This window comes from Vibrio sp. YIC-376 (assembly GCF_052353105.1).
GTDB lineage: Bacteria > Pseudomonadota > Gammaproteobacteria > Enterobacterales > Vibrionaceae > Vibrio.
The window spans coordinates 172,322-287,664 of sequence record NZ_JBBWFK010000003.1; the positions used below are offsets into that span (position 1 = coordinate 172,322).

The following is a 115,343-nucleotide window of genomic DNA, read 5'->3' on the forward strand; positions in this document are numbered from 1 at the left end:
TAATTAGAATCTGTGCAATAGCGTCTTTAGCCGCCTTACTCTGCTCCTTTTTGTAGGCTTTTTCTAAAGCCTGCACAAAATCTATAGGATGGTAATAAGAAATATACTGCAACGCATCAGCGACACTGCTTATTACATCTTCTTCTTTTATAAGCGCCATAATCAACCCCTAATATTTTAGTTATCAGACAATATTTCAATTAATAAAATTTTCTCTTGGATATTTTGTTATATTAAATAACTTACTGCATAGGCATTAAATTATTTAACAATATATTTTACAATTTGTTATGTATTGTGTAATTTAGTAAAAACAAACAATTGGTAAATTAAGCGGCCTTATTAATAGACCGCTAAGAAAAATTAATTATTCAAAAAAAATGGTGAGAACACGACATTTGTAATCATTAATATAAGCCGATAATTTTCCACCAGACTCCACCTAAAACAGTCCAGATAAGTATTTGCATCAAACTCATAATAAATCCGATACTCCACCATTTTGGCAACGAAACATGTCCTGAACCGAATAATATAGGTGCTGGTCCGGTTCCGTAATGTGTCGTCCCGCCATATAGGTTAGAGGCGATGCCCAACACCATCGCAGCCAGCATTCCAGGTGCACCTAACTGTACAGCTACTGTCAAGAATACGCTGTAAAGTGCAGCCACTTGGGCAGTGGCTGAAGCAAAGGCGTAGTGGACATAAAAATATGCCAATGTGAGACATAAAAGTGCCACAGGCCATTCAAATGCGGATAGATAAGTGGCAACATTCGCACCAAACCAACTAATCAATCCTAGTTTATTAAGGTAAGTGGCCATCATTACCAACGCCGAAAACCACACCAATGTGTTCCATGCCCCATTCTCATTAATAATATCGTCCCAACTCAGAACTTCCGTCAGCAGTAAGATAACCATGCCTACCAACGCAGCTGTGGTACCAGCAACGCCAATAACTTCACCGCCGATCCAGAGAACAATAAGGAGAATAAAAGTAAATAAAGTGGTCCATTCAGCACGCGACATTTTACCCATTTTAGCTAAAGCTTCTGCTGCTATTACCGATGCCTGAGGTGTAGATGTAATGCTGGGTTTATTTAGCAGATACGCCAGAATTGGCATAAGAACTAATGCGGCCACTCCCGGAACCAATGCAGCCCATGCCCACATACCCCAACTTATGTCAATGCCCATATCAGCAGCCAGTTTGGCCGCTAACGGGTTCGCAGCCATACCTGTCAGGAACATCGCTCCGGTAATCGTCGTGCCGTGAAAAACAGTGGTCATGAGGAAACTACCAAGCTTACCTGAAGTACCCTCTTCTGCTTTCGATCCATAAGCTTCGGAAACTGAATTTGCCAAAGGATATACAATCCCACCAGTACGCGCAGTATTAGAAGGAATTGCCGGAGCTAAAAGAAAATCGGTTATAAGCAGACCATACGACAAAGAGAGTGTTTTTTGCCCAAGTAACTTCATAAAAATATAGCCGATGCGGGAACCCAGACCACTCTTAATAAACGCACGGGAAATAAAAAATGCTAGAACTATCAACCAAATAACGTGATTGGAAAAACCCGTCAATGACTCTGTTATAGACAGAGTATCGGTTAATGCGGTTACTGCTATCCCCATAAATGCCACAGCTCCCATAGGCATAGGCTCCAGAATTAAGCCCAGTACCGTAGCAATAAAGATGGCTAACAAGTGCCAGGCATTTGGATCGACACCTGCCGGAACTGGGCTAAACCAAATCCCTCCCCCTACAAATAAAATAATTAATAGGGACAAAAATTTATTACTCATTCCACTAAAACCTCTCGCAGTTTTTTACAAAAATTTAATACCTCCAGATAGTAATAAATATTTAAATTGCGTTTTCTGACCTGAACACTTATGTAATTTATTTCAGTTTTGTAACTTTTGTTCACGCCATATACCTGTTCAGACCTTAGGTTACAAAAGTTACAAAAGCACTAGTTAGTTACATAAATGGTAAGCGCAAAAATCAAATTTTTATCTCTTGCTAGACTCAACTCGAATTACCCTACAAATCAAAACACATATAAAGGTCGATTATGCTTAGTAACTTAATAACGCGGAGTGACAACAGCGCCGCAAACAACAAAAGGATGATTAATATTCTATTCATTCTTTCCGCTGCTGTAATTTTTCTTGCAACTATTAAAAATATCATGCCATCGGGAATTATTGGTGCCATAGGTATAATGGCAGTTATCGGATATGTTTTAAATCTTATCGGCGATAACACTCCGATTATCAATCAGTTCTTTGGTGGTGGTGCAATTACCATCATTTTTGGCTCATCTTATATTTTCCAAAGCGGATTAATTCCACATGAAGCAACAGAAACCATCACTACGTTCGTAAAAAGCGGTGGTTTTCTTTCATTTTTCATCGCCAGTTTGGTAACAGGATCCATTCTGGGTATGGATACTGATGTACTTAAAAAAGCGGCTCTGAAATACATTCCAGTCATTCTGGCTGGCGTTGCTTGTGCCTTCTTATTCGCAGGAATAGTGGGAGCTGCACTTGGCCATGGCTTTTTTGAGTCGGTTATGTTGATTGCTCTTCCAATCATGGGGGGCGGTATGGGTGCCGGAGCTGTTCCTCTGGTTGAAATCATGTCAGGTAATACTGGGATGAGTGCGGAAATACTGATGTCTAAGATGGTTCCGGCTCTGGCTATTGGTAATGCACTCTCTATTGTTGTTGCCGGGCTTCTGGACAAATTAGGCAAAGTATATCCGTCGCTAACTGGTAACGGCCAGTTGATGCGTAACTCTAAAGCAGTAGCTGATCAAAAAGAAGAATCAATGCCAATAACTATCAATGTTCTTGGGATTGGTGCTCTGATTGCTATTACCATGTTCTTTGTCGGGAACTTGCTGAGCAGCGTGATTAGCATGCATACCTACGCTCTGATGATCCTGTCTGTCGCTTTTGTAAAAGTTATGGGGCTTATCCCTCGTGAATTAGAACAAGCTGCACACGCCTGGTACAAATTCGTTGTCAACAATCTAACTCCGGCATTGCTTGTAGGTATTGGTGTTGCCTATACAGACGTCAACCAGATCATTGCATCTCTTAACCTGGTCTACTTCTTAATGGTATTGGCAACGGTTCTTGGAGCTGTTGTAGGTACCGCCATCGTTGGGCGCCTGATGGGCTTTAATCCAATTGAAGCGTCAATCACTGCCGGTCTGTGCATGGCCAACATGGGTGGAACTGGTGACGTTGCCGTACTAGCTGCCAGTAAACGTATGGAACTCATGCCTTTCGCTCAAATCTCGTCCCGTATCGGTGGGGCGTTTATGTTGATTCTAGCCACACTAATCATTGAAATTCTCTAAGAAGGTACACCATGTCTGACCTACAATTACAAGCCGTCATGCCGAATCAGTTGTCAACCGGAACCCATATACCAACACATTTTGCTAGCCTGGATAATAAAACGACCCAAATCCAGTTTTCTCTTGATGTTGCCGGAAACAATTTGTCTAAATATCTGACGTTAAGACATGTACAGGATCAGGATGAACATCTGTTTTTCCACTATATTCGTAACAATATCAAAGACAGTTTGCCATACATTTACACGCCTTCTGTCGGTGATGCATGCCAGAAATACAGCTATCTGAACATCATGCCCCGGGGCATCTATTTTTCCTATCGATCGATCGAATCCGTAACAGACGTCCTGAAACACATAACAGATGATATCGATATCATCGTAATCACCGATGGCTCCAGAGTTCTGGGTTTAGGCGATCAAGGGATTGGCGGAATGGGTATCTCTGTAGGGAAATTATCCCTTTATACTGCCGTGGGCGGTATTTCCCCAGATAGAACCCTCCCTGTTTGTATTGATGTAGGAACAAACAATCCAGAGCTGAAAAATGACCCTCATTATCTGGGAGACAAAGAAGATCGTATTAATGATCAAGAATTTTATGCCTACCTGGATGAAATTATGCAGGCCTTATCTGAGAAATGGCCAAACGCCATAATACAGTTTGAGGATTTTAGTAATAACCATGCGTATCCCCTACTCGATAAATACCGTGACCAATATCGCTGCTTCAATGATGATATTCAGGGAACTGCGACAGTTAGTTCTGCAACAATAAAACGTGCATTAATGAAATTAGGTAAAAAACCTGAAACATCTCGAGTTTTCATCGTTGGTGCAGGATCGGCAGGCTGTGGTATCGCAGATCTTATCCAGCAAAGTTTTGGGTTCCAAAGTGATTATGGTGTTTATGTCTTTGACCGTGATGGTCTGCTATTTGACGATACCCCGAACTTGTCACCAGCTCAGAAATGGTTGACAAGACCGTCCTCTGAACGACCAAGCCCTAGTGAATCATTATGTCTTCAGGATGCAATTAAGCACTATCAGCCAGATGTACTAGTTGGTGTCACTGGAGTATCAGGTCTGTTTGATGAAAAAATAGTTAAAGCTATGGCTGCCAATACTCAGACTCCAGTAATAATGCCTTTATCAAATCCAACGAGTGCCTGTGAGGTAACACCTCAACAAGTTTATGAATGGTCCAATGGTGATGCATTCGTCGCAACTGGAAGTCCATTCCTGCCAATTAGCTATGAGGGTGAGCGCCACACCATCTCCCAATGCAATAATGTTTATGTTTTTCCTGGCATTGGGCTAGGCGCGAAAGCGGTTAATGCAAAAGTAATCACGAATGGAATGCTCTTAGCCGCCGTTGAAGCCTTGTCTGTCTTTGAGTGTCATCTTTGTTCACAAAATGAAGTCCTGCCTGCCATTGAAAACAGCGTGGAAGTATCGAAAGCCATAGCCATTGCCGTAGCCAAACAAGCGATAGAAGAAGGTGTCTCTGAGTTAACACAACATCCAAATTCTGAAGAGATAACTCAGATGATAACTCAATCTTTTTGGAGTCCCCAAATCAACACTTTTATGGCTTAAAAGAATGTCTGAATAAAGAACCGCTTATTAAACAGTGGTTCTCTATCAAAAATATTTTTATTTGTATTACTTGGGAGAAACAATGTGAAGACTATAACCACAGATATAGCAGTTATTGGTGCCGGAGGTGCTGGACTAAGGACTGCAATCGCTGCGGCAGAGGATAATCCTGAACTGGAAATTGCTCTGATTTCTAAAGTCTACCCTATGCGTTCACATACTGTAGCTGCAGAAGGTGGTTCAGCCGCAGTCATTAAAGATGAAGACACACTGGATAACCACTTTAATGATACGGTTGGGGGTGGAGACTGGCTTTGTGACCAAAACGTTGTCGAATACTTCGTTGAGAATTCAACTCGTGAAATGATCCAGATGGAGCAATGGGGATGTCCATGGAGCCGCAAAGAAAACGGTGAAATAAACGTAAGACGTTTTGGTGGAATGAAAGTTGAACGCACCTGGTTCGCTGCTGATAAAACGGGTTTCCATATGCTGCATACCCTATTCCAAACATCGTTAAAATATGAACAGATCAAACGATTCGACGAGTATTTCGTTGTTGACCTTCTGGTGGATGATGGTGAAGTTCAGGGTTTAGTCGCTATTCATATGTCAGAAGGAGAACTTGTCACCATTAAAGCGAAATCCGTTGTACTCGCCACAGGCGGTGCTGGCCGTGTGTACAACACCAACACTAACGGCGGTATCGTAACCGGTGACGGCATGGCTATGGCTTATCGTCACGGTGTGGCACTACGTGATATGGAATTTGTACAGTATCACCCAACCGGACTACCGGGTACAGGTATCCTGATGACAGAAGGATGTAGAGGTGAAGGCGGGATTATCCTGAACAAAAATGGCTATCGCTACCTTCAGGATTACGGTATGGGTCCGGAAACACCGGTTGGTAATCCTAAGAACAAATACATGGAGTTAGGACCTCGCGACAAGCTATCGCAGGCATTCTGGCACGAACAGCAAAAAGGCAACACCATCAAACATCCTCTGGGTGATGTAGTACACCTTGACCTGACTCATCTGGGGGAAGAATACCTTCAGGAGCGCTTACCGTTCATTTGCGAACTGTCAAAAGCGTACGTAAACGTCGATCCGGCCAAAGAGCCTATCCCAATACGTCCTACTGTCCACTACACCATGGGAGGTATTGAATGTGATCCTAACTGTGAAACCAAAATCAAGGGATTGTTCGCCGTAGGTGAATGTGCTTCATCTGGCTTACATGGGGCTAACCGCCTTGGTTCTAACTCCCTGGCTGAGTTTGTAGTGTTTGGCCGTGTTGCCGGTGAAAATGCAGTAAAACGGGCAGAAGAATTTAAAGGCTGGAATGAAGAATCAATCAACAGCCAGGTAAAAGCGGTTGCAGAACGTATACAAAAACTTCTGACTCAGGAAGGCGATGAAAACTGGTCAACCATACGAACTGAAATGGGTGCAACCATGGAGTCCGGTTGTGGTATTTACCGCCGTCAGGATCTGATAGAAGAAACCATCGCTAAACTTGCAGAGCTTAAAGAGCGCTACAAGAACATTTGTATAAAAGACAAAGGCAAAGTATTCAATACTGACCTGCTTTATGCGATTGAAGTAGGCTACGGTCTGGAAGTCGCTGAAGCAATGGCTCACTCAGCACTCCTTCGCCGGGAATCCCGTGGTGCTCACCAGCGACTGGATGAAGGTTGCACTGAGCGTGACGATAAGAATTATCTGAAACACTCACTCGCGTTCTATCAGCAAGATCTTGCTCCGACCATCGACTATAGCGATGTCATTATTACTAAATCACAGCCAAAAGCCCGCTTGTATGGTGCTGCTGCAGAAGAGTCAGCCGCAAATGAAGCGCAGACAACACAGGAGCTAAAAAAATGTCTATAAGAGTTCAAAAAGTCGACATTCTGCGCTACGACCCTAAGATAAGTGCAGAACCTTATAAGCAGACATTTGAGGTTCCGGCCGATGACACATCATCTGTCCTTGATGCTCTTATGTACATTAAAGATCACCTGGATAAAGATCTTTCTTTCCGCTGGTCCTGCCGGATGGCCATTTGCGGCTCCTGCGGCATGATGATCAACAACTATCCGAAACTAGCATGTAAGACATTCCTACGTGACTATCCGGACGGACTTTTGATCGAACCTCTAGCCAATTTCCCGATAGAGAAAGACCTGATTGTCGACATGACGCCGTTTGTCGAACGTCTGGAAGCGCTTAAGCCATATATAATCGGAAATGACCGCAAACCCGAAGACGGACCGAACAATCAGACACCTGAACAGATGGCTAAGTACAAACAGTTTGCGGCCTGTATTAACTGTGGTCTTTGCTACGCGGCTTGCCCGCAATTTGGTCTGAACCCCGAGTTCCTTGGCCCAGCAGCAATTACCCTTGCTCACCGCTATAACCTGGATAGTCGTGATAATGGTAAAAGTGAACGAATGAAACTGCTTAATGGCGAAAAAGGTGTCTGGGGCTGTACTTTTGTAGGCTTCTGCTCTGAAGTTTGCCCTAAGAATGTCGATCCTGCTGCAGCTGTTAATCAGGGAAAAATCGAGTCTTCTAAAGATTTTATGATTGCAATGTTAAAACCACAGGAGGCTTAAAGATGAGTAATCGTAAACCATACGTTCGTCCAATGAACGCAACATGGTGGAATAAGAGTAGCTACTATCGCATGTATATGTTGAGAGAGGCCACTGTTTTACCGTTAATATTCTTCTCTCTTTTTCTCCTCATTGGTCTTGGAACACTGGCCAAAGGACCTGAAAGCTGGCAAAGCTGGCTAAGTTTTATGACTAACCCTGTTGTCGTAATAATTAATATTATCGCTCTGTTGGGAAGCCTTTTTCATGCACAAACATTCTTCAGCATGATGCCTCAGGTGATGCCGATTCGTTTTAAAGGCAAGCTTATTGACAAGAAAACGATTGTTTTTGCTCAGTGGGGTGCTGTTGCCGTGATTTCCCTTTTTGTTCTCATAATCGTATAAGGAGTTACTTGTGGTTAATAAAAATCCAACACGTTCAGACGAACCGGTATGGTGGGGACTATTTGGGGCCGGTGGAACGTGGTTTGCTATGATAACCCCTGTCACCATTCTGATTATGGGGATTCTGGTCCCATTTGGAATAATTTCCTCTGAAAATATGTCTTATGAAAAGGCATCAGAATTTGCTACCAGCGTTATCGGGTCCCTTTTTATCGTTGGCACTCTTTCCCTTCCAATGTGGCACGCGATGCACCGAATCCATCATGGTATGCATGACCTAAAAATCCATGTCGGACTTTTTGGAAAAGTACTTTGTTATGCTATAGCGCTTGCTATTACGATTTTGGCAATTGTTCTGGTAATTAGCATTTAACGCCATATTAAGCCTTGCTATAATCAACAAACCAAGAGAAGCTTTCTCTCTTCTTAGCCCGTATCATAAATACGGGCTTTATTGCTTTTAGGTTGGGACAAATAACTAACGATCTCAAAGTTGCATGCGATATGACAACAGAAATCAAATTCTAAGACAGACATAGTTCGTATAAGAAAGTCATTCTGTAAATGATCCCCCTGCTCGCGAACCAAACATCTCAAGGTTATTTGAGGTTATAATCAAATCCCATAACCTTGATAAACGAGTTCACCATGTCATCCCATCCAACAACGATCACTTTCTTTGAATTTCTGACTCCGTTGATTACATCGGGTAAAAAGACCATCACGATTCGAGATGAATCAGAAAGTCATTACGTACCCAATACCGAAGTAGAGGTGTTTACCTTAGAAACGAATCGTAAAGTCTGCGATATCAAAATCCTGTCCGTAGAACCACTGAGTTTCGATGACATCAATGAGTTTCATGCGGAACAAGAAGCCATTGAACTGCCGAAATTAAAGCAACTGATCCGCGAAATTTATCCAGACACGGACACCCTTTTTGTTATCGAATATGAACTGATCAAAAACAACTAGACGACTGGTCTAATTTAAAATAAAGTACGCTTCATGAACGCAAAGACTAACGACACACGCCAACATATTCTAGACGTCGGATACGAGCTTATCGTAACCCGAGGGTTTACCAGTGTTGGACTTTCAGAGCTCCTAAAAACGGCAGCGGTGCCGAAAGGCTCGTTTTATCATTACTTCAAATCCAAAGAGCAGTTTGGTGAAGCCTTGATCCAGGATTACTTTCATAAGTATTTTGATGGATTGAATAAACGCTTTGCGAATAAAGAGCTGAATGGCTACCAACGACTGATGAGCTACTTTGAAGAGTTAGTGAAAGTAGATCAAAATGTGTGTAATGCGAACAAATGTCTGTTAGTGAAACTTAGTGCTGAAGTCTCTGATCTTTCCGAGCCGATGCGTATTGCACTGCGTCGTGGAGCAGATAAAACCATTCAAGCCATCGCGGAATGCATTGAGATTGGAATCCAGGACGGTTCTATTGCAGATGGGAATAGCGCTTTATTGGCAAGGCAACTCTACTATCTTTGGAATGGCGCAAGTTTACTTAACAAACTGTATCAAGATCAGGCAGCGCTAACAGAGAGCCTGACCTATACTCAACATATCTTGAAAAATACACGTAATTTGTCTTAAGTGAACGTAAAAACAGCAAGATAGTTACCCTACAAGTGTCCGATTAAGAATCACTTCTTTTGTGACACAAAAATCCTTCCCGCCCTGAAAGCGGGATATTTTGAAATAAAAACTAGACGACCGGTCTAATTTAAGTGAGAAATAACATGACAAACGCTTTCAACCGTAGAATCGTACTTGCATCACGTCCACACGGTGCACCAAAAACCGAAAACTTTCGTCTGGAAGAAGTAACAAAACCAGTCCCACAAGATGGTGAAATGTTGTTAAGAGCAGTTTACTTATCACTAGACCCTTATATGCGCGGTCGTATGAGTGATGCGGAATCTTACGCAGAACCAGTTGCGATTGACGACGTAATGGTTGCTGGTACCGTATCTCAGGTAGAAGTTTCTAATCACCCAGATTATGAAGTTGGTGAGTGGGTGCTTGCTTACACTGGCTGGCAAGACTACGCAATTTCAACCGGCGAAATGGTCATTAAACTGGGTAAAAATCCACAAAACCCTTCGTACGCATTAGGCGTATCAGGTATGCCAGGCTTCACGGCATACATGGGATTGCTTGATATCGGCCAGCCAAAACCAGGTGAGACTATCGTCGTTGCTTCAGCTACTGGACCAGTGGGTTCGACGGTTGGTCAAATTGGTAAGCTTAAAGGCTGTCGCGTTGTCGGTATTGCAGGTGGTGCAGAGAAGTGTCGCTACGCAAAAGAAGTACTTGGCTTCGATGAGTGTATTGATCATAAAGCCGATGATTTCGCGCAACAATTGAAAAATGCATGTGACAAAGGCATTGACGTCTACTTCGAAAACGTAGGCGGCAAGGTATTCGATGCGGTACTCCCGCTGCTTAACACAAGCGCGCGTATTCCTGTATGTGGTTTGATTTCTCAATACAATGCGACAGAGCTTCCACAGGGTACAGACCACCTGCCACTACTGATGGTTAAAATTCTGACTAAGAGAATCAAAGTACAAGGTTTCATCATTTTTGATGACTACGGACACCGTTACGATGAATTTGCGCAAGACATGAACCAGTGGTTGGCGGAAGGAAAGATCCAATACCGTGAACAACTCGTTCAGGGACTAGAGAACGCACCAGAGGCGTTTATGGGTCTACTAGAAGGCAAAAACTTCGGCAAACTTGTTGTACAGGTAAACGACCCTCTATAACGCAAACATACATTCCTTAAATTAGATAAGCCCTTTGGTATAACAAAATACCAGAGGGCTTGTTTATTTATTTCAATAAAATTGAAGTGCTTAAAAGGACGAAAAATCAACAAGTTTTACGTAGTACTTTTCTGATTTCATCTAGTTCTGGAGCATAGTCACCGACTATCAATTCAATAAGTACAATCAGCTTTCCACCGAATTCTATCCGTAATAATCTTCCCTACAGACCCTGTTGGTTTAAGGTTGCAGAAAAAGAGAACTGTAAGGCAGAAATGCAAACCTCCCCCTAGGTTAAGACAAATAAAAAGAGGCACATTACGCACCTCTTATTTAGAAGGAAATAGGTATGATTAGCTTCGACTTTTTTAAACTATTCGATACTCAAGAATTGTTTATCTACTACTAACTTTTGGCTACTGCTTTAATTAATACTGAGGTATCCATACGACCTAAACCTTCACGTTGTAGGTCCGCATATTGCTCATCAACCATTTTGGTTAAAGGAAGCTCTAGTCCAACACGCTTTGCTTCATCCAGGCAGAAACCAAGGTCTTTGCGCATCCAGTCAATCGCAAAACCGAAATCGAATTTGTCTTGCGCCATGGTCGTGGCACGATTTTCCATTTGCCATGACCCGGCGGCACCATGCTTTAATGTTTCGACAACTTGTTCAATATCCAGACCAGATTTTTGAGCAAGTAGCAATGCCTCACTCAGACCTTGTAAAACACCCGCAATACAAATTTGGTTTACCATTTTACAACGTTGGCCCTGGCCATTCTCACCCAGCAAGGTGATTTGTTTGGCGTACACGTCCATGACAGGAGCAACCAACTTGAACACTTCAGGCTCGCCGCCACACATGATGGTGAGCACACCATTTTCCGCGCCCGCCTGACCTCCAGAAACCGGAGCATCAATAAAGTGGTTTCCAACCTTGCTACATGCATCTGCCAGTTCAACAGCCAGATCTGCAGAAGTCGTAGTGTGATCGACTAAAACCGCGCCTGGTTTCAGTCCAACAAGGATTCCTTCTTCGCCATAAACAACACCGCGGACATCATCATCATTGCCTACACAGGTGAAAACAATATCGCATCCTTCAGCGGCTTCAAATGGAGTGTCACATGCGACGCCTTTATATTCTTGTGCCCATTTATCCGCTTTTGCTTTAGTACGGTTGTATACTTTCGTTTCAAAGCCTGCTTGACTTAAATAGCCTGCCATTGGGTAACCCATTACACCCAAACCGATAAATGCCACGCGTAGTTTTTCCATTGCTTGCTTCCCTAATCAACTGAGCTGAGATGTTTTGTAACATGCTACTAAAGAATTGATATCATTACTCGCAATTTATCCCTCAAATAACTTCTCGATGGCTAAATGGTTCAGACTGTCTTGGTTATTTCAACAAATCACATCCGAGGCGCGAGTACTCCTATATTATGCTCAGTGATTTTCCCGAGAAAAAAAATGCGACTTGTGTCAAAATACACCTTCCATTCAACAACCCTGTAAAGTAATGAATTACCAAGCTGCTATTTTCGACATGGACGGTTTACTTCTGGATACCGAACGCGTTTGTATGCGTGTATTCCAGGAAGCCTGTGAAGTACAAGAGCTTCCGTTTTATAAAGAGGTTTATCTGTCAATCATTGGACGCAATGCGGCGGGTATCGAGACTATTTTTCGCAAAGCTTATGGAAATGATCTGGATCGCTTACATCAAGAGTGGCGTACTCGCTACAACGCAGTAGTTAAGCATCAGGCCATTCCAGTAAAAGACGGGGTTGTCGAGCTATTAGAGTGGATGAAAGAGCAAAACTTACCCACCGCTGTAGCGACATCAACAGCGAAAGACGTGGCGAAGATTAAGCTCGAATTAGCAGGGTTAAGTAAGTACTTCGATAATCTCACTACCGGCTGCGAAGTGAACAATGGTAAACCCGACCCTGAAATCTACCTGCTCGCAGCAAACCGTTTAAATGTTGATCCGACAAAATGCTTAGCTTTTGAAGATTCAAATAATGGCGTAAAGGCTGCAGTCGCTGCTCAGATGTCGACTTATCAAATTCCGGATTTGGTTGAACCATGTGAAGAAGTGCGCCAATTTGGTCATTCAATTGTGCCATCGCTACACGATGTACTAAGAGAACTAAAACTCTCGCGTTAACACGCTACCCTATTGCAATAAGCTCAGCCTCTGGTTGAGCTTTTTCATTTTTAGCCTAATACCCAATCGCCTGCTATTTTTTATCTGTCTCTTCTTTTGTGCATCTACCACGCACAGCTTCGTGTGATCAATAAGAGAGATGAACTAGTATAAGTTTGCAACAAAGTGTCAACGTACCGCTCACAGCACAGTTTTGCAGTAGTAACTCGTTGATAATGAGAACTATTGGTTCAGCGAAACCAGTCAGCCAAAAATATAAAATGGAGAGTGTTATATGTCTTTACGTTTATTAGCAGCAACCTTTGCACTTGTTGGTCTAAGCTTTGGCGCACAAGCCAGTGCCGAGTGTGAAGTGTCATTGGATGCTAACGATATGATGCAGTATTCTACGAAAACTCTGAGTGTTCCAGCAACATGTAGCGAAGTAACGTTGACGTTGAACCACACCGGTAAAATGCCTGCTCAGTCTATGGGTCACAACGTAGTGATTGCGGATACAGCCAACATCCAAGCAGTTGGGACTGATGGGATGTCTGCCGGAGCAGAAAATAACTACGTAAAACCAGAAGATGACCGAGTGTATGCACATACTGACGTCGTTGGTGGTGGAGAAAGTACCACTATTACCTTCAGTACAGAAAAAATGACAGCAGGCGGTGACTACTCATTCTTCTGCTCGTTCCCAGGTCATTGGGCTATCATGCAAGGTAAGTTTGAGTTCAAATAACAATCTCGGTCTATCTAAAAACGAGCGACATAAAGGAAGTTTAGGCTTCCTTTTTTAATTGAAACTCTTTCTGTTAGTAACCTTAAGCATAAAAGCCATACCAAGAAACCTCAGTATGGCTTGTATTCTTTATCGCTTAATGCATTATTAAACATGATAAAACGTAGGTTTTTTCATTACCTACAATCCACTCAATATAAGAGCTCAGTCAATGCCGTGCAGTTCTTTCCAATTCCCCGGATGAACTACATAACCAAATAATGCGTGTCCGCCATATACCAGCTCTGTACCTTCTGGAATCCACAGCATCTGTCCAGGGTGAACAAAATGGGTTTCTCCATTCGCGGTCAGTTCAAAACACCCTTCGATGACGAAAAGTACTTCATCGTAAAGTACCGTCCACGCAACCTCTGCGCCTTCCCACTTGGCAAAGCCAACACCGATATTAGGTGAAATTTCTGGACTAAGCGCTCGAGCTACGTAAGCCATACCCGGAGTATCACCACGTACGCTAAAGTCGAGCTTTTTGCTATCAACGAGTTTTACTTGCTTCATAATTCACTCCGGCTTTGCCATTTGGCTAATTGAATACGGCTTCTCACGCCCATCCCTAAGAACGGCTCTGGAGGATTCAAGCTAGGCATACCTGTTACCTGTCGTATGTCATCCAACGATTTGGAGGTTGCCCCTACCACATAATCCGCGAGCAACGTGCCGGAAACGGTTCCCCATGCAGCTCCAACGCCGTTATCGCAAGCACTGGCGTAAACACCTTTGTCTAGTTGACCAAAGAAGTTAGTGAAGTTGCGAGAGATGGCATATACACCGCCCCATGTGTGAGTAAAAGGCACGTCAGCAAGTTCTGGATAGCGGGCTAAGAACACCTGACGATGATCTTCTTGAATTTTCTGCCTCATTTTGTCACTGACACTCGAGCCGTACTTAGGTACGTGCTTATAGGTATTGCGAATCAGTATCCGGCGATCAGCTGTCATACGAAGCGTCGTTCCAGCATGGTCAGCGGGGGTCAGCCCCCAATTCAACTCACCACCATAACGCTGCATTTCGGCATCCGTCAGCGGGCGCGTCCAACTAGCGAACGTCATTACAGGAAGCAGTCTATTTTTCAGGTAACCAAACTCCCGAGTAAAAATACTGGTTCCAAGCAGCAATTCTGGCGTGCGGACTGAGCCAGCATCGCCATGCAAAACCCAATTACCATTCTCTTTACTCAGGCGACGAATTGGAGAATTTTCTAGTACTTCTACGTTATCAGGTAAGCTGTCACCCAAACCACGAACTAATGCTGCAGGCTGCATTAAATAGCCACCAGGTGTGTAGATTGCTCGGCTGTAGTGATTCGTACCCAAGACTTTTGAAAGTTCAGCTCGACCCACATGGAAATACGGTTCACCAAGGTCTTTCATCAAGTGCTCGAAGTGATCGAGATAAGCCTCACCTCTTTCCCCAACCGCTCCTTGATACTTGCCTTTTGCAGACCACTGGCAATCAATATTGTATTTGCTTATCAAAGTATCTAACTGACCGATCGCAGAACGGTTTAACGCCAGTAACTTCTGCTTGTGAGCAGGATCCGGATGCTCGAGAGAAAACTTGTGCGGCAGGTCGATCACAAAGCCAGAATTTCTTCCGGATGCCCCCTGACCAATGCGCTGAGCATCAATCAAGATAATTCGTGCATCGGGCTCATGCTCTGCTAAACGTCTCGCCATCGCAAGACCCGCAAATCCAGCGCCTAACACCGCGTAATCTGTGTTCACTTGCCCCTTCAACGAAGGCTTTTCTGGAGTTTTAGTTAACGCATGATACCAGCCACATGTTGCATCATCGTTTGGTAAATGAATCATTGTCTGCCTCCGTTACGCCGCAGATTGTTTTAGTGATAATTGTTCGAGCCATGGCAAGCGCAAGGACTGGACTTTTCTACCTAATAGTGCGAATCCAATCATTGAACCCTCCAACGAGTAATACGCAGCGGTTAATTCCTCACCCTGCTTTTCTATGTACCACTGTCCTTGTGCATTGGGTGCGACAGGGAAAATTGTCAGCGGGAGAATTGGTGTTTTCACAATCACTGGCGTCGAAGTTAAAGTAATAGGCGTCAGCTCACCTAATAAGCTCTTCGCCAGAGACGGGATCATTTGGTTGATAGGTGCAATATATGGCTGCCAACCTTGTTCGGTTTCAACACAATCCCCTAACGAGTAAATGTTTTCATCACTTGTCTGGGCAAATTGGTTTACTTTGATACCACGGCCAATATCTAGGCCTGCTTGCTCAGCCAGAGAAACATTAGGTTTGAGTCCGACTGCACTGAGAACCAAATCAGCTGCAATCTTTTTCCCGCTAGTCAGGTGGAGTTGAGCACTAGAGTCAGTCATTGGTTCAATCTTCGCAATGCTGTCTTGCAGCAACCATTGTACGCCACGTTCGCTTAGTGCATTTTGTAGTGATTCGCCCAACTGCTGCGGGATCATGCGCTCCATTGGCCACTGCCCAAGACCAATGACACTGACTTCAAAACCACTTTCAATCAGGTCGTTAGCAAACTCGCAGCCAATTAAGCCATCGCCTAGAATAGCGATGCGCTTTTTACCTTGCAGTTGAGATCTAAAGTGACGGTAATCGACCAGGTCATTAACGCTAACCACGAACGAACGATCACCTTCAATTGGAATTTCGATTGGTGATGCTCCCGTTGCTAACACCAGGCGGCTATAACGGTACTGCCCAATCGATGTGTGTAATGTTGAGTTCGTGCGATCAATATGCTCTACACGAGTATGTGCGTAAACTCGGATGTTTAAACGACGCTCCCACTCCAACGCGCTTTCCGTTTGTAGTGCATCGCCATTTTTTCCCATTGCCAGAGCGTTCGAAAGCGCTGGTTTACTGTACAGAGCACCATCGTCACAGGTAAAGACAGTGATTGGAACATTGGCAGACTGAGCACGAAGCGCTGAAGCCAACTGATAACCACTATGTCCACTGCCAATAATGACAATAGGATCAGTTGAAAATATAGGCTGGCTAACTGAAGGAGGAAGTGGTTGATCCAATGTCGATGAATCCATATCCGTCAAAACAGGCGCAACAGCCTCTTCTTCAATGTCATCACCCGTGATTTCAATCATTTCGAAATCCGCTTTTCCAACCAAGCAATCTGGGCATAACCAATCATCTGGCACATCTTCCCATGCCGTCCCTGGTGCAATCCCATCAGATGGCCAACCTTGAGCTTCATCATAGATTAAGCCGCAAATAATACAGAGCCACTTTTTCATCACTTTTTCTCCAACTACCTTGTTCCAATTTCCCGTGCAGATTCACGACTTGCTCTTAGAAATGTGAAAGTTTCATCGCACTCACACCACCTTGTAGTCTGAAATCCAAGAAGGCGTGAGGCGAAGAAATTTGTTACACGGTGGCTAAACGTTGCTCTATTGCTGCAAACGGATAGCAATGTTGCGCGTGTGGACATAGCTATAAATCGCTTCTTGTCCTTTTTCTCGTCCAAAGCCGGACAGCCCAACACCACCAAATGGGGTTTCGATACCACCAGCAAACCACTCATTAATGAACACTTGTCCACCACGTAGCTGTTGAGCAACGCGTAAGGTTTGGTTCATGCTCTCACCAAATACACCGGCAACTAAGCCAAACTCTGTACCATTGGCAATCGCCACGGCTTCTTGTTCGGTTTCAAATGGCATAATGACGAGTACAGGACCAAACACTTCTTCCTGCGCGATACGCATGTCTGGGGTAGCTTCAATGACTGTCGGTGCTACAAAGTAGCCAGACAAATCCGGTGCATAACCACCAGTGAGGATGTTCGCTCCTTCTGCTCGGGCTTGCTCTATCATTTCAAGCACTCGTGCTTGCTGCTCAGCAGAAATCAACGGTGTGATATCTGGCTGGCTTTCGCCCTGACCAATTGAAAGGCCTTCCGCCATTGAGACCACAGCAGCCTTTACTTCTTCGTAGCGGTCTTTTTGAACCAGTAAGCGAGACATAGCAGAACAAACCTGACCTGCATTAAAGAAGATCCCAACTTGGACGCTTTTCAGTAGTGGGTCCAGATTTAAGTCTTTAAGCGCGATAGCGGCAGATTTACCACCCAGTTCCATTACCGATGGTGTTGCCCTGTGTGCCGAATCTTTTAGGATGCGCTGACCTGTTGATACCGAACCAGTAAAGACGATTTGGTCGACTTCCTGATGCTGCACCAAATGACTGCCAACCACTGAGCCCTTACCACAAAGCAAGTTGATAGCACCTTTCGGAAAGCCTGCTTTTTCAATTGCTTTAATCAGTAAGGTCATTGCCAGTGGTGAAATCTCTGGCGATTTAATCACTACAGCGTTACCTGCTGCTAACGCTGGCGCGAGTGAGCGTGCGCAAATTGATACAGGGAAGTTCCAAGGAACAATCTGTACTGATATGCCAAACGGTACATACTGAGTGAAGTCGACATAATCTTTCCCCAATGGGATTGAAGTGCCTTCCAGTTTGTCCGCCATGCCGGCGTAGTATTCGAAGTAACGTGCCGATTCGATAAACTCATCTTTCGCGTTTTGTAATGACTTGCCATTTTCACGACACGCCACTAGTCCGCCTTCATCGACCATTTCACGAATAGCCGCAGCTGCTTTTAGCATCCACTCGGTTCTTACTGCTGGACGAACATCTGACAGGAGCCCTTGATTCACGACTCGACGGGCCGCTGCCATTGCACGATCTGCGTCAGCAATGCTTGCTTCAGCTATCGTTGCGTACGACTCGGCTGTACCTGGGTTGATGACCGTGAGTGACTGCTCTGAATCACACCACTCACCATCAATGTAATTGAGGTAATGAGTCATATTACTGCTCCATTGCCGACTTAACTTGTTTTGCTAACCACATTTGGAAGAAGTGGGTTGGGACATCCATTTCCGGAGAGAACACGCCACCAGCAAAGCCAGGTGAATGACGACCTTTCTGCATGCCTTCGACAGCACTGATGTCCTCGCCAAATACCACACGCCATGATTCAACAGTGGCAGTACGACAAGCTGCAAATTCGTCTTTCGTTGCATCGTCGCCGACATAGAAAACACGTAGGTGTTCAATGCTCTTCTCAGCACTAATCGGTTCAATCATCATCGCGAACGCGTGGTCAGCCTGAATTCCAAGTAACACGTTCGGGAACAGTGCTACGTACTCAGCGTGGCGTAGCTTATCTTCTGGCCAGCTTGGGAACTTTGGCAGATGCGTGCCAGCAGTGTCAGACAGGTTGTAAGCAAGACTCCCTTGACCTGCAAATCGCTCTTCAAACATGATGTTGTAGTGATCTTCCAGACGGGAGTAGCTGTTCAGGCTCGGGTGAACCCAAGGTAAATGGTAGGCTTCACAGTAGTTTTCTACTGCCAGCTTCCAGTTACTGTTTACTTCAATCTCCAGATTGCCGCCCATGTTCACACGACGTAGAAGACTAATACCATCTTCGCCTAAAAATGGCTTCCAACGTTCCTCTAACGGAGCAATATGTTCTTCAAAACTTGGCGCATCACCTGAAAGGTTAACGAACACCATATCCATCCAAATAGCTGAACGCAGTGGCTTCAATCCATGCTTTTCGCATTTAAAGCGGTCATCTTTGTGCTTCGCGATACCACCGATATGCGGCGTACCTTTCAGGTTACCGTCAAGATCGTAAGTCCATGAGTGGTAAGGACAACGAACCATGCCCTGCACTTCACCAGCTTCATGCACCAGTTTCATGCCGCGGTGACTACACACATTATGGAAGACCTGAACTTCGCCCTGACGATTTCTCATCATTAATAGCGGTAGGTTCATAAAGTCGATAGGCATCACATAACCGTCTTTAAGAAGGTCAGAGGCAAAACCAATACATACCCATGTGTTACCAAATACCTCATCACGTTCAAACGTAAAGTAGTCTGCATTTGTGTAGGCTTCGTTTGGCATCCCAGTCGCTTCACTGATTGGGTTAAGAACCTTATCAACGAGTTCAACAGGAATAAGGGTTTGGTTGACATTGCTCATATTCTTATCTCCGAAAGTCGAGTTGCATCCTGTGCGGACAACATCGTGTTTTATTAATGGCGTCGATTCTGATTAACAAACCAGCAACAAACAAACGACTTTTTTGGAGGGTGCGGATGAGTTTTTGTCATTCATGCATTGATCTAGAACAAATGCACGACTTAAAAAATTACAAAAATATTAATAGCATGACTAAATCTCATTAATTGATGAGTATTAATCAGTTGAAACAACGCATAGCACTCTCTAACCTCCCTAAAAATTAACAATAAGACAACAAGCAATAACACTGAATACAAAAACACTGTGAGGGATGCCTATGAGAGCAACATCAGGAATACTAAAAGGACTTAATCCGACTGTAACGATCGCATCTAAGATCATCGTTATCGGTTTTGTACTGTTCTGCGCCATTCTAGCCAACCAAGCGGGCCAATATTTCGAAACTGTTTCCGGTATTCTGCTGCAGAATATGAAGTGGTTTTATATCGGACTCGTTTCTTTGGTTGTCGGTTTTCTTCTCTATTTGATGATTAGCCGCTACGGACACATTCGTTTAAGTAAGGATGACGAAAAGCCGGAGTTCAGTTACCTATCATGGATATCCATGCTGTTTTCTGGCGGTATGGGGATTGGTTTGATCTTCTGGTCCGTCGCTGAACCAATGTGGCACTACGCTGACAACCCGTTCACGCAAGGTTTAACGAATGAGGCTGCAACGACAGCAATGCAACTGACTTTCTTCCATTGGGGACTGCACCCTTGGTCAGTTTTCATTATTGTTGCGCTTGCTCTAGCCTACTTTTCGTACCGTAAAGATCTTCCATTTACCCTGCGATCTATTCTGTATCCCCTTATTGGCAATCGTATTTATGGACCCATCGGTCATACTGTCGATATTCTCACTGTTGCGGTAACCGCCTTTGGTATATCCCAGACACTTGGGATGGGTGTAATTCAGATTAACTCTGGGCTGAATCAAACATTTGGCTTAAACATCAGCTTGGGAACACAGCTAGTCATTATCGTTTCTTTGTGTACTTGCGCTGTTGCATCTGTTCTATCTGGGGTAGATAAAGGGATTCGTCGCCTTTCAGAGTGGAATATGCTGTTATCACTTATGCTAGTTCTTGTCGTACTTTACATTGGACCAACACGCTATATTCTGAATACGCTTCTTGAGAGCACTGGACTATATGCACAAAACATAATTGGTATGAGCCTATGGAGTGACGCACAAAAAGACTCGGGTTGGCAAAACTGGTGGACAGCATACTACTGGCCATGGTGGATGACGTGGGCACCATTTGTTGGCATGTTCATCGCGCGAATTTCAAAAGGTCGTACGATTCGCGAACTGATAGGTGGCGCTTTAATAGTACCAACACTGATCACTTTCCTATGGATGTCGGTTTTCGGCGGAACCGCGCTTAAAGTTGAGCAAGATGCTCGCGTTGCGTATGAAACTCAAGTGGTTGCCGCTCAGGAAGCAGGCCAAACGCCACCACCAGCATTTACCGGAGGGGCTATTCTGGAAGCGACCAAAGCAGATACGACTCGTGCATTATTTACATTATTCAATCATATAGAGACTGGTCTGTTCGGCAAAATGCTAAGCGTATTGGCGTGTTTACTGCTAGGCACCTACTTCATTACATCAGCGGATTCGGGAACCTTAGTTCTCTGCACGTTAGATGCTGCAGGTGACAGTGAGCCTCCAAAATCCATTCGGGTACTTTGGGGGATCATGATCGCGGCAATCGCTGGTGTGTTGTTGTATGCGGGTGGTCTAAAGGCGATGCAAACCGCTTCAATCATTGCAGGCTTCCCAATCGCGATCTTTATTGCTGTAATGAGTTTGACCTTATTCCATAGCATTCGACGTGAACCAAAACCTTGGGCTATGTTGCCAGAGCACGTTCACCCCGACCAAGAGAAGCTCGATGGTCCTGTAGAACCGCTCGTCGAAAGCAAGTCCATAGTTGCGCAACCTATAACAGCTGAATCCAAGGTCGAGCAAAGTTCGACGCTCGATCAGAAACCGGCGTTAACGTAGTGAAAATAAAGTAAAAACGAAAAAGCGGGAGTTTTTAACTCCCGCTTTTTTGTGTCTACTCATCAGAGGATTCGACCATTTCAGCTAAACCACGATCACCGACTTCATCGGGTAATTGTTGCAATAACCATTCACGGAAGCGTTTTACACTTGCTGGGATAATTCCTCTCCCCTTAGGCTCCAACATGCAAAATTTCGATGGCGTGGATAACACATGCTCGACTGGCCGAACCAAAGCACCACTTTGTAGATAATCATCAACCAACGAGCCCCAAGCTAACGCAATGCCTTGACCATTAATCGCAGCTTGTAACAACATCGGATAGTTGTTTATGTTCATACGATTACGCGGCACGATATTAGGCAAATCAACACTAGCAAACCACTCTTCCCAGTTTATCCAATCCCGTTGTGACTCTTCCAGATAGAGAAGTGTCTTGTTAAAAATCTCTTCAATTTGGGTTGGGTTGCCAATTCTTTCTAAATAGAGTGGACTGCAGACAGGAAAAACTTCCTCTGAAAAGAGGGTCGTCACTTCCATTTCAGCAGGCGGTGTCCGGCAATAAAACAGTGCGATGTCACAATCCAAACGTCTTAAATCAAGCACGTTGTCAGACGCCAGAATGCGGATATCAATATCATCATGTTTATTTTGAAACTCGGCCACTTTAGGCAGTAGCCACAAGGCAGCCATCGCGTTGGTTGTGGCGACGGTAATTTTTTGCTCTCCTTGCCACTTTTTCACTTCTCCGGTGATTTGAGCAATATCGAGCAAAGACTTGCTTATCGACTGGTAATACTGCAGACCTGTTGGCGTTAGGTTGATGCTACGATTTGCGCGCGTAAACAGTTCCTTACCTAAGTAGTCTTCTAACTGTCTAATTTGACGGCTGATTGCACCCTGGGTTACGTTGAGCTCATCAGCCGCGAGCGTAAAGCTCAAATGCCGAGCCGACGATTCAAACGCAACGAGGCTGTTTAAAGGCGGTAGGGGTTTGATTTTCATGTTTCTTCCAATATGGCAACATTGTAATTATTGTTATTCCCGGCAATCTTGTGTCGCGCGTGGTTGACTGCCATTGTGGCTCCCCCCTGAAAAACGACAATTTATTATTAATAAAAAAGAGAGGTGAATCATAAATTGCTGCACATGGGAGAAATATAGGTTGCCAATTTGCTTTCATTCAATATGTAAAAAGGGGAGCTTTCGCTCCCCCTTATAAAACCGCCACAATGGTTATGACTTATAAAGCACCTAATTCTATTCGGACAAAAAGCCGCCGGTCTGATGCTTCCATAACTGCGCATAAATACCGTTCAGTTTCAGAAGTTCCTGATGAGAGCCCTGCTCGATGACTTGACCATCATCCATCACGATCAAACGATCCATCGCTGCGATAGTCGACAGTCGGTGAGCAATTGCGATCACGGTCTTTCCTTCCATCAGTATTTCAAGGTTTTCCTGAATGGCTGATTCCACTTCAGAATCCAACGCTGACGTCGCTTCATCCATTATCAAAATAGGCGCATTTTTAAGTAGAACACGGGCGATAGCAACACGTTGGCGTTGACCACCAGACAGTTTCACACCACGCTCACCCACTTCTACATCGTAACCAACATTACCTTGCTCGTCTTTCAGCGTTTGAATAAATTCATGCGCATGCGCTTTCTCAGCGGCTGCAATCACATCCTCCATAGAGGCATCTGGATCGCCATACAAAATGTTTTCCTTGATAGAACGATGCAGCAATGAAGTGTCCTGAGTGATCATACCGATATGTTGACGTAATGACTCTTGTTCTACTTGAGATATATCCTGATCATCAATGGAGATTTTACCTGAGTTCACGTCATAGAAACGCAGCAACAAGTTCACCAATGTTGACTTACCCGCACCTGAACGACCAACAATGCCAACTTTCTCACCCGGCTTAATCGTCAGGTTTAGATTTTCAAATACCGCTTTTTCTTCACTGTAATTGAAGCCCACCTGATCAAAGCAGATTGCACCCTGTTTGATTTGCAATGGTTTAGCGTTAGGGACATCTTTTACTTCTACATCGTTAGAAACAGTACTGATACCATCAACAACCGTACCAATGTTTTCAAACAACGCACTCACTTCCCACATGATCCACTTCGACATGCCTTGAACACGCAGCGCAATACTGATCGCAATAGCAATTGCACCAATCGTAACCGCAGAGCCCAGCCACAAATAAACGGAAATCACACCGATAGAAAGTAGCAATAGGTAGTTAATGGCATCCACACTAAACAACAAGTAAGTCACCATACGCATTTGGCGGTAAACGGTGACCAAAAACTGCTTCATGCTGCTTTCTGCATATTCAAGTTCACGTTGTGAATGGGCAAACAGCTTTACTGTAGAGATGTTCGTGTAAGAGTCGACAATACGTCCGGTCATGACTGAGCGCGCATCTGCTTGTTCGGTCGCGACTCGCTTCATTTTTGGAATAAAGTAAAGCTGAATTAGCACGTACAGAGCCAACCAAATAACGATAGGCAGCATTAATAAGCCGTCAGCCTCACCCATCATCCATATCATCGAAAGAAAATAGACGCTGATGTAGACCAAAACGTCCAATAGCTTCATCACGGTTTCTCGCACCGCCAATGCACTTTGCATTACTTTCGTAGCAACACGTCCGGCAAAGTCTCGCTGAAAAAATCCCACCGCTTGTTTAAGTAAGTAACGATGAATCAGCCAGCGAATCGACATCGGGTAGTTACCCAGTAATGTCTGATGCATAACCATAGAATGGATAAAGCCAAGTACAGGCATTACAACCACAACCAGAAACAGCATCATCATCATTTGATCGCCCTGATCTTGCCAGAAAGTCGCGCGTTCTTGATTAGACAAGATGTCAACCAGCTCACCCATGTATCTCAACAAAGTCACTTCAGTGATTGCAATTAACGCACTAAATACCGCCATAACAATAAGCGGCACTTCAAACCCGCGAGTGTAAAAGCGGCAAAACCCAAATAGCGTCTTTGGCGGTTTTTCCGTTTCGTGTTGGGGAAAAGGTTGGGTTAGTTTTTCAAACCAATTAAACATAACAATTACTTTGGCTACATCGATAAATTTGCTGACGTTTTACTATCTTTTGATGCAAAAGTCAGTAAAATGCACAAACAAAAGTTCAAATGATAATAATTACGATTTAGTTTTTTATTAAGCATAATTGTCGGGAATGTATTTATGACAAATAATAACTCTCTCACCATCGCGGTCCGCAAAGCGTTGGTTTGTGCTCTTGCGCCAGCAGCAGTGGTTTCTTTTATGGCACACGCACAGGAAGAGACAACTGAAATGGAAACCATCACAGTCACAGCACAAGCACTAAAAGTTGAAACACCAGCAAAAGAAACACCACGCAGTGTTTCTATCATCTCTGAAGATGAGCTGCGTGTTCGTGCTCCACAAAAGTTGGACGAGGCATTACGCTACACTCCTGGTGTGACTTCCCAACCTTATGGCTCAGACAATGATACCGACTGGTTCAAAGTACGTGGTTTTGATGCGGCAACTTACCTAAACGGCAACCGCTTATTCCGCGATGGATACTACACTTGGTTGGTTGAGCCATATGGCTTAGAGAGTGTAGAAGTTGTGAAAGGCCCATCAGCCATTCTGTTTGGTGAATCAGCTCCGGGTGGCGTAGTAAACGCCGTTCAGAAAAAACCTACGTTTACACCACAAGGTGAAATCAAAGTCGAAGTCGGTAACAACAACCACCAGTCGATTGGATTTGATATTGCTGATCAAGCGAATGACACTGGTACCATGCGCTACCGTCTGGTTGGCTTGATGACCAGTCAAGATGGTGAACTGGACGACACTGAAAATGATCGTTTCTACATCGCACCAAGTCTTGAGATCGACATTTCTGAACGCACCATGCTTACTTTATTGGCAACTTACCTTCATGATGATGGCGTGCCAACAAACCCATTCTTCCCGGCGGCAGGAACACTGACTAGCTCTAACTACGGTAAAATTGATCCATCAACGAACCTAGGACAGCCAGACTACGACAAATACGAGCGTACGCAATTCTCTTTGGGTTATTTGCTTGAGCACGACATCAACGACATTTGGACGTTCTCACAAAACTTGAACTATGGTTCAAACAAACTATACCTGAGAAGTTCTTACGTTTTCCCAAACAGCGATGCAGCGACTGAAGAATTAACACAGGGCGTTGTGTTCCGTGACGGCAAAAACCAAAGTTTCACCTTCGACAACAATGCAGTCGGTAACTGGATGACAGATAACGCCGAGCATACCTTATTGGTCGGCGTGGATTTGCAATACCACAAAACAGATGGTGATGAGCAAGACAACTACGCTTTCGGTACGATCAATCCATTCAACCCTGTTTACGGCAACTACACACCACTGGATTCAGCCAATAACATCAAGCGTGAAATCGAAAAGTCTCAAGCTAGCTTGTACTCCCAGTACCAACTCAAATTCCACGAGCAGTGGATTGGTAATGTGGGCGCACGCTACGACTGGGTCAAAACCGAGAATACAGGAAAAAGTGCAAGCGTAGATCAGAGTGAGTCTCGAAACGATAGCGAGCTATCGCTAAGCGCTGGCGTGATGTACGTTGCAGACAACGGCCTTTCTCCGTACGCAAACTACTCTCAATCGTTTGAAGTGATCAGTACCATCGACGCCGCGACAAATGAGCTATACAAGCCGCTAGAAGGCGAACAAATAGAAGTTGGTGTTAAGTATGAACCGAGCTTTATGGATGGCTTCGTTAATATCGCATGGTTTGATATCACTCAGAAAAATGCGTTGGTGACCAATCCATCAACTTGGATTGCCACCCAAGCGGGTGAAGTGACATCAACAGGTGTTGAAGTTGAAGGTGCTGCTCAGTTAACCGAAGACCTTAAACTGAAGGCAAGTTACACCTACACTAAAGCGGAAACTGACGAGACTTACGGCAAGGGAACTCAACAAGCAGGCCTTATTCCAAAACACCAAGCATCAGCATGGTTGGATTACAGCGCTTACAACTTGATCCCAGGTCTGAACGTGGGTACTGGCGTACGTTATGTAGGCGAATCAAAAGACAACCCGGCGAGTTCAGATCTGAAAGTACCATCCGTAACGCTATGGGATGCATCCGTAACATATGACATCACATCACAATGGCAGGCACAGCTAAATGTGAACAACATCTTAGACAAAGAGTTTATCTCTGGCTGCGATTACTACTGTTACTACGGTCAGTCCCGCTCTGTGATGCTAAACGCTAACTACCGCTGGTAAATGTTCCTCTTACTCCCCTCGGCAATGAGGGGAGTTTTCTCTTGAGCCCTATCCATGTTTCAACTATCTAATATCCAGATTGTTCGCGGTGGTCGTCAAATCCTCGCTATCGAACAACTCAACATCCCAACTAACGAGCTCACAGTCGTACTCGGTCACAACGGTTCCGGGAAATCTACCTTAGTGAATTTGCTCTCAGGGCAAATGGCACCAGACAAAGGCACGGTTGAACTCAACGGCCAATCTCTCGCGTCCCTAAAAACCAAAGAGTTGGCAAAGCAAATTGCGTATTTACCGCAGAAACTGCCCTCTTCAGCGGGCTTAACGGTGGAAGAACTAGTGCGTTTGGGTCGTTTTCCTTGGCGCGGAGCCCTAGGACGTTGGAATTCCGAAGATAAGCAGATTATTGCACAGGCAATGCAGCGTACCGGCGTTACACCGTTCTCTCAATCTCTGGCTGATGACTTATCTGGCGGCGAACGACAAAGAGCTTGGGTGTCCATGTTACTTGCTCAACAATCACCTATTCTCATCCTGGATGAGCCGACTTCAGCACTAGATGTTCACCATCAGTTTCAACTTATGGCATTACTTGCTGAACTCAATAAAACCGAGAACGTTGGTATCATCGTTATCCTTCACGATCTGAACTTGGCATTACGCTATGCAACCCACATTGTGGCTCTCAAAAAAGGTCAAATCGCTTTTGAAGGCAATGCCGAAATTCTTCTCGACGAACAACGTTTGTCCGCACTTTATGAGTCGCCAATTACTCTGATTGACCACCCTGCTCCGGCTGATACGCTTGCCAGTCGTAAGGTAGCGGTTGTATGTGCCTAGTTCTTCGTCTACTGAAGTACCTTAGCGGTACGGCGATCCTTGTGGGAGTGATGCTCTCTCAGTCTCAAGCCGCGATAACCATTACCGACGCCTATGGCACCCACACATTTGAGCAAGCGCCCCAACGTGTGATCGCCTTAAACTGGGATATTCTCGAACAGGTTCTTGCGCTAGACGTAGAACCAGTAGCAGCACCGAATTTGCCGGGATACCGCCAGTGGGTCGTTAACCCATATGCTCCAGAGTCGATTGAAGATATTGGCACACGAGCAGAGCCTAACTTAGAGAAAATTGCCAGTTTGAACCCAGATGTGATTTTAGCGGCATCTCCACAGCAGGACTTAATCCCACTGCTTAAGCAAATCGCTCCCGTGATCTACCTACCAAACTTTTCGGGAAAGGAAGAGGCAGCAGACACCGCTATTCGCCACTTTCGTACACTGGGCAAACTGTTTGAAAAGCAGCCCCTTGCGGAAGAGAAGTTAACGGCTTTATTTCGCTCGTTTGAACAGATGCGTTCTCGAATCTACCAGCATTACCCAGAACAATTAGAAGTACTAGTGATGCGTTTTTCTACTCCTAATTCGGTGTTTCTTGCTACAGAAAACTCAACCACTGACTATGTGGTTGAACAATTGGGCTTAAATAGCCCAATAAAAGAACCTGCACGCGCTTGGGGTATAAAACAAGATCGTATTAACCGTCTTCAGGATCTCAAAGATAGTTACATTCTTTACGTGCAGCCTTTTCCGCAAGAAAAAAAATTGAAAGACTCACCACTTTGGCAAGCGATGCCATTTGTGAAAGAGCAACGCGTTAATTCCGTGAGAGCCGTTTGGGCATATGGTGGTGCAATGTCTCTGCAGTATATGGCCGAAGCTATCACCGACAGTTTGATTGAGTTGGCACCAAAACAATGAGAATAAAACAATACATCGGATACCTAACGCTGATTTTATTGCTTAGCGTTTTGAGCCTGCAACTCGATACGAGCTTAACAACAACTGAACAGTGGAATTTGTTAACACAACAACATACTGCGAGCGAATTTCGTGACGTATTCTTCATGCAGTCTCAGTTGCCTCGGCTGTGTATTACTTTACTGGTAGGCGCAATGCTTGGTTTAACCGGTAGTTTGATGCAGCAATTAACGCAGAACAACTTAACCTCGCCGCTCACATTAGGCACCTCATCCGGCGCTTGGCTCGCGTTGGTCGTAGTCAACATCTGGTTTGTTGACTGGGTTGCTGATTACTCGGCTCTGGCTGCAATGACTGGTGCACTTATCGCGTTTGGATTGATCGTTTCTATTGCTGGCATTCGTAATATGACCGGATTGCCTCTCGTCGTATCGGGAATGGTAATTAACATCCTGCTTGGCTCAATCGCCACAGCCATTGTCATCCTTAACGCACAATACGCACAAAATATCTTCATGTGGGGTGCCGGTGACCTGACTCAATACAACTGGGACTGGTTTGAATGGCTATTGCCACGCTCAGCAATCGCGCTAATTATTTTTCTTATTGCCCCGCGTATACTCACGCTCCTTAAACTCGGGCAGGAAGGTGCTGCAGCAAGAGGCTTAGCCGTACTTCCAGCCTTTGGCGCACTAATAGTTATGGGAATCTGGCTGGTCTCTGCCTCAATTACGGCAGTGGGTATCATCAGCTTTATTGGTTTGTTAACACCAAATATCGCTCGTGCTATGGGGGCAAGAACGCCTCGCGATGAATTGATAAGTAGTTTGCTACTTGGAGCTGTATTGCTGCTCGTGACAGACTCTGTCGCCATCACGTTGAGCCTCTGGTTGGAAGAGACAATCCCTAGTGGCGTTGCAGCCGCTGTCATTGGAGCCCCTGCATTGATATGGTTTACCCGTAAAAAGCTTACTGCGACCGATCAGCTCAATCTTTCGATGAGCCAAGGCAAGGTTCAGATATCAAAACTGACGATTTGGAGCATTATCGCGCTAAGCGTCGCTGGCATGCTTGTCTATACATTGGTTACTCATGGCTCTAATGGTATCCAGATAGCACTGCCAGGTGAATTTCAGTGGCAGCTACGTTGGCCACGTATGATGACTGCACTATCAGTCGGCATCGCACTTTCTGTAGCGGGGAGCATTTTGCAGCGTATTGTTTATAACCCTTTAGCCAGTCCAGATATTCTTGGTGTCTCCTCTGGCGCAACATTCGCCATCATTATCACCGGAGTTATTTCTGGATCTATACTGTCTTCCTTTAGCTGGGGGGTTGCTTTTGCCGGTAGCTTGGCGGTATTGATACTCCTTCTGATTATCGGTAAACGAAGCCAGTTCAATCCTTCCAACTTCGTCTTATCCGGAATTGCGCTATCCGCACTTCTGGACGCGTTAGTCCAATTTGCCCTAGCTCAGGGATCAGGTGACAGCTATAAAATCCTTTTGTGGTTAACTGGTTCAATTTATCGAGTAACGTCCCAAACAGCAATTATGCTGATGATTTCAGTATGCGTACTGGTTATCGGCGTGCTAGCTATTTCGCGATGGCTGACCTTAATTTCTATTGGACGTACATTTTCAAGTGCACGAGGTTTAAACCCTTCGAATGCCAACACCGTGATGCTGACTATCGTTGCCTTGTTGTGTGCATGTTCTACCGCAACAGTAGGCCCAATTTCATTTGTGGGCCTAGTTGCTCCTCACATGGCAATAATGCTGGGCGCGAGAAAAGTAGAAGAACAACTTTTGGTTGGCAGTTTAATCGGTGCGACACTCATGCTTTGGGCTGATTGGCTAGGTCAGATGGCCATTTATCCAAGCCAGGTCGCGGCAGGTACCTTAGTCGCAATTTTAGGTAGTACTTACTTCCTATTCCTGATGCTAAAAAGTAAGTTTAACTAAACAAAACCCGCTATCGATCATAGCGGGTTTCTTTTTCGTGGAGACCGTCTACGACGGGTCTTTAACGCCTCTATTCACCTCTAGAGGAAAACGCTGCTCATAAAGATCCATAAAGTCTTTACGAATCAAGTGCTCCAAGTGATTGGCTTTATCTGTTGGGCAGAAGATCATCATGTGAACTATCTGTTCACCAGTCGCGTTGCTAGATATATGAATGTGTGGCTCTGCGCCAGGTAGATCGACACCAGCGTGCTTTTCAATCATAGCGTTATAACGATGAGCAACATCACTGAAGTAGTGACAATGCTCCTCAATTTTCTCGGTTAACGGCGTCAACAACGGATACAAGTTCACAAAGTCCCTGACCACAACAGAAAAGTTGTGGTAGACGTAGCGCTTCATAAAATTGAGATTTTTCACTGGATAAGTGAAAAACATGCTATTTGGTAAAGTAGCGGTTTTACCTGTGTAATGATATTGACCATGGTGTAGATCGATTTCTTGAATCACAGTTGCCATCATGTTGTGCTCAATCACTTCACCACATAACTTGCCCACTTCAATCCAGTCACCTACTCGGAAAGATCGTGAACTTGCTCTTTGAATGGAGCCCGTAAAACAAAGAATAATTTCTTTTGAAGCCACCACTATGGCAACAGCAATCGCTGTAACACTTAACGCGAATTCGCTAATTTCAGATTGCCAAAGCACAAAGAGAATCAGCAGAGTGATTGTAAAGGTGCCATTTTTCGTCCTCGACATCCAACTACGCTGTTTTTCGGTAAGTAACGCATGCTCCCCACGGATCATGGCGAGAATAGAACGACGAACAAACCACGCCGCTACAAGAATTAACGTGGTAAATAACATTTTATGGGTGAGCAGAAAATCAACAACCAACAGTACTTTCTCCATTACCCAGCTCCCTTTTGATTAGATTATTATTTTTTGATTAGGTACATACCCGTGGAGAAAGCAACCATAGCAAATTATCTGGTTGGTTGTCCGTGCTAACGCACTTTAAATTAAAGAAATTTTTACTCAAATGAGGTCAATGAGTTTGATTCACGGTAAATATTTGAAGTGGTGTGGTTTTGAAGAAAATTAGATATTAAGGGGGAAGACAGCCCCCTTGATGGTTACTCTTCTCGAAACGCTCGGTTCATACTTTCTGTCAGTGGTTTTAGCAAATAACTCAGCGGTGTTCGGGGCTCTGACAGAATAAGAACTTCGGCATTCATTCCTGAAGTGAGGCGATATCTTGCAGTATCCTCTTCAGAAATAGCAATTCTGGCCAAATAGAAATCTTCTCGATTCTCATCAGAAAGCTTATCAGCTGAAATGGTCAGCACAGTACCCTCCAATGGAGCCAGACTACGAGCGTTAAAAGCGGTGAGTCGAATATGCGCTTGTTGGCCAACATTGACCAAATCGATATCTTGAGGATTCACTCTAGCTTCCACCAATAGCTTGTCATCTTGTGGAACCAGTTCTAATAAGGTCTGTCCCGAACCAATAACGCCTCTTTCAGTAAAAACCTGCATATTAACAATACGACCAGAAATAGGAGCTTTGATCGAAGTCCTCGCCACAATATCCTGAGCCGAATGGTATTCCTCACGAACAGCCACCATACCTGTTTGGGTATCTCTTAGCTGTTCAACAATTTCATTAAGTCTCTCAAGTTTCAACTCTTCTATCTGGGCCTGATTCTCATCAAGTCTTTTACTGACCGTCAACGATTGTCTATCTAGTTGACTAAGATCGCTCCTGACTTCAGCCGCAAGACGCTTAAGTTGTAACAAGGTTGATTTACCTGAAAAACCTTTTTGAACCAATGCTTGGTTACTGTCTATTTCCTCTTCAATAAAAGTAAGTCTTTCTCTTTCAATGATTTTAGTTTGCTTCAAGTTTTCTAGCTCTAGGTTCGCTCCGGTTATACTCTGCTCAATAATACTTAGCTTGCTATCAAAGAAACGTTTTCTGGCCTCAAATATATTGTTTTGTACCAATTGTGCTTCGCGCACAACTTCCGTTCGAGTGATGGTATCAAAGTCATCTGACCAAATGATCGTCGGCAGATCATCTAACTCTGAACTTAAACGATTTTCTTTGGCTAGTGTATGGATGAACTGCCCACTTAGCGCATCCAATTTAGCCACAGGTTGACGCTTGGAGAGTTGAATAAGCAGTTGGCCTTTCTCTACCAGATCCCCTTCTTGCACATAGAGTTTGTCTATAATCCCACCTTCCAGATGCTGGATTTCTTGCCGTTTAGACAGAACGGATAAATCACCGTATGCTATTGCTGCACTTTCTAACTTTGCGGTCGCAGCCCAATAACCTAACCCACCCATAAAGAGAATAGTAGCCACCACGACAAGCAAAATAGGTTTTCTGAAACTTAGCAGGGGTTCGGGGCTATAGCGATACACTCTTTCAGTAGATAGCTTACTGACTGCTGGCAGTTGATTGCTCATTTGTCACCCTTGGTATATCTGTTTTATCTTTACCCATTAAACGTTTCAGCACTTCATCACGTGCGCCATATAACTGAACGCGACCATCTGCCAAATAAAGTAACCTATCCATCTGTCTTAGAGTGCTCGCGTTATGCGCTATTACAATAATGGTTGAACCTTGTTCTTTTAAATGCTTAATCAGGCGCTGAAACGCAGCCTCACCTTCACCATCAAGGTTGGCATTTGCCTCATCGAACACCACTACTGATGGTTCACCATATACCGCACGTGCCAGAGCAATTCTCTGTCGTTCTCCTCCAGATAAGCCCCTGCCATTTTCTCGAATAGCAAAGTCGTAACCTTTATTTTTTTTGAGGATTAACTCATGGCACCCAGCCAGCTGCGCGGCTCGAATCACTTTTTCTGGATCCTCTTCTTTAAACCGGGCGATGTTCTCTCTAATCGTGCCCGGGAAAAGTTCTACTTCTTGCGCAAGATAGCCAAAATGAGCACCACGATCTTCAGGAGCCCAGGTCGAAACTTCCATACCATCCAACGTCACTTTTCCCGCAGAAGGTTTAATATTTCCGAGTAGCAACCGCGCTAATGTTGATTTGCCTGTACCCGAAGGACCGATAAGTCCAATCGAAGATCCAGCCGGAATAGATAATGAAATTGACGAAAGTACGGGTTCTGTTGAGCCAAAATGTCGATAAGTGAGTCCTGTCAGCTCATACTGTCCCTGAGGTTTAGGTAACGGCATATCAGACTCATCTGGTCGAACAATTTCATCAATCTCCATTAAGCGTTGATATGAATGCCTGGCTGACATCGCGCCTCGCCACGTACCGATCGCTTGTTCCATAGGGGATAACGCTCTGCTCATAAGAATTGAACTGGCGATCATGGCACCAGCGGAGATTTCATGTTGAATAACCAACCATGCTCCGCCACCAAGTAAAAAAACCTGCAGTGTACTGCGAACAAATTTAGACAAATTGGTGATATAAATAGTTTTCCCTGCCACCTTTTCTTCAAGTAAATTGACTTGGCCAGAACGCGATTGCCACCTTTCCAGAAACGCATTCATCATTCCCATTGCAAGAATAGAGTTGGAGTTTTGAGTAGCGAGTTCAGCGTCATTTATTTGGGATAAAGCTTTAACTTCACTTTCTCGGATTGTTTTTTTGGCCATAAACTCATTGAGTATACCCAAACCGAAAAGAACGATTGAGCCCAACAAAGCGATATGCCCCAACGAAGGGTGAAGCAAGTATACGAAAAATATAAACAACGGCGTCCAGGGTGCGTCCAGCAAAGGGTAAGGAGCTTGGCTACTTAAAAAACCTTTGATGTTTTGGATGTCTCTAAGCACTTGAGAAGTGAAGCTTTTGCCAGTATGAGATTGATGTTGAATGCTGCGTTTAAGCATAAACACTGAGAGTGTCGTATCCATCCAGTACCCAAACGACTTGCTCATCTGGGCTCGAGCAATATCAACGACGGACATAGTAAACAGAGCCGCTACTACAATAACAGTAAGCACAGCTAATGTGTCAATAGAGTAGGATGAGAGAACTCGGTTGTACACTTGCATCATGTACAACGGAATAGAAAGAATGAGCAAATTGATGAAAAGACTGAAGCCAATTAGCAAGCTAATCAGTGCGAATAGTTTATGTCGAACTGCTTTGAAAACCGTTTTCTGCACGATATTTTCCGTATATATCGAAAATACAGAGCGCTAGAATACCTAGCACTCTGCCAAACATCCTAGATAACAAATAAATCAGCGCCGTAGGTGTCGATATCTGTCTCTGTAATACCAATAAGTTTCACGGTTAAGTCTGCACCGTCAGTAAACACTGCATTACCAGCCGCATCGTAGCTAAAACTTAAGTCAGCAAAATCAGTTACTGTGGAACTGTTAATACGAATGGTATCTTCACCGATGGTAAAGTCAGCGATTTTGGCTTCGCCATGGCCACCAAATTTATCAGTAAAAACAAATACGTCATTACCAACTCCACCAACCATAAAGTTGTCACCGGAACCAGCAACCAGTATATCGTCACCGACACTGCCATTTAGCGTATTGTTACCAAGTAGCCCTAGCAATATATCATCGCCAAAGCCTCCGCCCAGATAATCATCACCGGTGCCACCTTTTAGAATATCGTTGCCAGCACCACCTATTAGGCGATCATTACCAGCACCACCTATCAATAAGTCGTTACCACCGCCGCCTACAAAAACGTCATCACCGCCGAATCCAATAAACAGATCATTACCACCCTCGAAGTCAGAGATTTCATCTACTCCTGGTGTACCTATATAAATGCTCATTTGTCACTCCCTTTGCCTAGGCTCAATAATTGATTAGACCTTTTTCTCTGTCTGATTAGGATTATTTACAGACATGTGAAGTCTAGTAGGCAAGTGAATGTGCACGAGTTTGAATAAGGAATGAATTTTAAAGCTAATACTAATTTAATGATTTACAAAACGTAGTACTTTATTTCTCTCTTATAATACTACTGTTTCTAATACTACAAATTCCGTTTTGCCCAACTCGTTGCTTGAGTTCTATTCTTTACTTCTAATTTTCTAAATATGTTATATAAATGTGATTTAATTGTGTGCTCGCTTATAAATAATGAATCAGCAATCTCCATATTAGAACCGCCATCTTTTAACATTTTCAGTACTTGTATCTCCCGTCTCGTCAGTTCTACTTCTACTGCCGGTTCAACAATAGGATCTGTTTCTTTTCCTTTATAATAACTCACCAACTGCTCTAGAAGCTTACGAGGAAGCCAGTTGTCGCCTTGGATAATAGCGCTCAAACCTTGGCATACTCTGCCCATGGAATCTTTGGGACCGAAAATACCTTTAACATTAGGCCAAGAGACTAATTCTTCAATAGCGAGATCATAGCCAAGATTAAACATGACCGTTCCTAATGCTTTATTACTATTTTTTACATAAACTAAAGTTTCAGAATTCATATCAACAGAAAAATCGACCAATAGAAAATAACGTTCTGGAATACGTTCCTGATAACTAGGGCTTTTAGAATCTAAGATTGTTATTTTTGTCGCAATATTTTTAGAAAGCATTACTTTGAAGTTTTCACTCTGTAAGCTCTGTTGGGTTATCATTAGGACTTCAGGCTTTTCCGTTTGCTGTTCCATAATGTGTCTCATACTTTCATTGACTTAATATCCATGAATTAGTAGTAAATCATTAGCTACCTAATTCCTCTAAGTAATATGATGGATAGAGTAAAGTTATTTCGTTTGGTTTAAAATTCAAAAAATATTAAAAGTAGAAACAAAAAAAGCGTTTCTCATAAAAGAAACACTTTTTCATTACATAATGAACCACCAAACATAAGTCAACTCTAATTTAGCATTATGATAATTTTGTAAATTTAGACTGACATCGAATATTCTGAAATATTTTCTTTTGCCCAAATAAGTGCCTGAACTCGATTTTTAACTTCAATTTTCTTAAAAATATTGTGTAAGTGCGTCTTCACTGTGTTCTCACTAACAAATAACTGCTCGGCAATTTGCTGATTCGATGCTCCCATCGAAAGAAAAGTAATTATCTGACGTTCTCTTTTTGTCAAAATCGTTGGGGCATTTTTGTTAAGGGGTCTGCTGTTCTGGCGTAAGTGAGTTATGTATTGCTGAGAAAATTCGCGACTGAACCACATATCCCCTCTTAGAATCTTGTCGATACCTGTTTGCAAGGTTTGGATATCATCTGACGTATAAAAAATACCCGCTAAAGTATTCCAGATAAACAGATCATCGGTAGAAATGGATTTGTCACAGTTTATGAGAATTTCCCGAATCCCTTTCACTTCAGACTCCTTAAAATCCATATAACGAGAGTGCGTATCTTCGGTAACAATACTGAAGTCTAAAATGATGGCAGATATATGTTGACCCTTGACGGATCGGTTAGCAAGGTTTTCTGGAGTTATCAAAATAACGTTTATACCAAGTTTCGTTTCTAAAACATCTTTCAACAAAGACGACTGCAAACTTCCCTCAGTAATTAAAATGATATTCCTAATATTATGACGCTCCATCCCGCTTGCATTCCTTAGTCATTTAGATTGAATTTGTGTAATAGATTTGGGTAGAGCGCTAATATTGTCAAGTATGAAAACAACTAGTACTTGTTATTAATAGGTTGATACTTCTATGGTTTTTATTTAGTTGGCGATATTGATAAAATTCAAAAAAAGGGAGTTAACACTCCCTTTTTATCAATGGATTGGCACTGCGTTCTTCTGATTGAACTGACCAAAATGTTGCTCTAGAACCTCCGGCGTCAGTTTACCTTCAGCTTCAAGTTTCTTAAGCTCAGCTACGATCGCCTTTTGCTCTTCTAGTGAAGGGAGCTTTACTTCTTCTTCCTGAGCAACTTCTTGAGAAATTTGCTCGAGCTCTTGTTCGAAGTCATTCATAATACTTACCTAAATTTAGTCATTGAACTTTTAACTTTGTCTATTCTATCCAAGTCTGGCGGCTGACGCTACCAAGCATCCAGACGACATGAGCTGAAATGACGGAATAGTCAGATTGTCTCTTCCCAACTACCTGAATACCAACCTCTCTTGTCACCGCCTACAATTCTCTATTCAAAAACCAGAGTCATAGCCCATTATTAGATGAAACAGATACAACACATTGTCATTCTGAGCATTTCCTTGATCTTTTCGGCTTGCAATCTTTTGTAGCAACCCAATATTGAAAAGATAGTTTTCATCCTCGCTCTGGAACTTTTTCCTGATGGCGAATGACCAATACTGACAACCAAAATCAAAATCAAATGGATATCGAGAGTCCACAACATGCATAAATCTAACTTCGAAACTCTTCAACGATACCTAGAGTCTCAAATCATTGGCCAGCAGGATCTGGTCAAGCAATTATTGATTGCCCTACTTGCTGACGGGCATATTTTGGTCGAAGGTCCTCCTGGATTAGCAAAAACACGTGCCGTTAAATCATTGTCAGACTGTGTTGAAGGTGACTTCCACCGCATTCAGTTCACTCCCGATTTGTTACCAGCCGATTTAACTGGTACAGATATTTACCGACCAGAAACAGGCAAATTCACTTTTCAGTCAGGTCCTATTTTCAACTCGCTCATTCTCGCTGATGAAATAAACCGAGCGCCAGCGAAAGTTCAGGCTGCCATGCTTGAAGCCATGGCAGAGAAACAGGTGACTGCAGGACGACATACCTATCCGCTGCCGGATTTATTCCTAGTTATGGCGACTCAGAACCCCATTGAGCAGGAAGGTACTTACCCGCTTCCAGAAGCACAACTCGACCGATTCTTGCTGCACTTAGAAGTGAATTACCCTGACGCAGAGCATGAATTAGCAATTTTGCGCATCAACCGTGGCGAAGCAAAAGGCGAAGCAGCGCCCGAACGTCCTAGCATTAGTCAACAAGATATCTTTACAGCACGAGAAGAGGTGCTCGATATTCATATGGCTGAGACAATTGAGCAGTACATCGTACGTCTCGTGATGGCTACTCGCCAAGCCAGTGGCTATGACAGCGAATTAGATAAATGGTTGGCAATGGGTGTCAGCCCTCGCGCTACCATTGCCCTCGATCGTTGTGCTCGCGCTCATGCCTGGTTAAAGGGACGTGATTTTGTTTCACCAGAAGACGTGCAGACGATGGCTTATCCAGTGTTGCGTCATCGCCTGTTATTGAGTTATCACGCTCAAGCTGAGGGCATTACCGCGAATCAAGTCATCGACAAGCTACTTAACCTTGTAGGAAGTGCGTAAACAGGTAAGTGATATGTCTGTAATAGATCCATTGCCACCTCATGCAAATGGGGTGACATTAACACTCGAAGAACTGCTGCATTACCGAACTCAATCGGTACGCTGGTTACCACCCGCACAAAGCATTTGGTCACAAATGAGTGGCAACCATACCAGCCGCCAAAAGGGTCGCGGTATGGACTTTATGGAAGTACGTCAATATCAAGCCGGAGATGATATTCGCAGTATCGATTGGCGAGTAACCGCACGTACAGGTAAAGCACACACTAAACTGTTTGCCGAGGATAAAGAGCAAGCCGTGATTTTGTACATAGACCTGAGCCCCAGCCTGCACTTTGGTTCACGTTATGTCCTAAAGTCTGTACAACTGGCTCATTTTGCCAGTGTGTTAATTTGGCTCACCCTAGCGAAAAAAGACCGTATCGGCGCAGTCATCGATGATGGTCAGCAATGTTTGGAATTTCGCCCCTCTTCACTGCAAAAGCAGGGACTTCGTATTCTCAATGCCATACTCAGCACACACAATGCGCAATTCTCTGCTAGTGAAAAAACTGACGAACGCTCTATGCCGTATTCAGTGGTATTCGAAGCACTTCATACGTTAACACCAAAAGGCAGCGAGCTGATCTTGCTCAGCGATTTTGCACAGACGGGCGAAAAAGAGTTAGCGCAATTGCGCCGACTCAAGCAACACAACAGCGTGAGAGCCATTCAATTTTATGATCCTTTAGAACGAGGAGAAACAAACTTCCGAGGACAAGTAAAAGCATCTGACGGTCACCGGAGCCAATGGTTTAATTTCGGCTCAAAAGGACAAAGGAAAGAGCTCGAATCGCACTTTACAAATCACCAAAAATCCATCAAGCATCTATGTCATTCGATGGCGATTCCATTTAACAGCTTGTCCAGTGGCTCTCCATTGATTCAACAATTAAGCTAGCAAGCCATAATTAACTTAAGCAGTAACAACAATGACAACAAATACCCAAAGCCTAAACCTTGAACCATTGATATTGCCTAACGCCCCAGAGTGGTTCCCACTTGCATGGGGTTGGTGGGCTGTATTAGCGGGCATCTGTATTATCGTTTTGAGCTTATACCTTTACTTTAAATGGCGAACCAAGCGCCTGCTTGCCAAAAGAACCGCTTTAAAGCTTTTAACGCATTCTGTAACACCCCATACGCCTTCTTCCGCTTTGGAGATCTTACGTCAGGCTGCGTTGAGCTACTTCCCTCGTGAGGATATCGCCCCGCTGACTGGATCAGCATGGTATGAATTCCTTGATAATCATACTGACGAAACCCGATTTGTAGACAAACAACAACAGTGGCAAGCCGCGTTGTATCAGAAATCCCCTTTAGGGCAGCATCAAGATCTCATTGATGATTGTGCTTTCTGGATTAGCCACGCATTGCCGCCGAAGAAAAAGGCCAACACCCGTGACTGAAGCCTCATTCATGACGGACATTAACCATTGGTTGAATATTGAGCTTGTCTGGTGGTGGGCACTCTTTTTGTTGCCCTTACCACTGCTGATATATAAGCTTTTGCCACAAGAAAGCCATCAAGCAGAAATTAAGCTGGCTTATCTGCCTGGCAACACACACCACGGTAAGCCCAAACAATTACTGCAAAAATCCTTGTCCATTGGTATTTGGACTCTGATGGTTATCGCCTGTGCACGTCCCGTGTGGTTTGGTGAACCCGTAGAGTTTCAACCAAAATACCGTGACTTGATGTTGGTCGTAGACCTTTCGGGTTCAATGCAAAAAGAGGACATGAACGTTGACGGTGAGTACACCGACCGACTCAGCGCCGTGAAAAAAGTCTTGTCTGATTTTGTTGAGAAACGTAAAGGCGATCGCTTAGGTGTTGTATTGTTCGGTGACCACGCCTATCTTCAAACTCCCCTGACGGCAGACAGGGAAACGGTCATACAGCAAATCAACCAAACAGTTATAGGTTTAGTAGGCCAAAGAACGGCAATGGGCGACGGTATTGGCTTAGGAACCAAAACTTTTGTCGATAGCAATGCACCTCAGCGTGTCATGATTTTACTTAGCGATGGTAGCAACACGGCAGGCGTGCTTGATCCGGTTGAAGCTGCAGAAATTGCGAAAAAATATAACACCACCATTTATACCGTTGGCGTTGGTGCCGGTGAAATGATGGTGAAAGACTTTTTCATGACTCGTAAAGTCGATACTGCTGCCGATCTTGATGAACAAACCTTAACCAAGATTGCCGAACTAACTGGAGGTCAATACTTCCGTGCAAGAGATACAGACCAACTTGAAAGTATCTACGAGACCATTAACCAATTAGAACCCGTCTCGAGCGACACACAAACATGGCGACCTCAATCCGAGTGGTTCCCATATCCATTGGGCAGTGCTCTGTTGCTTTCTGTATTGTTATTCTTCCTAAGGAGAAAACATGGCTGAGTTTATCTTCCTCAATCCATATTGGCTCATTGGACTTATTGTGATACCTATTGGGCTGACTTTAAATAGCAAGTTCGCAGCCAAAAAGTCTTCCCTGATTGCACCGCATTTAGCCAAAATACTCGGACATTCAGTGCAATCGAAGCACTACTTTATCATTTGGGGAATCTCATGGTCCTTGGCCTGTATTGCACTGGCAGGACCAAGTTGGCAATCCAATGAACGTCCGAGCTTTAAATTGAGTCAAAATCGTATGTTGGTGCTTGATATGTCACGCTCAATGTACGCTACGGATATAAAACCGAGTCGACTCGCGCAAACACGTTATAAAGCTCTGGACTTACTGCCAAACTGGAAAGAAGGCTCAACAGGTCTTGTCGCTTATGCAGGTGATGCATACAGCTTGAGTCCGCTCACGACAGACTCAAACACATTAGCAGGAATGATAGAGAACCTATCACCTGAGTTGATGCCTTTTCAGGGCTCAAATCTTCCCGCAGCAATTGCGTTAGTGTTAAATCAGTTCTCTCAGGCAGGAACCAATCAAGGTGACATCATTCTTTTGGCTGATGATCTCGACGATTCAGAACTGGATAGCGCACTGGAGTTATTAAAAAATAAACGTTTCCGAGTGTCTGTACTTGCGATCGGGACAGCAAACGGAGCACCGATCGCGTTGCCAGATGGCTCTCTGCTCAAAAATAATCAAGGCACAACTGTCGTCGCTAAAACAAACCTGAAAAACTTACAGAAGTTAGCCAATAACACAGGCGGGCTATTTGTCCCGATTCAATATAGCAATCGTGACGTCGAAAGCATCGCCGCTTTTACCAATAATTCGAGTAGCCTTGCAGCCAAGCAAAACGACGAAGTGAAAACTGGCTCTCGAATGAACGACGGGTTCTGGCTATTGCCATTGTTATTGCTGCCTGCCGCGCTGCTATTTCGACGTGGTGTAATTTGGCTATTTATCGCAGGACTCACTCCTATGACTTGGACAGCTAAAGTTGAAGCAAATCCATTCCTAAATGGAAACCAACAAGGTTCGCAGCTCTATCAGCAGGGGGACTTTGAAAAAGCACAAAGCCTTTTTACTGACCCAAATTGGAAAGGGGCTGCGAGTTATCAGGTCGGTGACTACGAGTCTGCTATCAAAGCATTTGCTGATAATCCATCCATTGAAGGCCGCTATAACCTTGCTAATGCTCTGGCACAAAATGGTAATATCGAAGAAGCCGGAGACTTATACAAAGCCTTAATTAAAGAAAAGCCTGATTTCGACGCTGCAAAGAAAAACCTCTCAGTTGTAGAGGAGAAACTGAAGCAACAGCAGCAACAGCAGCAACAGCAGCAACAGCAGCAACAGCAGCAACAGCAGCAACAGCAGCAACAGCAGCAACAGCAGCAACAGCAGCAACAGCAGCAACAGCAGCAACAGCAGCAACAGCAGCAACAGCAGCAACAGCAGCAACAGCAGCAACAGCAGCAACAGTCTCAAAGTGACAAAAACCAAGAGCAAGGTCAGCAGTCACAAAAACAGCATGACACTGAAAATAAAAAAGAAAACCAACAAGCCGAGCCCAAACCCGTCAAGCCAAATGAAGACAAATCTACTGAGCAAGACGGCCAAGCGATGAAGGTACAAGCTGGACAACAAAAGTCGCATCAGGATGATCCTGAATTCCGTCGTTTAGAATCGGTGGAGAGTGCCCGAGATCCAAGCTTTTTGATTCGTGCACAAATGCAGCTGCAAGCACAGCAAAAACAACGTCCGCAACAATCTCAGAAGGAGTGGTAAGCCAGTGATGAAAAAAGGCGTAAAACTGGTCTTTGTTCTTTTGGCCAGCCTATTATCTAGCGTTTCAGTTATGGCTCAAAGTCTGGAAGCGAGTGTTAATAAAACTCAAGCCGTTAAAAACGAAGTGATCAATCTAAGAGTGATGGCCGACACAGAACTAAGCTCCGATGCGATCGATTTCAGTGTATTAGAAAAAGATTTTTTCTTAGGGCAACCTCGTTATGGACGCTCTAGCAATAATATAAACGGCCGTAAATTTTTGCGTACTGAATGGAGTATTGCTATTGCACCGATGAAGGAAGGCATCTTAACCATTCCAAGCTTTTCAGTAGATGGCATGAGTACGGAGCCGATAAAGCTGCACGTTACCGCAAGTCAAGCGGAACCGGATCTCGAGGATCTCTTTAGCTTCACAATGAGCGTAGACAGCCATACTTTGTACCCGCAGCAATCCGCGAATTTACGTATGCAGCTCATTATCAAGGCGGATACCCGACGTTTAGATAATCCTAAGATCGTTCCCCCTAGCATTGAAGGCGTGAAGCTTGAACCCGTTGGTGAAATGCAGCAAGGTCAACGTGTCATGGATGGCCTTGAAGTAACAGTTGTAGAGCAATCTTTTCGTTTAACCGCCGAAAACGCGGGATCTTACACACTAAACGGGCCTCAACTCACAGGTTCGTACATTTATGGAGATAGTTTGTCTGGCTCCACCAAGATCATGCCTATCAAAACCACAGTAGAGCAAATGCCTATTACGGTAAAAGCTATTCCGAGTGAGTTCCAAGGCAAATGGTTACCCGCGTCAGCGTTAGAGATGACGCAAAGCTGGCAGGACGACAAAGGCAACAAGTTGACACCAAATGCGTTGAACAAGGTAAAACAAGGCTCATCGGTTACACGTACTATTCAAATCAAAGCACGAGGTACCCAGGCAGAGTACTTACCTAGGGTTGTAATGGAGTATCCAAGTTCACTGCGTGTATACCCAGAGCAGCCGAAGTTTGAAACAACAACAGATGGTATGGTCGTAATGACACTTAAGCACGTCATCATACCAACCGAAGCAGGCTCGTATACGCTGCCAGGCTATACGCTTCAATGGTGGAACAGTAACCTAGACGAAGCCAAAACAACAACGCTCGATTCTCTCAAGCTCGATGTTGAACAAAGTGATATTGGCTTGATTACGTTGCCAGAAGCCTCAATACTTCAAACGCCAGCATCGGATGCACTCCCTACTCCGCAATATGGCGTCAGTGAGAGTTGGAAAGTCCTCACTTTTGTCTTTGCCGGACTATGGGCAGTGACATCCATCTTCATGGTTGCGGTTTGGAAAAAGCGCCCCGTTGCCACTCATGCAAAAGAGGTACAACTACCAAATTCGCTTAGCGTAGAAGGGCTCAAGAAAACCATCAGGGAAGGCGATGCTGCAAAAATTGATCGGGTCATTAACGAGTACTTAGATGCCAACCGTGAATCGTTGAATTCAGAAGTCGTGGAAGCGGTTAAACGGGATCTTGAAGTAATGAATCAAGATCGTTTCAGTGCTAAACAACAACCCTGGAGCCCCGAGTCTCTTTTAGCCAATGTCCAGCGTCTAGCGAAAGGCAAAAGAGCGAAATCTACCCCTCAGCTCGAAAAGCTATAAACGAAAAAAGGCAGCTGATTTAAGCTGCCTTTTGTCAAAGTGCTAATATACCCAATCGACTTCAGGATGCAGGATTCAGAGCGTTGTTTGGGTATAACGATTACTTAGCGATAACCCTTTGAAATAGGCCTTCCATATCATCAAGCATTCTGGTCAGACTGCAACGCTCTATCGCCACTTTATATGCTCGTTCCGCATAGGTTGTACGTAGGTTTGGATTCTCAATGAGTGTCTCGATAGCCTGTTTAAGGTCGTCACTGTCTTTGATGTTTACAATCAATCCATTCTGTTCATGCTTGATCAAGTCTGTAGTACTGCCCACATCGGTAGTAATAACAGGAAGTCTACACAACATTGCTTGCATCATTGCCTGCGGTAAACCTTCGAATCCATAAGATGGAAGGCAGAAAATATCCATTGCGCGGAGGTAGTCACCAACGTTATTGACTTCACCAGTAAAAGTTACTTTATAGGGAAGTTCAGGGACGATAGGCTCCAATTCATCTCGTTTAGGACCGTCTCCAACAATTAACAAGTGAACATCATTCCGACCGAGTTTTCTCAGGGCTTCAACTAAACAGTCATGTCCTTTCCATGCGCGCATTTTTGCCACTATGCCGATGATGATTTGATCTGTAGGAAGGTTAACTAATTCTTTGCTTTTCATGCTATCCGTCGTTGGAACGAATAGAGCTTCGTCACTTCCTGTGGGAATCGACTTCATTTTTTCTAGTGGAATATTATTCTCTCGGTTGAGTTGTTCTCTTAGTCTTTCTCCAGCAGTAACAATGAAATCACAGCCTCTACTATAGAGCCATAATGTTGCTACATCGTTTCTTATCGCAGTTGAGATGTGTCTAGTTCTGACTACTTTGGGGCGGTTGCGACTAAATAAAAGGCTAACGGCAACTAACCAACTGTCTGTTGAACTATGGGTATTGATGACGTCAAATCTCTGAGCAGAGAGGTATTTGCGCATGCTTAACATGCCGGTAAGCGTTTTCTTATTAATTGGTAACGGTTGTACAGGAATCCCAGCTTCAGACGCCTTTTTAGCCAGCATTGAATTTCCTGGGCATGCAATAATGACATTGTGGCCTTTTGCGATCATTCCAAGGGATTCATTCAAAACACGAATTCCTTGCCCTCCCCAGCCTTTAACTGATTCAGTGTGCAGTATTTTCATCTAGTTACTCTTATTATTTTTTAAACTACTAACGTTCACATTGTTACAAGCGAAATATTTTCAATTTAATTTCTATATTTTTAATAGCTTAGTTCACTATTCTTGCAGGACAAATTTTAAGACTTAGACAAAAGTCTGAGTCTTTGACAAAAATCCGTCTCAATGGGCTCTAAAACTCTAATAGAGTAAATAAGTGATTCAGAAATAAATTGGCTATTGTCGACCAGGTAAAAAAGGGGGAAATGACGTATATGCAGGCGAAAGAGAGGTATGTACAGAGCAAAAAAAGCCCCTCATATAGAGGGGCAAAGTTACCATCGCTTATAGTTATGTTGTTATGTCAGTAGATGCCTTCGATTAACCGAAGTCACCGTTTACGTAGCCTTGAGTTCGGTCGTCTTGTGGGTTGTTGAAGATAACTTGCGTATCGTTATGCTCAACCAATTCACCCATCAGGAAGAACGCTGTTCGATCTGAGATACGACGCGCCTGCTGCATTGAGTGAGTTACGATAACGATGGTGTAGTTCTTCTTCAACTCTTCCATCAGTTCTTCAATTTTATGCGTCGCAATTGGGTCAAGTGCCGAAGTTGGCTCATCCATTAGGATCACATCAGGTTCCATCGCGATCGTACGTGCGATACACAGACGCTGTTGCTGGCCACCAGAAAGACCAAAAGCATGCGATTTCAGACGATCTTTCACTTCATCCCAAAGAGCAGCACCACGAAGTGAACGCTCTACCACTTCATCAATGTACTTTTTGTCTTTTACACCTTGAGCGCGCAGGCCGTAAGCCACGTTCTCATAGATGCTCATTGGGAATGGGTTCGGCTTCTGGAAAACCATACCTACTTTGATACGAAGATCCGCGACATCAATGTTGCCGTAGATGTCTGCACCATCCATTGCCAATTTACCCGTGATCTTAACGCCCTCGATAAGATCGTTCATACGGTTCAAACAACGTAGAAGTGTTGACTTACCACAACCTGACGGGCCAATTAGCGCCGTTACCTGACGAGTTGGAATAGGCAGGTTGATCGATTTCAGTGCTTGGTTTTCGCCGTAAAATAGGTCTAGGTTTTCAATATCAAACTTGTTCATGTTCTTAATCTCTTAAATCTTGAATTCGTGTCTTTTAACGTGCGTTCTTAATTTGTTTTGTTAGTAAGTTGCAGTGTTAAAACGTCTTGCAATCAGTTTAGTCACCATGTTGATCAAAAGAACAACGACGATTAGCACTGTTGCCGTACCGTAAGCCTGATTCCATTCCTCAACGGTAAACAGTTCGGTAGTGAGTTTGTAAAGGTGAACGGTTAGCGTACGACCTGAATCTAATAGAGAATCAGGAATACGAGCCACCATACCTGCTGTCAGGAATACTGGAGCAGACTCACCAATGACACGACCAATACTTAGAATGACCGAGGTTAAGATACCTGGCATTGCACTTGGTAGAATCAAACGCCAGATAGTGTAAATTTTAGAAGCACCAAGGCCATATGAGCCTTCACGGTATGTTTGTGGTACTGCCATTAATGCTTCTTCCGTTGTACGGATGATAACTGGCAGAATCAGAATACTTAGCGTTAGTGCACCCGATAGAATCGAGAAGCCGAGGCCAAGAATTGCCACGAAGAAAGTCATACCAAACAGACCGAAGATGATCGACGGTATACCTGCCAGAGATTCAGTACAGAATCGAATCACTTTCACCAAACGGCTACCCACTTTTGCGTATTCAGTCAGGTAGATTGCTGTCATGATACCCAGCGGTGCAGCCACTGAGATAGAAGCGATAACCATGTAAATGGTAGACACGATCATAGGGAAGATACCGTGTTCGTCACCAGTACGAGTGTAGTTATCAGAAATAAACTTCCAGTCTACGTGTTGTAGACCGTTCGATAGGACGTACCAGATGATCCAGAATAGGAAACCTACCGTTAGTGCTGCCGAAATCCAAACCAAAGCGCTGAAGACGTTATCTTTGAACTGGCGAGCTTGTTTTAATTTTGCGCGATCCATAATAGTCACCTTTAACGAGCGATTACTTCGCTTTTTCTCGGTTTAGGTAAAGAAGTACAGCGTTTAACGACATGATAAAGACCAGAAGTACCACACCAGTTGCGTACAGTGCGTTCGCGTGAACACCACTTGCGTAAGACATTTCAATCGCAATGTTAGCAGTTAGCGTACGAGCTGAATCTAGAATGCCTTCAGGCATCGCTGGTGCGTTACCCATCACCATGATGATTGCCATCGTCTCACCCAAAGCACGACCGATACCAAGAATCACACCAGTCATAATGCCTGAACGAGCTGCAGGAACGAGCAGTTTGAAAATTGTGTAAATTTTTGAAGCGCCTAGTGCCAGTGAGCCTTCTTTGTATGCGCGAGGCACAGCACGAATAGACGTTTCAGATACCGTAATTACGGTCGGTAGAATCATAACCCCAAGAACGATAATACCTGCCAGAATCGTGTTACCCGCTGGCACGTCGAAAATATTCTGAATTAACGGAACGATAATCACCAAACCGAAAAAGCCGTATACCACTGAAGGGATACCAGCTAATAGTTCAACCGCTGGACGGATAACGTCAGCCAAACGCTTAGGAGCGATTTCAGCGATAAAGATTGCAGTCAATACACCGACAGGAACACCCACCATAACTGCACCAGCGGTAGAGACCACAGAAGCGACAATCATGGTTGCCACGCCATAAAGCGCAGGTGGCAGCCAGTTTTGGCCAAATACAATGCCCGAAATCCCTGCTTCTTGGAACGCAGGAATGCTCTCTCGAATGATGAAGTATGCGATTACCGCTAACGATACGATACCGATAACAGCACTGGTTAGGAACAAGCCGTGGAAGATACGCTCTTTCCAGTCTACACGACGTTTTTCGCGTAGTCCCGGCTTGCTGATAGCTTTGGCGTCAGTATTCATAAGCTTTTCACTATTTGTTGCGATGGTCATTTAAAAATCTCACGGTTCTGGTCTTTAGCCGATGAACGCTATGGATGAAAAGGCTCAGCCCTAAATGGCGGGCTGAGCAAACTTAAGAGTCCCGATAGGATTAGTGAACTGAGATGTAACCGTTTTGGTCAACTAGTTTTTGAGCATCTTCAGTAAGCATCCAATCTAGGAATTTTTGAGTTTCAGCAGATGGCTTGCCTTCTTTGTAAAGAACTAGGAATGGACGTGCTACTTTGTAAGAACCGTTCTTAACGTTAGCAACTGTTGCATCAACATTGTCGATTGCTAGTGCGTGAACTGTGTTGTCAACAGTACCTAGAGAGATGTAGCCGATTGCGTATGGGTTAGAAGCAACCATAGTTTTTAGCGCACCGTTACCGTTAGCAACTTGAGCACGTTGAGAGATAGCAGAAACTTCCTTATCAGATACTTTCATTTTAAGAGACATGATGTCTTCGAATGCACCACGAGTACCAGACGCTGTGTCACGAGTGATTGCTACGATTGGCTTGTCTTCACCACCAACTTCTTTCCAGTTAGATACTTCGCCTTTGTAAATTGCAGTTACTTGCTCAGCTGTTAAGCCTTTTAGATTGTTTTGTGGGTTAACAACCACTGCGATACCGTCACGCGCAACAACTTCTTCGATAAGAGTTGGCTCTTTTTCAGAATCTTTTAGGTCGCGAGAAGACATGCCTAGATCTGCAGAACCGTTTTTAGCCGCTTTAACACCAGCTGATGAACCAGGGCCTTGAACCTCGATAAATACTTCAGGGTTCTTTTTCATGTATGTTTCAGAGAAAACTTCCATCAGTGGAGTTACGCTGCTAGAACCCACAGCAGAGATAGTTTCTTTAGCAGAAACAGAAGTCACTGCCATTGCGCCTAGAAGTGCGATTGCACCGATTACTGTCTTTTTCATCACAATTTCCTTAAAGTGGCTTTATTGCCGTTGTGTTTCACTTGAACGGTGCCCACTTTAGAACCCAAATGTGACAGTTGTGTTTCACTTAATTGAAGCCTCTATGACACATTGCAATCTCTGGCTGTTAATTCAGCAATATATCTGACTCCATAATTTATCCTCTTTTCTCTTCTACTATGTCCCAATTCAACAACGCAAAATCGCAATCGAGTCCAACGTATAACAATTAGTTATAGTCATAATAAAACTAATCCATTGATATTAAACACAAAATAACTACAATTTATCGATTAATAATAAAATACAAATTAATCAATCAGTTTGAGGTCAATTATGCGTCAATTTTTTAGTGCGCTGTCGATTAAGCTACAGGTATTTTTGCCTGTGTTGTTTACTGTCGTGTTACTCGTTATCGGGTTAAGTGTTGGAATAAATAAGTTAGATCAAGCATTTAATAAGGTTTCGACATCCACTCACAGTCTGGTCGTTCATAAAGATGAACTCAGTGCTGTAGTCGATAACACCTATGCGATGCGCATCAAAGCCATCTACAGTCTGTTTCAAGCAGAAGATGTGCAGACTCTTAATCAAGAGTTATCCAAACGACAAACAGAAAACCGCGAGTTCTTAGATTCCATTAATGATCTGTCTGGTGTACAGGCTGAAGTAGACGCCATGCGTGAAGCAATGAACTACTATGTTGATTTCACACGATCAACTATTACGCCATTACTCAGCCAAAAACACGCCTTGGAGTACAATACTTCTGACTTCGACCAGAAGTTTGCAGCCGCGATGGAGCAATATAGAATCGCGGGTGAGGCGATGATCACCGCCATCGATGACCTATCCGAAAAACTCAATCAGACAGTGATAGATGACGTTGAAGCTAACGGAAAAGAGCACTCCGATACCCTGACTCATAGTGCTGTTTCAATCGCGGTTATATTGATAATAGCGTCATTGATTAGCTGGGTTTTAGCGAACTATATTGTTACACCAATTCGTAATCTCCAGCTCACCATGCGAGAAGTGGCTAAAGGAAACCTATCAGTCAAAGCAGAAGAGTTCGGGAAAAACGAAGTATCACAACTCTCTCATGACGTGAATCAGACCATCGAACAGCTACGTAAAACGATGGGCTCACTAGTACGAATTAGTGAAGATGTTGCTTCCGCCTCGACCGAACTTGCGACGGTCATGACACAAAGTACTGTCAATTCAGATCAAGAAAAGCTCGAAGTGGAACAAGTCGCATCGGCTATCAACCAGTTAGAGTCAGCCGCAACTGAAGTTTCCAGCAACGCACAATTGGCTGACAGAGCTTCCACTGAGGCAAGCAGACTAACATCTCAAAGTTTAAGCATGTTTGAAGACAGCACCCGAGCAAGCGCGAAAATGGCTGACCAACTGAATGCGGCCGCAGTGGTAGTTACTTCGCTAAAAGAGCAGTCAGAACAGATTGGACGCGTTATTGAGGTGATTGAAGGTATTTCTGAACAGACGAATCTGCTGGCACTCAACGCAGCAATTGAAGCAGCGCGCGCTGGCGAAAGTGGTCGCGGGTTTGCAGTGGTGGCCGATGAAGTGCGTATGCTAGCCGCGAGAACGCAGGAATCGACGAAAGAGATTCAGGTTATCATTGAAGAACTTCAGCAACAGTCAGGCACTGCGAACGAAAGTATGCATTCTAGCTTGGCAATGTTGCAGGACAATCAAGCGATGGCCGAAGAAGTCAGTCTCTCACTTAGTAACATCAGTAATGCGATTTCAGATTTAAATGCAATTAATGCACAAGTAGCAACCGCCTCTGAAGAACAGAAACAGGTCACGACTGACATCAATAACAACCTATCTAACATCTACGAATTAGTGAGCCAAAACGTCGCTGGTATTACGCAGTCCGCTGCGGCGGCTCAAGAACTTTCTGGCTTGGCTGAAAAACAACAGCAAGAGCTCAAGCAGTTCCACATTTAGGGCTTATACCCAGATAAACGTTACATTCCAGATGCCCATAACGTTTGAACTGACCCGTCCTGATATGGGTTGGAAAGTGTCAACCTTATTTAGGACGGTACAAACATCATGAAAAAAGCTCCGCATTTGCGGAGCTTTTTAATTTGAGCTATTTCAGTATCAACGACCAGCAATCAATCTTCTGAGCTTGGTTCAACTGGCTTCTTCTTAGGAATGAAAACGTCGTCACCCACAGACACGTTTTTGTAGAAGCTCTTGTCACGCTTAACTGGTGCCTTCGCTGCTTTCTTCGCTTGAGGACGCGCTTTCTTCGCTGCAACGTTCTTGTTACGGAAATCCGGTTTGCGTGGTTTCAGGCCTTTGAACTTACCTTTAAGATCTTCGAATTCAGAGAAAGCCAGGTCTTGTTGTAAGTAAGCTTCTACACGTTTAAAGCTATCCCAGTCCTTTGGACCAACAAGTGAAACCGCATCACCCTTGTTTCCAGCACGGCCTGTTCGACCCACCCGGTGAACGTATTCTTCTGTGTGCTTAGGCATGTCAAAGTTAATCACGTGAGTCACTGTCGCAATGTCCAAACCACGAGAAGCAACATCCGTGGTTACAAGGATCTTAAACACCGCTCGCTCAAACTGGCTCATGATGGTGTTACGTTGAGTCTGGTTTAAGTTCCCGCTAAGCGCTACCGCCTTGAGTTTTTTCTCGTTCAGTTTTGTCGTCAGGCGTTCGGTATCATCACGAGTCGCCGTAAAGATAATCACCTGACGGTAGTCTGCTTCTGATAGCACACGTTCAAGAATCGCTTCTTTATGATCAAGGTGATCGCACAAGTAGAACTTCTGTGTGATGTCTTTGTGTTCTTCGTTAGATACGCCGATAGCAATACGTTTTGGTGCGTTTAGCATTTCTGCCGCAATCTCATTTACTTCCGCATGATCCAAGGTTGCAGAGAACATCAACGTCTGACGACGACGGTGTTTAGCCGCGTTGTGAATACGACGTAGTTCAGGCGCAAAACCAAGGTCTAGCATACGATCGGCTTCATCCAGGATTAGCGTTTCTAAACCATCAAGGTATAGAGAGCGGTGCTCTAAGTGGTCAGCTAAGCGCCCTGGTGTTGCCACAATGAATTTCGGGTAACGGCGCAGTGCTTTCACTTGATCGTTAAAGTTCTCACCGCCAAGAATCAGAGCAGCTTCGTAAGACAGGCCTGCAAGCATTGAACGAAGTTCACCGTATACCTGTTTAGCCAACTCTCGTGTTGGAGCCAAAATCACAGCTCGAGGGTCTTTCGCGGTAAACGATTTTGTCTTAAGTGATTTATGAAGCATTGGCAATACAAACGCCAGAGTCTTGCCTGAGCCAGTTTTCGAAGACGCTAATAGATCCTTGCCTGCAATCGCAACAGGAATCGCCTGCTGCTGAATGTCAGTCGCTTTTTTAAAATCGTAGTGTTTTAGGTTCTTCAATAATCGGTTGTCTAGGCCTAGATCTTTAAATTGCAAAGTATTCTCCAATAAATCAGTCAGTATAATTGCTCAGTGATGCCGTTTTCGCTCTAAATATGGCAAAAAATAAAAGCCCGATATAATAGCGCAAATCATAGGAGTATAGATAGAGATCACACAAACTAATTCTTGCAGAAAAAATAAAGTTACTTTTGAGACTGAAGCAACTTTAAAAACACACCGGCCATCTATGCCCTAAACTTAAAGGCGTCAATACATAGCTGCCGTGTCATTAGCCCAAATTGTTCTGATTTATCAAAGCGTATTACGGTTATTTGCGAGCAGAAGCTTCCATTTACGTCAATATCGTCTAAATTATTGATATCAGGAACGTGGCAAAAATACCTGCTATGAAGACGGTAGTGGAGTAAATGAAAGCAGAAGTGTTGTCTTTTGTTAGGCTCAGGTAAAAGTTAATGTCAGGTACTCCATGAAATTCTTGGATTTTTTTGACTTTTGCTACATCATGTACTGATACAATGTGTCCACATTTAACCTCGCTTCACAAAAAAAATAATGGAGCGGGACTTTCACTATAAGCAAGGAGTTCTTATATGAACAAAACGTTGATCGCAGCTGCAGCAGCTTCAGTACTTCTACTAGCAGGTTGTGCATCTTCTGATGATGCAACTTCAGCTAAACTAGACGATCTAAGTAATCAAGTTAGCCAACTAAGCCAAGACGTACAAGCTCTTCAATCTGACGTTCAAAAGTCAAATGACGCAGCAATGGCTGCTCAAGAAGAAGCTGCACGTGCTAATGAGCGTATCGATAACATCGCTCAATCTTACACTAAGTAATTCATAGTGTTATGCCGCGCCTCACGGCGCGGTTATTTCTACTGGAACGCCATTCTGCGCAGCAATAACTGCTTTAGCCTTCACATCTTTCATTCCAAATTCACTCAGCCACCAGCCTAACTCTTTCGGCAATTCTAGGTCGTCTTTCTTACCATTACTGCGAGTTAACGGCTCATGAGCTTCAATAAAGACACTTCGATCTGGTTCAAGTGCCACTTTAACCGGTTGGTTTATGACTCTCACTTGTTCACCGCGGCGAACTTGCTCAAACAGCCATTCGATATCACTTGGATCCATACGGATACAACCCGAACTTACGCGCATGCCTATCCCGAAATCTTTATTGGTACCGTGAATCAGATATTCGCCGTTTCCAAAGGCTAAGCGAAGCGCAAACATGCCGAGTGGGTTATCAGGCCCGGACGGAACGACCGCAGGCAGATCAATACCTTTCGCTCTGTACTCGGCACGGATTGAAGCAGGTGGTGTCCACGTAGGGTTAGGACGTTTTTGGCTAATACTTGTCGTCATCTCTGGTGTATCTCGTCCGATACGTCCAATACCAACTGGAAATACGTGTACTATCCCACCTTCTGACGGAAAGTAGTACAGACGTAACTCAGCCAAGTTAATGACAATACCTTGGTGCGGGACATCCGGCAGAATAAGCTGGGTTGGAACAGTAAGAACATGTCCGGCTTGAGGAAGGAAAGGATCTACACCTTTATTCGCCGCCATTAAAGCGAGCATACCAACATCATAGTGCTTAGCAATGTTAGCCATCGTTTCGCCGTCTTGCACCACGTGGTTCTCAATACGACCAATAAGACGACTGCTGTCTGTCGGCAACTCGTACATCTTAGCAAATGACAATCCACTAACTAATGACAACGATACTGATAACAGGGTTCGTTTCGCGATACTCATTGATCGCTTTTTGCTAAGCATTTCACTTTATTCCTTGGCACTTTTGAAGAGCCGTAAGGTTATCTCTCTTTCCACTTTGTGATCAACCACTGGAGTGTGATAATCCAGTAAAGAAAATCCCTCCCACGTCCATGGTTTGTGGATGAACTTGTTTGGCACACTCTTAATTTCCGGAACCCAATGACGCACAAAGGAACCATCTCCATCAAACTTTTCGCCTTGGCTGACTGAATTGAAAATTCGGAAGTAAGGCTGACCGTCACAACCGGTCGATGCAGACCATTGCCATCCCCCATTATTGGCCGCAAAATCACCATCGACAAGTTTGCTCATAAAGTAGACTTCACCCCATCGCCAATCAATGTGCAGATCTTTAGTCAAAAAGCTCGCCACTATCATACGTAAACGGTTATGCATCCAGCCAGTTTGATTAAGCTGACGCATGGCTGCATCAACGATAGGAAAACCTGTTGTGCCAGTTTTCCAACGCTCGAACGCTTGCTCGTCGTAAGACCACTGAATCTTTTCTTCCCAATCAATAAAGCCTTTTCCTTTCACCAGTTTTGGTTCGAAGACCAGCAAATGTTGGTAGAACTCACGCCAAATGATTTCGCTTAACCATGTTGCTTTTCCTTCAGACAAGTCCGGATGTGCACTCTCAGCAAACAACCGCGCAAGACACTGTCTTGGTGACAAAGCACCAATCGCTAAGTAAGGAGATAACTGGCTCGTTCCGGCTACCGAAGGAAAATCACGTTCATTACGATACTCATCACTACACTCACGAACGAACATTCTCAGCTGTTTCAGAATGTCATTCGTTGACGCAAACCAATGATCACTGGACTCTCGCGGATAACTGAATGTGAAACAGTCATCGAAGCACTTTCCCTCCAGAACTCGCAACACTTTGTTCGAAAGCTCTTCCTGAACCTGAGGTTTCGAGACTATAGGTATTTGGAACTTTTGCAACCAGGCTCTTTTAAAAGGGGTAAATACCTTAAAGTAGTCACCTTGCTTATTAAGAACGGTCGTTGGTGCGTGAACACACTTATCATGAAAGAGCTCAAAACTGATGCCAGATTGATTTAACGTCTGTGAAACTTGACGATCAAGTGCTTGCTCATTGACTTCATAATGAATATTCGCCATCACGCTGGTCACGTTCAATAATTCTGCCCAGCCACTAATCACATCAGTGCAGTCATCGAACTGTTCGACTTCAGCATACAGAAACGGAATATTGAGTTCGTGAAGTTCTCTGTTAAGGTGCTCTAACCGACGGGCGACGAGATCCGCTTGCATTGGAGCCATGTGATGCTCTCGCCACTGCTGCGGCGTTGCAATAAAACACGCGACAACAGGCTGCCCGGAATCCAGAGCCGCCTTTAGTGCTGTGTGGTCTAACGTTCTTAGATCACGTCGAAACCAGACCAGAACCATACTGACTCCTTAACTACTCTGCGTGTGGCCTAGGTGGAGTTTTTCGATCACCTCTGAGCACTGAATTTGATTCGGGAATTGAGTCTGTAACGCTTTTAACGCTTCTACTTGTTTGATTGGTAGTGCTTTGTTGGAGAACAGAAATACTTGCTGATAACGCTCAATTACCTCGTGTTCAATTAAGCCAGAAATGTCGTTTACTTTGTCAATTAAGGTGACGTGATATCCCAGTTCACAAAGCTTCGCCGCTTGAATCCAGCTTTCCGATTCCCGAAGCTGTTCAAAACTGACGAGCAAACACTTCCCTTTCGAGGCAGCCTTATTTTCAGAATCAATCACGAGTGCGAGTCGTTTAATAAGACAGGTTTGAAAGAGCCCCTTCTGCAAGGATCGAAGCGACCCTTTGACTAACTCCAATGCATCAAACACCGGATTAATAAATTGCTCAACGACTAAGTTAAAAGGATACTCCTTCATCACTGACGTCAAAACACTCTCTATCTTAGCGCTATTGAGTTGAGACAGTGCGGACAACAAGGTCTCAACTTCTTCTAATACGTACGGTTCCGAGCTGATTTCTACATCATCAGCTTTTCCCAGCAAGCCTTTTACTTTGCCGATAGCGATGCCTTTCACCAACCAGCTTTGTATTTCTCGAATCGTGTCAATATCCTGCTGGCGATATAAGCGATGACCTTTTTCTGTCCGTTGCGGTTGAATAAGGTTATATCTTCTCTGCCAAGCTCTCAGCGTGACGGGTTTTACGCCCGTCAACTCTGCGACATCTCTAATTGCGTACAGTTTTTCTTCTGAACTACAAGCCATAACGTAATCTCATCTCCTGCGGGTGCGGCTCTAAGTATTTTTGTTTTTGTAAATACTCGTCCGGATAAGTATTTAGATAGTGCTTAATCAGTGTTAGCGGAGCAAGCAACGGCAACAAACCGGTACGATAATCATGGATGACGGTCACCAGCTCTTCCTTTTCACCTTTATTCAAGGATCGTTTGAAATACCCTTGAAGATGCATCAGTACATTGGTGTTATTTTTGCGGCTGGCTCGGTTTGAGAGGGCTTTCATTAATCCTGAGCGATATGCTGCATAAAAGTCTTCAATGTTGTAACTTGCAACATCAGCCACCAAACGCCCCAATGAACGGTACGATTCAGGATGATGCGCCATTAGCGTTAATTTATAGCGGGAGTGGAAATCAATGATTTTGCCTCGGGTTGGTTCTCCTGACATTGACTCATAAAAGTCATTAAGGCAGTACACGCGAGTAATAAAGTTCTCTTTAAGAACCGGGTCATTCAGACGTCCATCTTCCTCAACCGGTAACCAGGGCATTTTCTGCATTAGTGTTTGAGTGTACAAACCTACCCCTTCTTTTGAAGCATTATGATTGCTGTACACTTTGACACGCTCCATACCACAGGTTGGCGATTTGGCACAGACGATGTAGCCACATAGATTCTGCTTCTCAAGCTCATCAACTTTGTTCTCAGAGTATGCCAACATGTTGTCAGTGTGGTCATTCTCAGGATTTTTTGTTTCCACCAGTGCCAGACGTTCTTCATTAGAGATCAAACGAATAGTAGGTCGAGGAACTGGCATACCAACACCGACCTCGGGGCAAACAGAAACAAAGTCGAAGTAATTACTGAGCTCTTTAGTCACGAAATTACTCACCTTATGACCAGAGTCGAAACGGACACGTTCACCTAAAACACAAGAACTGATACCTACTTTGATTGAAGATTCCATGATTACGCCATCCCTATACAAAAGGTTTTATTGTATAACTTATAGCAAGCTTGCTTAGGTTATACAAGAAATTAAATTGTACAATTTAATCGTTTTACACGCTCGAACTGCACTTAGATCACCGCGAATACAAAAAAGTAATGTCGCCTCAATCTTTGATTTTGCGTGCGACATCAACAAATCGCCTCCGAGCAAATCGATTGCCTTTCGGCTTTCAACATATTTCGTTATAATCATAAAGCTTGGTTTCTATAAGGGTTGTTTTTGTGACCAACCTCTCAAGGATGTAGCTTGCTCCCCGATATTATTGCCTCAACGAAAACGAACGAATTCAACAGAATTGGTAACAGCCATCTATACTAGATGCGTTTTATCAAACAAGACTTTGGAGAGCACTTATGGCAACCCCACACATCAACGCACAACCAGGTGATTTCGCTGAAACAGTTCTAATGCCTGGCGATCCTTTGCGAGCTAAGTACATTGCAGAAACGTTCCTGGAAGATGTGAAGCAAGTTTGTGATGTTCGAAACATGTTCGGCTTCACTGGCACTTACAAAGACAAGAAAGTATCTGTAATGGGTCACGGTATGGGTATCCCTTCATGCTGTATCTACGTACACGAGTTGATCGCTGAATACGGCGTGAAAAACGTTATCCGCGTAGGTAGCTGTGGCGCTGTACGTGACGATGTCAATCTGATGGACGTTGTGATCGGTATGGGTGCTTCTACTGACTCAAAAGTTAACCGTATCCGTTTTAACAACCACGACTTCGCGGCAATTGCTGACTACGACCTTTTAGAAGAAGCAGTAAAACAAGCACGCCTGCAAGAAGTACCAGTAAAAGTGGGTAACGTATTCTCAGCTGATCTGTTCTACACACCTGAAACCGACCTGTTCGCGAAGATGGAAAAACTAGGCATCCTAGGTGTAGATATGGAAGCGGCTGGTATCTACGGTGTCGCTGCAGACCTAGGTGCAAAAGCGCTGACTATCCTGACAGTTTCTGACCACATCATCCGTGGTGAAAAACTAAGCTCAGAAGAACGTCAAAAATCGTTCAACGACATGATGAAAGTTGCACTAGAAACCGCAATTAACATCTAATTAATCATTTGCAGCCGGTGCCTGACCGGCTGCCTGAATTACCCAGAGGGGGTGATCGTGTCTAACGGCGAACTGCCAAAAGATGCAGATGGGTTACAACTCAACTTTTGTAAAACATTGGCGTGTGACAACTTTGGATTGAGCGATGCAAAACGTTACGTTCTGCAACATGCTAACCCTAAGCGTCCAGCGATGGTTTGTCGTGAATGTGGAGCTTTCCCCCCTTTACTTAACAACCGCGATGTAGTGAACGAACTTCATCGTCTGCGGCACGTCCATAGTGACGGTTTGCCTGCCTGTCGTAATAATGAATGCGACAACTTTGGACTCTCTGTCCACACTCACAAACACCTATACCACGCTTTTGGTTACAGTGGCGATCGCCAACGTTACCGCTGCAAAGCGTGTCAAAGTACTTTCGTCGATAAATGGTCCGGTGCGAATAAAAAGCTTCAGTTCCAAGAGAACTTAATGGGTTTGCTGTTCACTGGTTATTCCGTGCGCGAAATCTGTCGTAAGCTCAGCATCAACCCTAAAACGTTTTACGATCACGTAGATCACATTGCTAGTCGCTGTCGCAGAAAACTTGCGACCATTGATGCTCGCTGGGTAAACCACGCTAATCATTATGAATTAGCATCGAATTACATCGCTCTGCAGCCAAAGAGTAATAATGGCGTATACTGGATTGTCTCCGGTGAAGCACATTCCGGTTATATTCTCTGTCAGCACGTGAACTACTCATCTGACGAAGAGCCGATTGGCACGGTTGATCATAACCCGTACGATCAGGTTTCTCGGTTTGTTTCTCAAGAATACACAGCAGAAGCCAGCGAACCACCAGCAGAGCCTTCAAGCAAGCTTCGTGAACGCATCGACCAGAAATATCAGACCATTTTGGCTCGGGCTAATGTCGAAGACCCGCTAGGGAATCTTTCTGTATTCCACTACCCGTCAAAAGGTGCACTCATTCGTCCACCTTACACGTCGTACGCTCATTATCTGCACGTACTTGATATGTGCGGGTCAAATAAGCACGTTGCTATTTACATGCCTCAAGATCCTCTCCTCCGTTCGGCAGCGTTGAGTGTCTGCTTGTCTCGCATTAAAAACAAAAGTGTCGATTTAATGTATGTGGAAGAAGATCCAGCCTGGGACATGAACTTACCATTTGGCAAAATTGATATTGCTTACATGAGTTGGTGGCGTGACCGTTGGGCTATCTCAAATCAAGGGACTATTTCAAATCAAGGGGATAGAAGTTCAAACCAAGGAGATAGAAGCAAAGGCATTTGTTACCTTGCTGGTAGTAACAATGAGCCGGAAAAATGGTTCAATGTCGCGACGACACGTCATGTACAGTTCTACCAGAATCGATTCCAGCTACTGTTTGAAGGCTTCATTAACGAACCACGTCGAAAATTAAGACCAGGTGGTATTTTACCACTTCTGGATATATTCAGAGCGTGGCATAACTTGTGCTATCAAGATAAAAAAGGCCTCACAGCAGCTCAAAGACTGGAAGTTACAGACGCGCCTTTGACGATTAAGCAGCTTCTATCCTAACTACTGACTGTTGTGATGTAGAAATTAAGAACCAACCAGTCAGGATCAGTGAGTACAAAAAAGCCTACCTTGCTGAGCGAGATAGGCTTAGTGTTTTTGATTGAAGCTTACAGCTCTTCGCCATAGATATCGAAGGAGAAGTATTTCGCAGCGATCTTATCGTAGGTGCCATTCGCGCGAATCGTCTTAATAGCTTGGTTAAACTTCTCTGCTAATTCTTTATCGTTTTGACGCAGTGCCAAAGCGGTACCCTCACCGATGTAGGCTTTATCAGTAACCGCTTCACCAACAAATTCATGGCCTTGGCCAATTTCTTTCTCCAGGAACGCCAAAGCAAGCTGATCTGAGTTACCAAAGGTAGCATCCAAACGACCGTTCGCCATATCCAGATACACTTCATCCTGACCTGAGTAGCGCTTGATTGTTGCAACTGAACCAAATTTATCTGTCACGTAAAGATCATGAATCGTACCGCTTTGCACACCAATCACTTTATCTTTTAAACCAGCTTCACTAATTTCAATATTGCTGCCTTCTTTAGCAACAAAACGCGCTGGAGTCTGGTAGTACTTATTAGTAAATAGTACGCGTTTTTTACGATCATCCGTAATACGCATTGAAGCCATAATCACGTCTGACTTACGTGCAAGCAAACTAGGAATCAGAGAATCCCATCCCTGTGAAACCCAGGTACATTCTAACTTTGCCTCTTGGCATAAGGCATCAGCAATTTCGATATCAAAACCGACTGGCGAACCGTTGGCATCCATGTAATTAAATGGTGGGTAAGTAAAGTCAGAAGCCAGACGAACTTCTTTCGCCATCAAAGGTGTGGATAGTAGTGCAGCGGTACAAGCTAATGCGCTCAGCATTTTCTTCATGTGTAATGTCCTTATTATATTTCAGTTGATGGTGTCAGTTGATTGCTCTAGTTGCAAGTTACATATAGTTTCCGCCACTTCCTGCATGCTCTTTTCCGATCCAATCGTGATTCGAACGCAATTCTGCAGGCTTGGCTCATGAGTTTGGTTACGAGTCACAATTCCTTGTTGACGCAAGTATTCAAAAAGATTGACGTGCGGTTTAGTGCGAATCAATACGAAGTTAGTCGCTGACGGATAAATGGTTTCTATCCAGTCCACATTTTTAATACGCTCTATAAAACTTTGACGAGATTCAATTAAGGTACGGGTATGCTCCACTACCTTTTTTAATCCTTCCGCGCTTAACGCTTGTAATACGATTTCCGCTGAACTATCAGGCATCGGATAAGGGGGAATAAGTTTACACACAAAATCCATTATCGATTGCTGGGCAATAATAAATCCGCATCGTACCGCTGCTAGTCCAAAAGCTTTGGACAAGGTGCGAATCACAACCAGATTCGGATAACGGTCAATTAGTTCAACCACGCTGTGGTCAATCTCAAATTCAATATATGCCTCGTCGACAACCACTATTGCGCTCTGTTGTGTTTGTTCCAATACATCAACGATCTTTTCGTAGCTCAGAAGCTGACCAGTTGGATTGTTTGGTGAACACAAAAACACGAGGTTAGCCTGTTCTGCTGCTTTTACAACGCTCTCAACGTCAAGGTCAAAGTTTGGCAGAAGTAGTGGGCTATCTATCACGTCAATAGCGAGTGACCCGGCACAAAACTCGTACATCGCATAGGTCGGAGTGCAAATAGCGATGCTGTCTTTTCCTGGTTGGCAAAAGGTACGGATAAGTAAATCGATCGCTTCGTCCGCGCCACGTACCGCTAGGATAGGTTGCGACGTAGAGCAATAAGCTTGATACGCAGCCGCAATGTCGTGAGGTAGAAAATCTGGATAGCGATGCAGTGGTGACTGGTGTTCTTTGTAAAGCAACGGCTCTTCAAGTTCGTTGGCGTTAAGCCATAATCTTCCTGACCCACCAATACGTCTTGCCGATTGATATGGTATTAACTTTTTTATGCTCTCAGGAGCTAACTTCTCAGCTAATGACATTATAATTATTATCCCAATATGAATACATAATCAGTTTTATCCGATTAAATTAAATTAAATTTCTTTATTGGTAATAAATTAGTCAAGAATCGCTTTCGGTTAAATCGAAATAAAGGCATACTAGCCATGCAAAAAAATCATGGATAGATGACATGCAAAGCAGACTTCCTTCGACAAAAAACCTACAAGCTTTTCTGGCCACAGCCCAGCACCTGAATTTCACTCATGCGGCAGAAGCCCTTAATATGACGCAGGGCGCGATAAGTCGTCAGATTCAGTCAATAGAGAGTTTGATGGGTGTCGCACTGTTTTATCGTCAGGCTCGAGGTTTAGCCTTAACTCCGGAAGGCGCAAAGTTTATTCCACTGGCAGAAGAGATCATCCTGCTCTTACAGTCCTCGATTCGAGAAGTGGTTGATAGTGCGAACCGAATCAAGCTAAACGCGCCTAGTTGTATTACTTCATGGCTGTTAGGTCACATCGCCAATTTTCAACAAGCCTACCCCGATGCAAACGTAGAACTGACCTCGACAACCAAACATCAGGCGATACCCAACTTTGATAGTTTCGACTTAGTCATCTCTTACGGGAAGCCTATTCGCAGTAAAACCATTGATCAGGTGTTGCTCTTCGATGAGATTTTGGCTCCAGTCTGCGCTCCACAGCTATGGGATACGATAGCTCCACAAGGTTCGGACAACGAGCTGGATGAATTGAACCTCCTCAAGCGCTGCACATGGCTTCACGCCAATACGGAGCAATCAGACTGGTCGATGTGGCTGGCATCGAGAGGTCATAGCAATATTCAGGGTAGAGGTAATCAAACCTTCGCCACATTGGATCAGGCGGTGAACGCGGCTCAACAAGGGTTTGGAATGGCGATAGGTGATATTACGCTGGCCGCACAAGACTTGAAGTCAAAGCGATTAATTCGGCCATTCGACAGCTATGTGGCCTCGGGCAATGGTTATCATCTGATTAACCCAACACAAGAAAACAATGTCATGGTTGGCAAATTAGTCGACTGGTTAGTCGAACAAAGCAGAGATACTTAATCATTGCGTCACAGTAGCTAATACCGTCTGAAACTTATTACTTCATTTCATGCGGTTCAGGCAACGATTCGAAGATCTCGCCCTAGCGGTGACACTGGGCGAGACCATTCTTGTTAACCATAAATGGCTATCGTAAATTTAATTCTCACACACTATAAAGCGTGAGGATTTTTGTCACTTCATCAATGCGGCGAGTAAAGCTCGTTTTTAATGCACGCTCATGGTGAGTATGATCGCCATCGCCAAACGGGCCAAAGCCATCTAAAGTAGCAACGCCCATTCCAGCGACGACATTAGCATCACTCACCCCACCACGCTGCTCGGTCAGTAACGAATACCCCAGCGCAGCTTCAATCTGTGCCAGAAACTCAGCTTGAGCAGCAGTTGGAGACATGACATCGCGCTGCAGGCCCCCGCTGAGTTCAGTTTTCACGCCGTTCACTTGAGGATGCTGAACTATGCTTTCAATACTTTCAAGTACACGCAATTGCTCTTCAAGCGAAGTAAATCTAGCCTCTACCGTAAGGTGGGCTTGTGGCGAGATGGTATTAGCGCCAATACCGCCTTCAATTTTACCGACATTTACCGTAGTACCTGCAGCTAAATCAGTTAATTCACTTAGCGTAATCATCATCTTAGCTGCGGCAAGGTTTGCGTCACATCCCTGTGCGTAGCAATTACCCGCATGGGCAGCTTTACCGATTAGATCAATATGGTAAGTCGCCACGCCTTTGCGACCAATCACCACTTCGTGGTTCTCACCTGCCGCTTCAAAATCAATACACGCTGCATAATTAGTCGAAAGTGCTTTAGTCAATTCACGGCTGTCATCACTGCCTATCTCTTCATCACTGACGAGCAGAAAGTCAACATTGCTGATCTCCCCTCTCTGTGCAAACACACTGCGCAGAGCTTGCAGAGCAACAAAGTTTCCACCTTTCATGTCACACACACCAGGGCCGTAGACCCAAGATTGATCTTGACTAAAACCTTCGAACGTCCCTGGTGCGAAAACCGTATCTAAATGGCCTAATAACAACAATTTTGGTGCATTTTCGCTACTATTAGTACTAAGTAGCAAATGATCCCCAATATGTTGACGCTGATAGCGCTCACAACCAAACCCCAATTCTCCCAGCCACTGTTCCATAAGTTGGCCTGTCTGATCTACTCCGGATTTGTTATGTGTCCAGGAGTTTATTTCTACCAATTGCTTCAAATCACCAAAGTCAAACATGCGTAAACGACCTTCCATGTGTCTAGAAGTTATAGCTTGTCCAGAGCCTATAACATTCGATTAATGTGTAATAAATATTCAATGAAAGGATGTAAACATATAGCCCTATTGTGACAAAGGCATTAATAAGCAAAGCAGAAGAAACAAACAATTAACATAAATCCCACCCCGAAATAGCGAGCTCAACTGGCTCAAATATGAAGGGAAATATCAAATAACGGAGCTATACATGACACGGAAACAAGTTGGCATTTGGATGTATGAAAATAGCGGTGGTAGCCAAATTCAGCAAAAAATGGTGGATCAACTGCGCGAACGCGAAATCGAGTCTGTTTGTGGTCTGAACCTTGCGCAAGCGAGCGCCAAAGACGGAACCGTTTTCTGTCAAGGCAAGGATCTGTCTGAACTGGAACTGTTTTTCTCTTACAACGCTGGAGAACAAACTCCCTACCAGGTTTACCTCTACCAAACGATCGACAGCATGATGCCGATGATCAACAACTACACGTCGTTTGCATTGACGGAAGACAAATTCCGTACCGCTCATAAACTTAAGCAAGCGGGGGTGAACACGACCGATTACGTCGTATGTAACCGCGACAACGTTGATCAGATTCGAGATCAGTTAATCGCATGGGGCGGCCAAGCCATTTGTAAACCCGTTGATGGTTGGGGTGGCAATGGCATCATCAAGCTCGAACAAGCGCGAGACATTGATCTGCTGGCGCCGTTTTTAAAAACTCACCCTAGTCATCAGTTTTATCTTGAACGTGTCATTCAAAACGATTTTTCTGATTATCGCGTTGATATTGTTGATGGTAAATTTGTCGCCTGCTACGGCCGCAAAGCAGCCGCAGGTAGCTGGAAAACCAATATTTCCAGCGGTGGCCATGTCATCCTACGTGAACCTTTGCCAGAAGTGGTTGGACTCGCTCAACAAGCTGCATTCGTAACCGGACTCGAAGTCGCTGGCGTTGATATTATTTATGACATTGAAAAACAACGTTATGTCGTTATTGAAGTCAACGGTATTCCTGCTTTTGCTACACCAGATCAAGAAGCCTTCGGCCTGAATTTCAATGATACAAAAATCAACTACATCGTGGATCTGATTGAACGCAACGTTAATCCGACCCAAAGTCAGTCTATCGCGGCAACTTTAGATACCAGCTTCATTCATTTAAATGCAAATCACTCTAACACTCAGCAGGTAGAAATCTCATTATGACATCTCATGGCTCCACTCGCCCCAAGCTTGGCTTGCTCTATCTAGATCACGTATTACGCTTTTTTGATCGTTCAAACTTCAAAGGTTGGCCCGATAAAATTGAACAAGTTGTTTATCATTGGGGAAATGACAAGCAGCGCTTTATTGATGAAATCAAACGCAAAAAGATCGACGTACTGGTCGGCAATATCCCTGCCACCGCGTACGAAACCTTCCGTGAGATCAGCCGCGCCTTGCCTGAAGTGCAATTTGTGCCGTCACTCGACAGCCAGTTTTGTAATAAATCGAAAGAGAATGTCACTCACTTTTGTCATAAACATTCCCTGCCGATCCCGCGTACTGAAATCTTTTATCAAGTCGATGAAGCACTGGATTATTTAAGCCATACCACTTATCCCAAAATTGTGAAGCGCTCATATGGTCCTTCCAATTATGGTGGCTATTTTGTGCACAAAGTGGACTCAGAAGCCGAAGCTTTACGCCTGTTTGCGCAAAAGCAATATTATCCCGCTTATATTCAAGACTTTGTACCAATGAAAGCCGACATTCGCGTAATGTTAGTGGGCCACCAACCAGTGTGTGCGTTTTGGCGCCGTCCACCGGAAGGAGAATGGCTCACCAATACCAGCCAGGGCGGCAGCATGGATTACCAAGCCGTACCAGAAAAGGTACTCGACCTTGCAGTGAAGGCATCTAAAGCAGCCAATGCTGAGTATTGGGCGTGTGATATCGCAGTCAGCATGGATGATGATTACACCATTTTAGAATGTGCCAGTGCATTTGCTGCTTTCCCTTACATCCGTGACTGGATCGGTCAATATCTGATGTGGTTATTGGCACCAGAGTGCTTTAAAAAGCCGTATTTCGCGCATCGGAACTGGGAAGAGTTGGGGAAAATTCATTCATCTTTGCTCCGCACTATGCGCCATCTAAGCTTTGGTGAAACCAGTATTTCTACCGATACAGGCGAATACGCGCCACACAACTCAGCTTATCCACTTGTTCGCACATACCAAGAAAATGGCGAAGAGTGGCCAAGTGAAGTCTGGAATCGACAGGGCTTACTCGCTCATCAGTTAATCGCTCCATCCGCACCGCAGATGTGTGAGCAATCTCGCCTTGAAGCGATTGATACTGGTATTGAAAGCTTAGACAGCCTTGATTCAGAAGCGCAAAGTGCAAGTGAACACTTACTTAATTCATCAGAGCGAAAGCCTATTGGTGCAATGAATCAAGCACAATTGGTAACGTTTTTCACTAGTATTAAAGGCATAGGCTTAGATCAAGCGAACAAAATCATCACTCATCTGGGCGTTGAGCAAACCTTAACCGCGCTAAATTCTGCCCCAAATCTGTTGATGACAGTCCCAGGGATTAAGCAGAAAAAATGCGATGCGATTAGTCTGCACTGGAATTTACACTGCAAAGCATTGGCTTGAGCAGAGGTAAACGAATGAAAAAACAATACCTTTGCTATGAGCAAACCCAAAAGTTTCTCGAGCAAGCGATGGCGAAGCACCCGGATTTGATCCGTCTCGAAAGTATTGGGGAGACCCATGAGGGACGGCCAATCCTACTGGCCACCATTTCTCAAAATGTGGCCTATGCTAACCTCAAGCCGGCACTGCTCTACACGGGTACCATCCATGCACGAGAATGGATAGGAAATGAGTTGGCTGTTAGCTTTATCCAATACTTGCTGGATAACCACCAAACCAATCCAGATGTAATTGAGGCATTAAGTCGCAATACCTTGTATATGGTGCCTTGCCTCAATCCTGATGGGTTTGAGTATTCGCATAAACACTTTTCTTTCTGGCGCAAAAATCGCCGTGACAATGGTGACGGCACTTTTGGCGTGGATTTAAACCGTAACTTTGGGGTGAATTTCCGCCATACCAGTCAAACCAGCTCTAATATTTATGGTGGTCCAGAAGCGTTTTCAGAGCCAGAAACCCGCGCGATCAAACATTTTGTCGAGCAGCATGACAATATCTGCATCGCGCTCGATTACCATTCACAAGGTAACGTGTTTTTCCCAGCGCATAAGTTTCACCACGAGGCCGAAATTGAAGGCACCGATCTTAATGTGTTGTGTGCCAATATGGCGCAGGAGATCTATAAGGTTACCAAGCGCCAATATGGTATCCACCGAGGTAAGCCACCAGCCAACTTAATCCACGGAAGCGGACGCGAGTGGTATTACAGCCGTGGCATTCTTGCGACGGTGGTGGAAGTGGGCAGCCGTAATATCCCAGATTACCTGATCAACATGTCGCAAAGTGTGGATGAAAACATCCCTGCGCTACTTTATGCCTTGCGCAGCACGATTAATTATTCGGATCTAGCTCCGAAAAGACCCGAGTATTTTTCGGTAAAACGCGTCGATGCCACCCAAGCAGAATTAGTGTGGCAAGAAGCGGATGATAGTGACGGCGGTTGTCACTATCAGGTTTACCGAAGTGAAAACCCAAAAGCTTCTTGTACCAAAGAAAATCTGATTGCTATCACTTCGCAAACCGAATTCACCGATAAGCAACTTAAAGCTGGTAAGCGATATTTTTATTACCTGCGCCGCGTAGATAAGTTCAAGAACATTGCCTCCCCTTTTGCGCCAGAAATCCGCATCAAAACGCCGCTGGATAAAGCCGATTGTTCCTTTACGTTGTTCCCGACACCAGAAAAAATAGGCTATGTTGGCGAGCTCACCAAGAGCAATAGCGAACATTTTGGTCATAATTCTCTGTTTGTTGGCGTAAATAGCACCAAAGGCATTTGCTATGGCGTGATCGATTATGATCTCAGCCGCTTGTCGGAAGACTCGCATATTAGTTTGGCTGAGTTTTCACTTTACCCAATGAACCGCGTTGGCGCTAAAATTGAAAATTATGGCGAGTGGTCGGTGTCAATCCTCAACCCTGCTGACATCACCGACATCAGCAACTTTGAGCAAATTCACCAAGCCACTCCAATCCAAACCTTGGGAGAGACCATAGATTCCGATCGTTTAACACAAGGCATTTGGCATAGTTGGCAATTTAGTGCGATAGAAAAGCGCATCCTTGAAGAGCAGTTAAAACGTGGGCGTTTGCTACTGCGCATTCAAGGCCCTGATAAATTACCCCTCGGTAATGACTCTCAAATGATGCAATTTGATATTGGATATGGCCGCTTTGGCGGTGGTATTCACTATCGCCCAAGCTTGTATGTGATTTACCGACGTAAAACCACCACGCTCCAGTTGTCTGCGGCTCAATGCCAAACCTTCCAACACAGTGAATTGATCGATAATCGACTTACTACTGGCTATGACAGCCATGGTAACGCTGAAATTGGTCAAATGGTGTTTGAGCTACCGCAACTAACCAATCCAAAAGAGCTGGTGATCACCGAAGCAGCCATCATCCTTGATATGGAGAGCTCGCATGGCTTGAATCACTCGATGCGCTTTAGTGTGGCTCTGGTGGACAGTGAGACTGAGCTTGATGATTTGCCACAAGATTTTTCTCAATTGGAATACGTAGGCTACGAAGTGAGTTCACAAGATCTCAACCGTAACCCACGCCAGACCTTCCTATTTGATAGCTCAGCGCGTCAATATGTTGAAGACTTGCACGACCAGGGGCGTTCAATTCGTCTGATCATCATCCCTACGTCAGAATCCGACACCATGGATAGCCGTGTGACGTGGAAAACTCAGGTTAATGATGAATCAGTCACCCCAACACTGATGCTCACCTATGTCGAACGACGTAAAGAAGCATTAGCCGCACCAACCAATCTGCAAGCCAATGTGGAAAATGGCGTTGTCAAACTCACTTGGGATAACCCGGATCACCCAGTTTGGGTTGGCAGCTATGTCGTACGTAACAGCTTCCACCCACCCAGAAACTCACTGGATGGTGTAAAACTTTACGCCGGTAAAGACGATTTCACTTACGATCGCTTTGGCAACGCCAACCTCGCCAAATACTACTCAGTATTCAGCTACGATGACGTACCAAACTACTCGTTACCCACGACAGTCAGCTACACCAGCAAAGAAGTCACTGAAGTTATTCATCAAGAGTTTGAAGCTCAGGATGAAGTGGAACAACGCTACCGTGACGGGGATTAGCACTCGCGTTTTCAGAGCATTTACAGTGTAAAAAAACAATGCCGCAACTGCGTTTGCGGCATTGTTCAACTATCTACACAGCATTCGTGATTCATGTATAAAATCGGCAACGACTTCACCAATCACACAGCTGAATTCCAAGCTATGACCAGCTAACTGACTCCTAGCCAGGTTCAGCCCACCACGGAAACATTCTCTCCAACCCAGGTCAGCAATTGTTTGGCCGCTTTGGATAACACCTGATTTTGACGCACAATGAAGCCGAAATCCGTGTTGGGGAAACTCGGCAAAGGCGTCACTTCTCTGGATAATTTAAGTCTTGGATCGATTGAAAAGTCCGGAACAATCGCGGTACCGAAACCGGCTTCTGCCCAGTCGATTTGCGCTTCCACACTGCCTACTTCCATTACTCTGTGCTTTGGCAGATTCAGTTCTGGTAAAGAGGCATCAATCAATTCACGGGTACGCGTATCGTGCCCCAGCAGAATCAGTGTCTGGCTTTCTTGTTTGTTCTCTTGCCAATCAAAAATATTGTCGCCAAAAGCACACCAATGAATTTGAGTAAGAGGCGTAAAATGAAGGGGCTGGCTCTCTTTCTGCGCGATTACAAAGCCAATGTCTGCACGAGCTCGCTTAACTAAATCTACCGCTTGAGACGAGGTGGTGTTGAACAGAGCTAAGTCGATACCCGGATACTCACTTTTAAACTGCTGAAACGGTTTTATGAGTAACAAGCGCGAGACAATATCGCTGGCTGCAATAGAAAGAGTGCCCTGAGTAAGATCGTTAATCGCATTGAGATCCGACTGACAAATCTGTAGCTCGTTCAACATACGTTGCGCCGTATCTAATAATCGCTTTCCGGCTTGAGTTAGTTGGACTGGGTTTCGCTCAATTAACTTGGTACGAGTTGCTTGTTCAAGCTGCTTTATGTGCAGGCTCACATTCGGCTGAGTCATGTGCAGCTCTGTTGCTGTTTTCCCAAAATGCTTTACGTCCGCCAAAGTGACAAATGTTCTCAGCCAATTCAAATCCAACATAACTCGCCTTCCGATATGAGACTCTTATCAAGTCGATGAGTATAATTAATTTCTCTTATTATGGCGAACAACATAAGATTTTTCGGTCTGTTATTGGAGTACAAATTATGTCGTCTATCGTTGTTGTGGGTGCAAACTGGGGTGATGAAGGCAAAGGCCGCATCGTTGACTTTTTGGCAGAGCAAGCTTCTGCGAGCATTCGTTTCCAAGGTGGTAACAACGCGGGTCACACCGTAGTTAACGACCTGGGTACGTTTAAGCTACACCAGCTTCCAAGTGGCGTATTCAACCCTGACTGCTTGGCAGTATTAGGTCCGGGTATGGTTATCAGCCCAGCGTCGTTGTCTCAGGAGATTGCGGAAGTTGAAGAAGCAGGCGTAAACGTGAAGCTTTGCATCTCTGATCGCGCAACACTATGCCTACCTCTACATGCACTAGAAGATACGCTAGAAGAACAACGCTTAGGCGACAAAGCATATGGTTCAACTCGTCAGGGTATTGCACCTGCGTACGGTGACCGTGTGATGAAAAAAGGCATCCTAGTTGGTTGGCTAAAACAGCCAGAAGTTCTAGTTGAACGCATCAAATTCTGGATGGATTGGAAACTTCCACAACTTCGTGCTCTTTACCCAACGTTTGAATTCGAACAAACCGCTGAAGAGATGGCGAACTGGCTATTAGAAGTGTCTGCACCATGGCGTGATGCTATCTGCAACGTAACACTTCCTCTTAAAGCACTGCAGTCAGAAGGCAAAACACTGCTATTCGAAGCGCAACTTGGCGCTGGCCGTGACCTGGTTTACGGTGAATACCCATGGACAACTTCTTCGAATGTAGTCTCTATGTACGCTGGTATCGGTAGTGGTCTTCCTGCCCTTCGTCCAGAGCGTGTGATTGCGGTTGCGAAAGCATTCAGCTCGTCTGTAGGTACAGGCACGCTGATCACGGCAATGGAAGAGCAAGATGCATTCCGTGAACTTGCAGGTGAGTTCGGAGCGACAACAGGTCGTCCACGTGACATGGGTTACTTCGACGCAGTAGCAACCAAAAATGGTGTTGAGCTACAAGCAGCGACTGAAATCGCACTGACCAAAGTAGACTGTCTGACTGGTCTTAATGATCTAAAAATCTGTGTTGGCTATGAAGGCGATCACAGTGAAAACCCAATCTGGCCTCAAACAGCAGCACTAGCACCTATCTATGAAAAGATGGAAAGCTGGAGCGAAGACATCACTGGCTGTCGTAAGTTTGAAGAGCTACCAGTTGCGGCACAGAAATACGTACTGCGTATCGAAGAGCTGATGGGCGTACCAGTGAAAATGGTGTCTGTTGGTCCAGGTCGCGAACAAATGATTATGCGTTAAGGTGTGAATGGCTACCAACCAACGTTGGCGGCCCACATCTTTTGGCAGCGGCTTTTATCTTTTCCGGGGTAAAGCCGCTTTTTTTTATTTTGAAAACCGACTGAATGCCGTATCGGTTTAAAGCAGTTTTCCCTTTAGAATAACCGGCGCTTCATCCCTGCCCTTTCAAGAATGCGTGTCGAGATTTCCTCAACGGAGAGCGACGACGTATTGATGTATGGAATCGCTTCCCTTCTGAACAAGGCTTCGACCGTATTCAACTCCAATTTGCACTGCTCTTCACTGGCGTATTCACTTCCCGATAAGCGATTTTCGCGGATTTCATTCAAACGCTCCGCAGTGATCGTCAAACCAAAAAGCTTATGACGATGTATTTCAAACTCTGGCAACAAGCGAAGCATTTTTACATCTTCGGCAATAAACGGGTAGTTCACCACTCGTAAGCCAAACTGCATCGCCATGTATAAACTGGTTGGAGTTTTGCCACTACGCGATACACCAAGCAATATGATGTCGGCCTGCTCTAAACCTTTTAACGTGATGCCATCATCATGAGCTAGTGTGTATTCAATAGCGGCAATACGATCGAAGTAGGTGTCAGAGTCTTTACCCACACTGCGAGAGCGCTGCAACTTCGGTGTAGGCGCCATCTGAATATCGTCCTGAACTTTTTGCACAATACTTTCAAGCACGTCATAGCTGAAAGCCGGTGCCGCCAACAGCATTTCTCGTACCTGAGGAACCACTATTGAGAAAAACACCAAGGGTTTGACGCCATTGCGTTGGTGAGAACTTTCAATTTCTTTGATTACGTCTAAAGCTTTGTCTGGAGTTTCAACGAAAGGAAAAGTTTTTTCATTAGGAATGAACGAAAATTGACCTAGGACAACATGGCCTAATGTCTCACATGTTATTGCCGTACCATCAGAAACATAGAATACATCACGACTTTGGGTATTTGTTTGCATTTTTGTTTAATATTTCAAAATATTTTGAGTAGGATGGTAAACATAATATTAATAAATCAACTTGGCTTCCAGTTAGGTTCCCCACAGCTTTGAAAATTCTTTGAGTTTTTTTTAGCCGGAATGTAATCGTTTGCCTTTGATATCAACCTGAACAAGTAAATGGTCGAAAATTGTGCAGGAAGAGTCGCTCATAGTGAAACATAGATTGCGGTAACTGTTTATTCTGATTACACAATTTATAACAACGCTATAAGTAATTTTAACTAGCAATAACGAGTAAGCATTTGTTTAGATTGACTTAAGTCCCCTACAAAAGCTGCAATGTTTCTGGAGAAAGACATGCAAAAGAACACCCTCTGGTTCAATGGCCTATCCATGAATGATGTCGACAAAGTCGGCGGTAAAAACGCTTCTCTTGGCGAAATGGTTTCAAACCTAGCTAACGTTGGCGTTTCTGTTCCAAATGGCTTTGCGACAACCTCATACGCGTTCAATAAATTCCTTGACCACGAAGGTTTGGATGAGCGTATTCACCAACTACTAGATGAACTGGATGTTGAGGATGTGGATGCTCTGCGTAAGACAGGTGCAACCATCCGTCAATGGGTACTAGAAGCCCCTTTCCCAGCGGATCTTGAACAAGATATTCGCGAAAACTATCAAGAACTGGTTGAAGGTAACCCTGAACTATCAGTAGCAGTTCGCTCTTCTGCAACTGCGGAAGACCTTCCAGACGCATCCTTTGCTGGTCAGCAAGAGACGTTCTTGAACGTGAAAGGTATTGACGCAGTACTCGAAGCGACTAAGCATGTATACGCTTCTCTATTTAACGACCGTGCTATCTCTTACCGTGTGCACCAAGGCTTCGACCACCGTGGTATCTCGCTATCAGCGGGTATTCAGCGTATGGTTCGTTCAGACAAAGCTTCTTCAGGTGTTATGTTTACTCTGGACACAGAATCAGGCTTCGACCAAGTAGTATTCATTACTTCATCTTGGGGTCTGGGCGAAATGGTGGTTCAGGGCGCAGTAAACCCGGACGAATTCTACGTTCACAAGCCACTGCTTGAATCTGGCGCGCACCCTATCGTTAAGAAAACGTTCGGCTCTAAACTGATCAAAATGATCTACTCAACTAACCAAGAAATCGGTAAGCAAGTAGACATCATTGATACGTCGGATGAAGAGCGTAATACGTTCTCTCTAAATGACGAAGAAATCAAAGAACTTGCAAAACAAGCGATGATCATCGAGAAACACTACCAGCGTCCAATGGACATTGAGTGGGCGAAAGATGGCATCGACGGCAAGCTGTACATCGTTCAGGCTCGTCCAGAGACAGTATGTTCTCAAAATGAGAAGAACGTTATTGAGCGCTACGAGCTAAACAACAAAGCTGAAGTGCTGGTTGAAGGCCGTGCAATCGGTCAACGTATCGGTAAAGGTAAAGTACGCTTAGTAGACTCACTAGACCAAATGTCACTGGTTCAAGAAGGTGACGTACTGGTTACAGACATGACTGACCCGGATTGGGAACCAGTTATGAAAAAAGCGTCTGCAATCGTAACTAACCGTGGCGGCCGTACTTGTCACGCTGCGATCATTGCACGTGAGCTTGGTATTCCAGCTATCGTTGGTTGTGGCGATGCAACAAGCAAACTGACTGATGGTATCGAAGTAACCGTATCTTGTGCTGAAGGTGAAACAGGTTACGTTTACCAAGGCAACCTGGACTTTGAAGTGAAGCGCTCTTCAGTAGACGAGCTACCACTACTACCGACTAAAGTGATGATGAACGTAGGTAACCCAGATCGCGCGTTCGACTTTGCTCAAATTCCAAACGAAGGTGTTGGCCTTGCGCGTCTTGAATTCATCATCAACAAGATGATCGGTATTCACCCGAAAGCGCTACTGAACTTTGATGCTCAAAGCGATGAGCTAAAAGCTGAAATCAAAGATCGTATTCGTGGTTACAAAGATCCTATCGACTTCTACGTAAGTAAGCTAACAGAAGGCATCGCGACTATCGCTTCAGCATTCTGGCCAAAACGCGTCATCGTTCGTATGTCTGACTTTAAGTCTAACGAATACAGCAACTTGGTTGGTGGTAAGTCATACGAGCCACATGAAGAGAACCCAATGCTAGGCTTCCGTGGTGCCTCTCGTTACATCTCACCAGTGTTTGAAGACTGTTTCGAACTAGAAACTCAAGCAATCAAACGCGTTCGTAACGAAATGGGCCTGAAGAACGTAGAGATCATGATCCCATTCGTTCGTACTCCAAGCGAAGCTGCGTCGGTTATCGACCTGTTGGCTAAGTTCGATTTACGCCGTGGTGACCAAGGTCTGAAAGTCATCATGATGTGTGAACTGCCTTCAAACGCAGTACTGGCTGATGAGTTCTTAAAGTACTTCGATGGCTTCTCTATCGGTTCAAACGACATGACTCAGCTAACGCTTGGTCTGGACCGTGACTCTGGCGACGTCGCTCACCTATTTGATGAGCGTAACCCTGCGGTTAAAGTGATGCTGAAAATGGCAATCGATGCTGCAACGAAAGCGGGTAAATACGTAGGTATTTGTGGCCAGGGCCCTTCTGACCATGAAGATTTAGCGGAATGGTTGATGGAGCAAGGCATCAGCTCTGTATCACTTAACCCAGATACGGTTATCGATACTTGGCTACAGCTAGGTAAAGTTAGTAAGTAATTCGCGTTAGAATTATCGAATCTAAAGCCCTCAAGCTTCGGTTTGGGGGCTTTTTCTATTCTGTAACAAGCCATTATGTCAATATTGCGTGAGTTCGTGACAATATTCTCGCCCCAGAGACATCGGTAATTTTCCCTGCGCGTATTTTCACCTAGAATGAAAAGAAATCCATTTCGCAAGAGATTGAAGTCGATGAAAAAACCGATCGTTATCTTAACAACGCTAATGCTACTTGCCTCTCCAGCCCATGCAGACTGGGACAAAATTTCCGAAAAAATGTCTGAGTTGGGTGACGCGGTTGCGGAAGGCGCGCAAGAGGCCTGGGACAGCACTAAGACCTTTTCCAAACAAGCATGGCAAGATTTCATGAACTGGTCAGAAGAAGCGATGAACACGGCTGGGGAATGGACAGATGCGAGCATTGAAAAAAGTAAAGAATGGATTGATATCGCGGATAAAAAAATTGATGAGCTGATGAAAGGCGATACGCCAGAAGAAGCCCGACAAGCGGTCGATTTGATGGCTGACAGCACCATGTTCAAACTCTTCAATGAAAAACCGGAAGCGAAAGCACTCTACGACCAAGCATATGGCTACGCAGTATTTGATTCACGCAAGCTGTCTTTACTGTTCCACACGAATTCAGGTTCTGGCGTTGCGGTAAATAAACAGACAGAAAAACGCACTTACATGAACATGTTCGGAATGGGCTTGGCACTCGGCGCTGGCGGCAAGTTTTATCAACAAGTGGTGCTGTTTGAAAACCAAAAAGATTTCGACACTTTCGTTAATGAAGGCTGGGAAGCATCAAGCGAAGCAACGGCCCTCGCAGGTGAAGAGGGTGAGGAACTCAGCGCACACTTTAACAGTGGTGTAGCGGTATACCAGTTGAACTCAAAAGGTCTGTTAGTCGATGTCAACGTGTCTGGTTCTAAATACTGGGTCAACGAAGAACTGACCAACTCACAGTAAGCGAGCTATGAAGATACTAAGGGGAGCATCGTCCAAGCAAAAGGCGACACTCCCCTTTCTCGTTGAATCGGTTTTCGTTATGCTGGTCTTAAATCAAATCTAAACCAATATCGTATGCCCGACAGCCAAATCAATTCGCTACTTGCTGATGCAATTTCTGCGTTAAATTCACCTAACTTCACACCTAAACTAATGCGTATCATTAGCTCACTACTCGACTTTGATTGCGCGGTGATACTGGGTTATCGCGAAAAAAAACACCCCATCTATCTTTATGATTCGATTGAGAATGAACGTGACCTTCTCTTCCAACGCTATCTCACTAATTCGTTTCAAAACGATCCCTTTTTTCAGGAATTGAACCAAAGCAAACAACAAGGGATATTCACGTTGAAAGATGTGGTGCGCAAAGGTGTGGATTACCAAACCTACTATGACCAGTTTTATCACCAGACGGGTTGGAAGGATGAACTCGGTATGCTCATCCAAATCGAAGATCACTCATGGGTGATATTCTATTTCGGCTATTTAGAAGAAGGGAAACGTTTCTCAAAGAACCAAGTCAGCCGATTACAATCTTACTTTTCGATCCTCCAGTCCCTATGTCAGAAACATTGGAGACAAGCTGAATTTACGATGTCTGAGCCTGCTTTCAACCCCGAAGCTTATTCTGGCAGCCAACGTGAAGTGATTGAACACGCGTTGACTACGTTTGGCAGCGATACGTTAACCCGAAGAGAACAAGAAGTCGCTTCACTACTTGTACAAGGGTTTGATACGAAAGAAATCGCATCTCGACTGAACCTAGTGCAAGGCACGGTCAAAAATCATCGCAAACGCATTTATGCGCAGTTAAATGTCTCTTCACTTGGTGAACTCTTTCAACTTTTTCTTAATCACCTCATTACTCACTCAAGATAACAAACCATCCCTTTAGGGATATATCAGCGAGTGGTGTGACGTTTTAGTCTGAACACAACGATAACTCAGACAGATAAGACAATGACATTGATTAAAGATTTGCAAGCGCGAGGATTGATCTCACAAGCGAGTGACTTAGAACAAATTCAAACTCTTTTAACAGCACCACAAACGGTGTATTGCGGCTTTGATCCAACCGCAGGCAGCCTGCACATCGGCCACCTGGTACCGTTAATGATGTTAAAGCGCTTTCAGGATGCAGGTCATCAGGCGATAGCCTTAATTGGTGGCGCGACCGGCATGATAGGCGATCCAAGTTTTAAAGCCACCGAGCGCAACCTCAACTCAAAAGAAATCGTTGCTGGCTGGGTAAGTGACCTCTCCAGTCAAATCAAACAATTGATGAATCGCCAACTCACGAAGCCAATGATGATGGTAAACAATGCCGACTGGATGCAAGAGATCAACGTTATCGACTTTTTCCGCGACGTGGGTAAGCACTTCTCTATTAACACCATGATCAACCGCGAGTCCGTGAAACAGCGTCTGCAGCGTCCCGATCAAGGGATCTCATTTACCGAATTTAGCTATGCGCTTTTGCAATCCTACGACTTTGCCGAGCTAAACCGACAGCACGGCTGCCGATTACAAATTGGCGGGAATGATCAATGGGGCAACATTGTCAGTGGGATTGACTTAACACGACGCCAAAACAGTGAGCAGGTATTTGGCTTAACGTTACCTCTGATCACCAAATCCGATGGTACCAAGTTTGGTAAAACCGAAGGTGGCGCAATTTGGCTTGATCCAAGTAAAACGTCTCCTTACGCTTTTTACCAGTTCTGGCTAGCCGCAGAAGATGCCGACGTTTACAACTTCTTGCGTTACTACACTTTCCTTAGCTGTGATGAAATTACTGACATCGAAACAGCAGACAAAACGAGCAAAGGAAAACCGCAAGCACAGCGTATTCTTGCCGAAGAAATGACGCGTTTTGTACATGGCGAAGAAGGTTTGGCAAGCGCCCAGCGTATCACTCAAGCCCTGTTTAGCGGTGATGTTCAACAACTGAGTTTATGTGAACTAAAACAGCTTGAGTTAGACGGCTTACCAGGAATAAAAAGCACCCAACAAGACTTGGTGGCGTTACTTATAGAATCTGGCTTAGCAAGTTCAAAACGTATAGCTCGGGAGCTAATTGAGAACAACGCCATAAGTGTCAACGGCGAAAAAGTCTCTGGGGACACGCCGAGTTTAAGCTTCGCGCTATTCGACCAATATTGGTTGCTCCAGCGCGGTAAGAAACATTTCTGCTTAGTGACGCGAGATGCTTAACTTTCGGAGATAAAAAATCCCCTCATCACGTAAATGATAAGGGGATATCAGTGTAAAGCTCTTTCAAGCCCGCTGGACAGCAGCCGTAGCGGTTATTGAGCTCTTAGGCTTTGCCAATACTTATCATAAATCGCTAACGTTTCAGCGCCGACATCGTTAATAAACTCGCCTTTTTCCATATCTTCTTTCGCAGGGAAAATGGTCGGGTTATTTTTTAGTTCATCTGGTAACAGGTTGCGGCCAGCATTCGTCGCAGAGGCGTAACCTAAGCTATTTACGATTTCTGCCTGGTTTTCTGGCTGGTACATAAAGTTGATAAACTTGTGTGCAAGCGCTTTATTTTCACTGCCTGAAGCGATAGTGAAGTTATCCATCCATAACACCGCACCTTCTTCTGGCATCACAAACTTCAGTTCAGGCATTTCAACCTGACCTTGGTAAGCATTACCATTCCATTGCATACCGACAGAGGTTTCTCCGGACACATAAGGAACCTGCGGCGCGTCTGAGTTGTATAGCAGTACGTTATTTTTTAAAGCCACCAGCGATTCATAAGCTTGCTTGATTTCCGCTTCATTTTTGCTGTTCACACTATGGCCATTCATTTTCAAAGCCATACCGAACACGTCGCGAATATCATCAATCAACATTACCTGTTGCTCATAACGCGGATCCCATAAGTCTGCCCATTTAGTGACTGGTTGTTCTACCATGGATGCGTTGTAGCTGATCCCAGTGACGCCCCAAATGTATGGTAGCGAGTAGTCATTTTTAGGGTCGTGAGCTTGGCCTAGCAAACCTTGCATGGTGTCTTGCATGTTTGGCACTTGCGCATGGTCGATCTTGGCTAATAGCCCTTCTCTGCCCATTTTTTCAATGAAGTATGCAGAAGCAAAAACAACGTCATAGCCAGAGCCCTTAAGTAGCTTTAGCTTGGTGTACATTGATTCATTATTCTCAAAAGTAGAATAATTAATCGTCACGCCTTCTTGTTTTTCAAATGCTTTTAATGACGTTTCCGGTAAGTAACCGCCCCATGCATAAACGTTCAATGTTTTATTATCTGCATGAGCAACCATGCTGAGAACAAGTGCACTCAGCGTCAATCCTTTGATGATAAATTTCATGGTATGCATTCCAACCAGTCCAGCAACGCGCTGGGATTCGATGCATAATTAGTTAATAATTCAACAATTAAAAGAAAAAATAATTAATCTTTAAAAACAAAAATATTTATTAAGTCTCACCACTTTCCGAACGCCTCTACGACAGGATTATGAAAAGCGATCCAATACAAAATCGGGTTTATGTTTTGTATCCCTCGTTTCGGTACTTTAGACTGTAACTACTTAATATCACCTTCAAAAAACTGGAGTTTTCCAATGAGAGTTGACGATTTAAAACTGTTCACAAAAGTGGTTGAACTAGGCAGTTTTACCGCTGCAGCGCATGCTCTCGATCTTCCGCGCGCTAATGTCAGTCGACGTATTGGCGAACTCGAGCGCCACCTTGGCACTCAATTGTTTCATCGAACAACTCGCAGTCTGTCTTTGACAAATAACGGAGAAGCGTACCACGAAGAACTTCTGAAGGCTCTTGCGCTGTTAGATACTGCCAATAAACACGTAAGCAATAAAAGTAATGAGGTACGTGGCAGAATCAAACTGGGTCTTCTTCCTGAAACTTATGAAATGCTTCAACCCATCCTATTTGATTTTCAAGACCAGAATCCTCAAGTCGTTTTGGATATTCGCAATATCAATAATGGCTTCTTGGACATGTTCCAACAAGGTTTGGACATTGCCTTTCACGGTGGGGCGCTTTTTGATGCCGATATTGTAGCGCGGAAAATATTGACGTTAGACCGCTGTGTGGTCGCTTCTCCGAATTACCTCAGAGAGCGGGGTACTCCCGGCACGTTGGAGGAACTTAGCGATCACCAGTGCATTTGCTTTCGATGGCCAAGTGGCGATGTCGATAATATTTGGCGATTTCAAGAGCAAAATGTGTCACTACAACCGAAGTTAATTTCTAATAACGTCGGCTTTATCAAAAGTTCAACGGTACTCGGTCGTGGCATAAGCTACGTACCAAAACTGCTCGTCAAAAATGAACTCGATGCTGGTAAGCTCACGCATATATTGTCAGAATATTCCGTTACAAAAGAAACTGGCTGGCTGCTCTACCCACAACCCAAAACACTAAGCCAAGCGAGTCGTCTCCTTATTGAGCACTTGTGTGAAAATATTCCGAAGCTTGTTTAAGTCATTTTAATTGTCTCACTTTTCGTGACAGTGAGTCATGCATACAGGCGATTATTAAAGCGCACAGCAACTGTAATATAGCCCCAAAATTATGGAGCTATATTATGAACTACCTAATTAAAACAGCAGCCCTAAGTAGCGTTGCTCTCGCTTTGTTTGGTTGTAACCAAACACAACAACCTTTTCAGCAGTCCTTCACATCTCGTCCAATTCAAGTGGTAGAGGTCACTGACGCCAGCACTGCGCTGAACAAATCTTTTAGCGGAATTGTAGAAGCAAAAGAGATCGCCGATCTCTCTTTCCGTGTACCAGGCACCTTATCGAGCGTACTAGTGAAAAAAGGTGACCATGTCGAGAAGGGACAAGTGATCGCTCGTCTTGATCCACATGACTATCAAGTGTCACTGGATGAGCTTAACGCACGTATGTTAGAAGCAAAGTCCGCTAACAAGCTAGCAAGCTCTGAACTACGACGTGTCAGACAAGCAACATCTGAAGATGCTATCGCGAGCGTGAACCTCGACCGTGCGATCAGCAACTACGAACGCAGCGTGTCAGCAATAAAAGTTGTTGAAAAGAACATTCAGCGAGCAAAAGACGCTCTGAATTACACAGAACTACGTACACCATTTGCTGGCGTTATCGGCGAAGTCAAAGTTGAGCAGTTTGAACAAACCACTCCAGGGTTATCTGTTGTGACTTTGCAGCAAGACAACAACTGGGAAGTCGATATTGATGTTCCTGAGAATATGATTACAGAGTTTTCTTTAGGCCAGAATGCCTCGTTAACCTGGTATGGCTCTGAGCAGAATTACGGCGCTGTAGTGAGCGAAATTTCGCCTAAGAAACACATGCTAAAACAAACCTATACCGTGACTTTAGATGTCGATTCTATCTCTGCCGACTTGTTTAACGGTAAAGCGGTGACAGTGAATACCCACTTCACCTCACAAGCATCGAGTCACTGCTTTCCTTATTCCGCCGTATTGGGTGAAAAGGCCAGCCTACACGTCAATGTGGTACGCAACGAAATCGTGCACGAGGAGCCAGTGAATCTGGAGTCTCTCGACGCTTATCAAGCTTGTGTAACTGGCAACTTTACACAAGGTGACTACGTGGTAATCAGCGGTAGCCACTACCTGAATGAAGGGGATACTACCCCAAACCTAACTATCAAGACCCTGTAGGTGAGAAGCCATGATCAACTTAGCTGAATTCGCCATTCGTCAACGCAAATTCGTTGTGTTCTTCATCGTATTGAGCGTGATTGCTGGCATATATTCTTATTTCGACTTGGGTAAACTGGAAGACCCTTCTTTTACCGTAAAAACCTCGGTCGTTGTAACGCTTTACCCGGGCGCATCAGCAGAAGAGGTTGAGCATCAGGTTACCGATACTGTTGAAACCAAGTTACAGGAAATGGCGGAGCTAGACCGTTTACGTTCTTTGTCTCGTCCAGGGATCTCGATGGTGTTTGTTGACCTCAAAGAGAGCCTCAACTCCCAAGAGTTACCACAGCAATGGGACTTATTAAGGCGCAAAGTCAACGACGTTAAACTGCAACTGCCGACCAGTGCGCAGATCAGCATCGTACAAGATGAGTTCTCTGAAGTGTATGGCATGCTTTTTTCTATCCACAGTGAAGATGCTGCACCGGAAGAATTACGTCGCTATGCAGAAGAGTTACAACGCCAAATTAAAACCGTTGACGGTATCAAGAAAATTGAACTACATGGCGTGCAACCCCGCGTAGTCAACATTGATATCCCTGACGAACGCTTAGCACAATACGGTTTATCTATTGGTCAGGTATGGAGCCAACTGAACTCACAAAATAGCACCTTTGAAGCTGGTAAATTTGACGCTGGCACGGAGCGCATTCGTATCGCGCAAACCAGCGAGTTTCAATCTCTGGATGATATCCGTAACCTCCTTATTAACGGTGGCGTCGGTGACCTTGGTTCTGGCTTGATTCGTTTAGGTGATATAGCGGATGTCACAATGGGTTACCAGACCCCAGCTCTATCAGAAAACCGCTACAACGGTGAGCCTGCAGTAACATTGGCAGTCAGCCCTGTAGAAGGGATTAACGTTGTTTCTCTTGGTGACACGATTCAGGGCATTATTGCTAACTATCAGCAAGCTCTGCCTCTGGGAGTCGACATTTCAACAGTCGCCTATCAGCCAGAAGAAGTTCGCAAGTCCATTGATGATTTTGTCGGTAACTTACTTGAAAGTGTAGGCATCGTGTTTGTGGTCCTGCTGGTATTCATGGGCTTCAAAAGTGCGTCCATTGTTGGTGCCAGCTTGCTCCTAACGATTTTATTGACGCTGAGTTATATGAATATCGCGGGAATTGATTTGCACCGGGTGTCACTGGGTACCTTCATTCTTGCATTAGGTATGCTGGTGGATAATGCCATTGTTATCACCGACATGATGATCGTCAAACTCAACAAGGGAATTGAACGCACCCGTGCTGCTATAGATTCAGTAAAAGAAACCGCGATCCCGCTATTGGGCGCAACGGTGATCGCGATTATGGGAGCGAGTCCGGTACTGTTCTCAAAAACAGATTCAGCCGAGTTTGCGAGTTCAGTATTCTACATTATGGCCTCATCGCTACTACTTTCATGGATTGTGGCTATGACATTTACCGTACTGATGGTTTGGATGTTCGTTAAACCTAGAGCACAGAACGAAGAATCAAAACCTAGCCGCTATAAAAAGTTAGTGTTCTGGACGGTAGATAATCCACGCAAGGCATTGGCTACCTTAGTACCGCTCATCCTGATAACAGCACTTGCTGTACCTTATGTGGCAGTGAACTTTATTCCTCAATCAGACCGCTCGATTGTATTTTTAGATTACTGGCTGCCAAACGGAGCGAAAATCGAACAAACCTCGGCAGACTTGCGCAAGGTCGAAGAGTGGTTGGTAGCACAACCAGAAGTAGAAAGTATCTCAAGTTATGTTGGCACCAGTGCGCCTCGCTTCTCGGTAACCATAGAGCCTGAGCCACTTGACCCAGCGTATGGTCAGATACTGATTAACACTAAAGACTACCCGGGCATCAGCAACTTGGTTGCTCGTGGAGATGAATGGTTGAAGAATGAGTTTCCAAATGCAGAACCACGCTTCCGCGCGCTGAAACTTGCAACAAAAGACAAGTTCGCTGTAGAAGCTCGCTTTTCAGGTCCTGATGAAGCCGTATTGCACCAGTTAGCAGCAAAAGCAAAGACAATCTTTGCTTCTAACCCAGATGCGAAATACATCCGCGACGATTGGCGCCAAGAAAGCAAAGTTCTAAAACCAATTCTCAACCAGGACAAAATGCGCCATGCAGGTATCAACCGCGCTGACGTAGCGATCGCACTGAAACGTGCTTCGGATGGTATGCCATTGGGTCAAATGAATCTCAATGATGAGCTTATTCCAATCCAGCTACGTGGCACATCGCAGAATATGGCTTCGCTAGAAACGTTACCGGTACGCTCGCTACTTGGTTTTAACAGTGTTCCGCTTGGTCAGGTTGCAGATGGCTTCGAGTTAGTGACTGAAGAGAGCATGATTTGGCGTCGTGACCGCGTCAAAACCATAACGGTTCAGGCAGGAGTTAGCCGTGATACAACGCCGGCAAACGTGAGAAATGCGATTAAAGACCAAATTGAAGCGATTGAACTGCCAGCCGGCTACAGCATGGAATGGGGCGGTGAATATTATGATGAGAACAAATCCGTCACTGACATCATGAAGCAGCAACCTAAAGCCATGTTAATCATGGTGATCATTCTGGTGGCAATGTTTAACGGCTTTAAACAGCCAATCATTATCTTAGCGACTTTGCCTTTGGCAGCGTCAGGTGCGGCATTTGCTCTTCTCGGGTTCGATAAACCATTTGGCTTTATGGCTATTATTGGTGCGATCACTCTGACGGGCATGATCATTAAAAACGGCATCGTATTAATGGACCAAATTGATCTGGAAAGAGCCAACGGTAGGAGTTTGCCCGACGCAATTAAAGAAGCAACAGTAAACCGGACTATGGCAATCTCTATGGGCGCATTAACCACGGCTCTGGGTATGATTCCACTGCTCTCGGATCTGCTATTTGACCAGATGGCTGCAACCATCATCGGTGGTTTGGCAGCAGCAACCGTCTTGTCACTGTTTGTTATGCCAGCACTTTATCGCCTCGCCTTCAATAAGGAGACAGAAGAAGAGTCGCCAAAACAAATTAACGCTGAACTTGAGGAGGCGTCATCATGAAAAAATTCATCCTTGCGCCGATTGTTTTGGCTTTAAGTTTGACAGGCTGTGCTGTAGGGCCGGACTACCAAGAGCCCACTATTAGCATGGCAGAGGCTTATCTTCATGTACAAGACTCGGGGCTAAGCTCCGAGTCAGGACAAAACGAATTTTGGTGGACAGAGTTTAAAGACCCAACCTTGGACCAGATGGTTCAAGATGTACAGAGTCAAAACATTCCACTGAAAGTCGCCGCTGAGCGCGTGAAAATGGCCAACAGCTATAAAACGATGGTGGAGTCGTTCAAGGTTCCAACCATTAATCTCGGCGCCGGCTACATGAACTATCAGTTTAGTAAGAATGACTCGTCGCTTGGTCCGGTACTGAATCCATTGAGCGATTCGGTATCCGGTTTACCATCTCAGGTTGGTAATATCACTCTGATGGACAATCAGCATGACGGGGTATTCGCTGGTGCAACAATCACTTGGGAGGTTGACTTATTTGGCCGTATTGACCGTCAAGCGAATGCGGCACAGATTCGTCTTGAACAGGCAGAGATTTACCAAAGTGGCTTGACGACGGTGATCACTGCGGACTTAATCCACAACTACTTGCAATACCAAGGCGCAAGTGAGCGCTTAGCGTTAGCGAAATCAAACTTAGACGACCAAAGACGCACGTTAAACCTGGTTGAGAAAGTGGTGCAAAGTGGATACGGTTCTGACCTCGATTTAGCGCAGGCAAAAGCAACGCTGGCAGCGATGGAATCGATCATTCCGCAACTGGAAATTGCTCAGCAGGCACATCAGCATCGTTTATCAATCCTACTTGGGGAACCATTGACGAAAGTCGAAGGTCGTTTAGCACAGAGCCACGGTGTGCCAGTGATGCAAGATATGGTGCCCGTGGGTTTACCGTCGGATTTGTTGAAGCGTCGTACAGACATTCGTTTGGCTGAGCGTGAAATGGCGGCACTGAATGAAGAGCTGGCAGCAAGCGTTGCCGACCAGTACCCTAAGTTCTTTTTGACCGGTGCACCAACCTTATCAGCTTCAAGCTTTGACGATCTATTCAGCAGCGATTCCTTCGGCTGGATGGGAGCTGCGGGCATAAGTTGGAACCTATTTGATGGTGGTCGTGGTGATGCTATTGAAGAGATTAACCAAGCACGCTTCGACTCGGCTAAGTTGTCTTATCAACACACGGTTGATTCTGCACTGTCTGAAACCGAGTCGACGTTATTTGCTTATGGCAGAAGCCAGGAGAACCAGCGTCGCATAAATGATGCATTGAAAGCGACGGACACTGCAGTAAGTAAGGCGAAATCCCTTTACCGCGCAGGGTTGATTGACCACTTGTCCGTATTAGATGCACAGCGCCAGCAACGTATGATGCAAGATCATCGCGTCGCTGCAAAACTGCAGACCGCGCAAGCAACGATTGCACTATACAAATCGCTTGGTGGTGACTGGACACTCAATCAGCCAAACAACTCAGAAGGTTGATTGCCCGCCAACGTTGATTCTTGGTTCTAACTGGAATCATACTCCATTCGTTCATAAAGAGGTTGCTTCGGTAACCTCTTACTTTATTCCTGCAAATTTATTATCAATCTGATAACTACCTAAATAACCACGCACCTAAAGGTTATTTGGGTATATAATACCTGCCCTGAAATATTTTGTTACGTTACTTCGGTAACACCAGAGAATAAACATGAACAATAGCAGATGGGTCGGCGTATTGGGCGGCATGATCTTTTTACTTAGCACATTGCTGCTTTTTGGGTATTCAGTCCATGCTGCTTGGTATCAGTTTCCAGTGGAAGCCATCAACGGAATCGCATTTACCTTCGCTTTTGGGTTGGGGCTGAACAGAGCTGTCGCGTACATTGCTGCATCAATAACTCTCGCAGCAATCTTCTACATTGGCTATGTGTTTGGTTATCGTATTCATCACAAGCTGAAACTTTGACTCAAGAGAGAAGCTATTTCTGTCATTCCCGATAACCCTATGAGGGTAATCGGGAATCTCTTGCTCACCCCACACTATCAATGCGAATCCTGACAGCATCCGGTCTCCAGTACTCCAGTTCACAATCCATCAATACCCCATATTGGTTGTAGTTCACACGACAGATCTTAAGAACAGGCTGCCCTTCGGCCAGATTCAGTGATTTTGCAACATGAGCAGGGGCTGAAGTCGGAATCACATCAAATCGGGAGCGTTTCGTTTCAAATCCATACTTTTCTCGATAGATACCCGTCAGTGACATGGTCAGGTTTTCCGATAAGATTCCCTCAAACAATTCTGCTTTCAGTACATTTTCTACAAACAGTACCGCGCGGCCATCAATATGACGTAACCGCTCGATAATATAAGTCGGTGTGATCTGCTCGACTTCTAGTACCTTGGCATACTCACTAGAAGCCATTTCTCTGCGCACATTGATCAACTTGGTTTCAGCAATTCGATTCTGTTCGCGCACCATTTGATGAAAGTGAGAACGAGATAAGGGGTTATAACAAACTCTTGGTGGAGAGACATACCATCCTCGCCGCTCCTCCCGATAGATAATTCCCTCAGTTTCTAATGAAACTAAAGCATCCTTAATGGTGATTCTGGTCGTCGAAAATAGCTCACTCATCTCGCGTTCCGATGGCAGCTTTTGCCCTTGCACGATAATTCCTGCATGAATTTGTTCACGAAGGATAGATTTTATTTTCCCTAATTGGGTACCAGACTGTTTTCCTGTGTAAGAGGAGCCCAAAACGTTCATTGCTGATCTAGTCCATGTATTATTTGATGAACAAGATAGGTCAGTTGGATAACAGAAATATGACAACTAACAAAAGCTTATGTTTTATACAACTGAAATATAACTGCCACATAAACTCAGCATAACTGTCAAATTATCTGCGCCAAATCGTCACATTTCATCCATAGGATAACAATCGAACTTACTGACCTAGTCCAGAAGGATGGAGACAATGAAAACTTTGCTTAGCCGTTCAGCTGTAACATCAGCCACTCTGATTGCAGCAACATTATCTACCTCTGCGTTTTCCGCTACACAAGAAACAAACGCAAATCTAGACACATTGGTGAAAGCTGCTCAACAAGAAGGTGCAGTTTACAGTGTGGGTATGCCTGGCAGTTGGGCAAACTGGAAAGACACATGGACGGACTTGCAATCAAACTACGGTTTGAAGCATCAGGATACGGACATGAGCTCTGCTCAGGAGATCGCAAAATTCGAAGCTGAGAAGAAAAATGCTACCGCTGACATTGGTGATGTGGGTTTTGCCTTTGCGCGAGTAGCAGTAAAAAAAGGCGTAACACAACCTTACAAACCAACGACTTGGAACGATATCCCTGATTGGGCGAAAGACAAAGATGGCCACTGGGCACTTGCTTATACTGGCACTATCTCTTTCATCTCAAACAATAACCTGGTGAAAAACGCACCAACAACTTGGGATGATCTGCTAAAAGGTGACTACAAAGTAACCGTAGGCGATGTAGGTGTTGCGGCGCAAGCCAACAATGCAGTACTTGCGGCTGCATTTGCGCATGGTGGTGACGAGTCTAACTTAAAACCAGCCATCGAGTTTTTTGCGAAATTAGCCAAACAAGGCCGCTTATCATTTACTGACCCAAGCATTGCAAACCTTGAAAAAGGTGAAGTCGAAGTTGCTATCCTGTGGGATTTCAACGCACTGAATTACCGTGACCAAATTAATCGCGACCAGTTTAGTGTAAACATTCCTCAAGACGGTTCTGTGATTTCGGGCTACACAACGATCATCAACAAGTACGCGAAAAACCCGAACGCGGCGAAGCTGGCACGTGAATACATCTTCAGTGACCAAGGTCAGATCAACCTTGCTGAAGGTTATGCACGTCCGATTCGCAGCAACATCACCCTGCCAAAATCTATACAGGACAAGCTGATCGCTAACGACCAGTACTCAAACGCTAAACCTGTTACGGACTTCTCTGCATGGGAAAAATCGGCACGTAAGCTGCCGCGCCAATGGCAAGAGAACGTACTGATTCATCAGCAGTAATATCAAGCATTACGTCCCTCTCCTAAGAAGTAACGAGAAAATATCATGAGCAATAAGGTTATCCTTGTTGTTCTAGATGGACTGAACTATCAGGTAGCCCGTAATTGTATGGGCTACCTCAACGGTCTGTTAGAACAGCAACGTGCAACTCTGTATCCGGTTCAATGCGAACTTCCATCTATGTCCCGCCCGCTATACGAATGCATCCTAACGGGTGTTCGTCCGATTGAGAGCGGCATCGTCAACAACAATATCGTTCGTTTGTCGAATCAGGATTCAATCTTCAGTTTGGCCAAGTCTCAGGGCAAAGTAACCGCAGCCGCCGCTTATCACTGGGTGAGCGAGCTTTATAATCGCGCCCCGTATAACGCCGCCCGAGACCGTTTTACCAATGATGAAACACTAAATATCCAACACGGCTGTTTTTATCACTGGGATCAATACCCTGATGAGGCACTGTTTCTGGATGCCGAACATTTACGCCGTGCGCATCAGCCGGATTTCCTGCTGATTCACCCAATGAACATTGATGATATGGGCCATAAATTCGGCTTGGATTCTCGTCAATACCGCAATTGTGCTCGTGGAGCAGACATCATTCTTTCAAATTACATCGAGCAGTGGCTTGCCGATGGCTACCAGATCATCGTGACCAGTGATCATGGTATGAATAACGATTTATCTCATGGCGGCATACTGCCAGAAGAAAGAGAGGTACCACTATTTGTGATTGGCGATAAATTCACCCATCTAGAGTGCCACGTTAAGCAAACTGAGATATGTGGCTCGGTTTGTCAGCTTCTCAACCTTGATCACTCGAAACCTTACACTCAGGAATTGTTAGCACTATGAGCAGTTCTGCCATCTCATCAAGAACGAACAACGCAAGCGAGAACAAGCTTCGAATGCGTTCTTGGTTAAAACGGAGTAAGCCTGCGCTATGGCTTACCCCTTTCGCTCTGTTCTTCTACCTGTTTCAGCTTGCACCGATTGTTTGGGTACTGATTAACAGCTTTATTTACGACGAAGTGTTTGCGCTCGACAACTATCTGGAAGTGTTTGATTCAACCTTCATGATGCAAGCCTTTGGCAACAGCTTATGGCTCTCATTCTGGTCAAGCATTGTTGGGTTAATGGTTGCCACCGTACTGGTTTCTTCATTACGTCGCGTCGATTCAAAAATTCGTGACGGAGTGATTGCCTTCACCAACATGAGCAGCAACTTTGCTGGCGTGCCTCTGGCATTCGCGTTCATCATCATTTTAGGAACTAACGGTGCGGTCACTTTATTGCTCAAGCAATACGGTCTGCTCGGCGATTTCGACCTTTATGGTAAATGGGGATTGATGGCGATTTACATCTACTTCCAAATCCCGTTGGCAGTACTGTTGCTCTACCCTGCATTCGATGCCCTAAGTGACGATTGGCAAGCGGCAGCAGCACTGCTTGGCGCAAAAACCTCACAATACTGGATGAAAGTTGCCTTACCGGTACTTTCTCCGGCGTTGTTGGGTACGTTTATCATCCTGATCGCAAATGCAATTGGTGCTTATGCCAGTGTGTACGCGTTGACTTCAGGTAACTACAACCTCATCACCATTCGCATTGCGAGCCTAGTCTCGGGCGATTTGTTCCTTGAACCAAATCTAGCCGCAGCAATCTCGGTTATTTTGATGACGATGCTGGCCTTTATCACTGTGATTAACCAATGGCTGATTACTAAGAGCTACGCAGGTAAACAAGCTAATGCAAAACGTTAATACTCGCTTCCACAAAACGGTGGTGTACTCCATTGTCGGCATTATGCTGATCCCAATATTAGCGACCTTCGTTTATTCGATCTCTTCCCGCTGGGGAGCAACCATTCTACCGGACGGATTTACGTTGGATTGGTACGTCAAACTACTGTCAGATCCACGCTTTCTACAAGCTTTTGGTCGATCTCTGTTTATCTGTATTTCGGCTCTGGCACTCAGCGTTGTTCTAATTCTGCCTGCGATTTTTGTGGTGTTTTACTACTTCCCAAAACTCGACAAGCTAATGAACATTTTGATATTGCTTCCGTTTGCTGTACCGCCGGTGGTGTCGTCGGTTGGCCTATTACAACTTTATGCCAATAGCGATATTTCCTTAATTGGCACTCCGTGGATTTTGATTGGCACTTACTTCACGATCGCTTTGCCCTTTATGTATCGAGCAATTTCGAACAGCTTTGAAGCTATCAACCTGCATGACTTGATGGACGCCGCGCATTTACTTGGCGCAAGCACAACCAAAGCGTTTTTGATGATTATTTTGCCAAACTTGAAGAAAGGTTTAATGGCATCGCTATTTCTCTCTTTCTCCTTTCTGCTCGGTGAGTTTGTGTTTGCCAATATTCTTGTCGGCACACGCTATGAAACCCTGCAAATCTACTTGTATAACATGCGTCAGACGAGCGGACACTTTACCTCTGCGTTGGTCATGACCTATTTCCTGTTTATTTTCTTACTGACTTGGCTGGCAAGTCGTTTCAGTCGAGGCGTTAAATCATGAGTTACGTAACTGCAAAAAACCTAACCAAACGTTTTGGTGATAATACGGTATTTGAAGATATCCAATTCACCATTGAGCAAGGCGAGTTCGTTACTCTGCTAGGACCAAGTGGATGTGGCAAATCCACCCTACTGCGCAGCCTTGCAGGCCTTAATCCGGTGGATGGTGGCATGATTTCGGTAAACGGAGAGGATATCACCTACCAAGTACCTCAAGAACGTGGTATCGGAATGGTGTTCCAGTCTTATGCTCTATTTCCCAATATGACGGTAGAAGGCAACATTGCGTTTGGCCTGAAAATGAAAAAGCTAGGCGCTGACGACATTCAGCGCGAAGTGGCGAAAGTGATTGAGCTGGTTGATTTGAAAGGCAAAGAGAAGCAGTACCCACATCAGCTTTCAGGCGGGCAACGTCAGCGTGTCGCTCTAGCACGCGCCTTGGTGGTGAAGCCGCGCATTCTGCTCCTCGACGAACCTCTATCAGCTCTGGATGCAAAAATCCGTAAGCACCTTCGCCAACAGATTCGCGACATCCAGAAAGAGATGAATCTGACTACGATCTTCGTTACTCATGACCAAGAAGAAGCGATGATCATGTCTGATCGTATCTTCCTGATGAACAAAGGGGAGATCGTTCAAGCTGGCACACCAGAAGAGATTTACACACAACCGGCCAATGAGTTTGTTGCGGGTTTTATGGGGCACTACAACCTAGTAGAGGCCAACCAAGCTAAACAGCTTTTCAATATCGATACAACAAACAAAGTTGCAATTCGCCCTGAATCCATTTATGTCAAAGAGCAGGGACGTCAGTATGGCAGTCATATTTCCACGCCTCAGATCGGCATCATCAAAAGTCATCAACTGCTCGGTAATGTTATCCGCTATCAGGTGGATGTTAACGAATGCGAATTAACGGTCGATTTACTCAACCGTTCATCTGAGCGACTATTAGCGAATGGCAGTCAGTTAGAACTACTCTTCAACCTAAACGAAATTCAACCTGTGAGAGCTTAAAATGTCCAAACCTTTGTATGTATTTGATATGGACGAAACCTTAATCAGCGCTGACTGTGCGATGATTTGGAACGAATTTTTAGTCGAAAAAGGCATTGCTACACAACCTAACTTCATCGAAGAAGATCAACGCCTCATGAAGCTCTACGCAGAGGGGAAAATGGATATGGAAGACTATCTTAAGTTCTCCATGACACCACTTTCTGGCATGCCTATTGAGCAAGTAAAAACGTTAGTCGCAGAGTGTGTAGACAAGCAAATTCTGCCTAAGCAGTTTAAGCAGTCCAGAACGTTGATCGAACAACTCACACGTGATGGCATTGATATGGTGATCATTTCCGCCAGCGTGGCTTTTTTAGTTGAAGCGGTTGGCCAACGTCTGGGAATCCCAACGTCACTTGGGATCGACTTGATTGAACAGCAAGGCACTTACAGCTCTAAGATTGCTGGGATACCAAGCTACAGAGAGGGTAAGGTCACCAGACTACAACAATGGTTAGAAGCACAGCAAGAATCGTATTCAGAAATCCACTTTTATACTGATTCCATCAACGACTTGCCGCTTTGTCAGCACGTAGACTACGCCTATTTGGTTAACCCATGCCCTCTTCTGAAGGAACATGCGAATCAGCCCAACTGGACGATTTTGAGTTGGGATTAGTTCTAAGGGATTAAGTAGAGCTACTCTAAGTCGAGCAGCAACTGGAGTTGCTCGTCTTAGAAGAAACCATCGCCTTTAATATCATGTGAGAGCTTTTCAACGTTTGGCTCGACAACCGAGTCAATAAGCGGGAAAATATCCAAGCGTTCCAGCACCCGTTTCTCAAAAGTTTCATCGGCAGTTAGAATCCAATCGAGAAGTTTTTTCTTAGTTTGATAACTCTCTGTTAAATATTTAAATTCTATACTAAAGAAAAATCTACCTTTAATTGGTAAATTATATACTCTCCGATAGTCTCTCTTAAATTTAAGGTTTCCTTCTATATATTTTGAGTAACTGTTTCTGCCAATATTGACTGTCTCACACTTTATCGGCGGATAAGCTCGCATAAATTCATCGATTAAGTAAGCTTCTTTTTTTTTCTCAGCTTCTTCAGTTTCTGCTTCTTCACCCCATCGATAATTCACCCACTTGTAGGCATTATTCATCAGTTCTGTATGACTACCTCTCCAAGAATCTTCACTTGGATTAGGATCGTGATAAAAATCAACGTAATCTTTTTCTAAAAAGTAAGAAAGTTCTTCAACCGTAGTAATCACTCTATCAGCTGATTTTATTCGGAGACTAATGAACAGTTTTCCTTGTAGATTAACCGGAAATATCGGATTGAGAATGACTTTGTGAAAACAAAAAAGTACATAGGCTAAATTTATAACTTTTTCATGCCTCTCAATTTCAGCGTTGATGTCAAAGCCTTTCAAATTAACTAAATCTTGGTAAACACATCCAGAATAAATATTGTTTGGGCATTCGAATGAGAGTAAAAAATCATCAATTTGAAACGAATTAGTAAGTAAATCAGAGAAATCTGGTTTACCACGAAATCCATCTTTAATTATTTTTCGAATACGCATTATCGACCTTTATTCCTTAAATAATTATCAACATCTTTCAAGCGCTTTAACGCTCTGTCACTTCCAGACATAATCAGTTGTTTACGATAAGACTCCACTCCAAAATATGGCAGAGTATGTGGGCTTTCTGTCATTGACCCATTCATTACCAAACCGAGGAACTTACAGCACCTGACCAAACTACTTGGCGATAACTTATTTTGTCTCGCAGCAATGTTGGGAACTATGTCAAACGGACTCGTTCTGGTCCGATCATAATGTACCCTTAATCCTAGTAACTCTGCATTTCGCCCTAGCTTTTGGGTGTTCGAACCACCAGCATGAACGACGAGCTCCTGATTTACTAACTTTAGTCCAGAATTCTTTTGTCTCGCGAACTCCAATGCCGCATTAAAAATAATTGCGCCCTGGCTGTGTACTGTCCATTTCACTCGTTGTTCTTTTTCCGCACACTGTTTCATCACCGCCGCTAGGTGTTTGGCATTATGAGAAGTAAAACGAGTCTTATCGAAAACACATTCAACAAGATCCAAAGGAGCCCCATCTGAGGGATTGTGAAAAAGTGTATACTCCCTAGGATTGTCGTCTTTATAGGCCACTTGAGTATGTAACCCCATTAAACGACTTGCCTTTTCGTAGTTATTTTGCATGCCATTTACCGTTGCATGGAGAGTTTTAACTTGATGGGTTAATGTAGCTTTACTCGCATTCCACTCCCCCATAAGTAATTGAGTCCCTCTGTCATCTTGTGTTCCATCATATTGACCATTTTTATCTTTCTTTTTTCGCACATGATACATTATTGTTCTTTGACTCGAATCTTTGCCTATTTTTTTACCATGAAGCTCTTGATCAAAAGCAATATCATGGATAACTACTTTGCCTTCTTTTAGCATGCAGGTCAGCAAATAATGATAGTTTTTAAATGGGTATCTGGTACGAAATATTCTTAATAAAGGGTTGCGTTTGTGCCTTACCACAGATTTTTCATTTGGATTAGCCGCAACGAAATACATTTCTTTGACCACTTGCTTTTGGTCATATTCATTCATTGAGGCCAGCATTAGTAATGCCTGACGAGAAATATTTAGTTTCTTATGACTAAATAATGATAAGTCTAATTTTATTCTCTTACCTAAAAATGCCTCTATTTCACTTATTGATTTTTTATTAAATTCTATGTATTCAAACGCTTCATTTCGTCCCAAAAATTCCCAGGTCATCGTTAAACTCCATTTGCAAATTTCATAGAGCTTAAAATGAAATGTTTTAAAAAAAGTAGTAGCTGTGGTGTGGTATTTTCTAATTTACGAGGGTGATTTTCCTTTTATGAAAATAATAAGCGTATAAGTTGCCTATTTTTTTGTTCCGCCTCGTACGTGGCATTAAGTTTCCTAGAGAAATCGAAGCCAACTATGTGACCAGACTTTCTGAGGACTCCATTGATTAACGTCCGACGAGTTAAAAGAACACTCCATTAACCAACACACAAAAGTTAACAAGAGTGAATATCTATTTACATTCTGATCTGGATGAAAAAACCAAGCAGCGCTTTGCAATCAAGTTTATATAGAGAAAGCTTACAGTCGAATTACTGCTTACCTTTCAAACTGTTATCAAACATTGATTTTTAGTACACGCCAAACACACACGCACAACAAATTTGCAATGATAGGTAACAATAATGAAATCATTGATTGAAGAATTAACATTTCAACAATGATTGCAACAATGTTAACTTTAGCTCCGTTGGTCGCGCTGGTGGTAAGCCTCTCACCAAGCTATTGTCAGTTTGATAAGGATGTTCGGCCATCTCCATAATGAATAGACACCGAATTTGGTGCCCTTTTTCGCCCGCAAAGACGGTTCTTTGCGGGCTTTTTTCTGCCTGCTATTCATCACTGGACAACAGCTACGAAAAAGCCAGCTTAAACAGCTGGCAAGTAGAGCAACAAGGTCAACGCTTACTGCTAACTAGCGCTGCTCTTGCATTCGAAGTCATCCAGAAGTTACGACTTACTCGCATCTGTTTTCTGACATGGTATCTTTACCAATTGTGCCTGTTCTTCTTTAATGCGTTTAACGATTAGCGCATCACGCTCATCGATATCGTCAATGTTCATTTGCTGAATATCTGCTATCGCTTCATGCTTCATTTCAGAGAAGTCCTGACGTAAATCTGAGCTCCACTCCTCCTTGTCTAAAGTGTTAGCAGCAGCGATTGATGATGACATTACAGCAATAAGACCTAGAGTAGAAAGAAATACGCTTTTCATAGCAAGCTCCTTGAGGATTAGCAGTTTATTTTGGGTACGTGTTATACATTGCACGTACGATGCCAACTTTTAAATCCTTAACTATCAACGACTTACTGTAAAATGCACTTTATCACTGGTTACCTTGAGGTAATTTTCACACATTGATGGTTAAATTAACCAAGGTTATTTTTATTTGTCATTTCATTCATTAAATCTATAGCACAGTTAGCACCTGAATGACGGATGCTTTTAGGCACGAATAAAAAAGAGCAACCCGAAGGCTGCTCTTTGTAATTAGAAGACAAGCAATTTAATTGGATAATTTAGTGTGAGCTTCTACCACATCATCTTGCTTTCTTAAGCGACCAATAATACGAGACAAGAAACGTTTAATTGCCCTGAATATATTCTTAATGTCCTCAAGCATGAGATACAGACACGGCACCAGCACCAGTGTCAAAATTGTCGCATACAGTACCGCAAAACCTAACGCGACCGCCATTGGGATAACGAAGCGAGCCTGCAAACTCGTTTCAAACATGATTGGAAGTACACCAGCGAAAGTCGTAATCGAAGTTAGGGTGATAGCCCGAAAACGTGCGCATCCCGCCTCAACGACCGCTTGCTTAATACTCATCCCTTTATCTCGGACTTGGTTGACGTAGTCCGTCATTACAAGAGAGTCATTTATAACCACGCCCGCTGCCGCAATAAGGCCAAATGTCGACATCATGCTGATATCTAACCCCAACCAGAAATGCCCCCAAATCGCACCAGTCAAACTAAATGGAATTACCGACATGACAATGAGTGGTTGCGTATAACTCTTCAATGGCACTGCAAGTAGGATATAAACAATGATCATCCCGGCAATAAAGAAAAGAATTTGCTCATTGCGTTGTGCAGCCTGTTCTTCAATATCCCCACCTAACTCAGTCTTAACGCTCGGATACTGCTCCTTCATATCGGGCATGATGCTTTCATCAATAATTTTCACCACTTCTTCCGGCTCGACAAGTTCTTCATCAATAGACCCATAAACGTAAACCGTTTGGTATCCACCCTCACGGCGAATGGTGCTTACACCTGGCTGCTCATTAATTTGAACAACATCACCAAGCATGACTTTTTTACCCGCAGGAGTAGTGATCACGGCATAACGAAGAGATGAGAAAGCTTCACGCGTGAGTTTCGGATAGCGAACCATCACTTTGATTTCTTCGCCGTCACGGATCAGTCGTTGAGCTTCACCGCCATAAAAGCTGCCACCAACTTGCTGAGCAATCATGGTGAGATCCAAGCCGAGGTCGTAAGCAACGGGAGCAAGTGAGAGAAGCACTTCTTTGCTGCCCGAATCAATAGACGAAGAGATATCGTACAGACCTTCCTGCTGTTGCAAACGTTCAATCAGGTAACGACCGGCATCGTTCAGTTCGTTAATATTCGAACCAAACAGGAGATAGCCGAACTCGTCTCGATCACCACCACCCGCACTCTGCTCGCGAATTTTAATGCTCTTTATGCCCGGGATAGCTGGCATGGCTTCACGCCAACGTCGTGCAAGTTCAAACGTATTGAAAGGACGTAAATCCTCATCCACAAGCGGAACTAATACACGGCCTTCGGTACGGCTTCTGTTATAAGAAAGCACATCCCGAATCATTCCCTGACCATACTCTTCAATGGTTTGAGACTCGACTTGCTGCATGACGCTCTCAATGGTTTTGAGTGCTTCGATAGTCTGCTCGCTCGATACCGTATCATTCATCTTAATCGTGATGGCTGGATAGTCGGTAGGCACTTTCGGGTTTGGAATCACACGCACATAGTTTGAGTTAACTAAAGCTGCACTAACCGCTAACAAGCCACAAAAGACTGCGAAAACAGTCCAGCGCCAGTGCGTACACGACATCACAAAACGGCGATACGTACCATTAACGAAGCCAAAGAAACGCTGATTGAAACGGTCACGCCAACCACCAGGCTTGATAGGACTAAAGTTAGTGTGTGCCAGATGAGCTGGCAAGATCAGCTTAGATTCAATCAGACTGAAGATTAAACACAAAATAACGACACCCGCGATGCCGTAAAAGAACGCACTATCAATACCGCTAGATAGCAAGAAAGGAGCAAATACAGCAATGGTCGTCAACACACCAAACGTAGCTGGCGTCGCTACGCGTTTTACACCACGTACAACGTTATCAACACCACCGCCTTTTTCTTCAATTTCACAGTAAGCACTTTCCCCCATAACAATGGCATCATCGACAACGATGCCCAACACCATGATAAAGGCGAATAACGAAACGATGTTCACCGTGATTCCCAACGCTGGCATTAACATAACAGCACCAAGGAAACACACAGGTAAACCAATCATTACCCACATTGCTAAACGGAAACGCAAGAAAATAGTCAGCATGATAGCCACCAGCGCTGCGCCTTGCAGCAGGTTTTTCAGCATCATGTCGAGACGACCGTTAAGGTAATAGGTCATGTCCACCAAGATCTTCAGCTGGACATCATTCGGCAGGGTTTTGTTTTTCGCCTCAATGTACTTACGAACAGATTCGGCAACGGGAATGATATTTTGGTCGCGAGTTGCTTCCACAGACATGTAGATAGCATTTTGTCCTGAGTACTCAAAATAGCGCTCTTCCTCAGTAAAGCCATCTTTAATCGTGGCAATATCCTGAAGCAGGACTTTCGCGCCGTTTGCACCTAACTTCACCGGAATATTTCGGAACTCATCACCGTGGTAATACTGGTTTTCAATTCGAACCGCAATCATCCCGGAATTCGTTTTTACCTCTCCGGCAGAAAAGTTAGCCGAGTAACGACGAATCGCATCACTAACATCATTCAACGTAAGATCGTACTTACGAAGTACAAGAGGATCGACTTCAATCGCAATCTCTTCTTCCGGTGCACTCAAGTTCACCAGCATGACGTTTTTTAATTGCAGGAGCTCATCTTCTACTTGTTTGGCGATCGGCTTTAGCTCTTCAAGCGGCCTATCGCCTACCAGCCCCATTTCTATAACGTCCTGTCGCCACTCAACCTGATAGACATTGATAGGCTCCATTCCCACGGGCAAGTTAGATAAGGTATCGATACGTTGGTTAACATCATCAAGCACTCGTTTGATATCGGCATTCACATCAACTTCGATAGAGACATAAGCGCTGCCACGCGTCGCTTGAGCTACGACTTTTTTAATTCCGGTAACGTCTTTTATGGACTCTTCTACTTTAACCAATATGCTCTCTTCAATTTCTTGTGGAGAAGCACCTGGATATGTAGCGCGTACATCAATGTAGTTAACTTCTATGTTGGGGAACATCTGCCTTTGAATAAACAAATAGCTGACGATACCCATGACGATGATGAACACCATCAACAGATTGGCAGCCACAGGGTTATTAGCAAAATAAGCGATTAAACCCTTTTGATTAGTATCTTCCATGACAAACTCCTACTTACTGTACGACGGTTTCGGAGTCGTCATTCTTTTTTGCAATTTGCACCGCCATGCCTTTCTGCGGGTACTCAGGAAGAGTCAGGACAAGTTTATCGCTCTGTTCTAAACCATCACCGACTAACATGAACTCGCCCTCTGCTCTTAACACCGTCACGGTTCGTGGTTGAAGCTCGTTATCATCATTCACGACCCAAACAGTACGATTTTTAACCAACTCTTGAGGAAGACGGTAAATGTGCTTGAGTTCTTTCCCCGTAAAACTGACTTCAACATATGAGCCAAACTTAATCGGCGGCTTTTTGTTATCAATTCCGTAAGGGTCTTCAACCTGAATAACCATATTGATCATTCGAGTCGCGCTATCGATAATACCCAGGTCACGAACCACTTTGCCTTCGCGAGTCGTCGACAAAATACCTTGTTGGGTCACTGTCGCTTTGAGCTTGTTAATAGATTCCGGCAAGAATGCACTATCAAATCCAGCAATCGGAACATGTACTTCTGCTACTTCAATATTGTTGAGCGTAGCAATTCGAGAGCCGGAAGTGATGAACTGACCCACACCAATGTCGCGTTCAACAACAAGCGCGTCATACGGTGCGACCACTTTGCAGTTTTCCAGATCACGATTAGCGCGCTTTAATTCTGCCTGAGCGGATTTCACTTTCGCTTGAGCACTCAATACGTGCGGTTTACGTAGGTACAAGTCCGTCACTTGCTTGTCACTTAATTGTTTAGCCTGACGTTTTGCAACTTCCGCTTTCGCTTGCTCTTCGATCAATTCTGCTCGCGAACTGGCCAACGCTGCTTCAGCCTGAAGTACTGCGGCTTCGTAGTTGTCGCTTTCAACCGTGAATAACACCTCACCACGCTTAACAATGCCACCAGTAACAAAGTTTGGATGCCAGCTAATAACTTCGCCGCTGACTTGTGCAGAAAGGTGTGTTTTTTCGAATGGAACCAATTCACCGTGGCTTGTTATCACTACCTTGTGATCGGTAGGAAAAAGAGAGGAAGCCTGAATAGTAGGTTCTGTGACTGTGTCTTTAGCTGACTCTTTTTCTGGTGCTGTAGCTGCAATTGCGGCGTATCCTGCATAAGATCCACCAGCCACAACTAAGGGTAAAAGCCAACGTAGCATGGGTTTTGTTAACATCAAAAATCCTTTTTTATTGTTTTATTCACCATTCCGCTCTTGAACTGAACATCAGACCTTAAAGTCACTTTCTGGGCTCTAACAGTCATCAGTCATCTCAATATCTTTTGAGCAAACGGCGAGGTAATCGCATCTGAAATAGACAATTATATTCGTATCCAAACAACGCCATGACTAAAACCATATCGTCACTTGGACCAAGCAAGAGAACTGCACTTACAAAGATTTGAGACCGTAATGTACGTCAAATTATCCTTTAAAAGTTCATAAAATTAACAAAACTTTAACCAACATCGCAAGTTGTGAGACCTTACTTCCATCATTTACAGGCAAACTGCATACCAAACTTTATTTCATTTAAATTCAATTAGTTATAATTATTGGTGTAATTGATGTAGTTATGTATTGGCCAGAAATGCCAGATATTAGTGATTCCGACCAATTAGAGTAAAAACATTAATTAAATAAATGATTTTGTGCGCCTAAAAAATCGAGCCAGTACAAAGTTCAAGCGCAAAGGTGATTTCGTGAATGACATCCCAGCGAGATAGAACGCTCTTAATTCTTAGATTTCCATGACTTAACGCTCGATCTTGCTTTCGTGGGACTGCATCGATCACTCACTTATGTCTATACTCATTGAAAAATAACATTTTGCATCACAAGGATATGCTCATTGCATCATATGTTAACTAAGCTCATTTTAACCTGCATGTTTACTTTTCTGTCGGCTTGCTCATCCATTGAACAGGTAGACCCTAGTGAAAAGTCCACTACATTCCAGTACGGATACCAATCAGACTCTGCACTTGCTCATTATTTTGAGGCTTATGGAAAAGACCCAAAAACAGAAACCGGATTTTATCCCCTAAACCAAGGCCATGATGCGCTCCTTGCCCGAATATCACTCATCGAGTCAGCGCAAAAAAGCTTGGATCTTCAGTACTATATCTATCGCGGTGACGAAACCAGCAACTTCATCACATGGCGTTTATACGAAGCCGCAAAGCGAGGTGTGCGCATTCGCTTGCTGCTTGATGATATGCAAAAGCGAAACGATAAAATGATGGCGGCTATGAACGCACATCCAAACATCGAAATTCGTTTATTTAATCCGCACGAGTACCGCTCTGCACGTTTATTTGGGTTTGCAACGGACTTTGATCGACTGAACCGCCGAATGCACAACAAATCACTGACCGCTGATAGCGTCGCGGCGGTAGTTGGCGGAAGAAACATCGGCAATGAGTATTTCTCTTTCGAATCTGAAGTCTCATTCGGCGACTTCGACTTGCTACTCTATGGGGAGTCAGTCCAGCAAACGGCTGACCAGTTTGACCTTTATTGGAACAGTGTTTATGCCGTTCCTATGGAGTGGATTTACCCGGAGTCAGAAGAAATCACTGACGCTGCGATAAAAAAACAAGTCGAAAAATTACAGCTAGAACAAAAATTCACGAAGGGTCACTATAACTTCAACAACCTCGACATGTATCAGGATCTGACGAAGGGCAAACTCAATCTTTATTGGGGGAAAGGGGAAATATGGTTCGACTTGCCCGATAAAGTAGCGACACATGAGAGCCAGCTAGTTGGCAACTTGACAGAGCTACTCAAAAGTGTCGAGCACTCATTTGTGCTTATCTCCCCGTATTTCGTTCCTGGAGAAGCTGGGACAAAGGCACTGACCAACGCAGCAAAACGAGGCGTAGATATCACGATCATCACCAATAGTTTAGCCTCAAACGATGTATTTGCAGTCCATGGCTGGTATTCAAAGTACAGAGAAGAACTGCTCGCTTCTGGTATCGATCTATGGGAAGTGAAAGCCAGTGCCAAGCTCAAGAGCAAATGGAGTTTAACCGGCAGCAGTCGGGCAAGTTTACATGCCAAGGCCATGTTGATAGATAAAAAAACGCTATTCGTCGGCTCAATGAACTGGGATCCACGCTCCGCTAAACTTAACACTGAAATGGCCGTTGTTATTGAACAACCGGAATATGCCCAGAGTTTCCTTGAAACCTTACCGGAAATACTAAATAACAATGCGTACCACATAACCCTTCGTAGCGGCGATATTGTCTGGACTGATAACAAAACGGGACAGGAATATGACACCGAACCAGAAGCAGGTGTGTGGCGCAAGATGGGCTCCTGGTTCTCCGGTATATTGCCAATCGAAGACCAGCTTTAACTGCGCATCTTAAAACAGCGCCCAAACGGGTGCTGTTTTATTATCTTTTAAGTCAGTGGATACACCACTTTAAATCGTTCCAAGACAAGTAAGCGTTGCTCATGCCAATCAATACCCAGCTCATCACACTCTGATTGGAAGAACTTGGTATGAGCTTCACGCCACCATTGCAACGTTCTGTCTCCTTCGCCTTCAGCACGGGCAAAATCCTCTCCTACTTCGTCATAAGGACAAGTACAAACATCAGTAATTTCGATCACACAGATTGGCTCGCCAGCCCAGTTTGTCACAACTTGTAAATGCCCGACTTTCGGCATGACCTCTCCTTGCTCACTGTACCAAAGCTCCAGACTGCAAGACGCAGTTTTTTGTCCGGTACGGACCAACTCTGCACATACATCCGCGTTGTATTCATCTGCACAGTAATAGTCAGCGCTCACTGACGGAATCGCTTCTGTTTGCTGAGGAGAAAGCAAAGATAGGTATTGGTTCAGATAGTTTCTGACTTTGGCATCCATAACAATAGTATTAGAAATCAATAAATAGTGATTAGATTAACGGTCCACATATTATACCCAAGCGACTTCAAGATACAGGATTCAGAGCGTTGCCGCGTCTGTAACCAAATCATTCTCGCTGAACCTAACATCTTGAGGTTGTTTGGGTATAAACAACAATGTTCTAAAATCTAAACGTTGGTTCATCTATCTTTACATAGGAGTATCGCTGATTTTCGCAAGATGGGTGCAAAAGCATCAACTCATTATTTTGGCAGAACTTTGCTAAACGTTTGTTCAATTTGTTATGGTTGCACGGTCTATCTGTATTCTTAAAGTGAAAGGACATTTTATGCGCTTATTTATTGGTATTTTTTTCTCACTCATTATTTCGCTGCCGCTATTAGCATCTGAAGAGAAATATTCAGAATCAGACCTATTAGATAGACCTCTTATGGAACGCTACATTCTGGATGAGTTAAAAACACTGCGTCAGGATTACCAGAGCCTTGAAAAACGCATGATAACCGAAATCACCGATCGCGAACTCAGCGTAGCGGACAAGTCATTGAACTACGCTAACGTGACCGTCACCTATTTCTTCTACATCATTGCCGGTGTTGCATCACTGATCGCTTTCGTCGGTTGGCAATCTCTGCGCGAGTTTAAACATAACACTAAAGAGATGGCGGACAAGCGACTAGATAAGATCGCGAGCGAATATGAGAAGAAGTTTGTGGCTCTCGAACGAGATTTAAAACGAAAAACTCGCATTATCAGTGAGAACAACAAAGAGATAGAAAAAATAAACGAAATCCATAACTTATGGCTGCGTGCACAAAGTTCGCAAACGCCAGAGCAACGTATTGAGATTTACGATGAGATTTTGGTTATTCGCCCTGGAGATTTGGAAGCACTCACTTACAAAGCAGATGCGGCGATGGAAATTAATGAATACCACTGGGCACTGAGCTTATGTAACCGCGTGTTAGAAGTGGATTACACCAACGGCCCGGCGCTTTACCAACGTGCCTGTGCGTATTCTCGATTAGGCATTGAAGAACAATCCATTGAGGACCTTGAGCGAGCCATTGAGTACAGCCCATCTATTCGCGATTTGTTAGCAGAAGAGCGAGACCTTGAGTTACTGCACGGTAACGAACGATTTGAGAAGCTGCTAAACCTCCATCACGATTAACGGGAGCTGGTGCATGAGCCGTCACTTTAATCTCGAAGATGCCAGCCAGGTATTGGTTGGCGCTTTCGCCCTTGCCGTGCCCATATCATTCTCTGAGGAAGCGTGGCGCTTAGGGGAAAGCTTACCCATGACGAATCTGATCATGTTGTTAAGCCTTTCGGTTATTTTCCTGAGTTTTTTCGCTTATCAGAGTGTGTTTCAAAGCCGTATTCGGCATCGCGTCTCGATCTTTATCTTCCGGGTTATCATCGCCTACTCAATCGCAGCCATAGTCGTTGCACTAGTATTGCTTTGTCTGGATAAACTTCCACTCCTGACGGAGCCATTGGTCGCGATAAAGCGTGTTATCGTCATCACTATGCCTGCTTCTATGGGCGCGATTGTGGTAGACAGCTTCGACAAAGAATAAGAATGACTTCACTCATCCAAAGTCAGGTTAGATCCAGAATGGTCTTGTCCTAAGATATCTTCTGGGTTACGTAGGGAACAGGTTTCTAGCGACAAGCAACCACAGCCAATACAACCACCCAGATCATTTTGTAGCGCTTTCAACTTCTGAATTTTTTGCTCCAGTTGTTCATGCCACTGGCTTGCCATACGTTCCCATTGCGCTTTATTAGGTGCTTGATGCTTGGGCAAGTTATCCAGCGCTTGCTTAATCTCTTCTAAAGAAAGTCCAACTAGCTGCGCGGCTTTAATCACGGCAACACGACGTAACACACTTCGATGGTAACGGCGCTGATTACCCTGATTGCGCCAACTCGAAATTAATCCTTTTTGCTCATAAAAATGCAGTGCTGAAACTTTCACCCCTGAGCGTTTCGCCACTTCACCTACGCTGATGTCCATCCCAGATTCCCTCCGCCATTAATTAAAAAAATACTTTACCTCAAGCTTACTTGAGGTTTTAGAGTGAAACCATACTAATTATTGAGACAAGAATATGAACAATAAAACTCAACCTTATTTGGCAGGAAGGTTCTTCGACAGTATCTCGTCAGGATTATTTATGATGGCACTACCTTGGGTCATGTTAGCGTCCCCTGAAATGGGCACCTTTGTCGCTTTGGTTTCCTTCTGCTGTACCGCAGTCGCTTTCTTGGTCACCCCTTTCTTTTCTACTTTAATTGACCGTCATTCACGCAAGGCTTTACTAGTTGGGAACCAGTGGGTACAGGCCGGGATGGCGTTCGTGGTACTCATCACTTATTGGCTAGGGCTTGAATCCCACTGGTTATTGGCGTTCGCTCAGCTGGTGTACTGGGTTTCCAGTAATTTCGCCTGGGCGACCAACAATGCGTTCACTCAAGAGAATTATCAGCAGCATGAATACGCCAGAATTTCTAGTCAGCAGGAAATCGTGATGCAGTCAACGACACTCGGAGCGGGCGCTCTTGGCATCGTATTACTGGAAACCTGGGGAATGATGGAGTTTGCTCTGTTCGCTGCTACAGCGTCATCGTTGGCCGCCATTTTTTACATGGTGACACCATACACTCGTCAATTAAGAGAGTCACACGCGGTTCCTTTCATGAGCCAACTGAAAGAGAGTAAGCAGATATTCAGCCAAGAATCCCACTTTTATGGATTTATTTTACTTTCTTGCCTCTCCTATCCCGTACTGACATATTTGAGCAAGTTAGTACCGATTTGGTTTTCTGAACAAGGCATCACTGGTGACTGGTTTGCGGGTTTTAACATCAGCTTTGGGTTAGGTTCTCTGTTTACCGGGCTGATTGTAACGAAGATACTCGACCGTCTCCCTCACGCCGGTATCATCTTCATCTCAATGGCCTTACTTTCCCTGACGTTGATTGGTATGAGTTTCTCAATGCACCCTGTTGGTATATTGATGCTGATTGCTCTCTTTGGCGTCTTTAATGCTTTAAATCGAATTGCGCGAATTAACTGGATGCATCATACCGTACCTATTCATCAGCGCGGTCGCATAGATGGCGGGATCAGCATGTTCAGTACCACAGTGCAATCGCTAAGCTATGTCGTGATTGCCATGTTGAGTCACTATGACATGACTCGCTATGGCTTTTTGTTTGCCGCAGGAACCATGGTGATAGCGGTCAGCATAATGTGGGGACTACATCGACGTATCACTCACTACGACAACCCGCCGCTTCACGCCGTAGCCAAGTAAGCAAATATCAGGTTGAGCACATAAGAAAAAAGGATGGCAGCCAACACTGTCATCCTTATCGCTTTAAGAGTTCAAATTGCCAGAGCCTTAGAACCAAGTTTCCATTTGCAGAGCGAACACGGTTTCACCACCACGTCCCATTGTGCTTGCGCTATCGTCTACGCTCACTGAGTAATTATTAAGATCATCACTCCAATCAACGTAACTCACGGCAAAGCGCAGTTCAGGACGGTCAAAGAAACCCGCTGCCGTCGCTAATTTAAGTGTTGGCGCTACTGTCGCTTTGTAGAAACTGCCACTCGCTTGCTCAACACTGTTGTCCAGGTCCATGTACTGGTAGCTACCTTCGTAAACCATTTCAAAGTTTTCTGTAAGCTCTTGAGCCAAACGAACGTTTAGAGAAGCCCACATAAACTCGTCATCGGTTTTCACACGATCCTGGCTGTACTCCGCCATCAGCGCCGGTGCGATTCTCCAGTTATCCGCAAAACGAGTCACGCCGTATGAAAACGCACGAATCGCCTGAGCGTCGTCGTTCAAATCGCCATTTGAACCGATGCCTTTTAGCTCAGCACCTAGCCCCTGACCAATCGAAAATCCTGTTTTCGAAAAACCATCATTTACACCGTAAAAGCTGTCAGCGTGGTAAGCAAACAGAGCATGAACACCGCTTTCAGCACGCTTAGATGGTGACGTGTTGCTGGATGTTCTATCTTGGTTGTCAGACGATACCATACCACTCAACATTACCTGGAAATTGCCAATACGGTTATTCGTCGTCGCAATGTAGTTTTCGATGTCAGTACTTGAGCTATCGATTTCACCGAAGTCACGGCCATAAATTGAGAAATTTGATTTCCACTCATCCGTGATCTGAACATCGTAAATACCCGCACCAGTACCCGCCAGGAACACGATATCTGAATCGAAAAAGTGAATATCAAAGTTATCACGGTCGAAACGCTTACCCGCCCATACTGTCGCATTATCAAATGCGCCACTGAACGATGGTAAATTCTTCAGCTCAGCGTAAACCTGACGAACATTTAACTTACTATCGTCAGCCGTCCAATCGTTACTACTTTCTACACTGTCCGCCAACATAATATGGAATCGTGCACTCGAGCCATCATCCATATAACGGTTGTGGATCAGGTTCGCTTCTAAGTAGTTATCATCCTCCAAGCCTAAACGACCAACCGGAGCGCCTAACGCACCTGCGGCTGTCATGTAAGGTCCTGTTCCCGTTGCACCGTTCAAATCATCATTAATCAAAATGCCTGCACGTGCATACCCATGGAACTCGAATTGCGATGCTTTGCTGTCGGCGTTATTCGCAACTTGCTCAGTTTGCTCTAATCTGGATTCCAATTCGCTAATACGAGCTTCTAGGGCATCCATTTCTTCATTTGCGTGAGCAAAAGTTGTAGGTAATAGAGCAGCAGCGATACTTAATGCCAATACATTCGCTTTCATTATTTATTTCTCCAACATTAAATTGATTATTTCGAGACATGGCAAACGTTCCCGACAAAATCGATTAAATGTGGACTAAAACTCTAAAGGACAGATCAAAACTCTGTCATATGATCAACCTTATATGAGTCAACGCCATAAATAATTCGCAAATAACTATATAAAACAATTAGGGAACGATCCCGAAAATTGATAAGAAATATTAACGACATCACGATTTATTGAGTAATCACTTGGTACCGATCACACATTTCATACCTCGCGAGGGAACAAACGGTTGGTATTTTGACATGCTCGAAATAAACACCGAACGGAACATGAACATTCAAGTTTATGATCTCGATTAAAGAGCAATAAGCACCAGCATGAAATAAGTCACATAAAATAAATAGTTAATGCGCCATGCTGTTAGGGTCGAACCAAGTAAAATTGTTTTTGTGGCAAGAAATACGTTTCTTCCCAACAAAAATTCACCAAAATTGGCCAGCAACTTCTAATATCGTAATAACCTCTTAATCTGCTTCTCTCAGCAAGGCGGTTGTATGCATAAAGTCATCCGGAAAATGACATGGAAGACGAATAGGCGGTAAACCCGCCCTACTCCAATGCAGTTCGTGACCTGAAAACAGGTTTCCTCACGTCATCTTGCAAGGAGGCTTTATGCCTATCAATAAAATCCGCAACATTGCTTTTGTCGGTCAGACCGGAACCGGTAAAACGACACTTGTCGAAAAACTGCTTTTCACGTGCGAAGCAACTCATCACTTAGGAAGCGTAGAAAAAGGCGATACTGTTACCGATTTCGACCCACAATCTATTCAATATCAACACAGTATTGAAGCAACCCCTGTTGCATTAAGCTGGAATAAACATCGCCTGAACATTATTGACACTCCGGGACAAAGTGAGTTGCTCGGCAGAACGATCAGTGTTTTTCCTTCTGTTGAAACATCAGCACTCATCATCGATCCTCAAACGCCTCTTAACCAAACGTCTGATCGCTTGTTTACATTTGCTCAAGAGCAGCAAAAATGTCAGATGATCATCATTAACAAACTCGACAGCCACGGTAATCAGTTACAGCGATTGATGGATAACATCGCCGAACACTTTGGTGACAAGTGTTTGCCAATCAACTTACCTTCTCCCGATGGGCAAACTGTGGTGGATTGCTACTTTGAGCCAGAACTCGAGCGTGAAACGTTACTGGCAAAAGTCTCCGAAGCTCATGAAACCTTGATTGACCAAGTCATCGAAGTTGATGAAGCGTTAATGGAACTGTATTTGGAACAGGGTTCGGAATTAACGGCAGAGCAGCTTCATGATCCTTTTGAAGAAGCACTCAGAACAGGTCACGTCATTCCAATCTGCTTTGTGTCTGCACAAACCGGGGCAGGTATCGAACTACTACTTCGCACCTTGGCAGAAATTATGCCTATGCCAAACGAAGGCAACCCACCACTGCTAGAGAAAAACGGCAAAAAGATCAAAGTTAACTGTGAAACCTTAGAACATACCGTCGCGCACGTTTATAAGGTCAGCGTCGATCCTTACATGGGCAAACTCGCTTACCTTCGCGTTTACCAAGGCGAAATTAACGCAGGCAGTCAACTTTACATCGGTGAAAGTAACAAGGCATTTAAAGTTGGGCATCTCTATCAATTGCAAGGTAAAGAACGGATGGAAATTCCGCGGGCGCTGGCCGGTGATTTCTGTGTACTCGCCAAAGTGGATGATCTTGAGTTTGACTCCATCGTACATGATTCTCATGATGAAGATGGCGTTCAATTAAAAACGCTAAATTTCCCGGACCCTATGTACTCTCTGTGCTTAAAACCGCTAAAAAGAGGAGACGAACAAAAACTGGGGGATGTCCTAAATAAAATTGCCAGTGAAGACCCTTCATTGCGTATCGAGCATCGTGCAAGGACGAATGAAACCATTATCAGTGGACAGGGAGAGTTTCACCTTAAAGTTGCACTAGAGAAAATGTCGAGCATCTACAAGCTAGAAGTAGAAACTTGCCAGCCTAGCGTCGAATATTTTGAGACCATTACCAAACCCGCCGAAGGCCACTATCGACACAAGAAACAAAGTGGCGGCGCTGGTCAGTTCGGAGAAGTCCAACTGAGAGTTCGTCCTCTAGAGCGAGGAGCGGGATTCAAGTTCATCAACAAAGTCGTCGGGGGTGCTATTCCAACTTCTCTGATTCCAGCAGTAGAAAAAGGAATCCTACAAGCTTTGGAGGAAGGCGCAATTTCTGGGAATCCTATCAAAGATGTCGAAGTGACGGTCTATGATGGCAAATACCATTCTGTCGACTCAAAAGAGATCGCCTTTGTCATCGCAGGTAAAAAAGCCTTCTTAGATGCGATTCATAATGCCGATCCGATCGTTCTTGAGCCAATAATTCAGATGGAATTGCATATTCCAACCGCCAACGTTGGAGATGTGTCAGGTGATCTATCCGGTAATAGAGGATTAATCGAAGGCACAGAGCCGATTGATAGCAACTTCACCCTCATTCGGGCTAAATCACCAGTCAATGAGCTACAAGATTACGCTCGCAGATTGCGAGCAATTACCGGTGGCGAAGGAAGTTTCAGTATGACGTTAAGTCACTACGAACCTGCACCACCAGCGGTTCAAAAACAAGTCTGCCAAAGCAGTACCCAACAAAACTGATCCACAATAACCAAGCTAAAAAACGAAGCGCCCTCATTACGAGGGCGCTTTCCTATTCTGAGTCTGCTAGTAAAGACTTTACCTATCACTCGCTCGAATACAGAAAATCAACTCGTTGCTATTTATCTAGTGACAATCCAATTTGACTGATTCTACTTTCAAACTCTTCGATACTGTCGGCTTTATAAGTCGGAGAGCCATTAAAGTAGCGTGGTTTTTCAGGCAGCATCGCATTTTTCAGCTCTTGTTCTTGCTCGATATTGTCATGATAAACCGTTACACGATTTGGAATATCCTGCTTCATTACAGCCATATTGGTTCTCCTTTATTAAGACGAGCTATAAGCGTAGACCCAAATCGAAAGACCACCAAAACCACCGTTCAAAAAATAGACAATCACAGCAATTTATACCTCAACCGATTGCATTTTATTTCATCACGCTTTATTGGCATCGTACGCTCAAGTGATTAAGGTATATCTTCAATCAATCGGAGACAGGAAGTCAGGTGTCAAAGCAAGAACTCAGCCAAATGGGCAGCGCTAAAGTGATCCTTTTAGAGCGAAATGGCATTCAGGTTATTGAGAAGCATCAACCGACGCCAGTAGAGGCCACGTTTTATCAGAATCATGCAGAGAGTTTTAATCAGCAAGGGATATACGTGCCAAACCTGATTGAACTGGATATGCATCGCAATACGTTGCAAATTGAATACATCCCGAACCTCGTCGAACAGGACTTTTTGAGACAAGATCATCGGGTTATTAAGCAATTAGTTTCGCTGCATGAAGTGACGCCGACAGCTAAGGATCTTTACCACACTCATCAATGGACATTATCGGCAACCCAACAAGCGCTAACGACATTAATGCTGGACAGAGCGACTGAACACTTCTTTTATCTCACACAAGAAAATTCCGGTCACCTGTTCGACAGTGCAAATTTGATTTCAGGTGATACAAACGCAGGAAACTGGGGATTGCGTAAAAATGGCGAGTTGGTTTTATTTGACTGGGAACGTTTTTCCAAAGGGCATGTTGCGATCGATTTGGCACCGCTGATTAAAGGCATGGGCACACAAGATGACTATCTGGAAGTCGCGCAAAAATATGTCGAATGCGCCAGACAAGGTCACCCTAAAGAACTGACCGGCGCTATCGTAGAAGCAAAAACATGGATTGTGGTGGAAGTCGTCAATATCCTGGTCTCAAGAAACAACCCGCAAACCAGCAAGTATCTAAACTGGTTCAGACAAACTTTACCCAATTGGGTCAAGAGCCTTAGCGCTTAAGTGATGAGTTAGGCTCAGAAATTTGATACAAACGCCGCTCTGATTCGGCACAAGTGGTTTCACAGTTACACACTTTGTCGACACCAACGTTAGTCAAGCCGCCACAACTACCTTGAATACGCTTGTTGTGGAAAATCACCCCAAGCGACATCAATAGAATAACCACGAGAAAACCAAGAAAGGTAAATAACCAAACCACGCTAACCAGCCTTATTAACCGAAGCCTTTAAGCTAAGTATAGTAGGGTTGGACTGTGCTGCGGACATCAAACTCGGCTGATTAGGGCGAGTTAATAATGACGGCTTCGCTTTTTTGCCACCACAACCACAGGATCCGCACCCGCCTTTTTTCTGGTGATTAAGAGAAGGACGGCCTTGAGACGGTTCCGTGAGCTGAGTTCTGCCCACACCCAGCACATCTTCCAGTGAACTGCGCGTAGACAACCTGAAGACTTGTTTACCACTGTTAAGCAGCTTTTCCAACGCCCTCTCACCAATGTTACGAACGAGCACGGCATCGACATTGTACTCTTGTAGTGACTGAATTAGCTGAGATTTTGCTTTACAACCAGACTGCGGCATAGCCGCAATGTTCGCTAGATTTTGTAGCACCCCATCGGTATCAGAATAAATAGCAATGTATGGTGCTTTTACAAAGTGATTCGCCACTCGCTCACCATCATTGGGAATAGCATAAATCATAAGTTTGACTCCTCATTCGGAAAAACCAGTGCATGACCTTCAACTAAACTTTTTGCGACTTTAGATCGCGCGCTTTTTACCGTGTTGCCAAAAGTTTGTCTGGATATGCCCATTTGGTCTGCGGCTTGCTGTTGGCTGAGCCCCTCCAAATCGGCTAAACGCAATGCTTCTAGCTCTTCAGGTAAGATGCAGATTTGTTCCAATTGATGAAAAGGCACACCATTGGGTTTGAAACAGTGGTGTGCAGCCCGTCCACATATGCGTCTTTCTATTTTGGGTCTTGCCATCTTCGTCCCTCTGCAACAGTTATACCCAGGTAACCATCTGATGCTTGGTTAGTGGGATGTATATACGCTACGCCCATTTATGGCATACGCC

98 protein-coding genes (1 of these 98 cut by a window edge) are annotated in these 115,343 nt (G+C 44.4%); 52 read left to right on the plus strand and 46 right to left on the minus strand.

Features of this window, described 5'->3' with window-relative positions; translation table 11 throughout:
* Both WJM94_RS07820 and WJM94_RS07825 read right to left on the minus strand, forming a co-directional pair.
* Nucleotides 1-160, minus strand: partial view of a fumarate hydratase gene (locus WJM94_RS07820; RefSeq protein WP_444493685.1) — the 5' end (the start) only. 1,367 nt of this gene lie to the left of the window's left edge; 160 of the gene's 1,527 nt are visible here — the first part of the coding sequence; it begins with the start codon at nucleotides 158-160; its stop codon lies off the left edge, out of view.
* 247 nt (nucleotides 161-407) lie between these two features.
* Nucleotides 408-1,811, minus strand: a complete 1,404-nt coding sequence (locus tag WJM94_RS07825; RefSeq protein WP_444493686.1) for an anion permease — start codon at nucleotides 1,809-1,811, stop codon at nucleotides 408-410.
* A 326-nt stretch (nucleotides 1,812-2,137) separates the two neighbouring features.
* Here WJM94_RS07825 and WJM94_RS07830 point away from each other — a divergent pair, with 326 nt between their 5' ends.
* From WJM94_RS07830 to WJM94_RS07870, 9 genes are all read left to right on the plus strand, one after another.
* Nucleotides 2,138-3,379, plus strand: a complete 1,242-nt coding sequence (locus WJM94_RS07830) for a 2-hydroxycarboxylate transporter family protein (protein WP_444493687.1) — start codon at nucleotides 2,138-2,140, stop codon at nucleotides 3,377-3,379.
* Between the two features lie 11 nt (nucleotides 3,380-3,390).
* Nucleotides 3,391-4,977, plus strand: a complete 1,587-nt coding sequence (maeA, locus tag WJM94_RS07835; protein ID WP_444493688.1) for an oxaloacetate-decarboxylating malate dehydrogenase — start codon at nucleotides 3,391-3,393, stop codon at nucleotides 4,975-4,977.
* Between the two features lie 84 nt (nucleotides 4,978-5,061).
* The gene (gene frdA, locus WJM94_RS07840) at nucleotides 5,062-6,873 is read left to right on the plus strand and encodes a fumarate reductase (quinol) flavoprotein subunit (protein ID WP_444493689.1); all 1,812 of its coding nucleotides are present in this window, start codon (nucleotides 5,062-5,064) and stop codon (nucleotides 6,871-6,873) included.
* Entirely contained in the window at nucleotides 6,864-7,601 is a 738-nt protein-coding gene (locus tag WJM94_RS07845) for a succinate dehydrogenase/fumarate reductase iron-sulfur subunit (protein WP_444493690.1), read from the plus strand. Before frdA ends, WJM94_RS07845 begins: the two co-directional genes overlap by 10 nt.
* A 2-nt stretch (nucleotides 7,602-7,603) precedes the next feature.
* Complete coding sequence (gene frdC, locus WJM94_RS07850) at nucleotides 7,604-7,987, plus strand: fumarate reductase subunit FrdC (protein ID WP_444493691.1); 384 nt, start codon at nucleotides 7,604-7,606, stop codon at nucleotides 7,985-7,987.
* A 10-nt stretch (nucleotides 7,988-7,997) separates the two neighbouring features.
* Nucleotides 7,998-8,360, plus strand: coding sequence for a fumarate reductase subunit FrdD (frdD, locus tag WJM94_RS07855; RefSeq protein WP_444493692.1), 363 nt, complete (start codon nucleotides 7,998-8,000; stop codon nucleotides 8,358-8,360).
* A gap of 275 nt (nucleotides 8,361-8,635) precedes the next feature.
* Nucleotides 8,636-8,962 carry a N(4)-acetylcytidine aminohydrolase gene (gene yqfB, locus WJM94_RS07860; protein WP_444493693.1) on the plus strand — a complete coding sequence of 109 codons (327 nt, stop codon included), beginning with the start codon at nucleotides 8,636-8,638 and terminating at the stop codon, nucleotides 8,960-8,962.
* 33 nt (nucleotides 8,963-8,995) lie between these two features.
* Nucleotides 8,996-9,595, plus strand: coding sequence for a TetR/AcrR family transcriptional regulator (locus tag WJM94_RS07865; protein WP_444493694.1), 600 nt, complete (start codon nucleotides 8,996-8,998; stop codon nucleotides 9,593-9,595).
* A 146-nt stretch (nucleotides 9,596-9,741) separates the two neighbouring features.
* The gene (locus WJM94_RS07870) at nucleotides 9,742-10,773 is read left to right on the plus strand and encodes an NADP-dependent oxidoreductase (protein ID WP_444493695.1); all 1,032 of its coding nucleotides are present in this window, start codon (nucleotides 9,742-9,744) and stop codon (nucleotides 10,771-10,773) included.
* 405 nt (nucleotides 10,774-11,178) lie between these two features.
* Here WJM94_RS07870 and WJM94_RS07875 read toward each other — a convergent pair whose 3' ends face one another.
* Nucleotides 11,179-12,054: an NAD(P)-dependent oxidoreductase gene (locus WJM94_RS07875; RefSeq protein WP_444493696.1), complete on the minus strand. Its 876-nt coding sequence runs from the start codon at nucleotides 12,052-12,054 to the stop codon at nucleotides 11,179-11,181.
* Nucleotides 12,055-12,298: 244 nt separating this feature from the next.
* Here WJM94_RS07875 and WJM94_RS07880 point away from each other — a divergent pair, with 244 nt between their 5' ends.
* Both WJM94_RS07880 and azu read left to right on the plus strand, forming a co-directional pair.
* The gene (locus WJM94_RS07880; protein WP_444493697.1) at nucleotides 12,299-12,949 is read left to right on the plus strand and encodes an HAD family hydrolase; all 651 of its coding nucleotides are present in this window, start codon (nucleotides 12,299-12,301) and stop codon (nucleotides 12,947-12,949) included.
* A 274-nt stretch (nucleotides 12,950-13,223) separates the two neighbouring features.
* On the plus strand, nucleotides 13,224-13,676 hold the full coding sequence (gene azu, locus WJM94_RS07885) for an azurin (protein WP_444493698.1): 453 nt from the start codon (nucleotides 13,224-13,226) through the stop codon (nucleotides 13,674-13,676).
* 204 nt (nucleotides 13,677-13,880) lie between these two features.
* Here azu and WJM94_RS07890 read toward each other — a convergent pair whose 3' ends face one another.
* The 5 genes from WJM94_RS07890 to WJM94_RS07910 form a co-directional block, all read right to left on the minus strand.
* On the minus strand, nucleotides 13,881-14,231 hold the full coding sequence (locus WJM94_RS07890; protein WP_444493699.1) for an ethanolamine utilization protein EutQ: 351 nt from the start codon (nucleotides 14,229-14,231) through the stop codon (nucleotides 13,881-13,883).
* Complete coding sequence (locus WJM94_RS07895; RefSeq protein ID WP_444493700.1) at nucleotides 14,228-15,544, minus strand: NAD(P)/FAD-dependent oxidoreductase; 1,317 nt, start codon at nucleotides 15,542-15,544, stop codon at nucleotides 14,228-14,230. Before WJM94_RS07895 ends, WJM94_RS07890 begins: the two co-directional genes overlap by 4 nt.
* Nucleotides 15,545-15,556: 12 nt before the next feature.
* On the minus strand, nucleotides 15,557-16,981 hold the full coding sequence (locus WJM94_RS07900) for an FAD-dependent oxidoreductase (RefSeq protein WP_444493701.1): 1,425 nt from the start codon (nucleotides 16,979-16,981) through the stop codon (nucleotides 15,557-15,559).
* Nucleotides 16,982-17,137: 156 nt separating this feature from the next.
* Nucleotides 17,138-18,562 (minus strand): aldehyde dehydrogenase family protein, encoded by a 1,425-nt coding sequence (locus WJM94_RS07905; RefSeq protein WP_444493702.1) that lies wholly within the window; start codon nucleotides 18,560-18,562, stop codon nucleotides 17,138-17,140.
* A gap of 1 nt (nucleotide 18,563) precedes the next feature.
* The gene (locus WJM94_RS07910; protein WP_444493703.1) at nucleotides 18,564-19,751 is read right to left on the minus strand and encodes an aromatic ring-hydroxylating oxygenase subunit alpha; all 1,188 of its coding nucleotides are present in this window, start codon (nucleotides 19,749-19,751) and stop codon (nucleotides 18,564-18,566) included.
* Nucleotides 19,752-20,070: 319 nt separating this feature from the next.
* Here WJM94_RS07910 and WJM94_RS07915 point away from each other — a divergent pair, with 319 nt between their 5' ends.
* Complete coding sequence (locus tag WJM94_RS07915) at nucleotides 20,071-21,807, plus strand: BCCT family transporter (protein WP_444493704.1); 1,737 nt, start codon at nucleotides 20,071-20,073, stop codon at nucleotides 21,805-21,807.
* Between the two features lie 55 nt (nucleotides 21,808-21,862).
* On the opposite strand, the gene WJM94_RS07920 is transcribed toward WJM94_RS07915, so the two are convergent.
* Nucleotides 21,863-22,813, minus strand: a complete 951-nt coding sequence (locus tag WJM94_RS07920) for a LysR substrate-binding domain-containing protein (protein ID WP_444493705.1) — start codon at nucleotides 22,811-22,813, stop codon at nucleotides 21,863-21,865.
* Between the two features lie 255 nt (nucleotides 22,814-23,068).
* The gene (locus WJM94_RS07925) at nucleotides 23,069-24,895 is read right to left on the minus strand and encodes an ABC transporter ATP-binding protein (protein ID WP_444493706.1); all 1,827 of its coding nucleotides are present in this window, start codon (nucleotides 24,893-24,895) and stop codon (nucleotides 23,069-23,071) included.
* Between the two features lie 144 nt (nucleotides 24,896-25,039).
* On the opposite strand from WJM94_RS07925, the gene WJM94_RS07930 reads away from it, so the two are divergent.
* Genes WJM94_RS07930 through fhuB form a run of 4 tightly spaced genes read left to right on the plus strand, consistent with a single transcriptional unit; the run spans nucleotide 25,040 to nucleotide 30,851 of the window.
* Nucleotides 25,040-27,127: a TonB-dependent siderophore receptor gene (locus WJM94_RS07930; RefSeq protein WP_444493707.1), complete on the plus strand. Its 2,088-nt coding sequence runs from the start codon at nucleotides 25,040-25,042 to the stop codon at nucleotides 27,125-27,127.
* A 54-nt stretch (nucleotides 27,128-27,181) separates the two neighbouring features.
* Entirely contained in the window at nucleotides 27,182-27,967 is a 786-nt protein-coding gene (locus WJM94_RS07935) for an ABC transporter ATP-binding protein (RefSeq protein ID WP_444493708.1), read from the plus strand.
* Nucleotides 27,958-28,887: an iron-siderophore ABC transporter substrate-binding protein gene (locus WJM94_RS07940; RefSeq protein WP_444493709.1), complete on the plus strand. Its 930-nt coding sequence runs from the start codon at nucleotides 27,958-27,960 to the stop codon at nucleotides 28,885-28,887. The genes WJM94_RS07935 and WJM94_RS07940 overlap by 10 nt, the downstream gene beginning before the upstream one ends.
* Nucleotides 28,884-30,851 (plus strand): Fe(3+)-hydroxamate ABC transporter permease FhuB, encoded by a 1,968-nt coding sequence (fhuB, locus tag WJM94_RS07945; protein ID WP_444493710.1) that lies wholly within the window; start codon nucleotides 28,884-28,886, stop codon nucleotides 30,849-30,851. Before WJM94_RS07940 ends, fhuB begins: the two co-directional genes overlap by 4 nt.
* 48 nt (nucleotides 30,852-30,899) lie before the next feature.
* Here fhuB and WJM94_RS07950 read toward each other — a convergent pair whose 3' ends face one another.
* The 7 genes from WJM94_RS07950 to WJM94_RS07980 form a co-directional block, all read right to left on the minus strand.
* Nucleotides 30,900-31,766, minus strand: coding sequence for a mechanosensitive ion channel family protein (locus WJM94_RS07950; RefSeq protein ID WP_444493711.1), 867 nt, complete (start codon nucleotides 31,764-31,766; stop codon nucleotides 30,900-30,902).
* 224 nt (nucleotides 31,767-31,990) lie between these two features.
* Nucleotides 31,991-33,331 (minus strand): HlyD family type I secretion periplasmic adaptor subunit, encoded by a 1,341-nt coding sequence (locus tag WJM94_RS07955; protein WP_444493712.1) that lies wholly within the window; start codon nucleotides 33,329-33,331, stop codon nucleotides 31,991-31,993.
* A complete protein-coding gene (locus WJM94_RS07960; protein ID WP_444493713.1) occupies nucleotides 33,303-35,024 on the minus strand; it encodes a type I secretion system permease/ATPase in 1,722 nt (573 codons plus the stop codon). The genes WJM94_RS07955 and WJM94_RS07960 overlap by 29 nt, the downstream gene beginning before the upstream one ends.
* A gap of 62 nt (nucleotides 35,025-35,086) precedes the next feature.
* Nucleotides 35,087-35,659 carry a calcium-binding protein gene (locus WJM94_RS07965; RefSeq protein WP_444493714.1) on the minus strand — a complete coding sequence of 191 codons (573 nt, stop codon included), beginning with the start codon at nucleotides 35,657-35,659 and terminating at the stop codon, nucleotides 35,087-35,089.
* Between the two features lie 203 nt (nucleotides 35,660-35,862).
* The gene (locus WJM94_RS07970) at nucleotides 35,863-36,519 is read right to left on the minus strand and encodes a LuxR C-terminal-related transcriptional regulator (RefSeq protein ID WP_444493715.1); all 657 of its coding nucleotides are present in this window, start codon (nucleotides 36,517-36,519) and stop codon (nucleotides 35,863-35,865) included.
* A gap of 227 nt (nucleotides 36,520-36,746) precedes the next feature.
* A complete protein-coding gene (locus WJM94_RS07975; RefSeq protein WP_444493716.1) occupies nucleotides 36,747-37,415 on the minus strand; it encodes a LuxR C-terminal-related transcriptional regulator in 669 nt (222 codons plus the stop codon).
* A 180-nt stretch (nucleotides 37,416-37,595) separates the two neighbouring features.
* On the minus strand, nucleotides 37,596-37,796 hold the full coding sequence (locus WJM94_RS07980; protein WP_444493717.1) for a restriction endonuclease subunit S: 201 nt from the start codon (nucleotides 37,794-37,796) through the stop codon (nucleotides 37,596-37,598).
* Nucleotides 37,797-38,183: 387 nt separating this feature from the next.
* On the opposite strand from WJM94_RS07980, the gene WJM94_RS07985 reads away from it, so the two are divergent.
* Genes WJM94_RS07985 through WJM94_RS08010 form a run of 6 tightly spaced genes read left to right on the plus strand, consistent with a single transcriptional unit; the run spans nucleotide 38,184 to nucleotide 45,034 of the window.
* The gene (locus WJM94_RS07985) at nucleotides 38,184-39,140 is read left to right on the plus strand and encodes an AAA family ATPase (protein WP_444493718.1); all 957 of its coding nucleotides are present in this window, start codon (nucleotides 38,184-38,186) and stop codon (nucleotides 39,138-39,140) included.
* A 13-nt stretch (nucleotides 39,141-39,153) separates the two neighbouring features.
* Nucleotides 39,154-40,080: a DUF58 domain-containing protein gene (locus tag WJM94_RS07990; RefSeq protein ID WP_444493719.1), complete on the plus strand. Its 927-nt coding sequence runs from the start codon at nucleotides 39,154-39,156 to the stop codon at nucleotides 40,078-40,080.
* Between the two features lie 31 nt (nucleotides 40,081-40,111).
* Entirely contained in the window at nucleotides 40,112-40,588 is a 477-nt protein-coding gene (locus WJM94_RS07995) for a DUF4381 domain-containing protein (RefSeq protein ID WP_444493720.1), read from the plus strand.
* A gap of 10 nt (nucleotides 40,589-40,598) precedes the next feature.
* The gene (locus tag WJM94_RS08000; protein WP_444493912.1) at nucleotides 40,599-41,585 is read left to right on the plus strand and encodes a vWA domain-containing protein; all 987 of its coding nucleotides are present in this window, start codon (nucleotides 40,599-40,601) and stop codon (nucleotides 41,583-41,585) included.
* Entirely contained in the window at nucleotides 41,578-43,383 is a 1,806-nt protein-coding gene (locus WJM94_RS08005; protein WP_444493721.1) for a VWA domain-containing protein, read from the plus strand. Before WJM94_RS08000 ends, WJM94_RS08005 begins: the two co-directional genes overlap by 8 nt.
* Nucleotides 43,384-43,390: 7 nt before the next feature.
* Nucleotides 43,391-45,034: a BatD family protein gene (locus tag WJM94_RS08010; protein ID WP_444493722.1), complete on the plus strand. Its 1,644-nt coding sequence runs from the start codon at nucleotides 43,391-43,393 to the stop codon at nucleotides 45,032-45,034.
* 100 nt (nucleotides 45,035-45,134) lie between these two features.
* Here the strand turns inward: WJM94_RS08010 and WJM94_RS08015 are convergent, their stop codons facing one another.
* The 5 genes from WJM94_RS08015 to WJM94_RS08035 all read right to left on the minus strand — a co-directional run bounded on the left by WJM94_RS08015 (nucleotide 45,135) and on the right by WJM94_RS08035 (nucleotide 50,128).
* Nucleotides 45,135-46,220, minus strand: a complete 1,086-nt coding sequence (locus WJM94_RS08015) for a glycosyltransferase family 4 protein (RefSeq protein WP_444493723.1) — start codon at nucleotides 46,218-46,220, stop codon at nucleotides 45,135-45,137.
* Between the two features lie 357 nt (nucleotides 46,221-46,577).
* Nucleotides 46,578-47,327: a phosphate ABC transporter ATP-binding protein PstB gene (gene pstB / locus WJM94_RS08020; protein WP_444493724.1), complete on the minus strand. Its 750-nt coding sequence runs from the start codon at nucleotides 47,325-47,327 to the stop codon at nucleotides 46,578-46,580.
* Nucleotides 47,328-47,387: 60 nt separating this feature from the next.
* The gene (pstA, locus tag WJM94_RS08025; protein ID WP_444493725.1) at nucleotides 47,388-48,251 is read right to left on the minus strand and encodes a phosphate ABC transporter permease PstA; all 864 of its coding nucleotides are present in this window, start codon (nucleotides 48,249-48,251) and stop codon (nucleotides 47,388-47,390) included.
* A 22-nt stretch (nucleotides 48,252-48,273) separates the two neighbouring features.
* Complete coding sequence (gene pstC / locus WJM94_RS08030) at nucleotides 48,274-49,206, minus strand: phosphate ABC transporter permease subunit PstC (protein WP_444493726.1); 933 nt, start codon at nucleotides 49,204-49,206, stop codon at nucleotides 48,274-48,276.
* A 100-nt stretch (nucleotides 49,207-49,306) separates the two neighbouring features.
* Nucleotides 49,307-50,128: a phosphate ABC transporter substrate-binding protein gene (locus tag WJM94_RS08035; RefSeq protein WP_444493727.1), complete on the minus strand. Its 822-nt coding sequence runs from the start codon at nucleotides 50,126-50,128 to the stop codon at nucleotides 49,307-49,309.
* A 336-nt stretch (nucleotides 50,129-50,464) separates the two neighbouring features.
* Between WJM94_RS08035 and WJM94_RS08040 the strand changes: the two genes are divergently transcribed.
* A complete protein-coding gene (locus WJM94_RS08040) occupies nucleotides 50,465-52,108 on the plus strand; it encodes a methyl-accepting chemotaxis protein (RefSeq protein ID WP_444493728.1) in 1,644 nt (547 codons plus the stop codon).
* A gap of 173 nt (nucleotides 52,109-52,281) precedes the next feature.
* Here the strand turns inward: WJM94_RS08040 and WJM94_RS08045 are convergent, their stop codons facing one another.
* Nucleotides 52,282-53,625: a DEAD/DEAH box helicase gene (locus WJM94_RS08045; protein WP_444493729.1), complete on the minus strand. Its 1,344-nt coding sequence runs from the start codon at nucleotides 53,623-53,625 to the stop codon at nucleotides 52,282-52,284.
* Nucleotides 53,626-54,170: 545 nt separating this feature from the next.
* Between WJM94_RS08045 and WJM94_RS08050 the strand changes: the two genes are divergently transcribed.
* On the plus strand, nucleotides 54,171-54,416 hold the full coding sequence (locus tag WJM94_RS08050; RefSeq protein WP_444493730.1) for an Lpp/OprI family alanine-zipper lipoprotein: 246 nt from the start codon (nucleotides 54,171-54,173) through the stop codon (nucleotides 54,414-54,416).
* Between the two features lie 21 nt (nucleotides 54,417-54,437).
* On the opposite strand, the gene WJM94_RS08055 is transcribed toward WJM94_RS08050, so the two are convergent.
* From WJM94_RS08055 to WJM94_RS08070, 4 genes are read right to left on the minus strand one after another with little or no spacing between them, the layout of a single operon-like run.
* Nucleotides 54,438-55,364 carry a L,D-transpeptidase family protein gene (locus WJM94_RS08055; RefSeq protein WP_444493731.1) on the minus strand — a complete coding sequence of 309 codons (927 nt, stop codon included), beginning with the start codon at nucleotides 55,362-55,364 and terminating at the stop codon, nucleotides 54,438-54,440.
* Nucleotides 55,365-55,370: 6 nt separating this feature from the next.
* Nucleotides 55,371-56,786: a deoxyribodipyrimidine photo-lyase gene (gene phrB, locus WJM94_RS08060; protein WP_444493732.1), complete on the minus strand. Its 1,416-nt coding sequence runs from the start codon at nucleotides 56,784-56,786 to the stop codon at nucleotides 55,371-55,373.
* A 9-nt stretch (nucleotides 56,787-56,795) separates the two neighbouring features.
* Entirely contained in the window at nucleotides 56,796-57,611 is an 816-nt protein-coding gene (locus WJM94_RS08065) for a MerR family transcriptional regulator (RefSeq protein ID WP_444493733.1), read from the minus strand.
* Nucleotides 57,601-58,551, minus strand: coding sequence for a YbgA family protein (locus WJM94_RS08070; RefSeq protein WP_444493734.1), 951 nt, complete (start codon nucleotides 58,549-58,551; stop codon nucleotides 57,601-57,603). The genes WJM94_RS08065 and WJM94_RS08070 overlap by 11 nt, the downstream gene beginning before the upstream one ends.
* A gap of 398 nt (nucleotides 58,552-58,949) precedes the next feature.
* On the opposite strand from WJM94_RS08070, the gene deoD reads away from it, so the two are divergent.
* Together deoD and WJM94_RS08080 are read left to right on the plus strand one after the other, a co-directional pair.
* Complete coding sequence (gene deoD / locus WJM94_RS08075) at nucleotides 58,950-59,660, plus strand: purine-nucleoside phosphorylase (RefSeq protein ID WP_444493735.1); 711 nt, start codon at nucleotides 58,950-58,952, stop codon at nucleotides 59,658-59,660.
* Nucleotides 59,661-59,717: 57 nt separating this feature from the next.
* Nucleotides 59,718-61,226, plus strand: a complete 1,509-nt coding sequence (locus WJM94_RS08080; protein WP_444493736.1) for a transposase — start codon at nucleotides 59,718-59,720, stop codon at nucleotides 61,224-61,226.
* 107 nt (nucleotides 61,227-61,333) lie between these two features.
* Here the strand turns inward: WJM94_RS08080 and WJM94_RS08085 are convergent, their stop codons facing one another.
* Nucleotides 61,334-62,107: an ABC transporter substrate-binding protein gene (locus WJM94_RS08085; RefSeq protein WP_444493737.1), complete on the minus strand. Its 774-nt coding sequence runs from the start codon at nucleotides 62,105-62,107 to the stop codon at nucleotides 61,334-61,336.
* A gap of 21 nt (nucleotides 62,108-62,128) precedes the next feature.
* Nucleotides 62,129-63,220 (minus strand): histidinol-phosphate transaminase, encoded by a 1,092-nt coding sequence (gene hisC, locus WJM94_RS08090; protein ID WP_444493913.1) that lies wholly within the window; start codon nucleotides 63,218-63,220, stop codon nucleotides 62,129-62,131.
* A 149-nt stretch (nucleotides 63,221-63,369) separates the two neighbouring features.
* Between hisC and WJM94_RS08095 the strand changes: the two genes are divergently transcribed.
* Nucleotides 63,370-64,272 (plus strand): LysR family transcriptional regulator, encoded by a 903-nt coding sequence (locus WJM94_RS08095; RefSeq protein WP_444493738.1) that lies wholly within the window; start codon nucleotides 63,370-63,372, stop codon nucleotides 64,270-64,272.
* Between the two features lie 145 nt (nucleotides 64,273-64,417).
* On the opposite strand, the gene WJM94_RS08100 is transcribed toward WJM94_RS08095, so the two are convergent.
* Nucleotides 64,418-65,422 carry a M20 family metallopeptidase gene (locus tag WJM94_RS08100; RefSeq protein ID WP_444493739.1) on the minus strand — a complete coding sequence of 335 codons (1,005 nt, stop codon included), beginning with the start codon at nucleotides 65,420-65,422 and terminating at the stop codon, nucleotides 64,418-64,420.
* Between the two features lie 316 nt (nucleotides 65,423-65,738).
* Between WJM94_RS08100 and WJM94_RS08105 the strand changes: the two genes are divergently transcribed.
* Genes WJM94_RS08105 through WJM94_RS08115 form a run of 3 tightly spaced genes read left to right on the plus strand, consistent with a single transcriptional unit; the run spans nucleotide 65,739 to nucleotide 70,854 of the window.
* A complete protein-coding gene (locus WJM94_RS08105) occupies nucleotides 65,739-66,737 on the plus strand; it encodes an ATP-grasp domain-containing protein (protein ID WP_444493740.1) in 999 nt (332 codons plus the stop codon).
* On the plus strand, nucleotides 66,734-68,176 hold the full coding sequence (locus WJM94_RS08110; RefSeq protein WP_444493741.1) for an ATP-grasp domain-containing protein: 1,443 nt from the start codon (nucleotides 66,734-66,736) through the stop codon (nucleotides 68,174-68,176). The genes WJM94_RS08105 and WJM94_RS08110 overlap by 4 nt, the downstream gene beginning before the upstream one ends.
* A 14-nt stretch (nucleotides 68,177-68,190) precedes the next feature.
* Nucleotides 68,191-70,854: a M14 family zinc carboxypeptidase gene (locus tag WJM94_RS08115; protein ID WP_444493742.1), complete on the plus strand. Its 2,664-nt coding sequence runs from the start codon at nucleotides 68,191-68,193 to the stop codon at nucleotides 70,852-70,854.
* A 173-nt stretch (nucleotides 70,855-71,027) separates the two neighbouring features.
* Here WJM94_RS08115 and WJM94_RS08120 read toward each other — a convergent pair whose 3' ends face one another.
* Complete coding sequence (locus WJM94_RS08120) at nucleotides 71,028-71,894, minus strand: LysR family transcriptional regulator (protein ID WP_444493743.1); 867 nt, start codon at nucleotides 71,892-71,894, stop codon at nucleotides 71,028-71,030.
* A gap of 107 nt (nucleotides 71,895-72,001) precedes the next feature.
* Here WJM94_RS08120 and WJM94_RS08125 point away from each other — a divergent pair, with 107 nt between their 5' ends.
* Complete coding sequence (locus WJM94_RS08125) at nucleotides 72,002-73,258, plus strand: adenylosuccinate synthase (protein WP_444493744.1); 1,257 nt, start codon at nucleotides 72,002-72,004, stop codon at nucleotides 73,256-73,258.
* A gap of 134 nt (nucleotides 73,259-73,392) precedes the next feature.
* Here WJM94_RS08125 and ppsR read toward each other — a convergent pair whose 3' ends face one another.
* Complete coding sequence (gene ppsR / locus WJM94_RS08130) at nucleotides 73,393-74,226, minus strand: posphoenolpyruvate synthetase regulatory kinase/phosphorylase PpsR (protein ID WP_444493745.1); 834 nt, start codon at nucleotides 74,224-74,226, stop codon at nucleotides 73,393-73,395.
* Between the two features lie 339 nt (nucleotides 74,227-74,565).
* Between ppsR and ppsA the strand changes: the two genes are divergently transcribed.
* The 4 genes from ppsA (at nucleotide 74,566) to tyrS (ending at nucleotide 80,163) form a co-directional block, all read left to right on the plus strand.
* Entirely contained in the window at nucleotides 74,566-76,935 is a 2,370-nt protein-coding gene (gene ppsA / locus WJM94_RS08135; RefSeq protein ID WP_444493746.1) for a phosphoenolpyruvate synthase, read from the plus strand.
* Nucleotides 76,936-77,127: 192 nt separating this feature from the next.
* Nucleotides 77,128-77,907 carry a YSC84-related protein gene (locus WJM94_RS08140; protein ID WP_444493747.1) on the plus strand — a complete coding sequence of 260 codons (780 nt, stop codon included), beginning with the start codon at nucleotides 77,128-77,130 and terminating at the stop codon, nucleotides 77,905-77,907.
* A gap of 114 nt (nucleotides 77,908-78,021) precedes the next feature.
* On the plus strand, nucleotides 78,022-78,828 hold the full coding sequence (locus WJM94_RS08145) for a LuxR C-terminal-related transcriptional regulator (protein WP_444493748.1): 807 nt from the start codon (nucleotides 78,022-78,024) through the stop codon (nucleotides 78,826-78,828).
* Nucleotides 78,829-78,909: 81 nt separating this feature from the next.
* Nucleotides 78,910-80,163 (plus strand): tyrosine--tRNA ligase, encoded by a 1,254-nt coding sequence (tyrS, locus tag WJM94_RS08150; protein WP_444493749.1) that lies wholly within the window; start codon nucleotides 78,910-78,912, stop codon nucleotides 80,161-80,163.
* 92 nt (nucleotides 80,164-80,255) lie between these two features.
* On the opposite strand, the gene WJM94_RS08155 is transcribed toward tyrS, so the two are convergent.
* Nucleotides 80,256-81,290 (minus strand): ABC transporter substrate-binding protein, encoded by a 1,035-nt coding sequence (locus WJM94_RS08155; RefSeq protein WP_444493750.1) that lies wholly within the window; start codon nucleotides 81,288-81,290, stop codon nucleotides 80,256-80,258.
* A gap of 255 nt (nucleotides 81,291-81,545) precedes the next feature.
* Between WJM94_RS08155 and WJM94_RS08160 the strand changes: the two genes are divergently transcribed.
* The 5 genes from WJM94_RS08160 to WJM94_RS08180 all read left to right on the plus strand — a co-directional run bounded on the left by WJM94_RS08160 (nucleotide 81,546) and on the right by WJM94_RS08180 (nucleotide 88,652).
* Entirely contained in the window at nucleotides 81,546-82,427 is an 882-nt protein-coding gene (locus tag WJM94_RS08160) for a LysR family transcriptional regulator (RefSeq protein ID WP_444493751.1), read from the plus strand.
* 104 nt (nucleotides 82,428-82,531) lie between these two features.
* Nucleotides 82,532-83,614, plus strand: a complete 1,083-nt coding sequence (locus WJM94_RS08165; RefSeq protein WP_444493752.1) for an efflux RND transporter periplasmic adaptor subunit — start codon at nucleotides 82,532-82,534, stop codon at nucleotides 83,612-83,614.
* Nucleotides 83,615-83,624: 10 nt separating this feature from the next.
* On the plus strand, nucleotides 83,625-86,696 hold the full coding sequence (locus WJM94_RS08170; RefSeq protein WP_444493753.1) for an efflux RND transporter permease subunit: 3,072 nt from the start codon (nucleotides 83,625-83,627) through the stop codon (nucleotides 86,694-86,696).
* On the plus strand, nucleotides 86,693-88,183 hold the full coding sequence (locus tag WJM94_RS08175; protein WP_444493754.1) for an efflux transporter outer membrane subunit: 1,491 nt from the start codon (nucleotides 86,693-86,695) through the stop codon (nucleotides 88,181-88,183). Before WJM94_RS08170 ends, WJM94_RS08175 begins: the two co-directional genes overlap by 4 nt.
* A 211-nt stretch (nucleotides 88,184-88,394) precedes the next feature.
* Nucleotides 88,395-88,652, plus strand: a complete 258-nt coding sequence (locus tag WJM94_RS08180; RefSeq protein ID WP_444493755.1) for a hypothetical protein — start codon at nucleotides 88,395-88,397, stop codon at nucleotides 88,650-88,652.
* A 64-nt stretch (nucleotides 88,653-88,716) separates the two neighbouring features.
* On the opposite strand, the gene WJM94_RS08185 is transcribed toward WJM94_RS08180, so the two are convergent.
* Entirely contained in the window at nucleotides 88,717-89,457 is a 741-nt protein-coding gene (locus WJM94_RS08185) for a UTRA domain-containing protein (RefSeq protein ID WP_444493756.1), read from the minus strand.
* Between the two features lie 211 nt (nucleotides 89,458-89,668).
* On the opposite strand from WJM94_RS08185, the gene WJM94_RS08190 reads away from it, so the two are divergent.
* From WJM94_RS08190 to WJM94_RS08215, 6 genes are read left to right on the plus strand one after another with little or no spacing between them, the layout of a single operon-like run.
* On the plus strand, nucleotides 89,669-90,748 hold the full coding sequence (locus tag WJM94_RS08190) for an ABC transporter substrate-binding protein (RefSeq protein ID WP_444493757.1): 1,080 nt from the start codon (nucleotides 89,669-89,671) through the stop codon (nucleotides 90,746-90,748).
* A 45-nt stretch (nucleotides 90,749-90,793) separates the two neighbouring features.
* Complete coding sequence (locus WJM94_RS08195) at nucleotides 90,794-91,600, plus strand: alkaline phosphatase family protein (protein WP_444493758.1); 807 nt, start codon at nucleotides 90,794-90,796, stop codon at nucleotides 91,598-91,600.
* Complete coding sequence (locus WJM94_RS08200; protein ID WP_444493759.1) at nucleotides 91,597-92,508, plus strand: ABC transporter permease; 912 nt, start codon at nucleotides 91,597-91,599, stop codon at nucleotides 92,506-92,508. Before WJM94_RS08195 ends, WJM94_RS08200 begins: the two co-directional genes overlap by 4 nt.
* On the plus strand, nucleotides 92,495-93,283 hold the full coding sequence (locus WJM94_RS08205) for an ABC transporter permease (RefSeq protein WP_444493760.1): 789 nt from the start codon (nucleotides 92,495-92,497) through the stop codon (nucleotides 93,281-93,283). Before WJM94_RS08200 ends, WJM94_RS08205 begins: the two co-directional genes overlap by 14 nt.
* A complete protein-coding gene (locus WJM94_RS08210) occupies nucleotides 93,280-94,299 on the plus strand; it encodes an ABC transporter ATP-binding protein (protein WP_444493761.1) in 1,020 nt (339 codons plus the stop codon). The genes WJM94_RS08205 and WJM94_RS08210 overlap by 4 nt, the downstream gene beginning before the upstream one ends.
* 1 nt (nucleotide 94,300) lies before the next feature.
* Nucleotides 94,301-94,960 carry an HAD family hydrolase gene (locus WJM94_RS08215; protein ID WP_444493762.1) on the plus strand — a complete coding sequence of 220 codons (660 nt, stop codon included), beginning with the start codon at nucleotides 94,301-94,303 and terminating at the stop codon, nucleotides 94,958-94,960.
* Between the two features lie 56 nt (nucleotides 94,961-95,016).
* Here WJM94_RS08215 and WJM94_RS08220 read toward each other — a convergent pair whose 3' ends face one another.
* The 5 genes from WJM94_RS08220 to WJM94_RS08240 form a co-directional block, all read right to left on the minus strand.
* Nucleotides 95,017-95,874 carry a DNAase gene (locus WJM94_RS08220; protein WP_444493763.1) on the minus strand — a complete coding sequence of 286 codons (858 nt, stop codon included), beginning with the start codon at nucleotides 95,872-95,874 and terminating at the stop codon, nucleotides 95,017-95,019.
* A complete protein-coding gene (locus WJM94_RS08225; protein ID WP_444493764.1) occupies nucleotides 95,874-97,097 on the minus strand; it encodes a hypothetical protein in 1,224 nt (407 codons plus the stop codon). The genes WJM94_RS08220 and WJM94_RS08225 overlap by 1 nt, the downstream gene beginning before the upstream one ends.
* A gap of 786 nt (nucleotides 97,098-97,883) precedes the next feature.
* Nucleotides 97,884-98,150, minus strand: coding sequence for a hypothetical protein (locus WJM94_RS08230; RefSeq protein WP_444493765.1), 267 nt, complete (start codon nucleotides 98,148-98,150; stop codon nucleotides 97,884-97,886).
* A 292-nt stretch (nucleotides 98,151-98,442) separates the two neighbouring features.
* Complete coding sequence (locus WJM94_RS08235) at nucleotides 98,443-101,601, minus strand: efflux RND transporter permease subunit (RefSeq protein ID WP_444493766.1); 3,159 nt, start codon at nucleotides 101,599-101,601, stop codon at nucleotides 98,443-98,445.
* 13 nt (nucleotides 101,602-101,614) lie between these two features.
* Complete coding sequence (locus WJM94_RS08240) at nucleotides 101,615-102,772, minus strand: efflux RND transporter periplasmic adaptor subunit (RefSeq protein WP_444493767.1); 1,158 nt, start codon at nucleotides 102,770-102,772, stop codon at nucleotides 101,615-101,617.
* 685 nt (nucleotides 102,773-103,457) lie between these two features.
* Here WJM94_RS08240 and WJM94_RS08245 point away from each other — a divergent pair.
* Nucleotides 103,458-104,966 (plus strand): phospholipase D family protein, encoded by a 1,509-nt coding sequence (locus WJM94_RS08245; protein ID WP_444493914.1) that lies wholly within the window; start codon nucleotides 103,458-103,460, stop codon nucleotides 104,964-104,966.
* 47 nt (nucleotides 104,967-105,013) lie between these two features.
* Here the strand turns inward: WJM94_RS08245 and WJM94_RS08250 are convergent, their stop codons facing one another.
* Entirely contained in the window at nucleotides 105,014-105,484 is a 471-nt protein-coding gene (locus WJM94_RS08250) for an ASCH domain-containing protein (protein ID WP_444493768.1), read from the minus strand.
* 331 nt (nucleotides 105,485-105,815) lie between these two features.
* On the opposite strand from WJM94_RS08250, the gene WJM94_RS08255 reads away from it, so the two are divergent.
* A complete protein-coding gene (locus WJM94_RS08255; RefSeq protein WP_444493769.1) occupies nucleotides 105,816-106,661 on the plus strand; it encodes a tetratricopeptide repeat protein in 846 nt (281 codons plus the stop codon).
* A 13-nt stretch (nucleotides 106,662-106,674) separates the two neighbouring features.
* Complete coding sequence (locus WJM94_RS08260; protein ID WP_444493770.1) at nucleotides 106,675-107,070, plus strand: DUF2391 family protein; 396 nt, start codon at nucleotides 106,675-106,677, stop codon at nucleotides 107,068-107,070.
* Nucleotides 107,071-107,078: 8 nt separating this feature from the next.
* On the opposite strand, the gene soxR is transcribed toward WJM94_RS08260, so the two are convergent.
* A complete protein-coding gene (gene soxR / locus WJM94_RS08265) occupies nucleotides 107,079-107,510 on the minus strand; it encodes a redox-sensitive transcriptional activator SoxR (RefSeq protein WP_444493771.1) in 432 nt (143 codons plus the stop codon).
* A gap of 94 nt (nucleotides 107,511-107,604) precedes the next feature.
* On the opposite strand from soxR, the gene WJM94_RS08270 reads away from it, so the two are divergent.
* Nucleotides 107,605-108,813: an MFS transporter gene (locus WJM94_RS08270; RefSeq protein ID WP_444493772.1), complete on the plus strand. Its 1,209-nt coding sequence runs from the start codon at nucleotides 107,605-107,607 to the stop codon at nucleotides 108,811-108,813.
* A gap of 87 nt (nucleotides 108,814-108,900) precedes the next feature.
* Here the strand turns inward: WJM94_RS08270 and WJM94_RS08275 are convergent, their stop codons facing one another.
* Nucleotides 108,901-110,289, minus strand: coding sequence for a carbohydrate porin (locus WJM94_RS08275; protein ID WP_444493773.1), 1,389 nt, complete (start codon nucleotides 110,287-110,289; stop codon nucleotides 108,901-108,903).
* A 660-nt stretch (nucleotides 110,290-110,949) separates the two neighbouring features.
* Between WJM94_RS08275 and fusA the strand changes: the two genes are divergently transcribed.
* Nucleotides 110,950-112,974, plus strand: a complete 2,025-nt coding sequence (gene fusA, locus WJM94_RS08280; RefSeq protein ID WP_444493774.1) for an elongation factor G — start codon at nucleotides 110,950-110,952, stop codon at nucleotides 112,972-112,974.
* A gap of 118 nt (nucleotides 112,975-113,092) precedes the next feature.
* Here the strand turns inward: fusA and WJM94_RS08285 are convergent, their stop codons facing one another.
* A complete protein-coding gene (locus WJM94_RS08285) occupies nucleotides 113,093-113,287 on the minus strand; it encodes a hypothetical protein (protein WP_444493775.1) in 195 nt (64 codons plus the stop codon).
* Nucleotides 113,288-113,481: 194 nt separating this feature from the next.
* On the opposite strand from WJM94_RS08285, the gene WJM94_RS08290 reads away from it, so the two are divergent.
* A complete protein-coding gene (locus tag WJM94_RS08290) occupies nucleotides 113,482-114,264 on the plus strand; it encodes a phosphotransferase family protein (RefSeq protein ID WP_444493776.1) in 783 nt (260 codons plus the stop codon).
* On the opposite strand, the gene nqrM is transcribed toward WJM94_RS08290, so the two are convergent.
* Genes nqrM through WJM94_RS08305 form a run of 3 tightly spaced genes read right to left on the minus strand, consistent with a single transcriptional unit; the run spans nucleotide 114,254 to nucleotide 115,252 of the window.
* The gene (gene nqrM, locus WJM94_RS08295) at nucleotides 114,254-114,463 is read right to left on the minus strand and encodes a (Na+)-NQR maturation NqrM (RefSeq protein ID WP_444493777.1); all 210 of its coding nucleotides are present in this window, start codon (nucleotides 114,461-114,463) and stop codon (nucleotides 114,254-114,256) included. The genes WJM94_RS08290 and nqrM overlap by 11 nt on opposite strands.
* A gap of 1 nt (nucleotide 114,464) precedes the next feature.
* Nucleotides 114,465-114,965 carry a NifB/NifX family molybdenum-iron cluster-binding protein gene (locus WJM94_RS08300; protein ID WP_444493778.1) on the minus strand — a complete coding sequence of 167 codons (501 nt, stop codon included), beginning with the start codon at nucleotides 114,963-114,965 and terminating at the stop codon, nucleotides 114,465-114,467.
* Nucleotides 114,962-115,252, minus strand: coding sequence for a DUF134 domain-containing protein (locus WJM94_RS08305; protein ID WP_444493779.1), 291 nt, complete (start codon nucleotides 115,250-115,252; stop codon nucleotides 114,962-114,964). The genes WJM94_RS08300 and WJM94_RS08305 overlap by 4 nt, the downstream gene beginning before the upstream one ends.
* Nucleotides 115,253-115,343 lie beyond the last annotated feature (91 nt).

Coding starts and splice junctions, on each gene's coding strand:
- WJM94_RS07825 (WP_444493686.1), bottom strand. CDS start 1,811: ATGAGTAATAAATTTTTGTCCCTATTAATTATTTTATTTGTAGGGGGA.
- WJM94_RS07830 (WP_444493687.1), top strand. CDS start 2,138: ATGATTAATATTCTATTCATTCTTTCCGCTGCTGTAATTTTTCTTGCA.
- maeA (WP_444493688.1), top strand. CDS start 3,391: ATGTCTGACCTACAATTACAAGCCGTCATGCCGAATCAGTTGTCAACC.
- WJM94_RS07845 (WP_444493690.1), top strand. CDS start 6,864: ATGTCTATAAGAGTTCAAAAAGTCGACATTCTGCGCTACGACCCTAAG.
- frdC (WP_444493691.1), top strand. CDS start 7,604: ATGAGTAATCGTAAACCATACGTTCGTCCAATGAACGCAACATGGTGG.
- yqfB (WP_444493693.1), top strand. CDS start 8,636: ATGTCATCCCATCCAACAACGATCACTTTCTTTGAATTTCTGACTCCG.
- WJM94_RS07865 (WP_444493694.1), top strand. CDS start 8,996: ATGAACGCAAAGACTAACGACACACGCCAACATATTCTAGACGTCGGA.
- WJM94_RS07870 (WP_444493695.1), top strand. CDS start 9,742: ATGACAAACGCTTTCAACCGTAGAATCGTACTTGCATCACGTCCACAC.
- WJM94_RS07875 (WP_444493696.1), bottom strand. CDS start 12,054: ATGGAAAAACTACGCGTGGCATTTATCGGTTTGGGTGTAATGGGTTAC.
- WJM94_RS07880 (WP_444493697.1), top strand. CDS start 12,299: ATGAATTACCAAGCTGCTATTTTCGACATGGACGGTTTACTTCTGGAT.
- azu (WP_444493698.1), top strand. CDS start 13,224: ATGTCTTTACGTTTATTAGCAGCAACCTTTGCACTTGTTGGTCTAAGC.
- WJM94_RS07890 (WP_444493699.1), bottom strand. CDS start 14,231: ATGAAGCAAGTAAAACTCGTTGATAGCAAAAAGCTCGACTTTAGCGTA.
- WJM94_RS07895 (WP_444493700.1), bottom strand. CDS start 15,544: ATGATTCATTTACCAAACGATGATGCAACATGTGGCTGGTATCATGCG.
- WJM94_RS07900 (WP_444493701.1), bottom strand. CDS start 16,981: ATGAAAAAGTGGCTCTGTATTATTTGCGGCTTAATCTATGATGAAGCT.
- WJM94_RS07905 (WP_444493702.1), bottom strand. CDS start 18,562: ATGACTCATTACCTCAATTACATTGATGGTGAGTGGTGTGATTCAGAG.
- WJM94_RS07910 (WP_444493703.1), bottom strand. CDS start 19,751: ATGAGCAATGTCAACCAAACCCTTATTCCTGTTGAACTCGTTGATAAG.
- WJM94_RS07915 (WP_444493704.1), top strand. CDS start 20,071: ATGAGAGCAACATCAGGAATACTAAAAGGACTTAATCCGACTGTAACG.
- WJM94_RS07920 (WP_444493705.1), bottom strand. CDS start 22,813: ATGAAAATCAAACCCCTACCGCCTTTAAACAGCCTCGTTGCGTTTGAA.
- WJM94_RS07925 (WP_444493706.1), bottom strand. CDS start 24,895: ATGTTTAATTGGTTTGAAAAACTAACCCAACCTTTTCCCCAACACGAA.
- WJM94_RS07930 (WP_444493707.1), top strand. CDS start 25,040: ATGACAAATAATAACTCTCTCACCATCGCGGTCCGCAAAGCGTTGGTT.
- WJM94_RS07935 (WP_444493708.1), top strand. CDS start 27,182: ATGTTTCAACTATCTAATATCCAGATTGTTCGCGGTGGTCGTCAAATC.
- WJM94_RS07940 (WP_444493709.1), top strand. CDS start 27,958: ATGTGCCTAGTTCTTCGTCTACTGAAGTACCTTAGCGGTACGGCGATC.
- fhuB (WP_444493710.1), top strand. CDS start 28,884: ATGAGAATAAAACAATACATCGGATACCTAACGCTGATTTTATTGCTT.
- WJM94_RS07950 (WP_444493711.1), bottom strand. CDS start 31,766: ATGGAGAAAGTACTGTTGGTTGTTGATTTTCTGCTCACCCATAAAATG.
- WJM94_RS07955 (WP_444493712.1), bottom strand. CDS start 33,331: ATGAGCAATCAACTGCCAGCAGTCAGTAAGCTATCTACTGAAAGAGTG.
- WJM94_RS07965 (WP_444493714.1), bottom strand. CDS start 35,659: ATGAGCATTTATATAGGTACACCAGGAGTAGATGAAATCTCTGACTTC.
- WJM94_RS07970 (WP_444493715.1), bottom strand. CDS start 36,519: ATGAGACACATTATGGAACAGCAAACGGAAAAGCCTGAAGTCCTAATG.
- WJM94_RS07975 (WP_444493716.1), bottom strand. CDS start 37,415: ATGGAGCGTCATAATATTAGGAATATCATTTTAATTACTGAGGGAAGT.
- WJM94_RS07980 (WP_444493717.1), bottom strand. CDS start 37,796: ATGAATGACTTCGAACAAGAGCTCGAGCAAATTTCTCAAGAAGTTGCT.
- WJM94_RS07985 (WP_444493718.1), top strand. CDS start 38,184: ATGCATAAATCTAACTTCGAAACTCTTCAACGATACCTAGAGTCTCAA.
- WJM94_RS07990 (WP_444493719.1), top strand. CDS start 39,154: ATGTCTGTAATAGATCCATTGCCACCTCATGCAAATGGGGTGACATTA.
- WJM94_RS07995 (WP_444493720.1), top strand. CDS start 40,112: ATGACAACAAATACCCAAAGCCTAAACCTTGAACCATTGATATTGCCT.
- WJM94_RS08000 (WP_444493912.1), top strand. CDS start 40,599: ATGACGGACATTAACCATTGGTTGAATATTGAGCTTGTCTGGTGGTGG.
- WJM94_RS08005 (WP_444493721.1), top strand. CDS start 41,578: ATGGCTGAGTTTATCTTCCTCAATCCATATTGGCTCATTGGACTTATT.
- WJM94_RS08010 (WP_444493722.1), top strand. CDS start 43,391: ATGAAAAAAGGCGTAAAACTGGTCTTTGTTCTTTTGGCCAGCCTATTA.
- WJM94_RS08015 (WP_444493723.1), bottom strand. CDS start 46,220: ATGAAAATACTGCACACTGAATCAGTTAAAGGCTGGGGAGGGCAAGGA.
- pstB (WP_444493724.1), bottom strand. CDS start 47,327: ATGAACAAGTTTGATATTGAAAACCTAGACCTATTTTACGGCGAAAAC.
- pstA (WP_444493725.1), bottom strand. CDS start 48,251: ATGGATCGCGCAAAATTAAAACAAGCTCGCCAGTTCAAAGATAACGTC.
- pstC (WP_444493726.1), bottom strand. CDS start 49,206: ATGACCATCGCAACAAATAGTGAAAAGCTTATGAATACTGACGCCAAA.
- WJM94_RS08035 (WP_444493727.1), bottom strand. CDS start 50,128: ATGAAAAAGACAGTAATCGGTGCAATCGCACTTCTAGGCGCAATGGCA.
- WJM94_RS08040 (WP_444493728.1), top strand. CDS start 50,465: ATGCGTCAATTTTTTAGTGCGCTGTCGATTAAGCTACAGGTATTTTTG.
- WJM94_RS08050 (WP_444493730.1), top strand. CDS start 54,171: ATGAACAAAACGTTGATCGCAGCTGCAGCAGCTTCAGTACTTCTACTA.
- WJM94_RS08055 (WP_444493731.1), bottom strand. CDS start 55,364: ATGCTTAGCAAAAAGCGATCAATGAGTATCGCGAAACGAACCCTGTTA.
- phrB (WP_444493732.1), bottom strand. CDS start 56,786: ATGGTTCTGGTCTGGTTTCGACGTGATCTAAGAACGTTAGACCACACA.
- WJM94_RS08065 (WP_444493733.1), bottom strand. CDS start 57,611: ATGGCTTGTAGTTCAGAAGAAAAACTGTACGCAATTAGAGATGTCGCA.
- WJM94_RS08070 (WP_444493734.1), bottom strand. CDS start 58,551: ATGGAATCTTCAATCAAAGTAGGTATCAGTTCTTGTGTTTTAGGTGAA.
- deoD (WP_444493735.1), top strand. CDS start 58,950: ATGGCAACCCCACACATCAACGCACAACCAGGTGATTTCGCTGAAACA.
- WJM94_RS08085 (WP_444493737.1), bottom strand. CDS start 62,107: ATGAAGAAAATGCTGAGCGCATTAGCTTGTACCGCTGCACTACTATCC.
- WJM94_RS08095 (WP_444493738.1), top strand. CDS start 63,370: ATGCAAAGCAGACTTCCTTCGACAAAAAACCTACAAGCTTTTCTGGCC.
- WJM94_RS08100 (WP_444493739.1), bottom strand. CDS start 65,422: ATGGAACAGTGGCTGGGAGAATTGGGGTTTGGTTGTGAGCGCTATCAG.
- WJM94_RS08105 (WP_444493740.1), top strand. CDS start 65,739: ATGACACGGAAACAAGTTGGCATTTGGATGTATGAAAATAGCGGTGGT.
- WJM94_RS08110 (WP_444493741.1), top strand. CDS start 66,734: ATGACATCTCATGGCTCCACTCGCCCCAAGCTTGGCTTGCTCTATCTA.
- WJM94_RS08115 (WP_444493742.1), top strand. CDS start 68,191: ATGAAAAAACAATACCTTTGCTATGAGCAAACCCAAAAGTTTCTCGAG.
- WJM94_RS08120 (WP_444493743.1), bottom strand. CDS start 71,894: ATGTTGGATTTGAATTGGCTGAGAACATTTGTCACTTTGGCGGACGTA.
- WJM94_RS08125 (WP_444493744.1), top strand. CDS start 72,002: ATGTCGTCTATCGTTGTTGTGGGTGCAAACTGGGGTGATGAAGGCAAA.
- ppsR (WP_444493745.1), bottom strand. CDS start 74,226: ATGCAAACAAATACCCAAAGTCGTGATGTATTCTATGTTTCTGATGGT.
- ppsA (WP_444493746.1), top strand. CDS start 74,566: ATGCAAAAGAACACCCTCTGGTTCAATGGCCTATCCATGAATGATGTC.
- WJM94_RS08140 (WP_444493747.1), top strand. CDS start 77,128: ATGAAAAAACCGATCGTTATCTTAACAACGCTAATGCTACTTGCCTCT.
- WJM94_RS08145 (WP_444493748.1), top strand. CDS start 78,022: ATGCCCGACAGCCAAATCAATTCGCTACTTGCTGATGCAATTTCTGCG.
- tyrS (WP_444493749.1), top strand. CDS start 78,910: ATGACATTGATTAAAGATTTGCAAGCGCGAGGATTGATCTCACAAGCG.
- WJM94_RS08155 (WP_444493750.1), bottom strand. CDS start 81,290: ATGAAATTTATCATCAAAGGATTGACGCTGAGTGCACTTGTTCTCAGC.
- WJM94_RS08160 (WP_444493751.1), top strand. CDS start 81,546: ATGAGAGTTGACGATTTAAAACTGTTCACAAAAGTGGTTGAACTAGGC.
- WJM94_RS08165 (WP_444493752.1), top strand. CDS start 82,532: ATGAACTACCTAATTAAAACAGCAGCCCTAAGTAGCGTTGCTCTCGCT.
- WJM94_RS08170 (WP_444493753.1), top strand. CDS start 83,625: ATGATCAACTTAGCTGAATTCGCCATTCGTCAACGCAAATTCGTTGTG.
- WJM94_RS08175 (WP_444493754.1), top strand. CDS start 86,693: ATGAAAAAATTCATCCTTGCGCCGATTGTTTTGGCTTTAAGTTTGACA.
- WJM94_RS08180 (WP_444493755.1), top strand. CDS start 88,395: ATGAACAATAGCAGATGGGTCGGCGTATTGGGCGGCATGATCTTTTTA.
- WJM94_RS08185 (WP_444493756.1), bottom strand. CDS start 89,457: ATGAACGTTTTGGGCTCCTCTTACACAGGAAAACAGTCTGGTACCCAA.
- WJM94_RS08190 (WP_444493757.1), top strand. CDS start 89,669: ATGAAAACTTTGCTTAGCCGTTCAGCTGTAACATCAGCCACTCTGATT.
- WJM94_RS08195 (WP_444493758.1), top strand. CDS start 90,794: ATGAGCAATAAGGTTATCCTTGTTGTTCTAGATGGACTGAACTATCAG.
- WJM94_RS08200 (WP_444493759.1), top strand. CDS start 91,597: ATGAGCAGTTCTGCCATCTCATCAAGAACGAACAACGCAAGCGAGAAC.
- WJM94_RS08205 (WP_444493760.1), top strand. CDS start 92,495: ATGCAAAACGTTAATACTCGCTTCCACAAAACGGTGGTGTACTCCATT.
- WJM94_RS08210 (WP_444493761.1), top strand. CDS start 93,280: ATGAGTTACGTAACTGCAAAAAACCTAACCAAACGTTTTGGTGATAAT.
- WJM94_RS08215 (WP_444493762.1), top strand. CDS start 94,301: ATGTCCAAACCTTTGTATGTATTTGATATGGACGAAACCTTAATCAGC.
- WJM94_RS08220 (WP_444493763.1), bottom strand. CDS start 95,874: ATGCGTATTCGAAAAATAATTAAAGATGGATTTCGTGGTAAACCAGAT.
- WJM94_RS08225 (WP_444493764.1), bottom strand. CDS start 97,097: ATGACCTGGGAATTTTTGGGACGAAATGAAGCGTTTGAATACATAGAA.
- WJM94_RS08230 (WP_444493765.1), bottom strand. CDS start 98,150: ATGAAAAGCGTATTTCTTTCTACTCTAGGTCTTATTGCTGTAATGTCA.
- WJM94_RS08235 (WP_444493766.1), bottom strand. CDS start 101,601: ATGGAAGATACTAATCAAAAGGGTTTAATCGCTTATTTTGCTAATAAC.
- WJM94_RS08240 (WP_444493767.1), bottom strand. CDS start 102,772: ATGTTAACAAAACCCATGCTACGTTGGCTTTTACCCTTAGTTGTGGCT.
- WJM94_RS08245 (WP_444493914.1), top strand. CDS start 103,458: ATGTTAACTAAGCTCATTTTAACCTGCATGTTTACTTTTCTGTCGGCT.
- WJM94_RS08250 (WP_444493768.1), bottom strand. CDS start 105,484: ATGGATGCCAAAGTCAGAAACTATCTGAACCAATACCTATCTTTGCTT.
- WJM94_RS08255 (WP_444493769.1), top strand. CDS start 105,816: ATGCGCTTATTTATTGGTATTTTTTTCTCACTCATTATTTCGCTGCCG.
- WJM94_RS08260 (WP_444493770.1), top strand. CDS start 106,675: ATGAGCCGTCACTTTAATCTCGAAGATGCCAGCCAGGTATTGGTTGGC.
- soxR (WP_444493771.1), bottom strand. CDS start 107,510: ATGGACATCAGCGTAGGTGAAGTGGCGAAACGCTCAGGGGTGAAAGTT.
- WJM94_RS08270 (WP_444493772.1), top strand. CDS start 107,605: ATGAACAATAAAACTCAACCTTATTTGGCAGGAAGGTTCTTCGACAGT.
- WJM94_RS08275 (WP_444493773.1), bottom strand. CDS start 110,289: ATGAAAGCGAATGTATTGGCATTAAGTATCGCTGCTGCTCTATTACCT.
- fusA (WP_444493774.1), top strand. CDS start 110,950: ATGCCTATCAATAAAATCCGCAACATTGCTTTTGTCGGTCAGACCGGA.
- WJM94_RS08285 (WP_444493775.1), bottom strand. CDS start 113,287: ATGGCTGTAATGAAGCAGGATATTCCAAATCGTGTAACGGTTTATCAT.
- WJM94_RS08300 (WP_444493778.1), bottom strand. CDS start 114,965: ATGATTTATGCTATTCCCAATGATGGTGAGCGAGTGGCGAATCACTTT.
- WJM94_RS08305 (WP_444493779.1), bottom strand. CDS start 115,252: ATGGCAAGACCCAAAATAGAAAGACGCATATGTGGACGGGCTGCACAC.